Below are 115343 nucleotides of genomic sequence, written 5' to 3'. Positions count from 1 at the left end.
ATTTGTGGGCATGGCGAGATAAAAAGGGAAAAGCAAAGGATTAATTTTAGGATTTTATCATCAGCAAGCCAAGTTGGTTTTTTAGCATTTCACTCACCAAACTTTTATATTTCACCTACAAATCTTCCCAAGCATGCAACTCATAGGACTTTTTTGCCGTCATGTGTTCTTAAAATGTGAGTGATAGTATTGGGCTGAGGCAAGTGAAAAGTATATATTAAAACTAAGTTGCTGTTCTACTTTCGTACATAAGTGTTCAGTCATGAACAATAGTTTCTGAGTTAAATTATTGATTATTAGCACACTATAATAATGGCATTTATCTTGCAAATTAGGAGAGCTATGAGCATAAGTATTACTATATCATAAAAACTTTTCTTGCTCAACTTATTATTCATCACCTAAATACTTTTCATCGTCAAAATTTAAAATTTATTTATGAAACTTTTAAAAAAATTGTATTTACAACCTCTTGTTGTAATTCTAATTGCATTGTTAGCTTTGTCATCTTGTCAGCCAAAAGGTGCTGACTCACCTAATCCAACTGAAGAAAATCCTTCTGACCCAGTAGCCCCTAAGGTATTACTGAAAAAAATTAGTAACTCTCCTACTGATTTTCAAGTATTTGACTATGATGAAAAAGGCAATATCATCAAATATACTGCCCAAAACACTTATAGACCTGACGGCGCGATACAAGTGCTTACTCAATTATTTGAGTATGACAGCGAAAATAGGCTTAGCAAGGTTGTATCGGCGTATGGATATAGTAAATATTTCTACAAGGATAGGGTATTAGAAAAAATAGAAAATTATTATACTTCTAATAACCAACTGCTTAGTACGAGTTTTTATACTTTTAATCAGAAAAAACAACTTGTAGAAACCGTAGAGGTGATTGCTAAACCGATAGAAGACACTCCTTCGCAAATCAAGCGTACTTATCAGTATGATGCAAAAGGAAACATGACGCAACAAGCTTACTTATTTTTGAACAAGAACAACGAATTTGAACTGAGTTATACGGTCTTTTATGAGGATTATGATGACAAAAAAAGCATTGACAATCTGTTATTTATGTATCCTTATTTGCCTGATACAAGGTTCTACGAGAACAACTACCGCCGCATGAAAACGGTGTATCCTAATGGGGCGATAGATGAAAAAGTTTATTTATTTGATTATCAGTATAATGATAAAGGATTCCCTATCTCAAAAGCACAATCGATAGCCAATAGACCTGATGTTATCTCTATCAGGTTTGAGTATGCTTATTAAAAAACTCAACCTTTTAAACTTTTCAAATTCCCCCTGTTAGTTAAAGTCTGCAACTACTAACAGGGTTATTTGAAAACTTTACAATCAACATTTATCTAAAAATCAAAAATTGATGAAACCATTTTTGCTTTCATGGCTTGCTTTGCTATGCCTTTTATTTCTTGATTATCCAAGTTTTGCTCAAGCAGGAGTCGACCCTATGCCACCCAATTCAGGTGCTGTTCCGATAGACGGCGGCGTACTTGGACTTTTGGCAGCAGGCGCACTTTACGGTGCAAAGAAGTTAAACGAAAAAAGAAAAAGTAATACTTAAAAATCTAATAATAAGAGCATTAAACTTTCGTCAAGTTTGATGCTCTCTGCAAAGAATTAATACTAAAAAATTTACTTATATCAATTAATTTATATGAAAACTAACTTTCAGAAAATCTTACTAAGCGTATTATTTTCTATTTTATTTACTCATTTTCACGTATTTGCACAAGAAAACTGTGGTACTCCTGTCCCCACTTCAAAAGAAAGAGAGTTGCTCATCAGGTCGGGAAAAATAAAGCCTCAGCAAAGTCATTTACGTACAGAAGGCGTAGCAAGGTATTTTCCTGTAAAAGTTCATATCATTCGGAAAAGTGATGGAACGGGAGGGGCAAGCGAATTGGCAATTATGCAAGGTTTGGCAGAGGCGAATCGCATTTTTAGGCAAATAGATATTCAATTTTATTTATGTAGTGAATTTCATTACATTGATAATGACACGTATTATGATTTCCACCAAATGAATGAAACTGCAATGGCGGCAGGGGCAGGGAACTTTGAGGCAGGCGTAATTAACATTTACTACCCCAAAACACTAACAATCAATCCCAATAAACCTGTAAGTGGTTATACTTGGTATCCTACCACAGGCATTGAGCGTGTTTTTATTGTTGGGGTGAGTGCCAATAGCCGAACTGTGGCTCACGAATTGGGACATTTTTTTGGTTTATTGCATACTTTTGATTTTAACAATGCTCCAAATATCACTGATAGAGAATTAGTTACCAGAGGTGTAGGCAAAAATTGTGATACTAAGGGCGACAGCTTTTGCGATACCCCTGCTGACCCCTACGGCTTGCCTAATGCAAACAACATGGGTTGTACTTACACGGGGACAGTGAGGGACGCAAACAATGAGTTGTTTTCTCCCGCCATGGACAATATCATGAGCTACTATGCAGATTTTTGCGGAGCAGTTTTTACTGCACAGCAGTATGCTTTTATGAGCAACATTTCCAATACTTTGCGAAATTATGGCAATGCAACTTGTGCGGCAGTTGCGCCTAATGCCTCTACTTTGGCAGTGCCTGTGCAAGCAGGGAGTACCATTTCGCTTTCTTGGACAGATTCCAATTTTGAGGTGGGCTATTTCATAGAACGTTCTATAGACGGTGGCAACGAATACACCACGATTGGGATAACTAACCAAAACATTACCAATTTTATAGACAACAATGTTACCTCAAATCAAACTTACCATTACAGAATCAAACCTGTCAATGCAGCAGGTCAGTTCAGCAATGTGAGGAGCATTACGACTGATTTAGTATATTGTATCCCAACGTATCAATTTGCTTGTGATGGGCTTACCCCAAGAACTGCGATTAATGACTTCACTTTGTTAGGTGAGAACAACAGTATCAATAACTTGGCAACTTCTTGTGGTACAAATTCTTACAGCGATTTTACCAATCTTTCTACTACCTTAGTGCCAAGCAACGCTTATCGCTTTACTTTGAAAACGCCAAGTACTTTTGCAGGAAATGCTTGCCAAGTAGCAATTTGGATAGACTTGAACAGAGATGGAGATTTTGCAGACGCAGATGAAAGGGTGTATCAAAGTACGACAAGAAAAACAACACACCAGGATTTGCTTAACGTCCCCGCAGGTACGAGCGCAGGGGCTACACGTATGCGCGTGAGGATTTTAACAGAGGCAAGCATGAGCTTAGTCAATGACCCTTGCTCTCAGCTAACCTATGGAGAAACAGAAGATTATACAGTTAATCTTACAAATAATCCTATTAATATACCTACTTTGATAGATGGAAAATTGGTGAGCAATACCGCCAACAGCGCAGACGTAAGTGCAAGAGTGCTTTCTGATGGCGGTTCACCAATTACTGAAAGAGGTTTTGTATGGGCAAATACTGCAAACCCTACCCTTGCCAATAACAAAGTAGTGGTAGCGGGTACAAAAGGGATTTACACTGCTACTTTGAACGGCTTATCTGGTACAGTGCACGTAAGGGGCTATGCAACTAACGCATTAGGAACAAGTTATACAGATAATTTTTCTTTCACTTTGCCTTCTGCACCTACTATCAATGGGCAAAATCACTCTGTTAGCGGTGCAAATTCAGCTACTTTTGGCGGAAATATTGTTTCCGACGGCAACCTTGCGCTCACCTCAGTAGGTATTGTTTGGTCGACTGCAAATACGACACCTACGCTTGCAGATAATCAGGCTTTGATGATTGGGAGCTATCCCTTAGCTGTGGGCATTTCTGGTGATTTTAACGTCAATGTAAATGGCTTGCCTACAGGTGTTACCATTTACTATTGCGCTTTCGCAACCAATTCAGCAGGGACAAGTTACAGTGCAGTAGGTAGCTTTATGATAGGAATGCCTGCGGGTGCTTGTGTGGGGACTTTGACACACATACAAACGCTCACAGATGGTGCAACTGGCGTAGATGGGCTAAATGGTGCTTTTGATGTAAAAATTAGCCCTGATGGAAAATTTGCTTATGTTGCAGCGATTGATGACAATGCTGTGTCTATTTTTAGTAGAAATACTGCAAATGGTCAATTAACTTATGTTGGGAATGTAAAAAACAATACTAACGGCATTACCTCTATGCGGCAGCCAAGAAGTTTGTCCATCAGTCCTGACGGAAAAAATGTCTATGTGGTAGCCACCTTGGACAATGCTTTGATAGTTTTTGATAGAAATACAACTACGGGTGCATTGACTTTCAAAGAAAAATTTGTCAATGCCGTTCCCATCGGCAATGTCAATAGTTTGCGATTTGCTTGGGAAGTTTTGGCAAGTCCTGATGGCAATAGCGTTTACTTGGTAACTGCGGAAACTATCAACAATGGTGGTTCAGACAACAGTGGTTTAATTGTTTACTCACGCAACGCAACCACAGGCGCACTTACCCAGTCGCAGGTTTTCAGAAATAATAATGGATTACCTGCCAATGTATTTGCTTATGGCAACGGTTTGGTAGTTTCACCCGATAACAAATTTTTGTATGTGGCTGGTTTAGAAAGCCAAACAGTCCTTTTGTTTGAAAGAAATACTACTACGGGCAACTTAACTTACAAAAGATATTATGATGGAGGCGACTTGTTTGGTATTTCTAATCCTATCCAAATGGCGATTAGTCCAGATGGGAAGCACGCTTATCTTACTTCTTACGGTGGTTTTGAATTGTTGCTTGTTTTGAATAGAAACTTGGCAACAGGCGAACTTTCGGACAATAGCTATTTGGATAATGCTGACCCCGCGAGCGGACTGAACGGTTTGCTGAATATTGCAATGGGCATAAAAGTAAGCGCAGACGGAAAAAAAGTCTATGCGACAGGCTATGGTAGCAGTAGTTTGATAGAATTTGATAGAAATACCACCAATGGTCGCTTAACGGTTAGTGCTATTCTTAACAACAATGGGAATAATGGTTTAGATTTCCCCTCTGCGATTGCTTTGGTAGGCAATGATGTTTATGTTACTGCTTCAGAAGACAATGCGGGTGGCAATGCGTTAAGTCTTTTCCAAAATGTAGTGCCTAATCTACCTCTTTTCAACAATGGTTTTCCTACGGCAAGCGGAATAACAAGTACTGATTTTGTTTTAGGAACACAGCTGAATGCAATTGGTAAAGTCTATTATGAAGTAGTGGCAGACGGGGCAGCAGCGCCTACTGCTACCCAAATCAAAGCGGGACAGAATGCAGGTGGAACAGCTGCACTGAAAAACGGAACTATCAATGTACCCACAGCCAATACCAATTTTACGGCAAATATTGCAGGTTTAACAGCTGATACAGAGTATGATGTGTATGTGGTAACAGAAAATAATGCAGGAACTTGTTTGGGAAATCCAGTGAAAATTGATGTGAAAACTTTGAATGTTGTCGTTGGTTGCGGTGGAGTTACTGATTTGATAGTCAATAATGCTCAAACACAGCAAGGCAATTTCAATAATATCTCGATTGAGAATGGTGGGGTACTTACTCTTTCTGGGAATATTTGTATCAATGGTACACTCAGAGTTAAAAACGGTGGGAAACTCATTTTCAACAATTTCATTTTGACAGGCACAGGAAACTTCGTTCTTGAAGATGGTGGCACAATAGAAATTTTCAAAGCAGAAGGAATTAATGTTACAAATGTTGGTGATGTTCAAGTTTCAGGTACTAAAACCTTTGCCATAGACGCTACTTATATTTACAAAGGAACAGTAGCACAAGCAACAGGAAACGCTTTACCCAATGAAATCCTTAACTTAGAAGTGAATAATAATCAAAATGTTACACTTACTAATCCTTTGAGTGTAAAACGTTTGATTGAGTTAAAAAACGGCAATCTGATTTCCAACGGCAAGCTAACTTTGCTTTCCAATGCCAACCAAACCGCTATGATTATTCAGAAAGCAGACGCAAGCAACCAAGTAGTAGGCAATGCCACCGTCCAACGCCACGTAACAGGACACCCTAACGGCTTCCAAGGCATTGGTTATCACTACTTTTCTTCTCCTTTGAAAGATGGAAAAATCAGCGAATTTGCAGATGATATGCCTTTGGTTTTGAACCCAAATTATGACTTTGTTACGCCTTATAATGGTGCTTTCCCTAACTTTTTCCGCTACAATGAGAGTAAAGTTCAGGCAACTGCCCCTAACCACATCTTTGAGAAAGGTTGGGAAAGCCCTGCAAATCAAAATGAAGCATTGATACCCATGAGAGGCTATATTGCCAATATTCAAAACGGGACAACAGTAGATTTTATAGGCGAACTAAACAATGGAGAAATCAAGGCTAAGTTAAGCAGAGGCTTATCACCTCATTCAGGTTGGCAATTGGCGGGAAATCCTTATCCCGCTCCTATCTCTTGGACAAGTGTAGTCATTAAAAACCCTCAAATAGACGGAGCGGTGCTTAGGAGAGTTCCTACAGGACAATATGCAGGCACTTGGGCAAGTTTCGTAAATGGCGTGGGACAAAATGGTGGCACAGACGAAATTCCATTGGGGCAAGGCTTTTTCATCAGGGCAAACGCTAACAACATTGATTTTATTATGGACAATGGCGTAAGATTGACTACCTACGAAAACCCTACCTTCTTCAGAACAGAAGAAACAGAGAGCGCTAAGAAAGAAGGGCTTATCAAATTAGAAGTCAGTCAAGGCAAATTGAAAGACGAAACTGCCATTTACTTTGAAAGTGGGGCAACGGAAAGTTTTGACTTCCGCTATGATGCAGAACGTACCCAGTACAACTCTGGGCAGATACCTTCTTTATTCACACTTTCCAAAGATGACAAGAACTTAGCAATCAATGGCTTGCCTTCATTCAGGGACGATTACCAGATTCCATTGACTATTTATACTTATACCAATGGCAAGTATATGTTTAAACTCAACGATTTGCGATTCTTTAAGAATAATGTGCAGGTTTTCATAGAAGATAAATTGACAGGAAAAGTGCATAATATTCGCCAAGAGCCTGAATATGAATTTGATATTGCCGTTGCTGGTTTTGTGAAAGACCGCTTTGTTTTGCGATTTACTAACAAAGTAACCGCAGATAATAGCTTGGAAACTTTGGCAGTATTTCCTAACCCAAGTAGCGGGGAAATAAACCTGAGTATTTTTACAGAATATAAAGGTGATATAGCTATTCAACTATACGATATGACTGGAAAAGTTCGTAGAACACACAGCATAGAAAAGAATAGTAACCTCTACGAAACTCGCCTTGATTTGCAAGGGTTAGAAAGTGGAATGTATATGATAGAAGTACTTGATAGCAAAGGAAATAGAGAAACAAAAAGAATAGTGAAGATGTAGGAAGTGCAAGCAATAACCTAAGTATCAATGACTATATACAGTTCTATTTAAAAGGATTTTTCTTTTAATAGAACTGTATTGTTTTTAGTAAAGTTTTGTAGATAAGTCTTTTACAATATGCTATTTTTGCAAATTAGTACTAAACTTACTCTGCCCTTCCCTCTACTACCACGACAAATTCTCCTTTGGGAGTTTTTGCTGAGAAAATCTGAACAAGTTCTTCCAAAGTCCCATTGACAGTTTCCTCGTGCAGTTTGGTGAGTTCTCTGGACACAGAGGCTTTTCGCTCTTTGCCCAAATGCTCTGCCAACTGCTCCAAGCATTTGACGATGCGGTGAGGCGATTCATACAAAATAATGGTTCTTTCTTCTTTGGCTAAGGCTTCTAAGCGCGTTTTGCGTCCTTTCTTATGCGGAAGAAAGCCCTCAAAAACAAACCTTTCCGAAGGTAAACCTGATTTCACTAAGGCAGGTACAAAGGCAGTAGCCCCAGGTAGGCAGTCTATAGCTATACCTTCTTTCAAACACTCTCGGATAAGCAAAAAACCAGGGTCGGAGATAGAGGGTGTTCCTGCATCTGAAATCAGGGCAAAAGTTTTTCCTTCCTTTATTTTTTTTATGATGCTGTGTACGGTCTGATGCTCATTGAAAACGTGATAACTTTGCAAAGGCTTCTGAATCTCCAAGTGTTTGAGCAGTACCCCAGAGGTACGGGTGTCTTCAGCAATAATGATGTCCACCATTTTTAACACCTTAATAGCACGCAAGGTAATGTCTTCCAAGTTGCCTATGGGAGTAGGAACGATGTAAAGTTGGCTATTTTTTTGTTCTTTGTCCATTAGAAATGACGGGTGCAAAACGAAAAGGCAAATTTGCGTTAAAACTTTGATTTTTAAAATTATTTAGGATTCATTTTGTATCTTTGCTTAGAATAGAAGTGCATCAGGGCAAATCAAAATACAAACCATGATAGAAATAAAAACCGACCCTATCACCAACGAAATTATTTATCCTACTTCTGATGGGAAACGTATGGCAGACAATACCAAACAGTATCGCTACCTTACTACTATCCAAGGTGGCTTAGATGCTTTATTCGCTGAGAGAGAAGATGTTTTTGTAGCAGGCGACCTCCTTTGGTATCCTGAAGAGGGGAAACCTAACATTGTTACCGCTCCTGATGTCATGGTAGTTTTTGGCAGACCCAAAGGCGACAGAGGCTCTTACCTCCAATGGAAAGAAGATAATATTCCTCCGCAGGTAGTTTTTGAAATTCTTTCACCAAGCAATACGCCTTCGGAGATGAACAAAAAATTGGCTTTTTACAATCGTTATGGCGTAAAAGAATACTACATTTACGACCCTGACCATGGAGATTTTTACGGCTTCTTAAGAAACGGTAGCGGCTTGGGCATCATAGAGGAAAATATGCAAGGCTTTAAAAGCCCTCTCTTAGGTATTACTTTTGAGTTGGAAGGCAAGGAGTTAAAGGTGTATCACCCTGACGGCAAGCCCTTTCTTTCTTTTATTGAAAATATCCAACAATTCATGAACGAATACCAACTAAGGCGAGAGGAGGAGAAAAAAAGGATAGAAGAAGAAAAAAAAAGAATAGAAGCAGAAAAAGAAATAGAACGCTTGCAAGCACTACTCAAAAACTCAGGAATAAAATTTTAAAAACTGACAAATTTGCATGAAACTAAACACCTCTTGGGCTAAATTATTTTTTAGCTTTCTTTTTTTTGGGGGAATGGCATCTTCCTGCCAATTTTATCATGATACTACGGCTCATTACAACGCTCACTTCTTGGCAGATGAACGCATGAAAGAAGTGGAGGAGAAGATATTTAATGCTTACCAAGACAATTATAATGAAATTTTGCAGGTGCTTCCACCTTTGGACACTAATGCCACTGCCGCCTACAAAGCAGACTTTGACTATTGCATTAAAACAGCTTCTATCCCTATCCAATTTCACTCCCAAAGCAAGTGGACTGATGACTGCTATATCATTGTGGGTAAGGCAAGAATGTACCAAGGTGATTTTGCTAATGCCTTGACTACTTTTAAGTACGTCAATACTGAAAGCGATGATGACAATGCTCGCCATCAAGCACTGATTCTGCTTATGCGCATTTTCATAGCCAATAATGACAAGAAAAGTGTGTTATTTACAGCTAATTACTTGGCAAAAGAGGAAAAAGTAAGCGATGAGAACGCAAGAGATTTTTATACCATGATGGCACACTACTATCGCCAGCAAAACAACTTGCCCAAAACCGTAGAATACATAGAAAAAGCCCTGCCCTACGTAAATAATCGTCGCATGAAAACCAAGTTTTATTTTATTGCGGCACAAATCCAACAGCAGTTAGGCAACGATGCTAAGGCTTATGAATATTACAACGAAGTACTAAAACGCAACCCACCTTATGAAATGACTTTCAATGCCCAAATTAACTCCTCGCGCGCCTTATCTATGGACAATGCCGATGCAGTAGCCAAAGGAGAAAAATACCTGAAAAATCTATTGACTGATGAAAAAAATAAGGAATATTTAGACAAGGTCTATTATGAATTGGGCAGTTTTGAAGCAAGACGCAACAATGCTCAAAGAGCCATAGAATATTTGAAAGAATCCCTCATTGCCAATTCAGGCAATAGCGGGCAAAAAATAGCCAGCTACCTCAAATTAGGGCAAGTGTATTACGAGTTAAAAAAAGACTATCCCAAATCGGTCAATTACTACGACAGTGCTTTTAGCTTGATGAGTGAAAACTCCTCTAACTATCAGAAAGTCAAACGACAATTAGAGGTATTGAGGTCTTTTGCAGAATATTACACGATGGTAAGTGAAGCAGATAGGTTGTTAAAACTCTCCGCTATGAGCGAAAGTGACAGAGAGGCTTTCATAGAAAAAGAGATGCAAGCAGAAAGAGAGGCGTTAGAGCAGGAACGTCTTTTCTATCTAAGTAGTAAAAAAAGAATAGCCAACAAACAAGCTACTTCTAACCTTACTCCTTCGCTGATTGCCAACAATCCGAATGAAAAAAAATGGTATTTCTACAATCCTGTGGCTAAGGAAACAGGTGAACTCAACTTTTTCAGAGTTTGGGGCAACCGTCCTTTGGAAGACCACTGGAGGCGTTCTCAAAAAACCTCAATTTCCGTTCCTACAAATAATCAGACTGATAATACCCTCGTACAGAATTTAAATACAAATAGACCTGACAATCAAGTAGATAATAGTACAGAAAAAATTAATGGAGTAGAAATAAAAAGTAAAAAAGAGCGATTAGCCAAAATTCCTACTACCTCAGAAGCAATTATTAAAACCAAAGAAGACTTACAAAAAGGGCTCTTGGAATTGGGCAAAATGTACTATTTACTCAAGGAAAACGAAAAAGCCCAAGAAACATTAATGCGTTTTGTCAAAGAATTTCCCAACAATCCGCTTGCGCCAGAAGCAGTTTTTACGCTCATTCGCATTTGCAAAGATACCAAAGATTGTGATGTAAGCCAATACGAGAAGATGCTCAAAGAAAACTATGCAAGTTCTTCTTATGCGAAATCCTTAGACAATAAAAACTTCTTCAGAGAGGTCAAAGCCCAAGATTCGGTAGTAAATCGCTTGTACGAGGAAGCCTATGCACTTTACCAAACAGAGCAATACACACAGGCGTTCAATGCACTTAAAAATATAGAAAAAAATTACCCTGAAAGCCACCTTGCGGATAAAATTAAGTTGCTTTCAGCTATGCTTATGGTGAAAACTTCTGATGATTTGGAAGAAGTAGAGCAGATGTTAGGACAATTTTTATCAGAAAATAAAAATAGTGAATTAGTCCCTTTGGCTCAGTCGCTTTTAGACAATATCAAGAAAAAGCGAGGAGGAGAGTAACCAAACTAAACACATCAAAATCAAATGATTGGAATTATTATGGGGAGCAAGTCTGACTTACCGATTATGTCAGAGGCTGCCAAAGTCTTAGAAGAATTAGGCGTTCAGTTCGAACTTACAGTAGTTTCTGCCCATCGCACCCCTCATAGAATGATAGAATATGCTGAAAATGCAAGACCAAGAGGCATCAAAGTCATCATAGCAGGTGCAGGCGGAGCGGCACACCTACCGGGTATGGTGGCATCTATCACTACTCTACCTGTCATAGGTGTACCTATCAAATCTTCAAACTCCATAGATGGTTGGGATTCTGTACTTTCTATTTTACAAATGCCCGCAGGCGTGCCTGTAGCTACTGTTGCTCTGAATGGAGGCCGCAATGCAGGTATATTAGCGGCACAGATTCTCGGCACTTTCGATACGACTGTTGCTCAAAAGCTTCAAAAATTCAAAGAAATACTTAGAGACAAGGTATTGGAATCGGTGCAAGAAATAGAGGAAAACGGCTGGCAGGGAGAAAAAATAGGATTTTGATATTTTTATTTAAAGGTTCTTACAGAAGATTCTCTTACTACCAGTGTGGTATCTAAAACACTCACCTGCTTAGGTACAATATCTTCTTTGGCTTCTATTTGTTGTAACAGGAGGCGTACACTCTCCCTGCCTATTTGGTCTATAGGCTGGCTAATGCTACTCAAGGAAGGGGTTAAAAACTCGCAAACAGGCTCATTATTAAAACTTACTATAGCTACATCTTGCGGAATCTGGTATCCTTTGCTTCTTAAAGCAAAAATAGTAGCAAAGGCAACTCTGTCGCTTACCGCAAAAATACCATTAGGAGGAGGGGCAAGTTGCATCATGGCTAAAGTCTGAGCAATGGCATTTTCTTTGGTATAGTCACAGTGAAATACATAACGACTATCAAACTCTAATCCATGTTTTTCTAATGCTGCCCTATAACCAGACAAACGTTGATTGCTAATGAGCAAGTGGGGGGGACCTGCCAAGAAACCAATTTTAGTACAGTGGTTTTCAATCAAATGTTCCGTAGCTTTAAAAGCAGCGGAATGGTTATCCACAATTACCTTAGAGGCATCTAAATCATTCATGTATCGGTCAAAAAGCACTAAGGGAACGTTTTTTTGCAATAAGCGATGGATATGCTCGCAATTATCGGTATCTCTTGAAAGAGAAATCAGCAAACCCTCGACCTGCCCACGCATCAGGTTCTGAATATTAGTAACTTCTTTGGCATGGGACTCATTGGTCTGGCAAACCAATACGCTATAGCCTGCTTGCATTGCTGCCTCCTCTATGCTATTGAGTACAGCAGAAAAAAAATAATAACTTAGATTAGGAACAATAACTCCGATAGTCTTAGTAGAACTTTTGGCTAAGTTTTTAGCTAATTGATTAGGCTGATAATCAAGTTCCTCTGCCAATTTTAGAATGGCTTTTTTAGTATCAGGGTGTATCTCAGGCATATCCCTCAATGCTCTGGATACTGTAGAAACAGAGATGTTCAGCCTTTTGGCAATGTCTTTAATAGTTACTTGACCTGTTCTCATCGTTTATCTACTTCTCATAAAAATCCATAATTGTTTGTAATGCTCCTCATAAATAAGGTAAATTTTACAAATAATAGCGTTACTTAATTTTTTTCTTCTTTGCCATGTGCTACACCTTGCCATTTTTACAAATATACAAAAAAATTTAAGAATAGCAATGATAAAATCATTTCTAAAAAAATAGAACTTTTCCAAGAATTTATCTCTTAAAATCTAAAAACTTTCATCTATTCTTCCTACTCTCTTTTTAATGTAAAAAATCACAAAATCTAAGAAAAATCATACAAAGAACTAAAATACAAGCGGTTGCGGAAACGCTTGCATAAAAAAATTGCAAAAATTTTACCTTTATTATTTGCCTATTTCCTATCAACTCCTAACTTAAAAGAAAGTATCACAAAGCAGGTTTTGGTGAGAAGAAATCTTTAGACAAGTAAAAATTGTACTTTTTTAATAAATGACGGATTTGAAACTATTTGACTTAACAGGAAAAACTGCCTTGGTAACGGGGTGCAAGCGAGGAATCGGAAAAGCTATGGCGATTGCTTTGGCTGAGGCTGGGGCAGACATCATAGGAGTTTCTGCCTCTTTAGAGCTAAACGGAAGTGAAGTAGAAAAGGAAGTTACCAATTTAGGTCGCAAATTCAGTGCTTACCAAGCTGATTTTAGTGATAGGGTAGCACTTTACGGTTTTATCAAACAAGTACAAAATGATTTTTCCCAAATAGATATTTTAGTAAACAATGCAGGAACGATTTTAAGAAAACCCGCAGCTGAACACCCTGACGAATATTGGGATAACGTATTGGGAATCAATTTAGATGCACCTTTTATTTTGAGTAGAGAAATAGGGAAGCAGATGATAGCACAAGGAAAAGGCAAAATCATTTTTACGGCTTCTTTGCTTTCTTTCCAAGGGGGAATCAATGTGCCAAGCTATGCAGCAAGCAAAGGAGCCGTAAGCAGCCTAATTAAGGCTTTAGCAAATGAATGGGCAAGTAAAGGCATTAATGTCAATGGGATAGCCCCAGGATATATCGCTACGGACAATACCGAAGCCCTAAGAAATGACCCTGAACGCAGTCAGGCAATTTTGAGCAGGATTCCTGCGGGCAGATGGGGACAGGCTGAAGACTTAAAAGGAGCAACTGTTTTCTTAGCTTCTGTGGCTTCGGATTATGTAAACGGAACTATCCTGACAGTAGATGGCGGCTGGATGGGGAGATAAAAATATTAAAATACAATTTGAAAATGTTTGAATATAGTTTGAGGTGGTTTGCAATTGTTGGTTGTTAGTTGTTTCAGATTTTCAAATTTCAGATTAATTAATTTTGTAACCTCCTTATTATCAACACTAATTCACAAAGATACTTATTTTATATATATTGAAACAAATGTATTTTCAACACTTAAAAGATAATTATTCACTTTTTCATGTGTTATCACATGAAAAACAGACAAAAGGCAATATAGAAAATGGAAATTAGGCATCAGCACAGTCCACAAGAAGTGGCAAAGATGGATTCAAAAGCCCTCAGAGCAAGTTTTCTGATGGAAAATGTTTTTGAGGAAGACCAAATAAAGTTAGTGTATTCTCATTACGATAGAGTAATTATTGGTGGGGTCATGCCTCGAAAATCTCTTGTCGAGCTTCCTAATTATGACAGTTTAAAAGCTAACTATTTCTTGGAAAGGAGAGAGTTGGGCATCATCAATGTAGGCGGGAAAGGGAAAGTAATCGTAGATGAAGTAGCTTATGAAATGGATAAGTTGGATTGCTTGTATGTAGGCAAAGGAGCAAAAAACATAAATTTTGCCAATGTAGCCAATCCCTTGTTTTTCCTTATGTCAAGTCCTGCTCATCAAACTTATCCTACTTGTTTGATGCGACAAACCGAAGCAAGTCCTGCACAAATGGGTGCAGTAGAAACGGCTAACCAAAGAACTATTTATAAGTATATTCACTTAGACGGTATTCAAAGTTGTCAGTTGGTCATGGGACTTACCTTGCTCAAAACGGGTAATGTTTGGAATACGATGTCCCCACATACACACGATAGGCGTATGGAAGCCTATTTTTATTTTGATATTCCTGAAAATCAAGGTGTTTTGCATCTTATGGGAGAGCCACAAGAGACCCGACATTTATGGGTAAACAACCATCAAGCAATTATTTCGCCGCCTTGGTCTATTCACTCAGGTTGCGGAACCTCGAGCTATGGATTCATTTGGGGAATGGCAGGTGAGAACCAATCATTTGCAGATATGGATTTTGTATCGGTAACTCACTTGAAGTGAGGTAAGCACAAAAACATAGTATGTTTTGTCATTATTAGTAAAGAATCTTTTGAAAACAATAAAAGTAGATGTGAAAAATGAAAAAACAACTTTTACTTATCGTATTATTCCTACTGGGAATAAATGCCTTTGCACAAACCCAAAAAACTCGTCAAATCACAGGGAAAGTAGTTGAGGCGGAAACATCGCTTCCTATTCCTGGGGTGTCTATCGTCATTAAAGGTACAAATATAGGTACTACTACGGATACTGATGGCAAATATTCCATCAATATTCCCGATGCAAGCGAACAGGAATTGGTTTTTAGCTTTATTGGCTATGCTACACAATCTATTGCTATAGGTAGTCAATCTGAAATCAATGTCCGCCTCCAGTCAGATGTTACCCAACTTAATGAAGTAGTCATCATTGGCTATGGGCAAATCAAGAAAAGAGATGTTACAGGGGCAATCGTTTCTATGAAAACAGAAGACTTGACCAAAATCCCTACGACCAACGTCATGGAATCTTTGCAAGGCAGAGTAGCGGGGGTGGATATTACACGTAACAGCGGTCAGGCAGGAGCAGGCATCAGCGTTACGGTAAGAGGGAATCGCTCCATTACTGCAAGCAACAATCCGCTTTACATAGTAGATGGTATCCAATACAGTACTATCCAAGACTTGAACCCCAATGACATAGAATCTATGGAAATCTTAAAAGATGCTTCTACCACAGCGATTTATGGTTCAAGAGGGGCAAATGGGGTAGTCATTATCACCACAAAGAAAGGAGCATCTGACAGGGTAACAGTGTCTTTGAACTCATACATCGGGGTTTCGCAAATAGAATATCCAAGAATGAAAAATGCCCAAGAATACGTAGCGATGAAAAGAGAGGCAAATAGGGCGGCGGGTAGGTGGGCAAGCGAGGCAGATGACCCTAAGATTTTTTCAGAGTTTGAACGCCAGCAAATACAAACCAATGCCAATACCGATTGGATAAATCAATTCCTTAAAAATGGTGTGCAGCAAGACTACCAAGTAGGTGTCAGAGGAGGAAACGCAAAAACCAGATATTATGCCTCTCTAAACTACTTTCGCGAAGACGGAGTTTTCAAGATGGATAACCTTTCTCGCTACAATGGTCGTGTGAATTTAGATTTTTCTGTTACTGAAAAAATCAAATTGGGTACGCAAATGCAACTCACACATTACAACCAAAATATACGTCGCGACCCTCTCAACAATGCCGCAAAGCTAAATCCACTTTTGTTGCCTTATGACAGCGAGGGCAAGGTCATATTCCAACCTGACGGACGAACAGTCAATCCGCTGGTGGACGAGCAACCTAATAACTACATGAACAATATACGTACTACTCGCATTTTCTCCTCTGTGTATTTAGATGCCCAACTTACCTCTGATTTGAATTTTAGGTCTAACTTCGGGGCAACTTTTGACTACAGACGCACAGGGATTTTCAGAGGTTCAGAAACTGTAGATAGGGTTGGTTCTGTTTCTCAGGCAGTTTATAATACTTCGCAAGACATTCGCCTCACTTGGGAAAATATCTTGACTTACCAAAAGAAATTTGGAGAGCATGACATCACCGCTACGGGCATCACTACGCTTTTGACCAACAGAGAGGAAGCTCAATCTGCCACAGGTGCAAATCAATTGCTTAATTCTCAGCTTTTTTATGCCATTGGCAATGCGACTGAGCAAGTTTCTATTGCAAGTGCTTACGCTGGGAGTAACCTTGTTTCTTTTACAGGTAGGGTACAGTATAGCTTGAAAGGCAAGTACATTCTCTCTTTCACGGGCAGGAGCGATGGTTCATCTAAACTGGTAGATAAAAACAAGTGGGCGTTCTTCCCTTCGATAGCGGGTGCTTGGCATATCATAGACGAGCCTTTTATGAAAAATCAAAACGTATTCAGTGAGTTGAAGGTGAGAGGTAGTTATGGGATTGCGGGGAACGATGCAGTTGCTCCTTATTCTTCTCAAAGTTTGCTTAGAAGGATTCCTTTTTCCTTTGGAGAGACCCCAGCCACAGGCAATCGCTTCGACCTTCGCATAGGCAACGAGGAGTTGCGTTGGGAACTTTCTACTACTTATAATGGAGGTTTTGACTTTGGTCTGTTCAGAAATAGATTGACAGGCTCTATTGATGTGTACGATACCAGAACCAAAGATTTACTCCTCAATAGAACTCTCCCACCTACTTCTGGAGCAGGTATCATCACTGAAAATATAGGAAAAACAAGAAACAGGGGAGTAGAATTGAGCCTGAACGCAAGAGCCATAGACAAAAACGGCTTTCAGTGGAATGTAGGCGTAAATTGGTTTAGGAATAGAGAAGAAATTGTAGAGTTAGCCACAGGAGCCAATGACTTAGTGAATGGCTGGTTTGTGGGCTATCCTACAGTTGCTTATTATGACTACGAAAAATTAGGAATTTGGCAAACCTCAGAAGCTGACCAAGCCGCCAAGTTTAACCAAAAACCGGGGGACATCAAGGTAAAAGACCAAAATAACGATGGAAAAATAGACCCAACCAATGACCGTATTGTCTTAGGTTCGCCGCGTCCCTCTTGGAGTGCTAACCTCAATAACGATATTCGCTACAAAGGTTTTGATTTCTCCATACAGGTTTTTGCTCGTATAGGTCAAATGATGTCTTATGCTTACAATACTATCCATGACCCACAAGGCATCGAGAATGGGTCTTTCCAAAACTATTGGACTCCTGAAAATCCAAGCAATGACTACCCAAGACCAGACGCAAGCAAGTCCCAAAGTGCAACCTTGTATTTTAGCACTTTGCAGTATGTAGATGCTTCTTTTATTAAGCTCAGAGGCTTGACTTTAGGTTACAGCCTGCCAAGTGAAATGGTAGGTAAAATAGGCGTTTCAAGAGCAAGAATCTATGTTACAGGAAGAAACGTACTAACGTTTGCTAAAACACCTAACTACGACCCTGAAAGAGGTGGTTCTATGAGCAATCCTATCCCTCGCTTGTGGGTAGCAGGTGTTAATATTGATTTTTAAGGAGTCCGACTTTCTAAGTCGAGTAAAAACTAAATGTACGGGTTAGAAACTCGTACTCCTATATAAAATTTTTTTCACGAATTAATTTTGATAAAGATATGAAAATAAGTTTTTTAAAATTAATCCTTGCTTTGGTAGTAAGTTTGGGCTTATTTACCGCTTGCAAAAAACAATTAGAGGAATATAATCCCACAGGTTTAACGGCAGATGCCGTATTTTCTACACCTGCGGGTTTCGAGACCTTAGTCAATGCCGCTTATGCCTATACTCGCTTTTGGTATGGCAAAGAAGAAGGCTATGGACTCACCGAGATGGGAACTGACTTATGGATTAATGGTTCGGACAACAGACAGCCTGAAATGCTCAATTATTTGAACTTGCAGTCCAACCAAGCCTTTGTCGACACCCTTTGGAGAAAAACTTACCAAGCTATCAATGTATGCAATGCGGGTATCTCTCGCATCGACAAGGCAGGTTTTAATGAAACCCTAAGAAGAACCAGAGAAGGCGAATTACGTTTTTTAAGAGCTTTTTATTATTGGCACATCGTAGAAATGTGGGGAGGGGTACATTTTACCTTAGAAGAATCTAAAAAACCCCAAACAACTGCTAACAGAACTCCTGTAGAAACCTTTTACAAACAAATTATTGACGATTTGACCTTTGCAGTAAATAACCTGCCTGTAACTACAACTAACTATGGCAGAGCCACTAAACCTGCAGCAGAGGCATTTTTAGCACGAATATATCTCACCAGAGGCAATAATGCAGAGGCTTCGGCTCTGGCACAGAAAGTAATTAGTAGCTACGGTTTCCGCTTGCTTCCTAACTATGCAGACTTGTGGAGAATGAATAATTTAGTAAACAGCGAAGTGATTTGGGCAGTAAATTATTCTTCTAACTTGCTACTTAATGACCGTAGAGATAATATCTTATTTCCTGATGGGCATCCCAGAGGTGGACACAACGGACATTTGATGTTTGGCATGCGCTACGATGTTTCTACCCCTGGCATGGTCAGAGACATTGCCAATGGTCGTCCTTTTGTGCGCTATATGCCTACTTTGTTCTTGTTGGATTTATTTAATGATGAAATAGACTCTCGCTACGATGCTTCTTTTAAAACGGTTTGGTTCGCTAATGTGAATGCACCGACGGCAGGAATAGCCATTGGTGATACCGCTATCGTTGCCACCAAAAAAGTCATTCCTCCAGCAATCAAAGCTACCCGAAAATATAGGATTTACGACAGAGAAGTGATTTACAATCCTCTTACAGGAGCATCAAGGGACAACCAACACTTCCCTCCTTTGCGTAAATTTGATGACCCAACTCGTGCCACAGTAGCAGAGGAACAGAGTGCCAGAGATGCCTTCATCTTCCGCTTGGCAGAGATGTATTTGATTGCGGCTGAGGCAGAAATGAACTTAGGTAATACCTCCAAAGCAGCAGAGTTCATCAATGTTGTTAGAACCAGAGCCACTAAAGCAGGCAGACAAAATGAGATGCAGGTAACTGCGAGCCAAATCAATATTGATTTTATCTTAGACGAGAGAGCAAGAGAGTTGGCTGGCGAGCAGCTGCGTTGGTTTGACTTGAAACGCACAGGAAAACTGGTCGAGAGGGTGAGAAAATACAACCCTGAAGGCGCACCTAACGTGCAAAACTTTCACAACTTACGTCCTATTCCGCAAACGCAATTAGATGCAATTTTAAATAAAACTGAATTTACGCAAAACAGTGGATATAATTAATCTATTCTCTCAACCCAACTTTCAACCAGTTTTATGATTGTTCTCATTTCATACTTACCGTGCTGGCAGTTTCATAAACTGTCAGAGGTGGTTAAAAAATTTACCGCACCGTCAGACCGAAGGTTTGTACGGGGTCGTTTAAACGGTGCAGACCTTCGGTCTGACGGTAATAATTTTCTGTATTTTAAGTCCCATAGGGACGACAGCTTTGTAGCAATCTAAGTAAACAATAACGAAGTCCCGTTAGAGACGACTTTGTAAAATTTAATGCTATTTTCTAATACAAAGCGGTCATGCCTACGGCATTTAATAGATTGATTTTGAGAAACCAATGTGTTAGTTTAAGGAACTCACACCACATTAAAAGTCAATTTTTCATCTGTTATCACATGAAAAACAGAGTTAAACTGTAAAGCTATTTTGAATGAAAAACACCTTACTTATATTACTCATTCTTGTTTTTTGTGCGTCAAAAAACAAAGAAACCGAAGTTCGCCTTTTCCTCATTGGCGATTCTACTATGGCAAACAAACTGCCCCAAGATGCACCAGAAACAGGTTGGGGACAGGTTTTTCCACACTATTTTGATGAAAAAGTAGCGATTCAAAACTATGCGGTCAATGGCAGAAGCTCCAAAAGTTTCCGCACTTTGGGACATTGGGAAAAGGTAGTCAATCAGTTGGAAAAAGACGATTGGGTTTTTATCCAATTTGGGCATAATGACTCCAAAAAAGACGACACCACTCGTTATGCAGATGCTCGCACCGATTACAAACAAAACCTCATTCGCTATGTGCAAGAGATTCAGGCAAAAGGTGCAAAGGCTCTACTTATTACGCCCGTGATGCGAAGAAAATTTGACGAAAAAGGACAATTTGTCGACCAACACGGACAGTATCCCAATGTAGTCAAAGAAGTGGCAAAGCAGTTCAATATTCCTGTGTTGGATTTGCACAAAAAAAGCCAAAAAGTGATAGAACAGCATGGTGTAGAGGGGTCTAAAAAAATTTTTATGAACTTTGCAGGAGGAATTTATCCCAAATTTCCTGAAAATAAAGAAGATAACACGCATTTTTCGCCTTATGGTGCAAAACTGATGGCAAGTTTGGTAGCCGAAGGAATTGCAGAATTAAAATTAGACTTTGCCAAAAACTTAAAGAAAACCGCTTTTGCAGGAAAATATGAATATGAACTGCCTAAAATCTATGTGTCTGATTTTAAAAAAGATACATTTAATATTGTCAAGTTTGGTGCAAAACCTGATGGCATGACCTTGAATACCAAAGCAATTCAAAACACCATTGACGAATGTGCGAAAAATGGAGGCGGTACGGTATTGATTCCTGCGGGTTTATGGCTGACAGGAGCAGTTTCTTTCAAAAGCAATATCAACTTGCATCTACAAAAGGGCGCAATCCTACAATTCAGCGACAATTTTGACGATTTTCCTTTACTGCAAACCAACTGGGAAGGATTAGAGGCTATTCGTTGCCATTCACCTATTTATGGGATTAATTTAGAAAATATTGCGATTACAGGACAGGGAATTATTGACGGTGCAGGTGATGCTTGGCGACCCGTTAAAAAATCCAAATTGAGCGAACCCCAATGGAAAAAACTTTTGGCTTCGGGAGGCGTGTTGAACGAAAACAAAGACACTTGGTATCCTTCGGAAAAATCTTTCAAAGGCTCAAAAGCAAACAAACCTGGGGTGATGAGCGCAGGCTATACTATGCAAAACACAAACGAAATCAAAGACTTTTTGCGTCCTAATATGTTGAATTTTACTAAGTGCAAAAATATTCTCTTAGAGGGAGTTACCTTCCAAAATTCTCCTGCATGGTGTTTGCACCTACTTATGAGCGAGCATATTACCTTGCGTAATATTACTGTTAGAAATCCTTGGTATGCCCAAAATGGTGATGGTGTTGATTTGGAATCCTGCCAATATTTTAGCGTAGAAAATTGTATTTTTGACGTAGGAGATGACGGAATTTGTATCAAATCGGGTAGAGACGAAGAAGGACGCAAAAGGGCAATACCAACTGCTTATGGAATTATAAAAAATAACACCGTTTATCATGGGCATGGAGGCTTCGTAATCGGTAGCGAAATGTCAGGTGGTGTGCATAACTTATTCGTTTCCAACTGTAATTTCTTAGGAACTGATGTTGGGCTTCGTTTCAAAACTGCACGAGGACGAGGCGGAATCGTGGAAAAAATTTACATTGCCGATATAAATATGACTGATATTCGTGGCGAGGCGATTCTATTTGATATGTATTACATGGGCAAAGACCCTGTGGCGTTATTTGGCGACCAAGCTGAAACACCAAGCATGGAATTTCAGCCTTTGAATGAAGGAACTCCTCAATTCAGAGATTTTTACATTCAAAATGTAGTCTGTCGTGGGGCAGAAAAGGGAATTTTTGTGCGTGGCTTGCCCGAAATGAATGTGAAAAATATTTTAATAGAAAATTCTGTATTGAAAGCAAAACAAGGTTTTGTGTGTTTGGAAGGGGAAAACATTACCCTTAAAAACGTAAGCCTTTTCCCCGAAGAAAATACTATTATGCAGATGCAAGACAGCAAAAATATTACCTTAGACAACATTACTTACAGGGAAAATGCAGATTTGCTCCTGAAAATCAATGGAGAACGCTCAAAGAACATTCGCTTGCTCAATACCGATTCCAGCAAGGCAAAAAAGGAAATCGACTTGGGTAGTAAAGTAAGTAAATCGGTTTTTGTAAAAAATTAAGGAGTCCGACTTTCCAAGTTGGACAGTAGAGTTGGACAATACAAATACGAGTTAGAAACTCGTACTCCAAATCATTTTATGAAATTTAAACCATGAAAAAGCACATTCTCATTTTTATATTTTTCTTCGTTTTGTTTGGGGCTATTTCCAAACCCAATGCACTTTTTGCCCAAGAAAAGGCATGGTCAGTTCGCATGGCTGATGCCTTTATGACTTGGCACAAGGACTCCATTTTGATTGGGGAAAGGAAAACTACTCGCTGGGATTACGAGCAGGGTTTGATGCTCGAAGCCCTGAAAAGAGTTTGGATTCGCACAGGGGAAAGAAAATATTATAGCTACATTATCAATGACTTAGACCTTTTTGTGCGTGAAGATGGCACGATTCGCACCTACGAGTTGGACAATTTTAACATTGACAACATCACTACGGGCAGGGCATTGCTTTTTGCTTACCAAGAAACAGGCAAGGAAAAGTACAAAAAAGCGGCTTACCTCATTCGCAAGCAGTTAGCTGAACACCCCCGCACTAAGGAAAATGGTTTTTGGCACAAAAAGATTTATCCTAACCAAATGTGGTTAGATGGCTTGTATATGGCGCAACCGTTTTACACCGAATTTAGTGTAACTTTTGACGAGCCTCAAAATTTTGATGACATTGCCAAACAGTTTGAACTCATTGAAAGTCATTTGATTGATAAAAAAACAGGCTTGCTTTATCATGGATACGATGAGAGTAAACAACAAAAATGGGCAAACCCACAAACAGGTACTTCTCCTAACTTTTGGGGTAGAGCGATGGGCTGGTACGCCATGGCTTTGGTAGATGTCTTGGACAATTTTCCACAAAATCACCCTAAGTATAAAAATTTAATCCAATACCTCAATCGCTTAATTAGTGCTTTGGTGAGGTATCAGGATAAAGAAAGTGGTTGTTGGTATCAAATTACGGATAAAGGTGGTGAAAAAGGCAATTATTTAGAAGCCTCTGCAACGTGTATGTACGTATATGCTATTGCGAAAGGAGTGAGAATGGGTTACTTACCCGCAAACATGAGCCAAGTAGTAAAAAAAGGATATGAAGGCATTTTGAAAAACTTTATAGAAATAGATGAAAATGGCTTTCCTCATTTGAATAAAACTGTAAGCGTGGGTGGTTTAGGAGGCAATCCGTACAGGGATGGTAGTTACGAATACTACCTCAGCGAGCCTATCCGCAAAGACGATTTGAAAGGCATAGGACCCTTCATCAAGGCAAGTATAGAAATGGAAATTGCAGAGGAACAGGTAGTTGGCAAGGGGAAAAAAGTGGTATTAGATTATTTTTTTAATAACGAATATAGAAAAAACAAAGAAGGAAAAACAGAACGCTACCACTACGTTTGGGAGGACAAAACCAACTCAGGTTTTTGGCATTGGGGAGAAATTTTTAGGAATTATGGGGCAGAGGTTTCCTCTCTAAGTGTAGCACCAACTGCCGCCAATTTGAAAAAAACAGACATTTACATCATAGTCGACCCTGATACCAAAAAGGAAACAGAAAAACCAAATTTCATTGAAAGTCACCATATTAAAACCATAGGAACTTGGGTACAAGGAGGAGGAATTTTGGTAGTTATGGCAAATGATACAGGAAATGTGGAACTAAGAAATTTTAACCGCTTGGTAGAAGTGTTTGGATTGCGATTCATAGAAAAGAATAGGAATATGGTAAAAAATAATCAGTTTGAGCAAGGGAAAATTGAAGTTACGGAAAGTAATCCAATTTTTAAAACAGGAAAGACCTTGTATCTCAAAGAGATAGTAACCTTAGAAGTCAGAGAACCTGCTTACGCAGTGGTGAAGGACAATGGCGACATCATCATGGCGGTATCGGACTATGGAAAAGGGAAAGTTTTTGCAGTAGTCGACCCTTGGTTGTATAACGAATACGTGAATGGGAAAAAATTGCCTGCAGAATATAAAAACTTTGAGGCAATGAAAGAACTGACAGTGTGGCTTTTACAGCAGAAGAAATAATAATTCGCACCGTGATTCGTGTGATAACACACGAATCACTAAAAACATAAAACCATTGAAAACCAAAATATTTATATTATTTCTTCTTTTATTGTTTACTTTTTTTGGACAAACCCTTGCTCAAAACAAGGGAGAGATTGTTGTTGCCAAAGACGGTTCAGGGAATTTTAAAAGTATCCAAGAAGCAGTTAATTCTTTGCCACAAACGGCAGATAAACAGAGAGTTATTTTTATCAAAAAAGGAATTTACCAAGAAAAGGTTTTCATAGAAAAAGAAAAAGTTACTTTAAAAGGGGAAAAGGAAAATGAGGTAAAAATCATTATTTCAGAAGCAAGGGATATTTGGCGTTGCGAACACCCTGACGACTGGGGAGCGGCGGTTTTGAATTTGAAAGCCAACGACATTACGCTTGAAAATCTGACAGTTATCAATGAATATGGCTTTTCAGCCAAAGGAGATTCTTTGGTAAAATGTAGCAATGATACGACCAAACAAAAAGTCATTAAAACAGACGGACATCAGTTTGCTTTGCGAGCTATGCCCCCTACGACTCGCTTGATAGTAAAAAATTGTACTTTTCGGTCATTAGGCGGTGATACGGTCAGCCCTTGGGATACCGCCAATGGAATGTACTATTTTAAAGACTGTACCATGGAAGGTGGCGTAGATTTCTACTGTCCAAGAGGTTGGGCGTATGCGGAGAATTGCAAATTTATTTGTCATAACAAAAATGCGGCGATTTGGCATGATGGTTCACAATCTCAGGCGTGCAAAACCGTACTTAAAAATTGTACTTTTGAGGGAGATGACGGATTTAAGTTAGGAAGGTATCACAGAGAAGCCCAATTTTACCTGCTCAATTGCACTTTTGCAGAAAATATGGCAGATGCGGCGATTTATTGGGTTACGACTGCCCCCAGCCCTGTTTCATGGGGAGAAAGAGTTTATTATTACAACTGCCACAGGAAGGGAGGTGATTTTAGCTGGCATAAAAATAATTTACAACACATAAACCCTAAGAAAATCAATGCGAGCTGGACTTTTGATGGAAAGTGGAACGTATCAAAATGAGTATGCTATCACTCTTTATAACAGTAGGAACTCTTGCAAAATAGACTCACGATTATTCCACCAATTTCTGCTATACACCTGCTCAAAATCCCAGCCTTTTTTTTGAAATAATCTTGGCAGATAAACATGACTTTCTTTGATGGAAAGTGCTTCGTAGTACAAGTTGTCATCGGTTAAGATAAGTTTTAGCTTAGGCAAAGTTTTTATTGCCAAATCTGCAAAAGGAATTTGCTCAGAAATCTCCAAAGTTTGGCTTGACCTCACTGTTGTTGTTTGTGTACTCACAAATAACTTGATTTTTTCCTTTAAAAACCAATCTAAATTTTGCTTGGGTTTGGTCGGTAAAGTGGGTTTGTACTTGCCCTGTGATACCTCTAAGGCATATTCTAAATATTTTTTCAGCACTTTTGCCCCTTCGTTTGTAAGGTCTTCTACGTTGAGCTGGTGCGGAAAAATGCTACTTACTACTACTATTTTCTCCCTTGCTCTTGTAACTGCTACGTTCATGCGGTTTTCTCCACCTACTAAGTTCAGACTACCAAACTGCATTCGCAACTGACCTCTACTATTGGGAGCATAAGTCGTGGAGAAAATAATGATGTCCCTTTCATCACCTTGCACATTTTCAATGTTTTTGATAAAAAGAGAAGGAGGCAAAGCGATTTTTTCTTCTTCTAATAGGTCTTGAATTAGAAGTTGTTGCTTGTAGTTAAAAGTAATAACCCCAATGTCATTTTTGTCTTTTTCCAAGAATTGTTTAATGATTTTCACCACCTCTTGGGCTTCTATCAAATTGGTATTTTTCTCCCAAAGCCCCTCCACTTTGAGGTAAGTAATGGAGGGTTCACCTTTGATAAATTCATGGTAATCTGGTAATAATTTTAACTTGTTATTGTAAAAATACTGATTAGAAAAATCTATCAAATCCAAAGATTTGCTTCGGTAATGTCCTATAAGCGAGGTAATTGGGAAGTATTGCTTGCCTAAATCTAAGAGAGATTCAGTTTCCAAAGCCACATTATTATCGTCTGAGTCAGGGTCTTCTTCCCAACGGATTTGGTAGAGGTCATTAGGGGCTAACTGCTTATCATCTCCCACTATCACCACTTGCTTTCCCCGATACATGGCAGGGATTCCTTTCTCAGCAAAACACTGAGAAGCCTCATCAAATATAACTAAATCAAAGAGTTGGGCATCCATAGAGAAAATAGCAGAAACGGTTTCGGGTGAGCAAAGCCAGCAAGGAATCAGCTTAAAAATTTCCTCTTTGAAATGAGCAATGAGTTTCCTCAAAGCCCAAACATGGCGTTTCTTGCTGACTTGGTGTTTGAGTTCTCGATACGAAGTTAGGTTTCTCAAACGATTGTATTCCAATTCTTTACAAGCTGATTCATGAACCCTGACCAATAAGATTTGTTCGCTGATTTTTTCTTTTTCTGCAATAGCCTTTTGCAAGTTTTTTTCTATCTGTCCAAATTTTGGAGTACTGACAGATTTGAGGATAGGGTGCTGTTTTTCAATATGTTCTATCCATGCGATGCGCAGACTGTTGTCGAGAATTTTTGATAGCCCCCCCCCCAAGGAGAGGGCTTGTTGGTTTGATTCACTATTTTTAGTATTTTCATCAATAATTTTTTTCAATTTTCCAATTACCTTCAACTGTTGCTCCGTCATTGAGGCTTTTAGCTGGTCAAATTCGCAAAGCAATTCAAAATCTTCTTGTAAAACTGCCACCCATTCTTCTGCCAAATATGGTTTTTCCCATAAAGTAGTAATTTGTTTTTTTGTCAAATATTTTTGCCAATATTTGTATTTTTCAAAGAGGACTAAACAACTTTCTGCAAATTTTTTGATTTCTGTATTAAGCGTTTGCGCGTCGGAAAGCAGTAGATTTTTGATGAAAGATGACATATCAAAAATATTAACATTTTCTGATGGAGTATTTTGATGATTTGGATTTACTTTTAGCGTATCCAAAATCTTTTTTGCTTGTTCATAAAGTTTAATTCCTTTTTTATAATTAGAAAACCACAGTTTAAAATCCTCTTTTTCAAGGCTTTGAGGAATATCTAATACCCAATCGTTGAGCAATACCCTGCTTTCTAATTCTTCCAAAGAGCCGTCTATTGTGCTTTCCCCAGCAATCAGCTCGTTTCTAAGTTCCTCAAAATGAATACGATTATTGATTTTTTGCAGTAATGTGTCTGTTCCCTTGCCTTTGAGTTTTAGTTTGTTCTTTTTTGCTAAGGTTTTTAACAGTTTGTATTCCTTAGAAAAAACATATTTCAATTTTTTGAAAAAAGACGATTGTAGTTGCTGGTATTTTTCTAATTCTTTTTTGTAAAAGCTTAACTCTGAATTAGCTAAATGTATTTCTAAGGTGTTTTTTTTTAGCATTTGACTCATTTTCTTTTCCATTTCATTGAGCCAAGTCAAATTGTTTTTGTCATATTTTAAACAGACTTGGAAAAGCTTGAAAATATTGGGATTTTTTAATTGCTCTATCACTTTGGAAAGGTTTTTCCATTGCTTGCAAAAAATTTCAGCATGATTGGGGGGGGATAATGAAGATACAGATAACGATAGAGGAGTTTGCGCCACTCCTTTCCCCTCCCCAGAGGAGAGAGGGGGAATGCTAATTTCAATTTCTTTGATTACCTGCTTTATTTTCATTAAGTCTTTTCCCTCGAGGTTGGCAAAGGAAAGTCTATTTAGCCACTGATAATCAGGCTTTTCTAATTTTTCTGTATATTTTTCATAGAGGTCTAATTTTTGAATAAAATCATAGTAAGTGTCATCAAATCTAAACCCCTTACCCAAGTCCTCGACTTTAGTCAGGGAAATATGTGGCGCATTTTTATCAGAAGTCAAATACAATTCTTTAACTGAAAGCCCACATTCAGAAGTATCAAAAAGAGCGGTTTTAAACCCCTCTAACTGCCTGATATGCTGTTCTATTTGGCGATTAAGTTGGATAAATTTCTCCTCGTAGTGCAGTGCTTCTAAGCTGATTTTTTGCTCTGCTTTTTCATGTACTTTTTCTATTTGCTGGTTAAGTTGGGTATAAATATTTTTTCTATCGTATTGAAAATCATGTACTAAGGCTGCAAAGTTTTGTACTTGCTTTTCACTAAGTCTTTGATAAACCACGTCTAAGGCAGCTTTTTTTTGGCACACGACCAGAACCGTTTTCCCATTGGCGATGCTGTCAGCGATTAAGTTACAGATTAACTGCGACTTGCCTGTACCGGGAGGACCTTGAACAACAATAGACTGCCCATTTTTAATCGCTTGCAAGGCTTTTTCTTGGGAAGCGTCTAAGGGGTAAGGGTAAACTTGTCCCTGCCCCCCCCCTGCCCCTTCCCTATAGAGGAGGGGATTAAGGGGTGGGGCAGAAAATGGTAAAATCCGAGTTAGAAACTTAGAATCCTCTGGAGTATTTAGCAAAAAATCATAGTCAGGAGCGAGGTAAGAGTCCGCTTGGGGGAAAATGCCCAAGACAGCTTGGGGTTGGAGTTTTAGCTTGCCTGTTTGGTGGAAAAGGTCAAACTCGCTTTTGCTTTGCTTGGTGAAATAGTGCAGAGAATCTGTAAAATTTTCGGTATTAAAATGAACTTCTAAGTTGTTTGTTTCTAAGTATTTGTAAAGTTCTGTTCGGAAGAGTCGGCTGTCTTTGCGGATTTTTGTCCACTGCTCGTCTTCAAAATCTTGGTCTAAAAAGTCTTCGCTGAATTGAATTTTATTGAAAAAGTTATAAGCTAATAGGAAGGTTTTGTTAAAACTCATGCTTTCATTTTCTCGCAGTTTCAGATACCAATGGTTATTTTCCAAAGTGATTTCAACAGGGAAAAAAAGCAAGGGGCAACGGATTAAGGTGTCGTTTAGTAACTTCCCCTCCACAATTGGGTAGCCAACAAAGAGGTTTTTTGCCCCATTTTCCTCTTGAATAAAGCGGTCAGTGCGCTGTATGTTTTTTAAAATAGGGCTGACTTGGTTAGCAAACTTATCCCTACTGTCGACTTGTGGGCAGAGCAGGGTTTTACTCATGCCTTTGATGAGGTTTTCAATAATGGTAAAAGAAGGCTTATTATTCAGAAAATCAAGCTGATGCAAGTCTAAAAAATTTCTTTGGGAAAGGGAAAGTAACAACAAGGATTTGTTGCGGTGGGTGAGGTTGGTTAAGCGTTTTTGGTATGTTTTGAGTATGTCTGCCACGAATTACACGAATTTGCACGAATGAATAGTTTTTAGCCACGAATTACACGAATTGGCTTGCATAGTATTATTTTTCTTTTCAACAAAGTTAAAAAAATAGTGTTAAAACTAAAAATGGAGAAATGAATATCTCCCTACTGAAAAAATTTTCAATAGGGAGAGAGTATGAATTTTAGTCAATATATCTACTTGTAATAGGTTGATAGGAGTCTATGCGTCTGTCGCGCAAGAAGGGCCAATGCGTTCTGTAAAAATCAGCTTGTTCTAAATCAACCTCTTGCACGTGGATTTCCTCTTTGTCATGTGAGGCTTGATAAATGACTTTGCCAAAGGAATTAGCTACAAATGAGCCTCCCCAGAATAGCATTTGTCCTTCTGTCCCTACCCTATTGACAGAAATCACGGGAACACCATTAGCTACGGCATGACTGCGTTGGATGGTCTGCCAAGCATTGTATTGGTCTTGGTTTACCTCTGCTGTTTGATGAATAGACCAGCCAATGGCTGTTGGATAGAATAGCATTTCTGCTCCCATAAGGGTAGTAATTCTTGCCGCTTCGGGATACCACTGGTCCCAGCAAATCAGGATTCCTAACCTGCCAAATTTGGTGTCAAAGACTTTATAGCCCATGTCGCCTGGAGTAAAATAAAATTTTTCATAATACCCTGGGTCATCAGGTATGTGCATTTTGCGGTATTTCCCAAGATAAGTACCGTCGGCATCTAAAACGGCAGTGGTATTGTGATAAATGCCTTGCGCTCTTTTTTCAAAGAGAGAGGCAATAATAACTACTCCTAATTCGTTGGCGAGTGCACTAAATCTTTCTGTAGTTTCACCTGGGATACTTTCTGCAAGTTTAAAATTTTCGTAGTCCTCTACATCGCAGAAGTACAAAGAGGCAAATAATTCTTGGAGGCAGACAATTTGCGCACCTTTGGTGGCGGCTTCTTTGACTTTTTGGATTGCTTTATCTATGTTTGTTGCCTTGTCTTTGACACAAGACATTTGGACTAAACCAACATTTACTTTTTTCATTTTAAATAAGTTAGGTCAATTTACAAATAATACATCCTAAGTGTTTTAAAAACGCCGCAAAGTTAGGCATATAAAAAAGAAAATTGGATTTTAAGATATTAAATATTGAGGAATAAACATTATCTTTGTAAGATTTATTAGCAACTAACTAACAAATGCCTGTATCATGGTTTCCCAACTTAATTTGTCTGAATTTAATATGGACGTAGCAACATTGACAACCGCAAAACTTCCCTCTGCTGCTAACATTATCAATGCTCATAAGGATTTGAAAAATGTAGTAGTGCGTACTCTTCTCCAATTTAATCACAATCTTTCAGAAAAATATCAAGCAGAAATTTGGCTGAAGCGCGAAGACTTGCAAGTAGTAAGGTCGTACAAACTACGCGGGGCTTATAATAAAATTACTGGCTTGAAAAAAGAGGAGTTAGAAAGAGGGGTGGTATGTGCGAGTGCGGGAAATCATGCGCAAGGTTTGGCTTTTTGTTGTAATTTATTGAAAATCAAAGGTACGATTTTTATGCCTAATCCTACACCACAGCAAAAAATCAAGCAAGTAAAGATGTTTGGGAAAAGTTTTGTCAATGTGGTACTGACAGGGGATACCTTTGATGATGCGTATAATGAGGCAATTAAGTTTTGCGAAGCGAATAATAGTGTTTTTGTCCATCCCTTTGATGATGAAAAAGTCATAGAAGGACAAGGTACCGTGGGGGTGGAAATCTTAGAAGATGCCAGAGAGCAAATAGATTACATGTTTATTCCCGTGGGTGGTGGTGGGTTGAGTGCAGGCGTGGGAGCTTATTTTAAGCAACTTAGTCCAGAAACCAAGATTATTGGAGTAGAGCCAGAAGGGGCACCTGCTATGTTGAGAGCCTTAGAATTGGGAGAGGTAATAACCTTAGACAAAATCAATAAGTTTGTGGACGGTGCGGCAGTAAAGAGAGTAGGAAATCGCACTTTTGAGATTTGTAGGCAAATTCTTTCAGGGATTACACTCGTCCCTGAAGGTAAGGTTTGTACTACAATTTTACAACTATACAATGAAGATGCTATCGTAGTAGAACCAGCAGGTGCGCTTTCCATTGCGGCATTGGATTTTCACAAAGAAGAAATCAAGGGGAAAACCGTAGTTTGTATAGTAAGTGGCAGTAACAACGACATTACCAGAATGGAAGAAATCAAAGAGAGGTCTATGCTTTATGAAGGATTAAAGCATTATTTTATTATTAATTTCCCACAACGCTCAGGGGCTTTGAGAGAGTTTTTGAACGATGTATTGGGTCCTAATGATGACATTACTCATTTTGAATATACTAAGAAAAATAATAGAGAAAGAGGTCCCGCTCTGATAGGCATAGAAGTAAATACTAAGGAAGACTATGAAGGATTGCTTGCTCGCATGAACGAGCGTAAGATTGTCTTCCAACATATTAATGAGCGTCCTGACTTGTTTAGCTTGTTGATATAGAGGAGAAAGCAGGGTATGTAAAATAAGATGTTTCCCCATATACTATTTTGAATACCCTGCTTCTAAGATTTTGATGCTTTGTGAGTTTCTTACTCTGAATAGTTTTGGTTTCCTGAACTACTCACCCCTCTGATTTTGATATTACCTTCTCCATTTTTTACATATAATCTTTTATCGCCTCTGACTCCGCCTGCTCTCAAGTTTCCTGAACTCGCTTCTAAGTCAAAAGTCAAATCTTGGATTTTATTTTTTAAGCGAATATCGATAGCCCCAGAGGTAGATTTGAAGTTGGCATTACCTGTAAGGAAAACTTCTCTGCCCTCAATATCACCAGAGGTACTCCTAAGGTTCAAGATGCCTTTAGTATCTTCTAAGTTAATTTCCCCAGAAGTGCTTGTAGCCTCTATATCGCCTTCTGCCTTTTTTATTCTAATGTCGCCAGAGGTAGCATCAGCTTCTACATTGCCCACTATTTCATGAAGTTGCTGATTCCCAGAGGTTGTTTTTGCTCTTACTTGTCCTGTAACAATTTCTGCTCTCAAATCCCCAGAGGTGGCTGTAATTCTCAGGTTAGTTTGAATATTTTTTACTTTTACGTTTCCTGAGGTTGCCCCTACTTCACAAATACTTCCTGATAAGTCTTGAGCAAATACGTCCCCAGAACTATTGGAAACTGCTAACTCAATCTTGGACGGAACTTTGAAGTCTAACTTTCCGTTCAGATTGTTCCAACCCATGTTCCATCTGCTTTCAGGTCTGTCTATCCAAACTTCTAAGACCCCGCCAGATAGCCTGTGCATAATCCTAAAATCTCTGTTGTTCTCGGTTCCTGTAATTTTACCTGTAAACGCTACTGTGTTACCGCTATTGCCACCGAAGACAGTTACATCACAGAAACTTCCCCTTACGATAAGTTTACTCACACCTTCGTAAGAGGTATCGACTTGGTCTATGGTATTTTGGGCAGAAGCTATATTTACAGCCAATATGCAGGACAATGCGATAAGCAGGTATTTTTTTGCTGTTTTCATATTCCAAATAATTAAAATGGGTGTATTTTAAAGTTTAAGTTTTCTTAGGACAGAGATGCAAACAAAAGTCAAGAGGTTGCATAGAGAAAGAAAAATTTTGTTGAAAACTCATATTGCAATCAGCAAATCATTAATTTTGCGGAAATTTTGTTTTTTCCACCTAACATTTTGGAACATTCTACGTTATTTTTTTTTAATAATTTTTCTAATTACAAAGTAATCATTAACAACGCAATAGCAAATGGCAACAACAACAACAGGTATTTCATCATATATAGAGCCTGCGCCGATTAAGGACAAAGAGAATCCCTTTGAATCGATGATGTCGCGCTTCCACGATGCAGCTCAGTTGATAGGGTTAGATGAAGAAACTTACGAAGTATTAAAAACCCCTACTAAGCAAGTCATTGTTTCTCTTCCTGTTACTATGGACAATGGAAAGAAAAAAGTATTTGAGGGGTATAGAGTTATCCACTCCAATATTTTAGGACCTGCTAAAGGGGGTATTCGCTACGACTTAGGCGTAACCTTAGACGAGGTAAAGGCATTGGCAGCTTGGATGACTTGGAAATGTGCAGTAGTAGATATTCCTTATGGTGGTGGTAAAGGGGGCATTATCTGCGACCCACGCAGTATGTCGGTAGGTGAATTAGAGCGATTGACAAGAGCTTATACTTCTGCTTTGGTAGATGTATTCGGACCTGACCAAGACATTCCTGCGCCAGACATGGGGACAGGTCCCAGAGAAATGGCTTGGTTGATGGACGAGTACTCTCGCTCACAAGGCAGAACCGTTCACGCCGTAGTTACCGGCAAACCTTTGGTCATGGGAGGCTCTTTGGGGCGTACAGAGGCAACAGGGCGAGGAGTTATGGTAAGCACCTTAGCCGCAATGGCAAAACTTCGCCTGAATCCCGGACGCGCCACTTGTGCAGTGCAAGGCTTTGGCAACGTAGGTTCTCATGCAGCTGCGCTAATAGAAGATAGGGGTATCAAGATTTGTGGTATCAGCGACCACACAGGAGCTTATTGGAACGACAAAGGCATAGACATTACCAAAGCGATTGGCTATAGAAATGGTAATGGAGGCGTATTGGAAGGCTTTAAAGAAGCAGACCGAATTACCAACGAAGAGTTATTAGAAAGTCCTGTAGATATACTTATTCCCGCAGCAAAAGAGGACGTAATCACCCAAGCCAACGCCCATAAAATCCAAGCCAAGTTGATAGTAGAAGGGGCAAACGGTCCTACAAGTGCCAAAGCGGATAGCATCATCTACGAAAAAGGAATCAGCGTAGTTCCTGATATTTTGGCTAATGCAGGCGGGGTTACAGTATCTTATTTTGAATGGGTACAAAATCGCTTAGGTTACAAATGGACAGTAGATAGAGTAAACCGTCGTTTAGACCGCATTATGCAAGATTCTTTTGAACGCGTTTACAAAGCGGCAAAGGACTACAATGTGTCCATGCGCTTGGCTGCTTACATTGTTTCTATTTCCAAAGTAGCTGAAACTTTGAAGTATAGAGGCGGGTATTAATTGTTCTTTTGCTATGATTTGATTTGAAATAGTAAAGATAGGCTGTCCAAAAGGGATAGCCTTTTCCTTTAAAAAATTTTTGTAGTTAGTCCAACGATTTTTTGCTATGAGAGATGCCGTTTGTTATACAAGAAAAACCTTACAAGTAAAAGGAGATTTACTTGACCTCTCTACCCCCTTGGTCATGGGCATACTTAATAATACACCAGATTCTTTTTATGACGGCGGAAAGTACAATAATTTGAAGTCAATAAGTGAGAGGGCGGAAAAAATGCTCATAGAAGGGGCTACTTTTTTGGACATTGGGGGGTACTCTACTCGCCCCAATGCAGAGGACATATCTGTAAAGGAAGAACTTAGCAGGGTTCTTCCTGTCATTAAAGAAATAAACAGACTTTTTCCTCAAAGCTATATTTCCATAGATACCTTTCGGGCAGAAGTAGCTAAAGCCGCAGTACAAGAAGGTGCTTGTATAATCAATGATATTTCTGGGGGGCAGTTAGACGAGAAAATGTTTGCCACCGTAAGCCAACTTCAAGTTCCTTATATTTTGATGCACAGCAGGGGTACTCCACAAACGATGAGTCAGATGACTTCTTATAATCATATTTTAGAAGACTTGATTTTTTATTTCCAAGATAGATTGCATACCCTTAAACAGTTATCCTGCAAGGACATCATAGTGGATTTAGGTTTTGGTTTTGCTAAAACTATAGAGCAAAACCACTTTTTGCTTCATCATTTGCCTTACTTTAAAGTTTTGAATTGCCCTATTTTAGTAGGTGTTTCTCGTAAATCCATGATATTTAAAAAATTAGGCATTGGCTCTCAAGAGGCTCTTAATGGCACTACCGCTCTTCATGCCTTAGCTGTTAAAAATGGAGCATCTATTTTGCGCGTGCATGATGTCAAAGAAGCTATAGAAGTAATAAAGTTATTAAATCTGTCAAATAGTTAGGCAAATCATTTGCTAATATGTGTAAAATTTGAATCTTAAACAATCTTTATTCGTTTTATTTTGTTATATTGCAAGTCAAGACATTAGCAACTTGGTTTAAACTTTCAGTAAGCACGGTACAAAATATAAAAATACTTGGACTATGAAAATAATATCAGTAAGATATGTATTTATTTTTGTTGGGCTTTTATTGCTCACTTCTTACTCGCCTACCTCCACAAGAGAAATAAGCAAAGAGCAGTTATTGATGCGTTTGGTAAGACAAAATTTGGAAAGCAGACACTATTTAGAAAATAATATAGATGATGCCTTTTCAAAAAAAGTTTTTAAAGAGTATTTAGAAGGTTTTGATTATAGAAAGCAATTTTTAACTGCCGAAGATGTAGCTGAGCTAAGTACTTTTGAGATTAAGATTGATGATGAAATCAAAGCAGAAACTTTCCAGTTATTTGATTTGTCTATGCAGATTCGCACTAAGCGATGGGCAGAGGCAAAACAATACTACCAAGAAATTTTGGCTTCACCTTTTGACTTTTCCACAGATGAAACCTACGAGACGGACATAAAGAAAATAGGTTTCGCTAAAAATGAAGCAGAACTAAAAGAGCGTTGGAGAAAGTATTTGAAATTTGAAGTGCTAAAAAGAGTATATAATACCTTGGAAGCAGAGGATAAAAAAGATAAAAAGGAGAATGCAAAAACCTTCGCACAAATAGAAGAAGAAGCTCGCAAGGCAGTCCTAAAAATCATGAATGACTGGTTCTTGCGCATGGAAAAGGAAGACATTGCCGCTAAAAGAGCCACTTACATTAATGCCATTACAGCTTGCTATGACCCTCATACCACCTATTATGCTCCTCGCGCCAAAGAAAACTTCGACATGGACTTTTCAGGAAAGTATGAAGGCATAGGGGCAAGATTGATGACCAAAGAAGACGGCACAGTGAAAATAAGCGAAGTCATGCCCGGCGGTCCTGCTTGGAGGCAAGGCATATTGAAAGCAGAAGATGTCATTCTCAAAGTTGCTCAGGGAGATGGTGAGCCTGTAGAAGTAACCAATATGCTCTTAGACGAGGTAGTAAAACTAATTAAGGGAAAAAAAGGCACAGAAGTACGACTTACTATCAAAAAGTTAGATGGTTCGCTTTCCGTAGTGCCTATCATAAGAGATGTGGTACTGATTGAGGAAACCTATGCCAAATCAGTAATTTTGGAAAATGGAGATAAGAAAAAAATAGGCTATATTAACTTACCCGGTTTTTATGCAGACTTTAGCAATAGCGGTGGGAGAAACTGCGGTGAGGATATTAAAAATGAGATAGCTAAACTTAAAAAAGAGAAAGTAGATGGAATTATTCTTGACCTAAGAAGCAACGGCGGTGGTTCTCTCACAGAAGTAATACAAATGACAGGTTTGTTCATAGAAAAAGGTCCAATAGTACAGGTCAAAGGCAGAAGAGGTAAACCTAATGTAGGTGAAGATGAAGATCCTCAAATTCACTATGACGGTCCCTTGGCAGTTATGGTAAACTCTATGAGTGCCTCCGCTTCTGAAATCTTAGCAGGGGCTATTCAAGATTACAAGAGAGGCATCATCATAGGGAGCAAATCTACTTATGGAAAAGGGACAGTACAAAACATGCTTGACTTAGACCGTTATTTGCCTGTTTCTTTGGATAATATCAAACCACTTGGGGCTTTGGCACTTACCGTGCAAAAGTTTTATCGTATCAACGGAACTACTAACCAACTGACAGGGGTGATTCCAGATATTATACTTCCAGATATTTACAGTGCCTACGAAGAGGAAATAGGAGAAAAGAAAGAAGATTTCCCTCTGGAAGCAGACCAAATAGAACCATTGAAATACAATATTTGGACAAAAAACGAAAATAAAATTGCCAAAGCCAAAGCAAATAGCCAAAAGCGAGTAAGCAAAGACAATGTCTTCCAACTAATTTCTGAAAACGCCCAAAGAATTAAACAGCAAAACAAAACTTCACAAGTTTCATTGAACTTGGACAAGTTTAGAGAGATGCAGAAAAAATATGTTGAGGAAGCTAAAAAATACAAAGTAATCAACGAGTATGAATCAGGTATCACTATAACACCATTGAAAGCAGACTTTGAAAGGGATAACATTGATTCTACAACTAAGGCACGCATCGATAATTGGTATAAGTCCATTAAGAAGGACATTCATCTGAACGAAGCGATAAATGTAGTGAAAGACTTAATGTAATTCATGCACGCAAACCCGAAAAGATTTTAAAAGAATTGAATTTTTTGTAAGTGCAGATTATAAATAAGTTGCAAGCTGATACCTTAACAAACTAAATTTATTTAAGTATAACATTTCCATTTTTTTAGAAAAAAGTCTAACTTTCAAAAAAATTTAATCCTGTGAAGGTTAGACTTTTTCTTTTTGACTAACGCACCCAAGATGAAATCATTTGACTTCAAGGAGGCTATTATTTTTGAAAATGATAATTATTTGATTATCAATAAACCTCCTCATATTTCTACCCTTGACGAAAGAACCTTAGATGCCAAAGGAATAAGTATTATTCGCATGGTCAAAAAACACTACCCTGATGCTCAAATAGCTCACCGCTTAGACAAAGAAACATCAGGCGCATTGGCTGTAGCTAAAAATCCAGAGGCATATAGGCACCTGGCTATACAGTTTGAAAAACGCCAAGTAGAAAAGATTTATCATGCAGTAAGTACGGGGATACATGATTTTCAAGGGATTATGGTAGATTTGCCTATTTTACCTTTGCCTATTGGTATTGTAAAAATAGACAGAAGCAAAGGTAAAGAAGCCACTACCATTTTTAATACTAAAGAAGTATTTAAAAAACATACCTTAGTAGAGTGTATGCCTTTGACGGGACGTATGCACCAAATTCGTATCCATATTTCATGCTTAGGGGCATCTATCGTTTCTGATGTACAGTACGGCGGAAAAATGTTATTTTTATCTGAAATCAAAAGAGGGTTTAACTTAAAGAAAGATACAGAGGAACAGCCCTTAATTAGTAGGGTAGCTTTACATGCGTATAGTTTGGCTTTTAAAGACTTAAATGATGAGATTATCTCTGCCACAGCTCCTTATCCCAAAGACATGAATGCTTTATTAAAGCAATTGCGAAATAATCTATGAATGATTGTATGCTTTATTGCAAGGATATGACTAAATTTGATTTATAATGAGAGGTTAAAAAAATCAAATGGAAATCAACAATGTCAATAATGTAAAACGCTTTCATATTTCTGGGGCTATTTTTTTTCTATGTTTATCGGTTTTTGCTTTTTTTTGGCGAGATATTCATGAGCTTTTAGGTCGCCCTACTTTTATGATGCGTGTGGGCTTTTCTTCTACCATTTTGTTTGCTATGGGCTTAGCTTACATCATCAATCCTGCTTATTTTTACTGCGAAATTACCAATAGAAAACTCACTATCAAATATTTCAAATTTTTTAGGTATTGGAAAAATACAGAAGGCATCATAGAAATTTACAAAGATGAAATCAAGGACTATCAATTTTTTAGTCATAATTATGGGCTTACCAAAGAGTTAGCTATTACGGCTCGTCAGCAAGGGCAGATAGTTACTTATTCATTTATCAGCATTTCTTTGTTGAGTAAAAAAGATAGATTAGCTTTAGCCAAAGGATTAGAAGATTTTATTAGGGAAAATAGGTAAGTAATTCATAAACAAGATAATACATTGAAATTTGAACTTCAAGCTACTGATATACAATCCAAAGCTCGTGCGGGCATCATCACTACTGACCACGGCACTATCCAAACGCCTATTTTTATGCCTGTAGGAACTGTTGGTACAGTCAAGGCTGTTCACCAACGCGAATTAGAGCAAGACATCAAGGCACAGATTATCTTAGGCAATACTTATCACCTGTACTTGCGACCTAAATTAGACATTATAGAAAAGGCAGGAGGTTTGCACAAGTTTAATGGGTGGAGTAGGTCAATCCTTACCGATAGTGGTGGTTATCAGGTCTATTCGCTTGCCGCTAATCGAAAAATCAAAGAAGAGGGAGTCATTTTCCAATCGCATATTGATGGCTCAAAGCATCTTTTTACCCCTGAAAATGTCATGGACATCCAGCGAACTATCGGGGCTGACATCATTATGGCTTTTGATGAGTGTCCTCCTTATCCTTGTGAGTATCAATATGCTAAAAACTCTATGGAATTGACGCATCGCTGGCTAAGGCGATGCTGTGAGCGTTTTGATAGCACAGAAGGAAAGTACGGGTATAGTCAAACACTTTTCCCCATTATACAAGGGAGTACATTTAAAGACCTACGTGTGCAGTCCGCAGAAACGATTGCCTCCTTTGAACGCGAAGGGAATGCTATTGGCGGACTGTCCGTAGGTGAGCCTGTAGAGGAAATGTATGCCATGACCGAACTGGTATGCGACATCTTGCCCAAAGATAAGCCTCGCTACCTCATGGGCGTAGGAACTCCTGCTAATATTTTGGAAGCCATAACTTTAGGAGTAGATATGTTTGACTGCGTGATGCCTACGCGCAACGCTCGCAATGGTATGATTTTTACCTCACAAGGAATTCTGAACATGAAAAATGAAAAGTGGAAAGATGACCTTTCACCGCTTGACCCCACGATTGGCGGATACGTAAGTACTTTTTATTCAAAGGCTTATCTTAGGCATTTAATCGTTAGTGGAGAACTTTTGGGAGGTCAAATCGCAAGTATTCAAAATCTGACTTTTTACTTGTGGTTGGTTAGACAAGCAAGAGAGCATATTTTGGCGGGTGATTATCGTACATGGAAGGACTATATGGTAAAGCAAGTCATGCAAAGACTTTAAAGAATATGCTTTTTATAGCTTCTCCATTTCAAAAAAATTAAGCTAAGCATAATATTTTACTCACAAGTTGTTATCTTTATTCAAAATCATTTTTCTTAGCAATGAAATGGTCTGCGACTCCCTTTGTGCGTATCGTATTAGCTCTTATAGTTGGCATTTTGCTTTATGCCTACTTTGACCTTTCTTCTCCATTTTGGACAGTCCTATGTGTTTTATTTTCTGTTAGTTATGTTTTTGTATTGTACTTTACTACCCCAGTCCAAAAAAGGAAGTGGAACTTTGCTTTCGGCTTGTTAGCCTTACTTGCCACTACGCTGTTTGGAATCAGCATAACACACCAAAAAAAAGAAATTCATTGGGAACAGCACTTTTCTAATCTTTGTGATTCAATTAGTTACTACGAAGCTATCGTTTCAGAAGAACCCCAAGAGAAAACTAATCATTTCAAAATAGAACTAACTGTAAAAAAGGTATTTTGCCAAAATATTTGGAAAGAAGCAAAAGGAAACATCTTGCTTTATATCAAAAAGTCAGAAGCTAAAACCGCTTCACTGAAAAGTTTACAATATGGAGATAGATTGTTGATAGTAGGCTCTCCACAAGCTACCTCTCCTCCACCTAATCCCCAGCAGTTTGATTTTCAAAGGTATTTAGCCAACCAACAAATTTATCATCAACAGTTTATAGAGGCAGACAAATTCAGAATACTCGGTCATGCTCCGCCCAACAGAATTGTTGAACTTGCTATTCAACTTAGGCAGAAAGCCAGTCTTGCTTTGCAAAATGCTATACATGAGCAAGAGGAATACGCCGTAGTCAGTGCTTTGGTCTTGGGCATCAAAGACCATCTGGACAATGCCATTCGCAGTACCTATTCGCATACAGGAGCGATGCACGTGTTGGCAGTTTCAGGATTGCACGTAGGAATTTTATTTCAGATTTTGACTTGGTTGTTAGCTTGGATAAAGAAAAGTAAAAAATATGGTAATTGGATTTTTCTAAGTATAGTCTTGCTTTGTCTGTGGTTTTATGCTTTGCTTACAGGTCTTTCTCCCTCTGTATTGAGAGCAGTAATTATGTTTTCCTTAGTAGCTTTAGCCAATACAATCCAAAGAAATTCAAGTATTTACAATACGATTGCTATTTCTGCTTTTCTCATACTTTGCTATGACCCTTATTTGTTGTTTTCAGTAAGTTTTCAGTTGTCCTATACTGCCTTGCTTGCGATTATCTATTTCCAACCCAAGATTTTTCACTGTTGGCATATAGAGGATAGCTTCCCCCACATGAATAAGTGGCTTTTCCAAACAATAAAGTTTTTTTGGTCAATCACTTGTGTTTCATTGGCAGCACAGCTTGGTACTTTCCCCATAGGATTGTTTTACTTTCATCAGTTCCCTGTATATTTCCTCTTTTCAAATTTAGTTGTCATTCCTTTGGCGACTGTCATATTTTCAGGAAGTTTACTTACTTTGCTCTTTTCGTGGGTTCCTTTCCTCGCAGTAGGTATTGGTTTTTTGGTAGAAAAAGTAGTATGGCTACAAAATGAGGCATTATTTTTCATGGAGCATTTGCCCTATGCTGTCATAGAAGGCATACATATTAGCTTAGGTGAAACTCTACTGATTTACACCACCATACTCCTGCTAGCTATGCTATTTGCCTTTCAAAAAATTAGCTATCTATATTATGCAGTGGCGTGTACGGTTTTATTTTTCATCTCTCAAATGCAAGAATTTTTTGAGCAAAAAAATCAAGCTATTTTTTACATATTTCATTCAGGAAAGGTTCTGAACATGAACTTTTTAGAAGGCAATCAGAATATTATGCTTGCAGATTCTTCCCTGATTTATGACGATTATCAAGTGCGTAATCTTTTTTACAATTATTGGTCATATAAGGGAGTTTCCCCTGAAAAAGTTAAATATTTCAACATTAGCAGCTTAGAAAATGGTTTCCCTATCCCCTTTTATAGGGAAAAAGAACTTGTTTTGTTCTCTTATCATCAAAAAAAAATCCTTTGGCTTTTGGAAAAAACGGAAATAGACTTGCCTTCTGCGGACTTCTTGCTGATTTCTAAAAACGCAGTTCGCGATGTAGAAAAATTAGATTTTTCTAAGTTTAAGACTATTATTTTAGATGCAAGTAATTCCTATTACAACAGTAAAAAACTTTCCTCACAAGCAAAAAAATTGGGAATGAGCCTATATATAATCCGTGAGCAAGGAGCATTTATAAAAGAATTAGCTAATGACAACTAAACCAGATGACTATGTTTTTTATTTTATCTAAAACCCTGTATTTCTTAGTTTTACCCTCTACTTGGCTTTTTATAAGTTTTATTTACTTTCTTTTTTCCAAGAATGAAAAATGGAAAAAAAAATTACGATGGGTAGTGGTTTTATTTATCCTCTTTTTTTCTAATGCCTTTATTATCAATGAAGTATTTTTGCTTTGGGAACTTCCGCCTACTCCTTTTGCTGACATCAAGCAAGGTCAGTACGAGGTTGCTATAGTACTCACAGGAGTAACCTCTGACTACAAATCGCCCAAAGACCGCATTTATTTTCATCGTGGAGCGGATAGGGTGCTGCACACTGTCAGACTTTTCCAAGAGGGCAAGGTAAAAAAAATTTTAGTTAGCGGGGCTGAGTTTTCAAGAGATGGAGAACTGTCCAGCACTGAAAGAAGTTTGAAGCAGGTTTTTTTGCAATGTGGTGTGCCAGACTCAGCGATTTGGGTAGAAAATCAATCTCGCAACACCTATGAGAATGCGATTTTCTCTGCAAAAATGATAAAAGAATACTTACCCAATAAGCAAAATTTGCTCTTAGTTAGCTCTGCTTTTCATTTGAGGCGCGCAGAGGCATGTTTCAAAAAAGCGGGGGTAAAGGTTGATGTTTTTAGCACAGATTTTTATGCAGGGGACGGAGGCTTAGATGAAATAGGTATAGTAAGTTTAGTAGAGATTTTTATGCCTTCTTTAGATGCTTGGCTCAAATGGAATATATTGATTAAAGAAGTCTTAGGCTATATCGTTTATAAGTTGATGGGATATGCCTAAAAAGTTTTCTATGTGTGGTATGGATATTGTATAATTAACCATAAATGAACTAAAATTTAACAAAAAGACGTGCATGAAGGGGAAATTACTGCAAAAACATACTATCAGAGAAGTTGCCCATGCCCAAAAACTTCCGCCGTTCAAAGTTTCAAAAGCCTCTTGTTTAGCAATCTATACAACTATTTTGCTATGCTTATTTAGGATTTTTGTGGCAGAAAATTTTTCTATACCCGGTGCCTCTATGGAGGGGACTTTGACTAAGGGCGACCAGGTAATTTGCAGTAATATCCACTACGGAAAGCGTATTCTGCTCCCTTTTGACCTTCCTCTATTCTATCAGGACAAGAACAATCTTTATCATCAAATTTTCCCTTCTTATTGGCGGTTTTTTGGATTGAGAAAGATTCAAAGGAATGATATGTTGGTGTTTAACTTTCCTGCGGATTTAGAAAAGGACATAGAAAATAAACAACACTACATCAAACGTTGCATTGCTTTGCCCGGGGATACTTTTGAAATTAGAGATAGAAAGGTGTATATCAATGATTTACTTTTAGAAGAAGTCTATGAGCCTCAGTTTAGTTTTTTGGTAAAAACTCAAGCCGAGATAGATGAAAAAGTATTTCAACAGTTTGGTATTCAAGAGTTTTACAAAAAGGAATACGGCTATCTCATATATGCTACAGAGCAGAACGCAAAGAAACTCTCCTCTATTCGCTCTATTACTATGGTGATGCCAAATACCTTACCTAAGGGCATGAAAGGCACTTTTATCTTGCCTCCTGCTGCTCAGTTTAACTGGAATAGGGACAATTTTGGTAAACTTGTCATTCCATTCAAAGGCATGACTATCAAAGCCACTGCTGAGAACTTGGCTTTGTATCAGCATATTATCCTGAATTATGAAGGTCTAAAAAAAGTAAAAATAGAAAATGACCGACTTTTTATCAATGGAAAAGAGCTTTTTCAATATACTTTTAAACAAAACTATTACTTCACCTTAGGCGACAATCGCCACAACTCCTATGACTCGCGCTACTGGGGCTTGCTTCCTGAAGACCATATCGTAGGTAAACCTATTATGATAGCTTATTCCTATAACCCTAACAAAGGGATTTTTGCTATTCGTTGGGAGAGGCTTTGGAAGTGGATAGATTAGATAAAGTTAAAGTATTACTTTAAAAATATAGGCTTAAAAATTTGATAATTTGGTGATTAATTTTTAGAATTGCAAAAAAATAATCATCATGGATACGGGCTTTTCTTCTGTTTCTTTTACGCTCATAGATATTGTTATTTTTGTGCTTATTTGTTTTGGAGCATACAAAGGCTATCAAAAAGGCTTTTTGACTGAGTTACTATCCATCGTTTTTTTTATTGTCTTTACTATTTTAGGTTTTTGGCTGGTCAAAGAAGGTTATGTAGCTGTTGCCAAAACGAGTGTAGGCAGTTTTTCTAAGGCTACACATTTTATCTCTTTTTTAGTAATTTATGGGCTGATAGTGATTATTATTAGCTTGATAGACAGAAAAATGCAAGACAAAGGCAACTTTGATGTGTTTGAAGGATTAGACAATTTTGTTGGGCTGGTTTTAGGTGCATTCAAATATGCTTTTGCCCTTAGTATTTTGGCAGAGATGCTCACTGCTGTTGGTATTTTCAAACCTGTAGAGATGAATAAAACCCTCTTTTACCCAATGCTTATTCGCTTGTTTGACTTTATGTTCCAAATTGGGAATACTATTTCTCCATTTATTGGTGATTTGGTAAGCGGAGTGCAAAGGCTATTGAGTAGATAAGTAGTCCGATAAAATGAATTATTCCCTTATTTTTTCCTCTGAACTGTAAGTTAAGCTATTGATAATCATAAGCCTCTCCTCGTGGACGCAATACATCTAAAAGATTTAGATAAGTGCAGAAAACTGTTTTAATTTATTCATTTTATCTTAAAACTAAAAAAGCCATACTCAAGGAGTGTGGCTTTTTTCATCGTCAAATTAATTTATATAAAAACTTAAACTTTTATCTTACAATAACAAATAATTGTGCCAAAAGTTAAATCTTAGTTACAAATATAACACATATTTAACACATTGTAAAATCATATCCTAATAATTTTGAAAAATTTTTACTCACATTTTTCTTATGTATGCACGATAGGCAAAGTAAATCTGAATGTAGAGCCTACCCCTTCGGTGCTTTCTACCCAGATTTTACCACCATTTTTTTCTACAAACTCTCTACAAAGCAACAAACCCAAACCTGTACCTGTTTCTCCCTGCGTACCTTTCATAGTGTGCTTTGAGTCTATTCTAAAAATCTTTTCTACTACTTCTTTGGGCATTCCTGTACCTGTATCGCCAACATATATTTCTGCCATATCTTGCTCATGCATGCTCGCTCCTATAATTATTTTCCCACCGTTATAAGTAAATTTGATAGCATTAGAAACCAAATTGGTTAAGATTACATTGAGTTGATTGGCATCAACGAAAAGTTTGATTTCTAAATCACCTTCAATTTCAAGTGTAATCTTTTTACTTTGAGCATTATTTTTTAAGACTTCTGTAGTACTATAAACCGCCTCTTTGAGTAAGATAGGCTGTGGCTTAAACTCTATGCTATTCATCTGTGACCTTGCCCACGTGAGCAAATTTTCCAAGTAACGACTTGAAATAATAATAGTTTCATCTAAATTTTTTGCTATACTTTTGATTTCTTCTGCGGAAAGTTGGTCTGCAAAGTTAGCTAATAGATTAGAAAAACCTTTCATGGAATTGATAGGAGCGCGCAGGTCGTGGGCTAAAATGGAGAAAAAGCGATTTTTAGTAATGTTTAATTCGCTAAGTTCCTGCTCAGAAAGTCGCAGTTTTTCATTGACTTGTTGCAAGCTATGATTCTGCTCTTCCAATAAGTGCTTTTGACTTTCTATTTCTGCTTTTTGTTGTGAAACTTTTTCAGTTCTCTCAGCTACTTGCTGCTCTAATTTTTGTTTATCTTTTTTGATAGTATAGATTCTATACTGATAAAATACTAATACGATGGTTAATATAAACAGGACAAGTAGTATTTTTGCCCACCAAGTTTTCCAAAAAGGTAGCTTGACGTAAATCTTGATGCTTTTCCCTTTGGTACTCCATACACCATCACTATTGGTTGCTATGACAGTAAATATATAATCCCCATGAGGAAGATTTGTATAAGTAGCGATGCGATTAGAAGCATCAGTAAGTACCCACTGACTATTCTCCTCCCCCTCCGCTTCCAATTTGTATTTGTATTTGATTCTTTGGGGAGCGGTGTAGTCTAAGGCAGCAAACTCTAATGAAAATGAAAAGTTATCATCTAATAGCGTAATCTCATCAGCTATGTTGATATTTTTTTTGAAAAAGGAGTTTTCTTTACCCAGTTTTACAGATTCGTTTGCAATTTTAAAATCTGTGATAACAATAGGAGGGGCAGATTTGCTTTCTTCTAAATAGTTAGGATGAAAGGCAATCATACCATTTAAACTGCCAAAATAAAACTTTCCACTTCTACCTTTGTGATAAGCTCCTAAGTTAAACTCATTGGAGGGTAAGCCATCATTGATGTCGTAATGGCGAGTTACTTTTTGTTCTATGACATCAAATATGAAAAGTCCATTGTAGCCGCTAAGCCAAAATTGGTTGTTTTCGTCTTCTATGATACCATGTACTATGCTTTGAATACCATGCTGGGAGGCATAATTTTTAAATTCTTTTTTAGAAGGCTCGAGCAGGTTCAGGTCCCCGTCAAAAGTGCCTACCCAAATTTTACCAAATCTATCAATATACAAAGAGGCAATACGGTCATCTGGCAAACTTCCTTGCTTTAAATAGTTGTTTCTAAACTCCTCGAAAAAAGCATTTTGTACTTTCATTTGATTGAGTCCTCCTCCGTCAGTCCCTATCCATAAATCTCCCGTAGAGGCAAAGCGAATACACCGCAAACTGTTGCTGCTAAGCGTATTAGGAAACTTAATATCTCGCTTATAAATAGTAAAAATATTTTCTCGCTGTTTGAACTTTGCTAATCCGTCTGCGGTAGCAATCCACAGATTACCATCTGCATCGGAGGTTAAGTCTGTAATTACATCATTAGGAATACAGTTCGTGCTACCTTCTTGGTAGCGATAGCGCACAATCTTCACTTGGTTGTCTTGGAAAGTCAGCCTATTCAATCCTCCTCCATTAGTCCCTACCCATAGCGTTCCAAACGTATCTTCGTACAGTACATTGATTTTATTATCTGATAAGGAATTAGGATTGTTAGGTTCATTTTCAAAAAGCGTGTATTGCTTTGTGGTAGGATTGTAGCGATTTAATCCATTATTGGCTGTCCCTATCCAAATATTGCCTTGCTTATCTTCCCAGACTGCTTTGACATTATTTTGGCTAAGTGTATTGGAGGTGCCTTCATCTCGGATATATACTTCAAATTTACTTGCTTTGCGGTCTAATTTGTGCAAGCCCCCACCTGAAGTTGCTATCCACAAAATTCCTGCATTATCTTCGTAAATCGCTGTAATATCATTGCTACTAATGCTAAAAAGCTCGTTCTTGTTTGCCAGATACCTTTTGAGCTTACCGTTAGTCAAACTGATGCTATTTAATCCTTCACCATAACCACCAAACCAAATGATTCCGTCTTTAGACTGACATAAGGAAGTAATGTTAGTAAATAATTGGCTGTTTTTTCCTTCTACTTGATACGGCTGTCGCAAAAACTTTTTTTCACTAAATATTAATTTGTTTAACTCTCCATTGGAAGTACTCACCCAAATATCGCCTGCTTGGTCTGCTAATACTGAAACTAAGTCATTGCTAATCAATGAATTATTGTTGCTTGGGTTGTGAACGTAGTGGGTAAAAGCGGCATTCGTACCTTGATTTTGTTTTTTTACATCTAAGTGAAAAAGCCCATAGCCCGTAGCCAACCAGAGATTCCCCAATTTATCAACGCTTATTTTCCTAATTTTCAACTGAGCATTTTCTCGGGGGTCATTGAGCTTATAGAGAAAACTACTAAGTTTGTTATCTATGGGATTAAACCGCATCAATCCACCGCCGTCTGTTCCTAACCAAATAAATCCGTAGTTATCTATGGCTAAAGTTTGGATTCTATTGATATTTTGATTCTGAGAATCAAGGATAATATTTGTAAATTTTTCCTCTGCATATCTATATTTGCTCAGACCACTTTTCGTTCCAATCCATAAATCCCCTTGGCTGTCTTCTGCAATAGCATGAATTTGATTGTTAATAATAGATGTGCTGTCATTGGCAATGTGCTTATAAATAGTAAACTTATAACCATCGTATTTGCTAAGTCCATCGGTAGTGCCAAACCACATAAAGCCTTTACTATCTTGAAAAATGCACAATATATTGCTATTTGCCGCTTTCTGTTCCATATAAACTTGGGCAAAACGCAAAAGTTTCTCTTGGGCAAGAAGCGTATTGTATATTGAAAAACAACTAATTAATAATAAAATGATTCTAATGTATTTCAAAGACATAAAGATTGCTTACATTTGGCTTTGAAAATTAATGTATTTTTGCTGAAATAAAAAAAAATATACCAAATGTATGCGTATATTCAAGGAACTTTGGTGCATAAGGAAGCTACTTTGGCAGTAATAGAGATAGCGGGAATAGCCTATGAAATCCGCACCCCGCTTAATGTAACCGCTCACTTGCAGGTGAATCAGTCTTGTAAACTTTATACCTATTTGAGTATCAAAGAAGATGCTCATACCTTGTATGGTTTTTTAGACCCAGAAGAAAAGAAACTTTTTTTGCATCTTATCAGTGTTTCCAATGTAGGTCCAAGCACTGCTTTGATGACGCTTTCTTCTCTTTCTGCTAATGAAATCCGAGAAGCCATAGCCAGAGAAGATGTGCGTACTATTCAGAGTGTCAAAGGAATAGGGGCAAAAACTGCTCAAATGATTATTGTAGAACTGAAAGACAAGATTAGAAAAGAAAACTTGCAGTTAGCTGATGGCAAAGAAGCCAGTATCTTAGGTGAGTATATCAGTTCTGCTACTTTGCAAGAGGCAATCAATGCCTTGATAGCCTTAGGAATAGCTAAACCTGCGGCAGAGAAAACTGTGCAAGCGGTAGTAAAAAAACATGGAAATAACTTAACAGTAGAACAAATTGTGAAGTATGCCCTAAAAGCAGGATAATCAAGAAAGAGAAAGTTTTAATAGAGCATTTTTAGCATTGCTTCCATTTTCATTTCTGTTTCCTTCCATTCTTTTTCTGCATGCGAATCTTGGGTAATGCCTGCACCTGCATACAAGCGAGCTTTTTTATCAAAAAGTTGCATACACCTCAGATTCACAAAGATAGCACTTTCTTCCTCTATATTTACCTGCCCTAAATATCCACTGTACAATTCTCTATTGTATTTTTCTTTTTCTAAGATAAAGTCCAGAGCCGCATCTTTGGGCATACCACAAACTGCTGAGGTAGGGTGCAAAAGCTCTAACATTACAGAGCCTAATTGGGGGAAATTAATTTCGTTTATATTGATTTCAAAGTCAGTGCGAAGGTGGAGTAAATTCCCCGAAGCTACCGTTTTAGGTCCTACCTCTTCGAACTCTCTAACCCTAATTTTTTTCAAACAGTTGATGATATAACGACTTACTAAGGCTTGTTCTTCTATTTCTTTTTGTGTCCACAGGGCTTCACTTAGGTTGGTCAAATTGCCTCTGGCTTGTGTCCCTGCTAAGGCTATCGTTCTGAAAATCTTATGTTTATCCACACTTACCAATGTTTCTGGCGTAGCCCCTACCCAAGTTCCTGTTTGGGGAGTACTGACCAACGAAACTAAAGCATGAGGATACGTATGACATATCTTTTTGAATGTCGCTATCAAATCAAAATCAGTAGGTAGTGCGACTTCTTTACTCCTTGATAAGACTACTTTTCTAAACTGTCCCTGTTGGATGGCTATTACAGCTTCATTGACAGTATTTTCAAAATCTATCTCGCTCATAAAGAAGGAATGAGGTATAGATTTGAATGATAATTTGGGAAGGCTAATAGACTGAGCAAGTAGTTTTTCTAAAGATTGGATAAAAATAGCCTTCTTTTGGAACTCCTCTGAAAAATACTGCTCTGCACGATGACTAAAACTAAAATTTTTCGTCATATCGCTTTCCCAATTTCCCTGCCAGTACAAATCTGCTTGGATAAACCACGCTTCTGCCCCTCTGTTGATAAATGGACTTATCAAGAAGCCGCTACCAAGTTCTTCTAAATCAGCTTTAACTGGCTGCAAAACAGAGGAAAAATCTATTGCTAAACGGATATGCTTACTTTCGGGTAGTTTCCACACGGCAATAGGTAGATATTGCTGATATGCTACATGAAATACGGCAGAAAGCAATTTTTCTGCCGTTATACCTGTCATTGCTCGACTTAGTAAAGACTCTATTTCTTTCAATATTTTCTGAAATTTTAGTTTAGAACATCTATGCTAAATAAACGATGTATTTAAGAAAATAGTTACTAAAATTTTGTACTTTTAAGCCTCTATCACTACACACTTTCCATTTTTGACATCATCTATCACATTTTTGTACTTTACATCTTTTTTCACCGTACCATCAGCATACTGAACAGTAACTTTGGCATTGCGGTCAGGTTCTTTTTGGGCAATAATAGGTTTAGTAACTTCTATTTTTTCCCTTGCAATATTTTTTATTACCTCGCTATTGTCCTGATTCCCAAGAATAGAGCCACTTTCATCTTTGCGTGTTTGTAACCTTTGCCTGCTTTGGTTTCGGCGGCGGATAGTGTCCGCATCTTGCACTGCTACTTCCTGCTGCTTTTCTTCTCTGATATGCGCTCTGGACAGGAAAGCAGTGGTGTTTTCGTTCAATTCCCCGATAAAGGCTTGGAATAAGTCTAAGGCACTAAATTTATATACCATCAGTGGGTCTTTTTGCTCTAAAACTGCAAACTGTACTTGCTGACGCAAATCGTCCATTTCCCTTAAATGCTCCTTCCAATACTGGTCTATGAGTGCCAATACTAACCCCTGCTCCATGCTTTTTATCAATTCCTTCCCTTTGGTTTCTACAGATTTGGCAAGGTCTGTTACTACTCCTATCATTTTTTTGCCATCAGTAAAAGTAACTCCGATTTCTTTGACTGTTGCTCCGTGAGTTTTGTAAATATCGCTTAGAATAGGAAAAGCTGTTTCTGCAATCTTGGCATTTTTCTCTTGGTAATGACTGTATGCCTCATGATAAAGTTCATCAATCAAATCTTCAGACTTTGCTGTATCAAAGTGATGCTTGTCTATATGCGTAGAGTAGCCAAAGAAATGTAATACTTGCAAGCGGAAATTGTCATAATCACCCTTGTTATTTTCAACGGCTTGCCTTGCATTTTCATAGAACATGGTCATGATGTCCAATTCCAATTTATCGCCAAAAAGTGCATTTCTACGGCGAGAATAAATGACTTTTCTTTGCAAGTTCATCACTTCGTCATACTCTAAAAGACGTTTTCTAATGGCAAAGTTATTTTCCTCAACTTTGCGTTGCGCCCTCTCGATAGAGGAAGTAATCATAGAGTGTTGGATAACTTCGCCTTCTTGTAAGCCTAATTTGTCCATGATGCTGGCAATTTTGCCTGAACCAAACAGACGCATGAGGTTGTCTTCCAAACTAACAAAAAATTGAGAAGTTCCGGGGTCGCCTTGACGACCTGAGCGACCTCGCAACTGCCTATCTACGCGTCTTGCTTCGTGCCTTTCTGTACCAATAATAGCTAAACCGCCTGCTGCTCTGGATTCTGGAGTAAGTTTGATGTCAGTCCCGCGACCAGCCATGTTTGTTGCAATTGTTACTGTTCCGGGCTTTCCTGCTTCTGCGACTATGTCTGCTTCTTTGGCATGGTACTTTGCATTCAAAACTTGATGGTTTATTTTTCTGATTTTCAACATTCTACTGAGGATTTCAGAATTTTCCACCGAAGTAGTCCCCACTAAAACAGGTCTGCCTTTGGCAACTAAATCTTGAATTTCCTCTACTACGGCATTGTATTTTTCACGAACTGTTTTATACACTTTATCCTCGTGGTCTTTACGGGAAATAGGTCTATTAGTTGGGATAACAACTACATCAAGTTTATAAATATCCATGAACTCGCCTGCTTCTGTTTCTGCTGTACCCGTCATACCTGCCAGTTTGTGATACATTCTGAAATAGTTTTGCAAGGTAATAGTAGCATAAGTCTGAGTAGCTTCCTCTACTTTTACATTTTCTTTTGCTTCCAAAGCCTGATGCAAGCCGTCAGAATAACGTCTGCCATCCATAATACGCCCTGTTTGTTCATCTACGATTTTTACCTTCCCTTCATCTATGATGTATTCTACATCTTTTTCAAAAAGCGTATAGGCTTTAAGTAACTGATTGATACAGTGTATCCTTTGTGTTTTTGCAGCGTAGTCTTGTATAATTCTATCTTTGGCTGCTAATTTTTCATCTTCGGAAAGTCCTTCACTACTTTTCTCAAAATCAGCTAATTCCGCTCCCAAATCTGGAAGTATAAAAAAGTTAGGGTCTTCTCCTTGCTCAGTAATCAAGTCGATGCCTTTGCCGGTTAAATCCACAGAGTTATTTTTTTCATCTATGGTGAAATACAAGGGTTTATCAGCTTCGGGCATCATTCGGGAATTGTCTTGAAGGTAAATATTTTCCGTATCTAATAGAATTTGCTTGATACCCGTCTCGCCCAAGAATTTAATTAAAGGTTTGTACTTGGGCAATCCTCTATATGCTCTGAATAAGGCTAAACCTCCTTCTTGCTTATTGCCTTCTGCTAATTTTTTCTTTGCTTCATTCAGTAAATCTTGTACTAAACGTTTTTGACGCTCTACCAATTTTTCTATGCGAGGTTTTAGCTCTTGGTATTCCTGCTCCTCGGCATTTCCTGCCCCTATGGGTCCAGAGATAATCAAAGGTGTTCTGGCATCGTCTATCAAAACGGAATCCACCTCGTCCACCATAGCAAAATAATGACGGCGTTGTACCATTTCCTCTACGGTACGCACCATGTTATCTCTCAGATAATCAAAGCCAAATTCATTATTAGTGCCATAGGTAATATCAGCTAAGTAGGCATTTCTCCTTTGCTGAGTATTGGGCTGGTGCTTGTCGATGCAATCTACTTTTAAGCCGTGAAACTCAAAAATAGGTCCCATCCACTCAGAGTCCCTTTTTGCCAAATAGTCATTGACGGTAACGATGTGTACACCATTTCCTGCCAAAGCACGCAAGTAAGCGGGCAAGGTTGCCACCAAAGTTTTTCCTTCCCCTGTCGCCATTTCTGCAATTTTTCCTTGGAAAAGGACTACGCCGCCTATTAGCTGTACGTCGTAGTGCAACATGTCCCACGTAACTTCATTTCCTGCCGCCATCCATTGGTTGAGCCAAATAGCTTTTTCGCCTTCTATGACTACTCCTTTTCTTTGAGCGGCTATAAAATGGTCGTGAGGAGTAACAGAAACCACCAACTGCTTATTTTCTTTCAATCGCCTTGCAGTTTCTTTGACTACAGCAAAGGCTCTTGGAATTAGTCCTTCCAAAATGCTATCTAACTGCACATCTCGTTCTTTCTCTGCTTTTTCTATGGCATTGAAAACCACCTCCTTTTCTGTAATGTCCATTTCTGGATTATCTAAAATCTGCTGACGCAAGGCGGCAATTTTTGTATCTATTGCTTGAAGAGCTTGGGCTATTTCTTGCTTGAACTCTACTGTTTTTGAGCGGAGCGCATCATCAGAAATAGAGGCAAGTTTCTGATATTCAGCGCTTATTTTATCAACATACGGTCTGATGAGTTTCAAATCTCTTTCTGACTTTGTACCGAATATCTTGGCTAATCCTTTGGTGAGAATATCTATCATATATTTAGTAATTTCTTATCCTTTTAAATAAATAGTTTTGAGTTTCTGGTTTAGTGTTTCTTGTTTATAGTTTGAGGTAGTTTGAATTACACTACTTTTTTATGTGTTCTTAAACTCCATTACAAATTCTATGTCGGTAACATAATAGCTACCCAAGATTAAAAACTTAGCAAAGCGTATTTTACGATGTAAAATACACCAGCAACTTAGTCAAAACCTAACACAGCAAAACAAGAAACATTTAGTTATAAACTTGGAACCTTCTGAACGATTATAATACCAATGAACTATTACCTGACAAAATGTCGGTAATTTAGGGTGCAAAGATAAGAAGTTTTATGGATTTTTCCTACTATTATCATAGACTTAATACTCATCTCCTAAGGCAAAGTTTGGTTTTCTTAAAAACCATTTTCCACGCGTAAAATCAGGGAAAAGTTGGGGCGTACCTCCTTGGGATATAGACTGCTCTGAAAGGTGACTAATTACGCTCCATGCGGCGGCATCATATGCGTCTAAGGGAGTAGGCGCTTTTCTCTTGGCAGCCTCGATAAAAGCATGTAAAACGAAGAAGTCCATGCCTCCATGTCCAGAGCCTTCTGCTTTGTCTTGGTATTTTTTCCAGAGAGGGTGGTCGTATTCTTTGATGTACTTGGCAGACTCTTCCCAGCGATGTGGCTGGCTTTTTCCTTCTATATATATTGTGTTGCCATCGTTCATCCAAAGCCCTTTTGTCCCTTGTACTCTAAATCCTAAAGAGTATGGTCGTGGGAGGTTGGTGTCATGGGTAACTAAAATAGTTTCCCCTCTAAAAGTGGTAATCAAGGTGCTTACTACATCACCTAACTTGAACTCTACTTTGGCATTGGGGTGATTCGCTCCACCTTTTTCTAAAATATAATTATGCAAACCTCTTGCTTTGGTGGCAGTAGAAACTAAGGACACAAAACGATTGCCCCTGTTGATGTCTAAGTAGGTGGCAATAGGACCTATTCCGTGAGTAGGGTACAAATCTCCATTTCTATAAACTGAGTGTGTAGTACGCCATTTGGCTTCATGTAATCCCTTTTCTCCAAACTCTACATTAGGCTCAAACTTAACTTCTCTTAAATCGTGTTGATAGCCACATTGGCAATGAATCATCTCTCCAAACAAGCCTTGCCTAACCATATTGAGTATTGCCATGACATCTCTGCGATAACATACATTTTCTAAAATCATACAAGGCACACCTGTAGCCTCAGAGGTATTCACCAAATCCCAACACTCCTCTATGGTATTTGCAGCGGATACTTCTACGCCAGCATATTTGCCTGCTTTCATTGCCGCTACTGCCATAGGCGTATGCCATTCCCAAGGAGTAGAAATCACGACTGCGTCCAAGTCATTCCTTTCCAACATTTTCAAAAAAGCAAACTCGCCCTGTGTATAGGATTCGGGCTTTTTCATGCCTTTTTTTACTATCAAATCTTCTGCAATTTTGATTCTCTCAGGGTCAATATCACAAATAGCAGGAATCACTATATCATCTCTATATAGTGCATTTTGCAAGTGATTGGTACCTCTTAAACCTACCCCAATAAATCCTAATCGCAATTTTTTGTCTGCAAACAGTTCTTCTTTATTGGGGTCAGCAAAAGTTTGCCCTATAGTGGTTACACCCAGACCTATTGTAGCATTGGTCTTGAGGAAGTCGCGTCTTTTCATTTTCTTCTTACTATGTATGGATTATATGTAATATGCTCAAATAAGTCCGATAAAGGGTAGCCTAAGTACTACTTTTCTTTATTTTTCTTAGGCTCTTTTGTTCTGTCTTTATTGGCTTCTGGTCTTCTTTTCTTTTTCCTGTTTCGGTTTGCTTTCTTTCGTTTTTCTCTATCCACAAGTTTTTCAGGATTTTCCAACTCCAGATTTTGTTGAAAATCTGTTTCTTTGGGTTTAGAAGTGGGTTTTGCAGGTGTTTCCTCTGCCAAGCTTTCTACTACTCCCCCTTGGGCATTAATTTCCATGATTTGTTTTACTCTATCAGTAGAGAGGGGGTACCATGTACTTTCGGTATCGTAGCTGAACCACATAATTTTCTTAAAAATGTCTGTTTTTTGTAGATGTGCTTCGCCCTGTGCGGTCAAGAGCGGTTTTTCCACTTTAGGAATATCTACTAAGGCATCTAAGTAGGTTTCTAATTCATAGTTCAGGCAACACTTCAGCCTCCCGCACTGTCCAGAAAGTTTGCTGGGGTTTAGAGAAAGGTTTTGATAACGCGCCGCAGCCGTAGAAACGCTCTTAAACTCTGTAAGCCAAGTAGAGCAGCACAACTCTCGCCCACAAACGCCAATTCCACCAAGGCGGCTTGCTTCCTGCCTTAGACTAATTTGACGCATCTCGATACGTACTTTGAACTCGCTTGCCAAGATTTTGATTAGTTCTCTAAAATCTACCCTATCGTCTGCTGAGTAATAAAAAGTAGCCTTAGTATTATCTGCTTGGTATTCTACATCAGAGAGTTTCATTTGCAGTTGCATCTCTTGGATAATTTCTCTTGCGCGATACATGGTAGTCATCTCTTTGGCTTGCACTTCGGCAAACTTTTCTAAATCTTTGGCAGATGCCTTGCGGTAAATATCTCGGATTTCTTCATTAGTAATTTTTTTCTTGATGATTTGTAAGCGGACTAATTCCCCTCTCAAAGAAACATGTCCTAAATGATAACCATTAGGAACATCTACAATAACAGCATCGCCTATCTCAAGGTCTAACAGGTCGTTATTGCGAAAATACTCCTTCCTTCCTCCTTTGAATCGTACTTCTAAGATATTGTATCTTTGGTGCGAAGGAAGTTCCATGTTGCTAAGCCAGTCAAATACGTTGAGTTTGTTACAGCCCGAAGTACCGCAAGTACCGTTATTGCGACAGCCTTTGATTTTCGAGCCAATAGTATCTATATTTTTAGTGCGTGTGCCGCATCCACCCGAACCACACCCACAAGAGCCACAAGCCATATCTATGTTAATTGGATTATCTTGATTAGAAAAATAATTAATTTAGAGAATCGTAAAATTAGCTTTTAATACTTGTTTTACCAAACAAAGCATAAAAAGTTTTATACTCTTGCGTAGGTAGGTAAAGAAATTTACGCTTTATTAAGAAATTTTCAAACCAATAATTAGCATATCGTCTATCTGTTCATAGCCACGCATCCATTCGTTCATGGTATCTTCTATGATTTGCTTTTGCTCTTGCAAAGGTTTATGAGCAATCTGTTCTATGAGTAAGAAAAAGTTGTTGGTCATAAATCTCTTGCCTTGTTCGCCGCCAAATTGGTCGTGATAGCCATCAGTGAACATATAGACGGTAGTTGGCTGGCTTATGTCAAAAGTATGCTTGGTAAAGGCGCGTTTTCCTTCTTTCTGCAGTCCTCCTATGGGCATTTTATCAGCTTTGATTTGCTCTAAACTACCATTTTGATAGATGAGAAGTGGGTTCTTCGCTCCACTGTAAGACAATATTTTTTTCTGTTTGTCTATCACACAGAGTGCCATGTCCATACCATCGCGGTTGTCAGTTTCCTCTTGTTTTAAAGAATGTCTAATTCCTAAATGTAAATGATTTAAAATTTCATCAGCCTCTAAAATATTGTTTTCGTTTACAACTTGGGAGAGCATAGAAAAGCCTATCATGCTCATAAAGGCACCGGGGACACCATGCCCTGTACAATCTACTGCGGTAACGATGATTTTTCCGTCTCTTTCTGTAAACCAATAAAAGTCGCCGCTGACAATATCTCTTGGCTTGTAAAATATAAAATATTCTGAAAACCAAGTATTAAGTTTGGCAGCATAAGGGAGCATAGCATCTTGGATACGGCGAGCGTATCGGATACTACTTTCTATATTTTCGTTTTTCCTACTGAGTTCATCTCTGCTTCGCTCCAGTTCCTTATGGGCTAACTGCACCTGAGAAACTGTTTTTCTCAGTTCTTTATTTAAGTCAAACAGTCGTTGATTTGCCTCTGCCAACTCATTTGATTTTTGTTGAATAATATCATGTTGCTCTTTGAGTTGCTCAAGCGTATTTTTTAAATTTTGATTCGTGTCTGCCAACTCTTGGGTACGTTCTGTTACTTTGATTGCTAAAACTTCTTTTTCCTTTTGTATAGCACTAATCCTCCAACGAATAAATCCCCATACTAAACTACCTAAAAGCACCGAGTAAAGCATATAAGCCCAAGGGGTTCTGTACCAAGGAGGTTGGATAGAAAATTTGAATACTGCCTCTTTGCTTATCTGTCCATAAACATCTTTAGAACGAACTCGGTAGGTATAAGTTCCCTCAGGAAGGTTGGTATATTCCTTGTTGTTATCTTCTGTCCACTTAGACCAGCCTGTATCAAAGTTTTCTAAGTAGCTTTGATAGACATTTACTCTTTCATCATTGTAAGATACCGCAGACATTTCAAAGCGAAGTGTGTTGTACTTGTAAGGGAAGTCGTACATCAGCTCTTTGGGTTGCTCAAGCGAATTGACCCTTTTTTCATCAAAGTAAGTACCTTTGAATATCACAGAGTCTTTGCCAATGCTTATCTGCCTAATAAGTGTATTAAATTCAAATTCACTTTTGCCTACCTCTTGGCTATCAAAGCGATATACTCCATCTACATCACTTACCCAGATTACTCCATTCTCTTCTGCAAAAATATATTGAATGTCTTGTAGGTCATTGAGGCGGCTGAGAACTTTGGGTTTGTATTTATAAGAGCCATCTGTTTGCTTTACGGCTAAGCAAATTTCTCCTTCATTAATGTTAGAGAAACACCACAAATTTCCTTGACTGTCTAAGGTAGGATAACGCACACTGTATTTCCCCTTATTGAAAGGTACATCAAAGGCATGGTCATAAATAAACTTGTCAGTTTGCTTATTATATTTATAAATACCATTTTCCGTACCTACTCTAATTTCTCCATTCATTAAAAATAAGTGATTCCCACTAAAAGAGGGCAAACCTTCATTCATACCATATCTTTTGGCTTCTTTGGGGTTCAAAGAAAAAAACTCACCAAATACTACTTTGATAATGCCTTTATTTTTTGTACCTATCCATAAATTGCCTTCTTTATCTTCTTTGATGAACTGCACTTCTTCTCTGATGCTATCCAACCTGCCACTATCTACCCATTCGTTGCCTACTTTGATTAAGGAACGTACACTATAAGCAGAGCCAACAAAAATGCGGTTAGGGTCTTTTTCGGAGCGGGTAATGCAAAAAGTTTGAGGGTTTACCTCACCAATCACACTTAATTCTTCGCCTTTTAATTTCTTTAGCCCTGAATAGGTAGCAATAATTAGCTCGTCGCCAAAAGACAAAAGCCCCCAACAATCTACAGGAATATCCTTGATTTTTTTAAATTCTGCTTCTGTAAAACTTTTGGTAAGATTACGAGATTTGAGTACATACAAGCCTGACATAGTAGCAATATACACTTCGCCTTTGTGCTTAGCAATCGCATTTACCGCTCCACTGATTTTGTGGGAGTTTTCTGTGAAAATAGATAAAGGAGAAGGATATTCTAAGCGAGAAATGCCGTGGTAAAGCCCTAACCAAATTCCTCCTTGACCGTCCATGCAAAAAGAGGTAACTAAGTCATCTCCCAAGCCATTTCTTTTGTTAAAAATATGGATAATCTTACCTTTTTTGTCCAATACTACCAAACCGATACCTAAGGTTGCTAAAGCAATTTTATTATCATCTAAAAAGAGTGCGCTATAAGCCCTGTATTCTTTCAGAAAAACATCTGCATCTGTTTTAAAAGGGATAAGACGACCATTATCTAAGATAAAAAGTCCTTCTTCGTCTATACAAAGCATGATTTTATCCTTATCATAGGGCAATACTTGGGCGATAATTGTATTTTTAAATCTTTCTGTCCCTTTGACTAATTGCAGCTTGTTATCTACAAGTTCCGTCAAACCTATGTTATTTTGTTGAACGTAGTATTTCCCTCGGGCTTCGTATCCAAAAGTGAAATAAGAATTAGCCTTGATTATTTTTATATCAGTTTTTTCTTTATGAATAAAAAGTTTGTCATCTGTTTGGAAAATAACGCCTTCTTTCACACAACGAATAGACCAAACTTGCTCAAAAGCATTTTCAGTAAAGTCTATTTTACTTGCAAGACTTTGGTATTGTAAGTATCCTGTGGAATCGGGCACAAGCATACCAAAAGTACGCAAGCCACCTACGTATATTCTTCCGTCTTTATCAACTGCCAAAGAAAATACTGAGGAATTATTAGAAGTTTTTATTAGTCGCCAATGTACCCCATCATATTCAAGTACTCCCTTATCATTGCCAAAGTACATCACACCTCTTTTGTCCTGCACAACTGCCCAATTTGCCAAACCTGCTTTATAGTCTTTAGGAGAAAAATTCCGAATAAAAGGCATACCAATCTGATTAGGCTCAGTAACGGCTTGTCCTTTTGAGAGAGTTGGAAAGGAGAAAATAAAAAAAAGAATTATAAAAACCTTGTATTTTATCATTTTGGCGTTATCATCAATAACTAACTATTAGGCAATAGATGTAAAGTAAGGGTAAACAAACTATATATTAAACTGCTAAGATAAGAACTTCACGCAAACATAAAACAAGTTTACCCAAAATAAGTACCAAAAAAATGAAAAAGTAAGTTAAAATTTAAAATAACTTGATTTGCGAGTGTTTTTGATAAGAGATAGGTGTTTTAAGAGTTAGGTTGCACGCTTTGTTTATTTTCTCTATAAAGTACAGTGATAAGTCGGGCGAAAGTATATTATCAGGTTCATGAACAAAAAAATACAATTTTTCTAAACCCATATCTATCCAATTTTGGATACGATGCGTCCACTCATCTATGCGACTGTAGTCTGTAGGGTGTAAATTGTTGCCGACAAATCTGATGACTGCCGTAGTAGTGGTGAGCCTTTGGTGAAGTACATCTCGCCTGCCTGCTACATCGCAAATGACAGTACTAACACCATAACTTTCAAGCATTTCTGTAGCTTCACTTATAGGCATAAGACCATTGCGTTTGGCAAACCAAGCCTCGTGGCGAAACTCCACAGAAAGAGGAACTTGGGAAGGGAACTGTTTGACATAATTTTCTAAAATGGGTAACTTATCAGGAGCGAAATAAGGCGGAAGTTGCAAAAAGCAAATTCCCAGCCTATTGCCTAAAGCATACACATTTTCGCAGAAAGTTTGATTGAGCAAGGCTACATCTTGCAAAAGTTGGTCGTGGCTAATGACTTGTGGAATTTTAGGGCAGAATCGGAAATAAGTTGGTGTACTTTCTCTCCATTTCTCTATTGTACTGAGGTCGGGGATTCGATAATGGGTAGTATTCAGTTCAATAGTGTTGAACTGCTGGGCATAATATTTTAGAAAATCCCTACTTTGTGTTTTCGGTGGATACCAAGTACCGACCCATGCTTCACAACTCCAAACAGGGCAGCCTACATACACTTCCAAAGGAGATTTCTTACTCTTTGCAAGTACGCTTGGAGTTAGAGGGTGGTCAGTGGGTAAGCCAAAATCTACTTGACTAATGTCTTGGAGTTTGCCAAAATCCATGAGAAGTACGTTTGTTAGAATATTTATTTATCCAAATTTAATTAATCCTAAGCGAATTATTGGCTAATTACTTAAAATAAAACTTTTCCTCTATCGAGGAGTATTCTCTTGGGATTTGTTGGTCTTGGGAACGCAAGCGTACATTTTTTCTTACTTGCATAAAAATATCTTCTAAACGTAGATTAGGTTGTCGCAATGCTTTGATAAGCTCTTCGGTGTAAAGTCCATTTTTCCCATTACCGTCTAAGGCAACTCCTCCTGCTTGGGTGGCATAGGCTATGAAAGTTCCCTTTGGAGCGATGTCTGTTCCTGTGATACCGCGGTTGCCTTTTTCATTCCTACAAGCATCTAAGATGAGTATATTCATTATATTGTTTGCTTGTTCCATTTCGCTAAGTACTTTTTTCAGACCTACCGCAGAGAGCGTATATTCTTCTATACTTAACTCGTTTCTCTCCTCTATCGGAAGTAGGTAAGTTTCCCCGTTCTGCTCTATGCCATGACCTGCAAAGTAAAATAAACCAATTCCTCCTGTGCTACTTAGTTTATGTCCAAATTTCAAGATAGCATTTTTCATTTCATCTTGATTTAGATTGGTATATTTGAGTACCTCAAACCCCAGCTTACTAAGCTCCATGGCTATTGCTTCTGCGTCATTGACAGGGTTTTTTAGTGGAGAGTTTTTATAGTCTTTATTACCTATGACTAAGGCTATGCGTTTTGCCGTAGTAATACTAACCTCTTTTTCAGGTAGATAGGCTACCTCTACTATTTCTGAAGTAGTAAGACCACCTGCATTGGCTGCTACAATTTTGATAGTATTTTTTCCTTCTTTCAAAGTAACATTGCGCTTAAGCTGGACATCACAAGTCCCACTGGGTACTACTCCTATGCCTCTGGTGGCATTTTCTATTTGTATAGCCTCATTCACATATACTTGCATACTTTGCAGAGGAGTAGAGGTCTGGATACAAGCATCTACTACATAATTTTTAGATTTACTTTTGAGTAGCGTATTATTCCATGTAATTTGTGGAGGTAGAGGCGGAGCTTTAGGTTTGATATTTGAAATGTCCCAAAGTTTAGCGGAGTTTCCCCCAGAGGTAAGCACGTATCTGCCATCAGGAGAAAAAGCCACAGCACTTATCCAACTCCCATGACCACCAAACTCTTGTTCTATCTTTCCTTGCTGATTCCAAAGTTTAGCAGTCTGGTCAAAACTACCTGTAAGGATAAACTTGCTATCAGGGGAAAAGGCAACGGCACTTACCCAATAAAGATTGGAGAACGTTTTAATCACATTACCTTTACTATCCCAAATTTTGGCAGTTTCATCAAAACTACCCGTCAGGATGTGCTGGGTTTTAGGAGAAATAGCCGCTGCAAATACTTGATTAGTATGCCCTATGTATTTTTGCAAGACTTGTCCTTGTAAGTTCCAAATAGTAGCCACACCGTCCATGCCTGCTGTTAGAATTAGTTTGCTATTTGGTGCAAAAGCTACTGAGCGAATGATGGCTTCATGATAAAAAGTTTGAATCAAGTTGGCTTGATAATCCCACAAACGGACAATATGGTCATGGCAACCAGTCAGCAAAAACTTTCCGTCAGGAGAAAAAGCAACTGCACCCACAGGGTCGGTGTGGGCTAAAATCTCAACAGCTGTACCTGTACGCAGATTCCAGAGTCTTGCGGTCTGGTCTTCGCTACCTGTAAGTGCATAATTGCCGTCAGGAGAGAGTGCTACAGAGCGGATAATACCTTGATGCCCTTTGAGCGTTTGCCAAATCTTTCCTTGCACATCCCAGAGAATTGCTGTTTTATCCTCTCCTCCAGTCAGGATAAAGTTCCCGTCAGGTGAAAAAGCCACGGAGCGAATCATTTTTGCTTGATAGAAAGTACGTACTTCTTGGGCAAAACAGCAAAAAGGCAGTAATATTGCTATAAATAAGAAAAAGCGTTTCATTGTTTTTGTAGGGGTAAAATAACTTTTTAATTATTTTACGTAAAAAACTTATGAGAGTTAGAGAGAAAAGTCAGTTTTGGGCATATTTCTCTCTCAAATAGGCAAAATACTTCTTGAAATCACCATTAAACTGATTTTTGAATTCTTGCTCAAAGGTGTTTTGCTTTTCATTGTAAGTGAGAAAACCTACAAAAAAAGCATTATTAGGGGTGTAATCCTTAAAGTAGTCTTTATATGTTTCTCCACGGAAAGCAATAGTATCCACAGAAGAAATAATGTGTTGAATCATTTTTTCCTTTTGAGTTTGCTTCTGTTCCAGTGACGTTTTTTTATCAAACGAACGATAAAGAGAATCCAATTTCTGTGTAGCACTAAGCAAAAAAGCATTGAGTTTTTCTCTATCCTGCTGCTGAGCAAGATACTTTTCCAATGGTAAAGAATTTTCTCCATACTTGAATTGTAGGAAAAGGATAGCCCCTTGATTGCCTACGAAGTTGGCTAAATTTTCATTGTAAGTAAGGTTATCATTGATAAACAGTGTGCCGTGTGTAAGCTCGTGGATAATTAAGTTTGCCAAACTTCCCTCGCTACGCATGAGCATACTCGACAAAATAGGGTCATCAAAGTAGCCCAAAGTCGACCATGCGCTTACTTCGTCTATTTCAGTATCCCAACCTTGTTTTTTCAATCTCTCCTCCTCTTTTTTTAATTTGCCCTTATCAAAAAATCCTTTATAAGAAAAAGTCCCAACAAAAGGGAAAAACCACTCTTTGGCAGTCAAACTGTAAGGTTCACAAGCAGTAATAGTCCATAGAATGGGCTTATCCTGTTGGTCGTAGAATTTTTCATAGCTCCCCGATGGCGATAATCCCAAAGAATCAATAGCAAATTGTTTTATTTCCTGAATAAGGTGTAATTTACTTTTGACAGAATCTGGGATGCTCTTATCTTCTAATACTTCTCTAATGGGTCTGGCTTTCAACAAGATAGTAAACTGTCCTTTTGCTTGCATTAGCCCATAGCTGATGATTTCAAACTGCCAAATGCAAAGAAAAAGTAATAAAAGTAGAAAAATCAATAATATTCTTTTGATTAACTTACGCATCTTTAGTAGTATATATTTGCTTGTTGGTAAACATCATTAATTTTTTCCATTCTCTTTGATAAACTGCACCAACCCACTTACCAAACCTTCTGCCAAAGGCAAATCTGCTTTGGAATAAGTGGCTATGTTTTCTGCTCTATCTGTTGAACTCGTTTTCAAAATATGGTTCATTTTTTCTATGAGCAAATATTGGGCATCTGGTTTGGCATCTTTAAGTAGTTTTGCTTCGCTCTCAGCCACTTGAATATCAGTCGTGCCTTGTACTATCAGCGTAGGAATTGTTAGTTTTTTGATTTCTGCTTGCGGGTTGTATTTGAGCCAAGAAATCATATAACGTTGCACACTTGGATGAAATAAGCTGAAGTACAGAGGGTTAGGATTTTCAATGAGTTTGCCTTCTTTGAGTTGTGCGAACAGACCGCTTATATCATTTACGATATTTTCAGGTTGTTTTTGGTCTTTGACTTGTTGCAAAATTATCTCGTCAATTGGTCTGCCAGCCCCCGCTACGGAAATATAGCTATTTGCTTTGCTTTTTTGAGCTGCTACCATGCCTATCAGCGAGCCTTCGCTATGCCCAAGAATAACTATCTTGTTGAATCTCTTATCTTTGCCTAAAAAATTTACCCACGCCACTGCATCATCAATGTAATGCTCAAAGCGCAAACTGTCCTCTTTCATGCCTGCCTCTGCACTTTTGCCTATGCCTCTTTTATCATAACGTAAAGATGCGATGCCATTTTTTGCCAAATCTTCTGCTAAGAGTTTATAAGATTGGGCAGTAATGCCAATTCCACTATTCCCATTGCGGTCAGTGGGACCCGAACCTGCAATGATAAGTACGACAGGAACTGTTTTTTTAGCGTCAGGGATAAGCAAAGTTCCTTCTATTTTGTCGATTTTGACGATTTCCTCTTTGGATTGGGAAAAAGTATTTTCCATGATTAGGAAAGTAAAAATTAGAATAAAAAGTGTTGTTTTCATAAAATTATCTTTTTAAAATTTTTTTAGTGGCTTTGTGTCTTAGTAGTAAATAATTACACTTTTTCTTACTTTTGCAAGTACCTAAATAGTTACATAGTTACAAAAAATCTATGAAAAAAATAGCCCTGATAACAGGAGCCACTTCGGGCATAGGAAAAGCTACGGCAGAACTTTTTGCTCAGCACCAAATCGACTTGATTCTGTGTGGAAGGCGACAAGAACGCTTGGCAGAATTAGCCATGCAGCTAAGCCAATCTGTAAAAGTCTATACACTTTGCTTTGATGTAAGGGACAAAGAGGAGGTTTTTAGACAAATAGAAAACTTACCCACAGATTGGAAACAAATTGATGTTTTAGTGAACAATGCGGGCAATGCACACGGGCTTGCACCTGTGGACAAGGCAGACTTGGTAGATTGGGAAGCGATGATAGACATTAATGTAAAAGGATTAATGTATGTTTCTAAGGCAGTGATTCCAAGCATGGTAGAAAGAAAATCAGGGCATATCATCAACATTGGCTCTATTGCGGGTAAAGAGGTTTATCCCAACGGAAATGCCTACTGTGCTTCTAAATACGCCGTAGATGCGCTTAACTCAGGCATGAGGTTGGATTTGGTGCAATACGGCATCAAAGTGACCGCAATTAATCCGGGGTTAGTAGAAACGGAGTTTTCCTTAGTTCGTTTCAAAGGTGATGAGCAAAGGGCAAAAAATGTTTACAAAGGCATTACTCCACTTACTGCCCAAGATGTTGCAGAGGTGATTTATTTTGCCGTCAGTCGCCCTGCCCATGTCAATATTGCTGATGTAATTCTTTTCCCTACGGCTCAGGCAAGCAGTACAGTAGTAAATAGAGTTTAGTATTTTTGAGGAAATGGTCTAAATTTTGGTAAGAGTAAGCATAAAAAATCCTTGCTCTATATTTAATTCGTTCACTTTTACCTACTGAAAAAATGAAAAAGATTCATAGCTTTATTGTATCGATATGTATTTGTCTTTCCTATGCCCAAGCACAAAAAATAGATGATAAAATAGAAGTCATTACCTCTGGTTTTTATACGCATTTTACAGGAAAACTAAACAATCAGCCTATCACTGCAGACTTGATGAACCATGAAAACCAGTATATAGGAACGTATTATTACAATGCCAACGGCAGACCTTTCCAACTTAAAGAAATTAAAAGCAACTCCACAAAACATATCTTAGAGGAACTCGATACGAACGGACATATTACAGGCATTTTTGAAGGGGTAATTACTAAAAAAAGTTTTATTGGAGTTAGAGAAACCGAGCAGGGCAAACGCAAAGTCCCTGTTGAACTTAAAGAAGACTACACCAAAGGCAGTATGCAATTTGCTCAGTACTATATCAACAATAACAAGGATACTATCGCCCCTTTTGATACCAAAGTGCATTTTCTTTATCCCTCCCAATTTCCTGATGCCAAAGTATTAGAGGCAGTCCGCGGCGATTTAGGCAAAGGTACTTTCAAACTCTCTATGCCCAATAATCTAAATATAGAAGTATTTAAAAATCAAATTGTTGAAAAATTACATAAACATTACAGCTACCTCTTGGATGGGGCGGCGGAGCGAGAGTCTATAGATATAGATATGCTGGTGTATCTTAATGAAAACTATCTGCTTTCTATTCGTATCAATGAAGTAGTAGATGCTGACGGCGAAGAGATAAATGAACAAAAGTTTTATACTTGGGACCTGAAGACGGGAAAACTGATACATCTGGACGATATTTTTAAAGCAGACTACAAGGAAGAACTCAGAAAAATTATCTTGCAAGCTATTATTAAAAGCATCGATAAAGATAACTTGCAAGAAGCAGGGAGTAATAAATTAGACACGTCTATGATAGATTTTGATTTTTATATGACTACGGGGGGAATGACCTTTTTTTACTTGCTGCCTGATTCTGATAATGATTTGGAGATTTATATTCCTTTCAAAGAGATGTTGAGTATCTTAAAAGCAGAAAGTCCTATTAGTCATTTGTTTAAAAAATAATTATTCCTCAAAAACTTCATGCTGGTAAGAAATTTTTTTAGCAAATGTACTATCCAAAAATATCTATCGTAACCCCTTCCTTCAATCAAGGTCAATACCTTGAACAAACGATTCTTTCTGTCATAGAACAAAACTACCCTAATTTGGAGTATATCATCATAGACGGAAACAGTACAGATAATAGTGTGGAAATCATCAAGAAGTATGAAAAATACTTAGCTTACTTTGAAAGTAAAAAAGACAAAGGGCATTATCATGCAGTACAAAAGGGATTCGAAAAAAGTACAGGGGAAATTATGACTTATCTAAACTCTGATGACATGCTCTATCCCCATAGTCTTTTTATCATTGCTGAGTTATTTCAAAACTTTCCTCAAATTCAATGGATTCATGGTATGCCTGCTCACATAGACGAGCATGGAAAAACAGTGCGTATCCACACCCTGCCAAAGTGGAACAAGTATCGTTACTACCGCTATGACTATAAGTTTATCCAACAAGAAGGTACTTTTTGGCATAGAAATTTGTGGGAGAAAGCGGGAAGCTATATCAACACGGATTACCTATTAGCTTCTGATTTAGAACTATGGTTGCGTTTTTTCCAATATGCAGAATTATACGCAATTAATACGCTTATTGGGGCTTACCGCTTGCGCTCAGCCAATCAAAAGAGCTTAGAACAATTAGAGGCATACTGCAAAGAAGCAGAAATTATCCTTAGTAAGCATCAGCTAAACGAACAAGAGAAAAAGGAGCTAAGAAGGATACGCTTGATAGAAAATACCTTGCTAAAAATTCCTATTTTAAAGGACTGGAAATGGTTGCAAGACAAGTTTTATTACAATAGCTTAGTATTCAGATTTCCCCCTAACTTTGATTTTGATAGAGCTACACAAAAGTTTTTCTTGAAATAAAAATCATGAATAATTCGCCTTTCATCAGTGTTATTACTCCGACTTTTAATGCCGCCCAAACATTAATAGCCTGCATAGAAAGTGTTGCCTCACAGACCTATCCCTATTTTGAGCATTGGATAATAGACGGACTTTCCACGGATAATACTATGGAAATAGTAAAAGAATACGCCTCAAAATACACTCACTTAAAATATGTTTCTGAAAAAGACACAGGCATTTACAATGCCATGAATAAAGGAATCAGCCTTTCCAAAGGAGATTGGTTATATTTTTTGGGGGCAGATGATAGGTTATACGGCAATAGTGTATTAAGCGATATATTTGAAAAAAGTATAAATGAAGATATTGGTGTCATTGTAGGAGATATAATCATCAATTTTGCGAATCACACTCATTCTTATAAAAGCACTAAATTTGATAAATATTTCTTTGCAGGAGAGTCTATTTACCACCAAGCAATACTGATGAGCAAGAAAGTGTTTGAAGTGGCAGGAAATTTTGATGAAAGCTATAAAATCTGTGCAGACACAAAAATGGAGTATGAGGCTTTTCGCTTTGGTTTTCAGTATTTATATGTGGATATAATTATTGCATCTTACTCTGGCACAGGAATAAGCAGTGATAGCAAATATATCGATTTGACCCGTAACGAAAGAGTAAGGATTATTCAGCATATTTTTGAAACCTGCACAAATAATGAGAAAAAAATTTTAGCGGATAATAGCAAAAAGTTTATTAAAATCTGGCTAAGTGAAGTATTAAGTTACGGATTGGGGTTTTACTCTATATACAAGTCTTTAGTTCAAACGGATAAAAATCTCAAAAAGGCATTTAAAAGAATCTTTTATAATAAAAATTTTTGGTTGGCTAATTCCTCTGAGTCGGGTGCCTTTACCAATCTACAAAAAGGAAGCATACTCATTGGGCTATTACAAGTTTTTTTCCTTTGCATAAAAGAAAAAAGATTTTTTTACTATTTAAAAAACAGCATATATTGGCTAAAAGTAAGATTTTTTACCTAATTTTCATTTACTTTTGGACTAAGTAAAACACATAATAATAGTCGACTCAGCCATCATGTCAATGGCTAAAAAGATTTAAAAGACTATTATCTCAATTTTTTTACCCCGTACATATGTAAAATCTAAATTAATCTTTTTTGGCATACATGGAACTACTTATTAAGCACCTCGTTGCGCTCTACGAGCGAGATTTGAGCAAACTGAAACAAGAAATCCAAAGCTATGAAAGCGAAGAAAAACTTTGGCAAGTAAGCGGAAGTATTAATAATTCCGCAGGAAATCTTTGCTTGCACCTCACAGGCAATCTTAGGCATTTTATAGGGGCTATTTTGGGGAAAACGGGCTTCGTAAGAAATAGAGAAGCAGAGTTTTCTTCAGAAAATATTCCACAAAGTCAGCTTATCAAAGACATAGAAAGCACGATTGTTGTTGTCAAAGAGGTGCTTCCCCAACTTACTGAGGAGCAGCTTGCCCAAGAGTACCCTATACAAGTTTTTGGCTACCCAATGCCTACCTCTTACTTTTTGATACATTTGGCTATGCACTTAGACTATCACTTAGGGCAAATCAATTATCACAGAAGACTTTTATAAAATTACTTAACCAATATTTCTAATGGTAAATAGACAACTCATTGCCGAGATTTTTGACCTGAACGTAAAAACTACACCAATTGCTAAGCAGATAGATAACTTTATCTATGCTACTATCTTGGTAAGTACTTTGGTAGTTACCTTAGAAACTATCCTACCGATGGATTACTTGCCTAATCTTCAGGCATTTGAAACCATTGTTACTATCATTTTTTTGGTAGAGTTGCTCTCTAAACTATCTGTATTGGATATTCTTTTTATTCGACACAGACGCAAGTGGGAGAGGACTTTACTTGTTTTTTACCTACTTATAGATTTTGCGGCGGTTATTCCCCCCATGATTTTCTTGCTGAGCAATACAGCACATCACGATTATTTCCTGACCCTACGCTTACTCCGCATATTCAAAGCTTTTCAGCACGACCATTCTATTGAGCTGATTCTTAGGGCAATTATAAAAAAACAGACTGAGTTAGTCAAATCCGCTCTGGTCGTCATAGTAGCTACTGTTTTTCTTTCTGTATTGCTTTATGAAGTAGAAAATGACTTCGAGTTTGGCAATGGGGTAGGAGGTGAACAAACTAAAATTAAGGATATTTTTACAGCCATGACTTGGGCTTTTGCTGTTTTTGTAGATGATGCTACAGGACATATAGAAAATGGACTGATGCCTGTTACTCCTTTGGGTAAGTTGATTGCGGCAATCATAGGCTTGCTCAAAATAGGTATTGTAGTTATCCCAACAGGCATTATCGCTACGGGATTTATCGAGGTCATAGATGAAAATAAATTGCAAAAACAATATCAAAAACTCAAAGAGGCTTTCCGCAAAAAGCACAATGAAATACTTGGTGTAGAAGTTTTTGAAAGACCCCGTACCTTGTTTACGCTCAAAGATGCACTTTTTATCCATGAAAATAATATTTTCAACATTTTAGAAGGAAAAAAAGGATTCAGGGTAAGAGCAGTTCACTCTGCGGAAGATGAAAAATATGTGGACACGAACCTAATAGAACACTATGCCTATCAGGATATTACGCTTTATGGGGCAAGAATAGACAGAGAGAATAGTAAGCACTTGATTATCACACCCAATAGCTGTGCAGATACAGGGGTAGGTTATTTTGCCTACTGTACATCTGAATTATTAAATGCAGACCTGATTTCTAATGAGTTATACCAAAAAAATTCTTTAAACTTAGATTATGATTTTGATTTTCTGAACAACGAACTCTATTGGCAAGATAATCACTTAGAAATGTCTAAGAAGGAACGCAAAAAACTCCCTACTAAGCACCAAGCCCTTTTTCAGTTCAAAGAGGACATTTTGAAACTGAAAGAATATCAACATATCTTGGTAGTGGAGTCAGCCAAGAACTTAGATTCAGAATTTGAATTAGAAAAAATGAGTATGAGCAAGTGCCAGTATCAGCTACTTATATGGCTTTGCTCTCATTGCGAAAATGTATTTGAGATTAAGGTAAATCATAAAATATTAGAAAGTTATATGTTTTTTGAGCAAGTAAAAAGAATTAGTAATGAGATAAAGATGCTTACCTAATTTTTTCCTTTCAGAATTTGCGAATAATTGATAATTTACCGTAATTTTATCTATTATCACACACTTTTCAAAGTATAAATAATAGATAAATTTTTCTAAATGAGGAGTTTGTTCAGTACACTATTGCTTAGTTGAAAAATATTTTTTTCATAGCGTTTTTTATTTTATACCTTTCCCTGTGTCATGCCCAAGACAGAGGAGAGTTACTTGCGCGTTTGCAAAAATCTAACTCCCAAGCAGAAAAAGTGCAGATTTTAGAACAGTTGGCTACCATCTCCAAGCAAACTAACCAGATAGACAATGCTATTTCTTATTTCAAACAAGCCTTAGACTTAACCGATGAGAGTGGAAGTGTAACCGTAATAGGGAGTTTGTGCCAAAAAATAGCAGACTTATATTTACAAAAGCAAGAGTATGAAACGGCTGTAGAGTATGCCTTACAAGCCCTTTCACTTCACGAAAAAGACAAAAACAATCAAAAAGTGGCTGATTTACAACACTATATTGGCTCTATCTACAAAAAAAATCAAGTATATGAAAAAGCTATAGAGTATTTTCAAAAGTCCTATCAATATTACAGACAAAGTGAAAACATAGAACTTCAAAAGCAAGTACTTTCTTCTTTATCCGAAACTTACTACCTAAACGGGCAATTAGCAGAATCAGAGAAAAACTATGCAGAATTGGTCAATCTTGCCTATGCAAGTAATGACATAAAAACAGAAACAGAAGCACTTACAAAAATAGCAGTAGTTTGCACCGCTGAAAAACGCTATGAGGAAGCTATCCACTACACCCAAGAATTAAGCAGTATTTATGAGAAAAATAAGCAAATAAATCAGTTGGCATTTACGCAACAAAATTTAGGCTACTTATACCGACAAAAAGGCGATTTGGCTCAATCAGAGGCTTATTTTCAATCTGCTATTGCTACTTTTGAGAAAATTAAACAGAAAGATGCCACTATCCTAAGCAATATTGCTGTAACCTACTCTATGCTTGGCAACTTTACTAAATCACAAGAATACCACTTACAAGCTATTGAAATAGAGAAAAAAAGAAATATTCCAGAAGATTTGGCAGATAAGTACAATTTAGTGGCAGCCAATAGCCTACTAAGTCAAAATCCCTTTCAAGCACTCCAATATGCTAACCAAGCTGTCCAAATAGCCACTCCCGCCAATGCTTACAAGCAACTGAAAGATAGCTATTTAATTTTGAGCGAGGTGTATAATCGTCAAAATGATTTCAAAGCGGCACAAGATGCTTTCAAAAAAGCAGATGAATATAGTAAAATCATTGAAAATCAAGCAACTAAATCTAAGGAGAATCTTCAGAAAAAACGTATAGAAGCACAAGAAAGAGAAAGTGATTTGCTCTTGCTTTTGTCTGAAAAAGAAAAACAAAGCCTCGCACTCAGGCAGGCATTGTTAGAGGCAGAGAAAAAAGAGCAAGAACTAACCTTGCTAAAAAAGGAAAGTGAACTGAACGAAGCCAACGTGAAAAACCAACGCCTTGCCAAAGAAAGAGCCGAGCAACAACTTCGCCTTGCCGAGCAGCTCCTTGAAACAGAGCGTCAAAAACAACAAATTTTGACCTTGAATCAGGAAAAAATCATGCAAGAATTAGCCTTAGAAAAGCAAAAAGTAGCGCAAGAGGAACAGCAAAAAGCGATAGAATTAGAGAGAAATAGAAATCAAATCAGGAATTTACAGCTAAAGCAAGAATTGCAAGAGCAAAAGATGCGAGAACGCTTTGTCTATTTAGGAGGTTTAGCCGCTCTGCTCATCATGTTGATTATGGCTTGGGCGATTAGGCGTTCCAATAGGCAACGTAAACTTATCCAAGAAAAAAATAAAACCTTAGAGAAACAACAAAAGCAAATCCAAGAAATTAACGAGGAGCTACGTACCTCAGAGGAAGAAATCAGACAAAATGCCGAAGAACTTTTAGTAACTAATGAACAATTAGAAAGTAGCCTTCGCCAACTAAGCATACAGAATGAAATTATTGCTGCCAAAAATAGAGATATTACAGCAAGCATCACTTATGCTAAACGCATACAACATTCCATTCTACCTCTGCCAGAGCAAATGCAAGCTACTTTTGGAGAGTATTGCCTGCTTTTCCGACCTAAAGACATTATCAGTGGAGATTTTTATTGGCTGCGGATGCTTCCAGATAATCGTATTCTTTTTTCAGTAGTGGATTGCACGGGGCATGGCGTACCCGGTGCTTTCATGTCATTGATTGGGAGTAACTTGCTCAAGGAAATTGTAGATGAGAAAAAAATTTATTCCCCCGAACTCATTTTGAATGAATTAAGTAAAGGCATCAAATACACGCTCCAACAGGAAAAAACAGCTAATAGGGACGGCATGGACTTAGCCATAGTGCTGATAGACAAGGAAAATAGAAAAGTAGAGTTTGCAGGTGCGAAGAACCCTATTGTTTATGTGCAGAATGGAGAACTATTCTACCTCAAAGGCGACCACTACGAAATAGGAGGTAATACTACAAAACAAGACGTTTATTATACCAAGCAACAAATCTCCTTGCCTAATGATGAATCCGAGAAAACGACTTTCTACCTCTTTACTGACGGCTACCAAGACCAGTTTGGAGGGACGGAGGGTAGAGGTTTTTCTATTCGTAAATTCAGAGAGTTTCTGCATCAAATTTACTATTTGCCTATGCAAGAACAAGAACGGCTTTTGGCAGAAAATCTTGCTCAGTGGCAAGGAAAAACACGCCAAATAGACGATATATGTGTGGTAGGGTTTAGGGTATGAATAAAAGACGTTCCATTTCATACAGAAGAAAATGGAACGTCTAAACGATTGAGTATTAAATGACTTGCCTACTATGCTACTACTTCCTCCTCTATCATTTCCTCTGAGGCTATCTTAGCAGTCAGGTATTCTCTATTCAAGCGAGCTATATTGGTGATAGAAATATGCTTAGGACACTCTGCTTCGCAAGCCCCTGTATTTGTACATGCACCGAAGCCTTCTGCGTCCATCTGTGCTACCATTTTTTGCACCCTACGTTTTCTTTCTGCCTGTCCTTGTGGTAAAAGTGCCAACTGAGAAACCTTTGCAGCAACAAAAAGCATGGCAGAAGCATTTTTACAAGCGGCAACGCAAGCCCCGCAACCAATACAAGTAGCTGCGCTAAATGCCTCATCTGCAATATTTTTAGGAATAGGAATCTCGTTTGCATCTACAGTTACCCCTGTATTCACCGAAATATAACCTCCCGCCTGCATGATGCGGTCAAAGGCACTTCTATCTACTATTAGGTCTTTTAATACTGGAAAAGGCTTTGCTCTCCAAGGTTCGACTACTATGGTATCGCCATCTTTGAAAGACCTCATGTGCAACTGACAAGTCGTAGTTTGTAGGGGACCGTGTGGCTTTCCATTGATAAACATACTACATGCGCCGCAAATTCCTTCGCGACAATCATGGTCAAAAGCTATAGGGTCTTCCCCTTTCAAAAGCAGCTCGTCGTTCAGTACGTCAAACATTTCCAAGAATGACATATCAGGAGAAACATCATTCAATTGGTAAGTAACTAATCTTCCTTTATCTTGGGCGTTTTTTTGTCGCCAAACTTTCAATGTTATCTTCATAGTATTATTTATAGCTTCTTTTGGTCAATTTTACATTTTCAAATAGCAATTCTTCTTTGTGCAATACCTCAGGCTGATTTGCTCCCTTGTATTCCCAAGCGGCTACATAAGCAAATTTCTCATCATTTCTCTCTGCTTCGCCCTCGGGAGTTTGGTACTCCTCGCGGAAATGTCCGCCACAAGACTCCTCTCTATGAGCGGCATCATCTATCATTAGTTCCCCTAATTCCAAGAAATCCGCTACACGCAAGGCTTTTTCCAAAGTAATATTGAGTTCTTCGTTTGTACCTGTTACTTTTACATTGCTCCAAAACTCTTCGCGAATTTCTTGCATACGTTTTTTTGCAAACTTCAAACCCTCGGCATTGCGAGCCATTCCACAATAGTCCCACATAATTTTGCCCATTTCTTTGTGGAATTGGTCAACTGTCTTATTCCCATTGATGCTCAATATCTTATTAATTTGATTTTTTACGTCTTCCTCTGCTTTCTTAAACTCAGGGTGGTCGGTGCTTATCTTGGTTGGGGGCATGCCTGCCAAATAGTCTCCAATAGTATAAGGAATCACAAAGTAACCATCTGCCAGTCCTTGCATCAAGGCACTTGCGCCCAAGCGATTTGCCCCATGGTCAGAGAAGTTTGCTTCGCCAAGTGCATAAAGACCAGGTACAGTAGTCATGAGGTTGTAATCTACCCATAAACCTCCCATAGTATAGTGAACAGCAGGATAGATACGCATAGGGGTTTCATAAGGATTTTCTCCAGTGATTTGCTGGTACATATCAAAAAGGTTGCCGTACCTTTCTTCTATTTTCTTTCTGCCGTCTCTTTTAATGGCATCTGCAAAGTCCAAATATACTGCTAAGCCGCTTGCCCCTACGCCTCTGCCTTGGTCGCAAACTTCTTTGGCACTTCTGGAAGCAATATCTCTTGGCACTAAGTTTCCAAAAGAAGGATATTTTCTTTCTAAGAAATAATCCCTATCCTCTTCTGGAATATCTTGTGCTTTGCGTTTATCATTACTATCCTTTGGCACCCACACTCTTCCGTCATTTCTCAAAGATTCTGACATCAATGTTAGCTTAGATTGGTGGTCGCCAGAAACAGGGATACAAGTAGGGTGGATTTGCGTAAAACATGGATTCCCAAAGAAAGCCCCTTTCTTATGCGCTCTCCAAGCCGCAGTTACGTTGCTTCCCATAGCATTGGTAGAAAGGTAAAAGACGTTCCCGTAACCCCCTGTGCAAAGTAAAACTGCATGTGCGGCGTGGGATTCTATCTTTCCTGTAACTAAGTTTCTTGTAACGATGCCTCTGGCTTTCCCATCAATGATAACTACGTCAAGCATTTCTGTACGTGTAAACATTTGTACCTTGCCCGTAGCTACTTGGCGGCTGAGTGCGCTGTATGCTCCTAAAAGCAACTGCTGACCTGTCTGCCCTGCGGCATAGAAAGTACGCGACACTTGCGAGCCACCAAAAGAGCGGTTAGACAGCAAACCGCCGTACTCACGCGCAAAAGGAACACCCTGAGCAACGCATTGGTCTATGATATTTACACTTACTTCTGCTAAGCGATACACATTTGCCTCTCTCGCTCTAAAATCTCCACCCTTAATGGTATCGTAAAATAAGCGAAAAACGCTATCTCCATCATTTTGATAGTTTTTTGCTGCATTGATACCGCCCTGAGCCGCAATGCTATGCGCCCTACGAGGACTATCTTGAAAACAAAAAGCTTTGACATTGTAGCCCAACTCCGCCAAAGAAGCCGCCGCAGAAGCCCCAGCTAAACCTGTACCGACCACGATAATATCGTATTTACGCTTGTTAGCGGGATTTACCAATTTGAGGTTAAATTTGTGTTTGTACCACTTTTCCGCTAACGGTCCATCGGGAATTTTAGAATCTAACTTCATATATCTAAATTATAAATGATGACTGACTAATGATGAATTAAAAACAATGAAATATGAATTGACGTATAAAAATAAATAAAGTTATTCAAAACTCATAATTCCTAACTTAAAGCCCTTAAATTACTTTTTGTGATAAAAGATTGTTTAAGAAATTTTTGTGTAAATGTAATTAAAAAATAAAAGGCAAAATCATGTATTCTTTATTTATATTGAAAAATTACTCGCCGTTCAAATTTAACAGTAAAAGTCAAGACTACAAACCTTCTTCATTCTTTTTCTGTTATCTTGGCTTTTTTCTCTACAGCCTCATAATGATTGTTCTTAATTATGTCTTATTTATGATGAATAAAGTTTTTACTTATGTATAAATGAATAAATTTTTTATATGATAATTTTAGAATACAGATTTTTACAGATTAGACAGACTGGCACTAATGGCTGCCCCAAAATCTGTGTTTTATTAAGTAAAATCAGCATTATCCGCGTTCCATAAATAGCTGGTAACAATTTAGATGAATTAATCATCTAAGAATAAAAAGTAATCTACTGAAAATCAAATAGTAAAACTCTGACTTTGATTTTGTCTCCTTTAATTTTGTCTCTTAAAGTTATAGATTTGACCTAAGAATACCTCTATTTTAGGCTTCAAAAGATTTTGTGAAAAAATCGAATTATGTAGCCACATAGCCGTCATTTATTAAGAAATTGGTGTGAATATACTTAAACAAGACTTAATTTTTAGCGAATGATTGTAACAAAAGCCCAATAAATATTGTTATTAAAACAATCGTTCTTATTTAAAATCATTCTAAATTTGCAGGAAAATTAGCAAGATAAAATAGAACTAATCGCATTAAAGCATAAATAACAAAACTTACTTACACAAAGATTAACTATCTAACAATCAATAATAAATATTAATGACCATTAACGAAATACAAGACGAAATTATAGAGGAGTTTTCCATTTTTGACAATAGAAATGATAGTTACAACTATATCATTGAATTGGGGAAAAACTTACCTCCTTATCCTGAGCAGTTTAGAACAGACGATAAACTCATCAAAGGTTGCCAATCCAAGGTGTGGGTACATCCCTATATCCAAGAGGGCAAAGTCCTATTTTATGGAGATAGCGATTCTACGCTGGTCAAAGGATTGGTGAGCTTAGTGGTGCGCGTACTTTCTAACCAAAAAGCAGAGGACATCGTCAAAGCTGACTTGTATTTCATAGATAAAATTGGCTTGCGTCAGATGCTTTCCATGAACCGCTCTAATGGATTTGCCTCTTTGGTCAAGCAAGTAAAACTTTACGCTTTTGCGTACCAAACCCAAGAAGTTTAGCCAATGGAACAAGGACAATTAGTAGTAGAACAACAAACACTACCAGTAGAAGAAAACTTACGAGATAGAGTAGTGGAAACCTTAAAAACAATTTATGACCCTGAAATTCCTGTAGATATATGGGAACTGGGTTTGATATACGAACTGACGGTTTATCCTGTAAACAATGTATTTATTCGCATGACCTTGACCTCTCCTGCCTGTCCCTCTGCGGAGGAGATTCCCGTAGAGGTCGAGAATAAGGTCAAGCACATGGAAGGGGTAAATGATGTAACGGTAGAGCTGACTTTTGACCCACCCTATACGATGGAAATGATGTCAGAAGCCGCAAGATTGGAACTTGGATTTATGTAAAAGTGTTAAGGATTTAAAATTGTTTGAAAATAGTTAAATACAGTCTGAGAAAGCAGTTATTTTATAAACGATTCCTCATGCCGTATTAAGAAAATTAATAACTCATAACTTATAACTAAAAATGTATCCAGAATATTTGACTACGCCAATGAAGCAAGATTTGACTTCAGTAGGTTTCGAAGATTTGACTACGCCAGAGCAGGTAGAGGAAGCTCTGAAAAGAAATGGGATTACACTCTTGGTAATAAATTCTGTTTGTGGTTGTGCGGCAGGTGCGGCACGTCCGGGAGTAAAATTGGCATTGAAAAATGCTGAGGTAAAGCCAGACCATTTAGTTACTGTCTTCGCAGGGGTGGACAAGGAAGCCGTAGAAACTGCCAGAAAGCACCTTTTGCCTTATCCTCCCTCCTCGCCTTCTATCGCTATTTTCAAAGATGGCGATTTAGTGCATTTTATTGAGCGTCATCACATAGAGGGAAGAAATGCGGAAATGATAGCTGAGCATTTAGAAGAGGCTTTTGAGGAATTTTGCTCAGTAGCATAGATTTTATTTTCTACTTTGACGTATTAAGTTGGGAAACAGCTTGGTACGTCTTTTATTTTTAAATCTATTTAGATGATTATTTGCAAACCTAAACCTGCCGTTCAGTTTGTTCTTTTTGCCTTGCTTGCTGTAACCTATGGCATTTCCTTTCTCTTGATTGGTTACATAGTTCAGGGAAAGCAATCTATTTGGCTCTATGGAGGTGTATTAATCAGCCTTATTGTTACTTTCTTGTTTACTATCCGAGTTCTCATAGGGCATAAAAGTCTATTCATTGACAAAGGAAAAATCTCTGTAAAATATCTTTTTCGTACTTATACTTTTGATGCTCAAGCTATTACCTCTTGGGAAGAAATAGAAATTAAAACATTTAATAATCAGGTCTTTAAGCAAATAGACTTGGTTTTAGAAAACCAAAAAGTCAGTTTTAGCCAGCAAGAGCATACGGACTACGATAAACTTTTACAGTTTCTGAAAAAAATTAAAAAGCAAGTCAAAGGGAAACCATGAAAATCAAAAAATCGCTTGTTTGGTGTAGAATATTCAAGTATTTCCCTTAGTTTTGCGACTCTATAAAAGACAGTAAGTCTTTGTATTGAAAAAATTATATTTTATCAGAATAAACATTAATCATATAACATCGTGAATACTAATCAAATATCTCTTATTCTCAATATAGTTTTACTTTTCGCCGTAGCTGTATTGTACTACTTACATTTTAGCTCATCCTCGCCTACTTCTTCATCAAGTACAGGCAACTCTTCCGTACCTGCTGGTCAGCAAGTGGTGTATATCAATACAGATAGCTTAGTACTTAACTATGACTATGTGAGTGATTTACAAAAAGATTTGGAAGAACGTAGAAATAATGCAGAGAAACAACTGGTGCTTAAACAAAGACAATTCCAACAAGAGGCAGAAAGTTTCCAAAAAAGATTCAGTGCAGGTTTAATGACTGAAAATGAGGCAAAAAACACGCAATCCTCTCTTTTGCAAAAAGAACAAACATTAAGAATAGAGGAGCAGAACTTGGCGGCAGGGCTAATGGAAACAGAACGCAAGCTCAATGCTCAATGGCTTGACTCTGTGATTACCTACCTCAAAGAGTATAACAAAGACAAAAACTATCAATTTATCTTTGGCTTTCAAAAAGGAGGCACTATCCTATTGAGTAATGATAAATTAGATATTACGAATGATGTCTTAAAAGGATTGAATGATAGATATAAAGCAGTAAAGAATACTACTTCTAAAACCGAACCAAATAAATAACCACGTATAAAATTTATGAAATTTGCCACCAAAGCAGTTCATGCAGGAGTAGAACCAGACCCATCGACAGGGGCTATTATGACTCCTATCTACCAAACCTCTACCTACGTACAAGCCTCTCCCGGCAACCACAAAGGCTATGAGTACGCTCGTACTCAAAACCCTACGCGCAACGCACTCCAAGCAAGCATTGCAGCATTAGAAAATGGGAAGCATGGCTTTTGCTTCTCGTCTGGCATGGGCGCAATAGATACGGTAATTAAACTCTTAAATCCTAATGATGAAGTAGTAGCGTGTAATGACTTATATGGTGGCACTTATCGCATTTTTAAGCGTGTTTTTGAAAAGTACGGCATCAAATTTCACTTTGTCCCAATGGACAAGGCAGAGAATATCCGTACTTTTATGAACTCCCAAACAAAATTAGTTTGGATAGAAACGCCTACCAATCCTCTGCTGAACATCATTGACATAGAGGCAGTAGCAAAAATCGCTCACGAATACGGAACTTTGCTTGCAGTGGACAATACTTTTGCTTCCCCTTATTTGCAAACTCCTTTGGATTTGGGGGCAGATATAGTGATGCACTCTGTTACAAAATACATAGCGGGACACTCTGACGTAGTTATGGGTGCTTTGGTTACAAACCATGATGATTTAGCGCAGCAGTTTGCCTTCTTGCAAAATGCGTGTGGTGCGGTACCTGCACCCCAAGATTGCTTTTTGGTTTTAAGAGGCATCAAAACCTTGCATTTGCGTATGCAAGCACACTGCGCCAATGGAGAAAAAATAGTACAGTTCCTACAAAATCACCCTAAAATAGACAAAGTTTGGCATCCAAGCCTTCCTTCACACCCCAATCACGACATTGCTAAAAAGCAAATGCGCGGATTTGGAGGAATGTTGTCTTTTACCTTGAAAGATGACAGCGTAGCTACTGCTATCAAGGTTTTAGAAAACTTCAAATTGTTCTCCTTAGCAGAGTCTTTGGGGGGAGTAGAGTCGCTTTGTGGACACCCTGCGACTATGACACACGCCAGTATCCCTAAAGCTGAACGAGAAAAAGCAGGATTAAAGGATTCTTTGATTCGCCTAAGCATAGGCATAGAAGATGCTGAGGATTTGATAGCAGACTTAGCCCAAGCACTTGGATAGCATATCTAATTGGGCTTTTTATAAAACTGTTCGGTGCGGTTGTTGTAAAGTAGATAGTAAGTACCTGATAGCAATGAAGAGCAGTCTATTTCATTTCCACTACCTTTGAGTACGGACTTATGATTAGCGTCTAATATCTCATACTTAACTACTTTGGAAAAATATATGGTAGTGGACACATTTTTAGGATAGAAATATACTTTTTCTTTGTCAGAAATAAATTCTATTTCATCAGAATAATAGAACTTTTCAGGGCTATCTATGTATTTGATTCTATATTTATTCAGTCCAGCAGTATGATTTACTTGCTGAGTATAATTATTTACTCCTCTTGTGCCTTTGGCAAGTATTGCTTTTTCTGCTTGCCAAGAACTATTTTTAAAAGTTTCTATAAAATACTGTCCATTTTCGCTTTCACTTCTACCTTCCCAGTAAAGTCCTTCTTCATCTACTTTTAACTTCCCAAAATGAAATTCTCCCCTTACCAAAAGTGCGTTAGGGTTCATTATCTTGGGTTTGCACTTGTCTTGATGAACAATCCTTACTTCTATTTTATCTCCTATTTTGAAATTCATGCTCCCTAAATCAAGCGTTATAACAGTAGAAGAAGGTGTTTTTATTTGTACCCCATTCACATAAATAGCAGAAATGCAGTAGTTGCTGCTCCCATCATGTGGATTTTGTATGTGTAGATTAATGCCATTATATACCCCGTTTATTTTTAGCTCCTCTGCAAAGAGCCGTAACGAAAAACATAAGCAAAATCCCAGCAAAGCAATTTTCTTTACATTTGTCATGAATTATAGGAAGCGAAAGTTTCATAAATATTAAACAGACAGTTGGTTTTCCTTACTTTGCTGCTCGATAATTGAAAAAACTAAAAAACGCATGTTGTAATAAAAAAGATAAGTTTTGTATTTATATCAATTAAACTTACAAAAATAATAATTTTGCAGATAATAATGAAAATTCTAATTTTAAAAAATTATGCCATTATTTGATTTTTCAGGTAAGAATGCCGTTATCACTGGAGCGGGCAGTGGAATAGGGAAGAGCATCGCCTTGCTTTTTTCTCAGCAGGGTGCACAGGTCTGTATCATCGACATTCATCAAGATAGTGCGCAAGACACAGTAGATGAAATTCGTAGGCAAGGTGGGGAAGCGCAGTGTTTTGCTTGTAATGTAGCCAATCAGCAGGAAGTATTTAGCACAATTCACAAAATTAAGCAAGAAATAGGAGATATTCATATATTGGTGAATAATGCAGGGATTGCACATGTGGGGAACTTAGAGAATACTTCAGAAGCAGATTTTGAGCGTATTGTAAATGTAAATATCAAAGGGGTTTACAATATGCTGTATGCAGTCGTACCCCAAATGAAAAATCAAGGCGGCGGGGTAATACTAAACATGGCTTCTGTAGCGGCTTTGGTGGGCATAGCAGACCGTTTTGCTTATTCTATGAGCAAAGGAGCAGTGATAAGCATGACCCTGTCAGTAGCCAAAGATTACCTGCCCTATCATATACGCTGTAATAGTATTTCCCCAGCAAGGGTACATACTCCCTTTGTAGATGGGTTTATCGCTAAAAATTACGTAGGTAAGGAAAAAGAAGTTTTTGAGAAACTATCCCAATCTCAACCCATTGGACGTATGGGTAAGCCAGAGGAAGTAGCTGCCTTAGCTTTATTTCTGTGTTCTGACGAGGCAGGTTTTATTACAGGTTGTGATTATCCAATTGACGGAGGGTTTGTAAAACTCAATAGCTGAGAGAGAATTCCCATAAAATACAACTTTAATTCACAATTTAATTAACAAAAATTTTAGCAAATATGAATAGAATTTCATAATTTTGCACCTCAATTTGAAAGAGGTGGTGAAAATCTCTTTTTGTAGTAATAAGTTGGCAACATTTAATCCAAGATAAACAATGAATATCGCAGAAATCGAGAGCAAGTTGAATAGCTTAAAAATTCAACAAGCAGAGCAGTTTAAAAAGAAAAAAGCAGAACGCGACAATACCGCTTTGTCTGCTATCCGTGAGGAGATGAACAAGTTAAAAGAAGAAGCTACTGCTATTTATAAAGGTAAGAAGAAATAATTTTATCTTAAAAAATAGCGTACTACTCAGATTTTTTCGTTTTTGAAAAATATTTTATCTGACAAAATAAGCAACATTACAGTTTTTTTAATTGAATCAAACCAATGGAAATCAAAGCACAAGACGTAAATAAATTAAGGCAACTGACAGGGGCAGGCATGATGGATTGCAAAAAAGCCTTGACAGAAGCCGAAGGCGATTTTGAGAAAGCCATCGACATTCTCCGCAAAAAAGGTCAAAAAATCTCCGCCGCACGTGCTGACCGTACAGCAAGCGAAGGAGCTATCTTCATCAAAACAAACGAAGCAAAAACAGAAGGAGTCATTATTTCTTTGAACTGTGAAACAGACTTCGTAGCTAAGAATGAGGACTTTGTGGCTCTTGGAAACAAGATTTTGGACAAGGTATTCGAAACGAAACCTGCTTCTATTGAGGAAATTAACGGATTGTCTATAGAAGGAAAAACAGTAAGCGAACTCTTGACTGAGATTATTGGTAAAATTGGGGAGAAAATCGAGGTAGGTGCTTATGAAACCATCTCTGGTGAAAAAATAGTTTCTTATTTGCATGGAACAAGAGTAGGGGTATTAGTAGCCTTGAAAAATGTCAATGGAGGAAGCGTAGAAGAAGCGGGTAAAGATGTAGCTATGCAAATAGCAGCAATGAAGCCTGTTGCAGTAGATAAAGACGATGTCGCCCCTACGATTATCGAGAGAGAAATAGAAATTGGCAAGGAGCAGGCAAGACAAGAAGGCAAGCCAGAAGCTATGTTAGAAAAAATTGCTTTGGGAAAACTCAATAAGTTTTACAAAGACAATACTTTGCTGAACCAAGAGTTTGTCAAAGACAATACTAAATCTATCGCTCAATATTTGGAAGGCGTACAAAAAGGCTTGACAGTATCCGCTTTCAAGAGAGTAGCTGTAGGTGCTTAGTAAATAGATATTTCTTTCTTTACATACAGGATTAGAGAAATTCTAATCCTGTTTTTTTATTGCTTTACAGTTTTGACCTCCAGCCAATACACCACCCCTAAAAATAACACTATCAAAAAGTTATGAAATAAAAAGTTAGGAATAAGACTCCCAAAATCTATCTGATAATGAATCAATATCAACACACTTGCTAAGCCGATATACCCCAAAGCCGACTTTAAACTGTACGGAATAGGATAATATTTTTGCCCATAACCGTAGCACAAAGCACTCATACTGAAATAACAAAGCAATGTTACTAAGGCACTGCCCATGTACCCCAACATTGGAATCAGTAACAAGTTCCCAACTACTGTAATCAACGAACCTACTCCACTGAATATCAGGCTAAAGTAGGTTTTATCTGTAACTTTGAACCAAACAGTCAGGTTATAGTAAACCCCTAAAAAAAGATTAGCCAAGAGCAAGAACGGCACAATATTAATGCCTTCTCTGTATTCTTCTTTCCTAAGAAAAAATTGCAATATGTCCAAGTTTACGCTAACAGCTAAGTACATGAAAGACAAGACAATAATAAAGTAGTGCATTACTTTGGCAAAAAGTTCTGGCGAGTTTTTGTCCTCGGCTTTGGAAAAGAAAAAAGGCTCGCCTGCGTATCGGAATGCCTGCACTGCCAAAGAAATAAAAATCGACAATTTATAACAAGCCGAGTAAATGCCCAAAGCATCTAAACTTGTTTTTCCTGCATAAAATCCCACAGGAAGCCAATATTTGAGCAAATCCCTGTCCAAAACCTCGTTCACTGCTCCTGCTAAGCCCGTGAAAAGCAAAGGATAAGCATACACCAACATTTCTTTGAGGCGAGCAGAAGGGAACTGAAACTTAAATCCTTTGAAGGTTTGGCGGAGGAAAAATAATTGTAAAAAATTAACAAAAAGATTGATGCCAAAAACATAAGTCAAGGCGTTTTCAGGCTGGTAAATATGGGCAATTGTGGGTTTTAAGTTGGAGAAGCCAAACCAAAAATCAGAAGAATCAGTTAAAATATGATGGCAGAAATACAAGAAAAAAATATTGAGGAGAATATTCATCAAAATATTGCTGATTTTGATGAGGGCAAATTGCTTGGCTTTGTTTTCTTGTCGCAAGCGAGCAAAGGGAATAGCTACTATCGCATCAACGCCAAAAAGTAAGGCAAAAATAATTACATCTATTTGCCTATCAGGGTATTGCATTAGATTTGCTAAGGACTTAGAAAAAAGTATCAGCGAGGAAGAGAAAAGCAGAGAACTTAGGCAAATAGCACTTAAAGTGGTTTGATAGATTTCTTGGGGTGAGTTTTCTTTTTTGGAGGCAAAGCGGAAATAGGCTGTTTCCATACCAAAAAGATAAATCACATTAAAAATAGCGGCTTTGGCATAAAAATCGGACATGATGCCATAGTCTTTGGCTACGAAGACCGCCGTATAAAATGGAACAAGTAAATAGTTCAATACTCTGCCTACAATGCTACTTAGACCATAATAGGCTGTGTCTGAGGCAAGTTTCTTTAAAATTTGCATCTAAAAAATCCATTTATCTGCCACCAAAGTCAAAGCTACTCCAGCTACTGCCCCTGAGAGTATGAGATTCCACTCTCTACTTTTTACTTTTAAAAATGAAATCAAAATGAAAGAAATCAACAAAGTCGCCGCCACAATAGCTAATTGACCTATTTCTAACCCCACATTGAAAGCAAATAAAGGTAAGGTAATATTTTCTGCTTGCCCTAAGAGAGCAGTAAGGTAGTTGGAAAAGCCCAAGCCATGAATCAATCCAAAAAAGACAGCAAAAAAGTAGCGTAAATTGTCTTTCTTGATTTCTGTCTTACGAAAAAAATTGAGTAAACACGTAAATAAAATAGTAATCGGAATCAAAAACTCTATCAAGTCAGTATTAAAACGGACAATTTTAAGCGTTGCCAAAGCTAAGGTAATAGAATGACCTACGGTGAAAGCAGTTACCAAAATAAGTAATTTTTTCCAGTCTTTGAGCTGGTAAACGGCACACAAAGCCATGACAAACAAGATATGGTCATATCCATTAGGGTCGGTGATATGGTCAAAGCCGACCCTCAAATAAAGTTGGAAATCAGACATTTATAAAATGTTTGAAAGTTAGCAATTAAACATCTACTCTTGCGTACCTTGCATTTTTTTCTATAAAGGCACGCCTTGGAGCTACCTCATCTCCCATGAGCATGGCAAACAAGTGGTCAGCCTCAGCCGCAGACTCTATATCTACTCTTTTTAGGCTTCTTGTTTCAGGGTTCATGGTGGTTTCCCAAAGTTGTTCAGGGTTCATCTCCCCCAAACCTTTATAACGCTGAACAATAACACTATCGTCTTTTCCCCCTCCTAATTTCATGACTGCTTGCTCTCTTTGCATTTCCGTCCAGCAGTATTCCTGCTGTTTGCCTTTCTTCACCAAATAAAGAGGTGGTTGGGCAATATAGAGATAGCCCTGCTCTATCAAGTCTTTCATGTATCGGAAAAAGAAGGTCAAAATCAAGGTTCTAATGTGACTACCGTCCACGTCAGCATCTGTCATGATAATAATTTTGTGGTAACGCAATTTGTCCAGATTCAAGGCTTTTTCGTCATCTTCTTTTCCAAAACTTACTCCTAATGCGGTAATAATATTTTTAATCTCCTCGTTATCATAAATCTTATGTTCTTGGGCTTTTTCTACATTCAAGATTTTTCCTCTAAGGGGTAAAATTGCTTGGAAAGCGCGATTTCTTCCTTGTTTGGCAGAACCACCCGCTGAGTCCCCTTCTACCAAATAGAGTTCGCACAAGGCGGCATCTTTCTCTGAGCAGTCCGCTAACTTGCCGGGAAGTCCTGAGCCACCCAGAGCAGTTTTGCGCTGCACAGCTTCCCTTGCTTTGCGTGCGGCTTCTCTTGCTTGAGCTGCTAAGATTACTTTTTGGATAATGAGCTTTGCCTCTTTGGGGTTTTCTTCTAAGTAAGAGTTGAGAATATCCCCTACACAAGTATCCACCGCTCCCATGACCTCAGAGTTACCCAATTTGGTTTTTGTCTGCCCTTCGAACTGAGGCTCTGCGACTTTAACAGAAATGATGGCAGTCAACCCTTCGCGGAAGTCATCACCCGTGATTTCTACCTTTGCTTTCTCTAACATTCCGCTTTTTTCTGCATAAGACTTCAAGGTACGCGTCAAGGCACGCCTGAAACCCGCTACGTGTGTCCCTCCTTCGTGAGTATTGATATTATTTACGTAAGAAAAAACGTTTTCATTGTAGGAGTTGTTATATAAAATGGCTACCTGCACAGGCACATTTCCTTTGTCGTTTTCTACATAAATAGGCTCGGGAATAAGTTTAGTCCTGCCAGAGTCTAAAAACTCTACAAACTCTTTTAAACCTCCTTCTGAGTAAAATTCTTCTTTTAAAAACTCGCCATTTTCGTCTTTTTCTCTAAAATCAGTCAAGAAAATACGGATTCCTGCGTTCAAAAATGCCAACTCACGCAAGCGCGTTGCTATGGTTTCGTATTTATATACAGTGCTTGTAAATATACTATCATCTGGGAGGAAAGTTACCTCTGTGCCTCTTTGCCCATCTAATATCTCTCCTACAGGTCTGACAGGATACAGAGGAGTGCCTTTGGCGTATTCTTGTTGGTAAATCTTTCCATTTCTAAATACTCTCACTTTCAAGTGATTAGAAAGTGCATTTACGCAAGAAACTCCTACACCATGCAGACCGCCTGAAACTTTGTAAGAATCTTTGTCAAACTTACCGCCTGCATGAAGGACAGTCATTACTACTTCTAAAGCGGAGCGACCTTCTTTGGGGTGAATATCTACAGGAATCCCTCGCCCATTATCTAAGACAGTAATAGAGTTATCTTCATTAATAAATACCTTAATTTCAGTACAATAGCCAGCTAAGGCTTCGTCAATAGAGTTATCTACTACTTCCCAAACCAAGTGGTGCAAACCTTTGATGCCAATATCCCCGATATACATAGCAGGACGCATTCTTACCGCTTCTAAACCTTCCAATACTTGGATATTGTCTGCTGAGTACGTACTTACTTTTTCTTCTACCTCTTGCATGATGCTAATGATAAATTATAAATGATAAGCTATAAATTATGTCTTCCAATACATTGATAATAAACAATTTGTAGCTATAAACTACAAACTAAAAATAGTGAATTACCAAGATGCAAAGGTAGGCATTTTTTATTTAGATAGCAAATTATTTGGCGTATGAGGTACTTATATAAAAATTCATAAAAAAATTATCTATTTTCCAATATCAAATACAGATTCGTTTATAACTTGCATAGTTACTATTCTTTAACATATCGATTAAAATAAAAATTTAAAATTATGGAAGACAGGCATATTGAAATTGATGGACATAAGTACCCTATCCAAGACGAGTACTTCCCTCTCAGTCTGAAATCTCCTTTTATGTATGGAGAAAATTCTCTGAAGGTACAAAAGTATCTGAATATGGTTTACCAAGCCAAATTGACAGAACATGGCATTTACGGTCATGCTACTGCAAAAGCAGTAAAAAATAACATGGAAATTGACGAAATTACGGAAGAGCGTTTCAAAGTAATCCAAAACTACCTTGATGCGATGGCATAGAGGAACGATTTATTTTGAGAACTCTACAAAATTTGCCTAAAAACTTGTCAGATTATGAAAGTCTGACAAGTTTTCTCTCTAATAACTAATCAAGAATTAGTTTTTGTTTTTTGCAAGAAATGACTTTTTGGACAGCCTAATCATTGACTCGCTTAAAATCCATACTCACTTATCAAATATACCAAAGCTGCCATCGCTCCTGCTCCCAAAGCAAGCTCTCTGGGATTTACTTTGTCAAAAGTGTCCTGCTCGGTATGGTGCAAGTCAAAATAACGTTGTGAATCAGGGACATAGCCAATAAGTACAGTATTTTGATTTCTTAGAGGGCTAATGTCTGCTCCACCACCACCTTTTTTGATAGCAGTAATGCCGTAAGGTTCTAATAGAGGCACCCAAGTTTGCATTTTTTGCAAAATATCTGGGGGGCTTCCGTACCAAATTCTCTTGGGGTAAAACCTCCCCTATCTGACTCTATAGCGGCGATGTGTTTCTCATTCTGTTCCAAAGCCAGTTTGGCATATTCCAGCCCCCCTCTCAACCCATTTTCTTCATTCATAAACATCACAGCACGAATAGTTCTTTTAGGTTTGATATTCAGGACTTTAAATATTCTCAAGACTTCAATAGCCTGCATACAGCCTGTCCCATCATCATGCGCTCCCTCTGCTAAGTCCCAAGAGTCCAGATGTCCCCCTACTGCGATAATCTCCTCTGGTTTTTCGCTTCCCTTGATTTCCCCAATTACATTATAAGAAAGCACATCAGGTAGCATTTGGCAGTGTGTTTCGAAGTGGAAAAGTAAAGTGGTATCATTTTTCAATAACTCACTTAGCAGTTCTGCTCCTTTGGTGCTGATAGCTACCGCAGGAATCTGACGGACAAATTGATAGCGTGTGCTACCCGTATGCGGAAAGTCATCTATATTAGAAGCCAAAGACCGAACAACTACGCCCACCGCACCTAATTTTGCTGCCTCAGAAGGTCCGGCACCTCGCTGGTCTGAAGCCCCTGCATACGCCTCAAAAGTATTAAATTTTGTAGCGTCCATAGGGCGATTAAAAAATACTATTTTACCATTTACTTTGGCTTTACCAAGTGCTTTTAATTCCTCAAAACTTTTGACTTCCACTACCTTAGCCGTAATACCTCCTTTCCCTGTGCCTACAGAGTTTCCCAAAGCAACTACCCTTACTTCTTGCTCTCCTATATGCTTAGAATTTAATATTTTACCTATCTCCTTTGCGCCTCTAACCCAATGAGGTACCATGACAGGTTGGAGGTAAACCCTATCTAATTTCATGGTATCCATGATGTAACGGGTAAACTCCACTGCGGCGGCGGCCTGAGGCGAGCCACTCAGTCTCGCGCCTATTTTCTTGCACAGATATGCTAATTGTGCGTATGCTTGCCCTCTAAGGAGAGCCTCATCATAGACTTGGCGAATAACTACAGAATCTTTTTTCTGGGCAAAACTACCTGAAAAAGAACAAAGTAGAATATTGAATGATGCGAAAATGGTATAGACAACTAACAAAAATTTGTTCATGACTTTAGTATTTAAGATGATTATTTAGCAAAAATAAGAATTAAGAAAAAAAGCCTAATAAATCAGGTTTAATCACAAAAAATAAGATATTTTAAAAACAAAGCATCTGCTATGGAACAATTATTGATTAATGTAGTTTGTTTTTAAACATAATTTGGTTTATATGTGAATTTAAAATTTACCCAAATTTTTATCAATGAGAAAGTTATTTTTTCCCTTAGTTGTGCTAATCAGCATGATAGGAAGTACATCAGCTCAATCTACCAAAGATTCCAAAGTAGAAACTGTACTGAATGGCATGAGTGAAAGATACAAAAGTTTTAAATCTTTTGAAGCAGATTTCACTTATGCAATAGAGAGTACCCAAGAAAAAATCAAGGATTCCCAAGAGGGGAATATCATCGTAAAAGGAGAAAAGTTCAGACTCAGGATAGGTGACCAAGAAGTGTTTAACAATATGAATACCGTCTGGACTTATCTAAAAGGAGAAAATGAAGTAACCATTACAGACTATGACCCTGATAGTGGCGATATTACTCCTGCCGAAGTTTATAATATGTATAAAAAAGGCTTTAAATATACTTTTGCCGATGAAGCAGGTGAGGCAGATACCAGGCTATACGATGTAGTGGATTTGGTTCCAGAAGACAGAAACCTCAACTATTTCAAAGTACGCTTAGTGATAGATAAAAAAACGAAAGACTTAAAAAGTTGGAAAGTTTTTGAAAAAAATGGTCGCAGATTTTTATATACTATCGTTAAGTTCACGCCCAATGTAGCCGTAAAAGACAGCGATTTTACCTTTGATAAAACCAAATATCCCAAAGTAAAGATAGTAGATTTGAGATAATTGCTTATATTTAATTTTTTATGTGTATTTTCTTTTCCTAAACAGTAATTTTTTGTTTTATTTGAGAATTAAAATCAAATTACCAAATAATCCACTGAAATCAATATGGAACAGGAAATTACACCAAGGCAAGTAGGACTCAAATATGGGCTTATTACAGGTTTAGGATATGTAGCATATTCATTAGTACTTTTTCTTACTCACGCTTACACCAATAACTCATTAGGTTGGTTAAGCAATCTAATACTGATAGCAGGTTTAGTATTTGCTTGCAGAGAGTTTAGGGCAGGCTTCTATAATACTATGACGCTCAAGCAGGGTATATCAGTAGGTTTTTGGGTAGTACTACTTTCCACCATCATCTCTGCTATATTTACTTATATCTACATTGAATTTGACAAAGAACTGCTTGAGGCAATGAGAGAGCAAGCCATGTTTGACTTGGAAAAGCAAAAACTTCCAGAGGAGCAGTTGGAGCAGGCAATGAAGATGATGGACTGGTTTTTAAGTCCTGAGTTTTTGGCAGGTAGTACCTTGATTGGTGGCATCATCGTCGGAATGATTGTAGCGGTAATAGTGGCTGCAGTAATGAAAAAAGACCCCGAGAACTTTTAATTTTATCATCAAAAATAGAATACTTACCTTTGTAGCTAAACTTTTCAAGTATGTTTACTTGAAAAGTTTAGTTTTTTTATAATCAATGATTTATGGATAAAAAAATTGATGTTTCTATAGTCATTCCTGTTTACGAAGAGGAGGAGTCTTTACCCGAGCTTTGCCATTGGATACAAACAGTGATGGACAAAATAATGGAAACTAATGCGGATTGGCAGTATGAAGTTATTATGATAGATGATGGAAGTGAGGACAATTCTTGGGAAGTCATCAATCAGTTGGCAGAGAGAAATCCATCGCTCAAAGGCATCAAGTTCAATAGAAATTACGGAAAATCTGCCGCTTTGGACACAGGTTTCAGAGCAGCACAGGGCGAAGTAGTGATTACTATGGACGCAGACCTCCAAGACAGCCCTGATGAGGTGCCTGAACTGTACAGAATGATAAAAGAAGAAAAATTCCACTTGGTTTCGGGCTGGAAAAAGAAAAGGCATGACCCTCTTAACAAGACTATTCCGAGTAAGATTTTCAATGGAGTTACGCGACTTCTTACAGGAATTCCTTTAAATGACTTTAATTGTGGACTCAAAGCCTATCAAAGCAAGGTAGTGAAAAGCATAGAAGTCTATGGGGAAATGCACCGCTATATTCCTGTCATAGCCAAGTGGAGTGGGTTTAAAAAAATAGGAGAAAAAGTAGTGGAGCATCGTCCGAGAAAATATGGCGTAACAAAGTATGGTTTAAAACGCTTTATTACAGGTTTTTTAGATTTACTTTCTATTATTTTTGTAGGCAAGTTCCGTAAGCAGCCCATGCACTTTTTTGGCTTCTTGGGAATGCTCTCTTGGCTCATAGGTGGACTTATTACAGTCTGGTTGCTTATAGAAAAGCAGATAAAACTCTATATTTATAACATTCCTTTCAAAGAAATCAGAGATATAGTCGACCAGCCTCTGTTTTTCATTGCTTTGACTGCCGTTATTATCGGTATGCAACTTTTCTTAGCGGGTTTCATAGGAGAGTTAGTGGCTCTCAATGCTCCTCAAAGAAATGATTATTTGATAGCAGAAAAAGTGAATATAGAATAATTTTTCCTTATCTTGTTTCACAAATTTCTATGTAGTAACCGTCTGGGTCTTGTAGAAAAATTTGCCACACACCGTCAGGTCTTTGTTTGGGGGCTTGATAGCGTACTTCTTTGGCAAGAAGAAATTCCTCTGCCTCTTGGATAGAACTGACAGATAGAGCAAAGTGGTTTCCTCTGCTATGGGCATTTACTTCCGCTTTCCTCCCTGCAATCAGGTGAAGTTCTTGGTCTTTACCAAGGCTAAACCAAGCCCCTGCAAAGTCAAAAGCAGGACGAGGTAGCGTAGGCAATTCTAAAATATGTTGATAAAAGAAAATGCTCTTTTCTAAATCTACCACATGCAAGGCAATGTGATTAAGTGCTAAGAATTTCATACGATAAAGTAGGTTTTTATTTTAAAATTAAATAGCTTTAAGCCAATTTTTATTAAGATTACCTCAAACTTAGTCTTGCTTATGAAAAAAACAATACTTTACTCATTTTTTTGCTTGCTTTTAGCAAGTAATGTATTTGCACAAGTGCCTTCGCCAGCTCCCGCTCAGAAAATGCCTATCCTTATTCAAGGAGCAACCATTCATATAGGCAATGGGCAAGTGATTGAAAAAGGCGACATTCGGATAGAAAACGGGAAAATTACCTATGTAGGGGCTTCGCAAGCAGTAAGTACTACTGACGCAGAAGTCATTAGGGCTGAGGGCAAGCATGTTTATCCGGGACTTATCCTGCTAAATACCTCCTTAGGCTTAGTAGAAATTGCGGCTATACCTGCTACGGTAGATGACGATGAAACAGGCAATCTCAATCCTCATGTAAGGTCTATCATTGCCTATAATACTGATTCTGAGATGATTTATCCTACTCGCTCTAATGGGATACTTTTTGCTCAGGTAACTCCGCAAGGCAGCTTTGTCAAAGGTTCTTCTTCCGTAGTACACTTAGACGCTTGGAATTGGGAAGATGCCGCCGTAAAAACTGATGTAGGTATTCATATCAATTGGATTTCCATGTACCAGCGACCTAACTTCTTTTTAGGGGAAACTGCTTTTAGAAAAAATGAAAGACGCAAAGAGCAGTTGCAGCAAGCAGATAAGTTCATGAAAGATGCTTTTGCTTATAGCCAAATAGCTAACCCTAACCCCATTAACTTACGTTTTGAAGCAATGAAAGGACTTTTTGACGGAAGTAAAAAGTTGTTCATTCATGTCGATAATGCTAAAGAAATCATGGAAGCAGTTGAGTTTGCCCAAGAAAATAAGGTAAAAAATATCGTTGTTGTGGGCGGTACAGAAAGCTACATGATTACTGATTTTCTCAAAAATAATAATGTGGCAGTTATTTTAAACCATACTTTTAACTTGCCTTCTTATAACGATGACGATGTGGATTTGCCCTATAAACTGCCTTATTTGCTTCACAAAGCAGGTGTAAGCTATGCTATTGGTTATGAGGAAAACCATACAAGAGCGCGCAACTTACCTTTCGCGGCAGGTGTAGCCGCAGGCTATGGACTGACTAAGGAAGAAGCACTCATGAGTATCACACTCAACGCTGCCAAAATTTTAGGGGTAGAAAAGCAAATAGGTTCTTTGGAAGTAGGCAAAGACGGTTCTTTGGTGATTTGTGAAGGCGACATTTTAGATATGCGCACCAGCAATATAACCCACGCTTTGATTCAAGGAAGAAAACTGAACTTAGATGATAGGCATAAGCGTTTATACAAGAAATTCAAAGACAAATACGAAAATAATAAGTAGATTTTTGTAAATTTGCACTTGTTTTTTGTATTCGTTTTAAAAGTAGCCTAATTTGTGATTGTTATATGTTCAGTATTGGAGATAAAGTCGTTTGTGTTGATGCAGATTTCTCTATGTATCCTCAACTTTTAGAGGTTTATCGCGAATTACCTAAATTGCATCAGGTATATACCATTCGTGCTAAGCAATTTATTCAAGGTCATGGGTATAGAGTTCTCTTGGAAGAAATTGAGAATCCTCCCGTTTACATAGACTTGGTAAAGGGAAAAGTGGAGCCGGGCTTTAATGCTTCTCGCTTTGCATTACTTTCTGACCCTATCAAAGTCGGGGCTGAGGAATTAGAAGAAGTATATGCTTAGGTAACGCCTTTGTATAAGACTTGTAAGGTCTAAATTTACTTATAAACAAAAAACTCTTGAATTACTTTATTCAAGAGTTTTTTTTTGCATAATCTTGGATTGGAGGTCTCGAGCGGATTCGAACCGCTGTAGAAGGTTTTGCAGACCTCTGCCTAGCCACTCGGCCACGAGACCTTTTTGTTTTGGACTGCAAAGTTAGGCAAATATTCTAATACTACAAATGTTTTTAGGGTTTTTCTTATGCCCAAACTTTTGTGCCTTCGGTGCAGTTCTTACAAATTTCTATTTCCGAGCGAGATTTTAAAAGCATTTTTCTGAAATTTTTGTAGGCTGCTCCTTGCCATATTGCTTTAAAACTCAGATGCTCCACTTGCCCAAGTTGGTAATGAGCATCTTTGTCAAAGCAACAGGGAACTACTGCCCCATTCCAAGTAATAACGCAAGAGTGCCACATTCGCCAACAAGAATTTGCCATGCTACTTTTAATGACATATTTTCCGTCTTTTGTTTGTTGGTAGCGAGCGTACTGGGGCAGAGTGGGAATAAGCGGCGAGCCATGCTCATAGTCATAGATTTGGGCAGTTTTGAGTTTTACCTCATCTACCCCTAACTCTTTGCCTAACTGCTGTACTTCGTTGATTTGGTGCTCATTAGGTCTAACTACTAAAAATTGGAAAATAACATAAGGCGTCTTAGAACGCAATTTTTTCTTCCAAGCGATGATATTTTTTGTCCCTTCTATCACTTTGGAAAGTTTCCCACCTACCCGATAGGCTTCATAAGTTTCTTGCGTTGTGCCATCAATCGAGATAATGAGTCTGTCCAAACCTGAAAGAATCGTTTTTTTGGCATTTTCCTCATTCAAAAAATGAGCATTGGTAGAAGTTGCCGTATAGATTCCTCTTTCTGTGGCATATCTGACCAATTCCGTAAAACGAGGGTGTAGGTATGGCTCGCCTTGGAAATAAAAAGTCAAATAAATCAAGGTATCTTGGAGTTCGTCTATAACTTTTTTAAACAAATCTTCTTGCAACATTCCGGTTGGGCGGGTAAAAGACCGCAAACCACTTGGACATTCGGGACAGCGAAGGTTGCAAGAAGTAGTAGGCTCTATAGCTAAACTTATAGGTAAACCTTTGAGATTCGGTTTTTTTAACATTTTTGAATACCAATAAGAAGCCAATATTTGAAAAGCATTGAGGCTTTTTTTGAAAGTGAGTTTTGAAAACAAGTTGAAAGCATCGTATATTTTAAAAAGCATTAGCGTAAAATTTTATCAAAATTATTATACTTTTTTGAGGAACTGTCAGAATCATTTTTCGTATATTTGGTAATAAAGCTAAAATCTCTTAACTACCCATTCCTCCATGCTAATTACCGATAAAAATGTGCCAATCCAAATCGCCTCCAAGCCGTTTGCAAGTGGGGGCGAGGGAGAAGTATATAACATTACTTCCCCAAAAAATTTTTCTAAGCAAATTGTTAAAATTTTTAAGCCCTCTAAACGCACCGCAGAACGAGAGGCAAAAATACAATATATGCTCGCTCACCCCCCAGCTTACCTAAGTAATGCAAGCAACGCCATAGTTTGGGTAAAAGATTTGGTGTATGAGGAAGGAAAGTTTGTCGGCTATACCATGAATATGGCTTACGGGGTAAAGTTAGAATATTTGTGTGGGAGCAAGGTGGCTAAAAGCATAGGGAAGGATTTTCAAAAATATGATTTTAAGTACAAAGAAGCCTATTTTTGGCGATTAAAATTGGCTTTTAACTTGGCAGTAGCGGTAGTCCAACTCCACAAAACGGGTAAGTATGTCATGGTAGATTTAAAACCTGATAACGTAATAGTGCAGGCGAACGGAAAAATTGCTTTGATAGACATGGACTCTATTGAAATAGTTGAGAATGAAAAAGTTTTGTACCCTGCCTCTGCCCATACACCTGAGTTTTCTCCTTCCGAGAGCCTGAAAATAGACAAGGATTTAATCCCTGAGAGTTGGGACAGGTTTAGCTTGGCAGTAAATATTTACAAACTTCTTTTTGGCATTCACCCTTTTACGGGTACTTGTAAGCCACCTTACGAAAATTGTAACAATGTAGAGCAGTTGATTCAGCACGGCTTGTTTCCGTTTACTAAAAGCGAGCATTTTGAAGTGGTACCACCTCCGCATAAAAGATTCTTGCAGAGCGACTTAGAAATCCAGCTCTTATTTAGAAAATGTTTTGATACCAATACTAAGCCAGAGGACAGACCTACAGCTATGGATTGGTGCGAAGCCTTATTGCCTTATGCTCGCATGGTTTTGAATGCTCCCAAAATAGAAGAAGAAAAACCTAAGAAAAAGCTGATTATTGTTAAAGAAAAAGTTGATAAACAAGTAGATAAGAAGAAAAGTTGGATTACATTTTCTCGGAAAAAGCATAAAAGACAACTGCCTTTTCAAGGTAGGAAAGTTTCTTGGTGGAAAAAATTTGTGCAAATCCAAGAACGTATTACTCCTGAGTTCATCATGCTGTTTTTGCTTTTTGCAGGCGGTTTGATAGGTACTTCGGCAACTTACATTTCTCAGAAAATCCAAGAAATACGAGAGGTAGAAAACCAAAGGCAGTATGAGATTTTTGTGAAAAAAGCTATTCATTTCTTAGAAAAAGACGATGCGGAAAGTGCTATCTCCTCTTTTGCCTATGCACTGAGATACAAACCCAAAGACAGATTTGCCGATGGGAAATTGCGAATTTTAAAAAAGCAAAAGTTCCTGAAAGTTGGGGAAAAACTCTTTTCAGAAAGAAAATATGTAGAGGCGGTTAGTCAGTACGACTATGCCCTCCAAGAAATTCCCTATGATAGCTTAACTTTGGCAAGGCGAGCCGATGCCGTATTTGCCCATGCCGTAGAAAGCGGGGAAATAGCCTCTTATTTTGATATAAAACTCAAAATCAAAAAGTTACCTAATTATCTTTATGCCAACTGTGCCAATGAGCTATTTATCTCTGCTCATGATTTAGGGCATCACTTCCAACCAAGCTATGAGGTAGAGGGAGCAGAACTCATAGAAAAAGCACAAAAAGGAAGAGTTACGCTTATTCCCCGCGCTGAGAAAGTAACTTTTAAGTTAAAAAACAGAGGAATGATAGTAGAGGTAATTGATTTTGAGGTAGTACAGCCTCCTCTTCCCAAGATTAATATTACCCCGTTTTGGAAAGACAAGTTTGAAAGTCCTTTTCTAAGCATCAGTGCAGCTCCTCATACTAATTTTTCCGCCTACTACAATGCCGATGCCGCTTATAAAGTTAGCAAGTGGAAATTTTCTATTCTTAGAGAAGATAAGACACTCTATACCAAAATTTTTACCAATCCTACCGTCAATTCCTACGAATTTAAAACTTTGTATGGAAACGAACAGGATAGAGCATTGGACAAGTGGCAAATAGACATCTTAGAGGTAGTTCGCCGCAATTACAAAGGCAAATATGAGCCTGTTCCACTGGCGAATACTAAGACCAAATTTGTCTATAATCAGTATTTTGAGGAAATTTGGTGAAAGTTAAAACAACTCATATCAAAGTCAAACAAAAGAGGCTACTTGAAAAAGTTAGCCTCTTTTGTTTATGAATTTAGTAGTTAAAATCAGCTTAATATCATTTTTACACTTCTTTCAACAGTCTTTCTTTCAACATTTTAAACTCATCTTCGGTGATGATGCCTTGCTGGCGAAGCTCTGAAAGTTCTTTCAAACGCCTTACTATCTCATCGTTAGGCGAGGAGGTACTGTTAGTAGCAGATTTAGGAGGTTGCTCGGAGGTAGTAGTTTTGCTTTCGTCTTTGACCTCCTCAAAGGGAACTTCCTCGCTGTTGTCTTTTTTCTTTTGCAAGTCCTCTACAAATGCCTTGCCTCTTTCAAATTGCTTTTTATAGAAATCTACAAATTTATCTACTTCGAAATTGGTGAAATCGCCTCCATTTTCAAAATGCTCTATGAAAACCTGCCCTACTGCATAAGTAGATGCTCCTGATAAAACCGCCACACTGATTCCCCCAATCACAGTGCCTATGCCCGGAATAAACTTTATCGCATCAGCCCCAAAGCGAGAAATAACGCTACCTGAAAGGGTAGAAATCCAAGATTTGAGATTTGCCTCTGAGGATTTCATTTCGTAAACCTCTCCTATTTTTTTAATCATATCTACTTGGATAGCAGTAACAGCGACCATATCTGCGATAGGAATAGGAATAAAACCTGCTCCTATTGTCCAAAGTACGCTATTCTGTACGATTTTATCTGCTTTGGCTCTTTTATTTTGATTAATTTCATTGGCTATATCTTCAAATTTTTCTTTGATTTTGCCAAAAATGTAGTCTATCATGTTGGAGTTATGAGTTATTGTAATAAATTTAAAATGATTTTTTGTTAAGTCAATCCTTTTGCTATTTTTTTAATCTACAAAAGTTTCTTTAATAACAGCTTTTACTTGTTCTGTCGTTTCCTCATCTAAATTGCCAATTGCTTTCGTTACTCGACTCTTGTCTATGGTGCGAATTTGGTCTATGACTATCCAATTTTTCTGCCCGTCTAAGTTAAAACTTACTCTTGTCGGATAGTTTTTTGATTGTGAAGTAATTGGACAAACAATAATAGTTGCTAAGTGCTTATTCATCTCATTGGGAGAAACAATTAGGCAAGGACGTTTCTTCTTAATTTCGCTACCTATTGTTGGGTCTAAATTGACAACAACAATTTCATACTGTAAATAAGTCATCATTACTTAGTCCCAATTCTCGTCCTCAAAAACACTGTCTATCAATAATTTATCATCACCGTTTTGGTGCATTTCTGCAAATGCTTCTTCCCAATTTTTTCGCGGCTCGGCAATCGCTTTTAAAACAATATGGTCATTTTCTAAAATAAGCTCAACCTTATCAGTGATATGATATTTCTCTAATAAGGTCTTACTAAGGCGAATACCTTTTGAATTACCAATTTGTACTACTGAAACTTGCATAGTCATCGAGATTTAGATGTTTTTGTAATTACAACGTATTTACTGCCATCTTAGTTTCAACTCCTTACTCTTTTCCTTTGATAAGGAAATTTATCAGACTTAATTCCATATCCAAAATATATGTAAGCCAGTCAATAAAACGCAGATTTAATCTATAAAATCTACCTTTCAAACATTTGCTAATAAATAATTTTTTTGAAAGAAGCCCATTAGTTAAACGAAGATAGTTGAAAATAGGTGCAAAATTTTTTCTAAGATTTTATTTTTTCTTGCTTCCATCTGCCAATAGGTCTATGACTGCCTTAGTCATGGTTTTTACTCCTGTTTTGATGCTTGGCTCTGGCAAGGGTGCGTATAAGGAAGAGTGCAACGGTGGCAGTTGCAAACCTGTAGCTTGGCTCTCATTGTATTTTTCCTGTGCCACTGTACCTAACCAATACAGGCATACAGGAATCGGTGGTTCTACCTTACCTAATTCTCCAAAATCTTCTGCCGCCATGACGGGAGGAACTTTCTCTACATTATTTTCACCAATAGCACTTTTCAAAGATTTCACTACTTTTTCCGTTAGTTCAGGATTGTTGTATAGGGCAAAGCCTGTTTCGTTCTCTATTTCTACTTTGGGGAACTTACTTTCAGGCAAGCCTGCGGCTATAGCCAACCCCTTACATATTTGTTTAATGCTTTCAATGGTATTTTGGCGTACTTTTTCAGAATAAGAGCGAAGTGTAAGCTGTAACTTGACTTCGTTAGGAATAATATTGTGTTTGCTCCCTCCATGAATCGAACCAACGGTAACTACACAAGGCTCAAGCGGGGAAGTTTGGCGACTTACAATGGTCTGTATCTGGGTAATCAGGTAAGCAGAAAGGACTATGGGGTCTTTGGTAGTATGCGGATACGCTCCATGTCCTCCCTCACCATAGACAGTGATATTGACGGAGTTCACATTTGCTAAAGCATATTCAGGACAGTAACCTACCTTTCCCGCAGGCAGAGAAGCACTTGCGTGCAAGCCAAGTATATAATCGGGGCGCGGGAAGCGTGTATAAAGACCGTCTTTGAGCATGGCATAAGCCCCTTGTACTTTCTCCTCCGCAGGCTGTCCTATGAACACAATTGTTCCTTTCCACTGATTTTTGAGCTGGCTCATGGCTCTGGCAGTACCGATTAGCACGCTTATGTGTATATCATGCCCGCAAGCGTGCATAGCGGGCTGGTCTGTACCTTTGTCGTCTTTGGTCGTGATTTTACTTGCATAGGGCAAGCCCGTTTCCTCTTTGATAGGTAAGCCGTCCATGTCCGCTCTGACCAAGATGGTTTTTCCTTCTCCATTTTTTAGTACACCTACTACCCCATAGCCTCCTACGTTTTCAGTTACCTCAAAGCCTGCCTCTCTCAATTCTTTAGCTACTCTGGCAGAGGTATTTTTCTCCATGTTGGATAGTTCAGGATTGGCGTGTAGGTACTTATAAAGTTCATCTAAACGTGGATATTCCTTCTCTGCGATGACTGAGATTTGCGAGGAAATATCTTTTTGGGCGAAGTTTGGGGAAAAGACACTCAGCAAGATGATACAAATCAGGCTCGGTATTTTCATAGAAATTGCAATTTGAAAATTATGTTTAAGATTAAAATATGGGTGATATTTTCAGATGTATGATAAATAATCTTTTCTTATAAAATTCTTAGTTCTATAACGGCTACAAATTCACCAATAGAATTTAATTCATGTATTCATAACAGTTATGTAACCTAATCATGTAATAAGAAATGCTATCATATTTTAGAGAAAATTACAAAGTTTTTAGTATAAAAATCAAGTAATGATAAAGTTATTTCATAAGTACTGATGATTTGAGCATAAAATAGTGATATTTATCATTGTTCTGTCTATGTAGGAAAGGTTATCTTTGCATGTAAAGAATAGTATAGAGGGCAACAAGTAATGCTAACATACTGTTGCGAGATATTATTAACAGCAACAAAGCGTTATATCTTTAACACTATCAACATTATTACACCTTTATTAAATGTCCTTTTTAAGTATGTGTAATCAAATTCTAAACTATTTTGAATGAAGTATATTACTAACAAAAATAGCCTTCTCTTAATGTTGTTTTTGGCAGGGACTTTATTAGTAGGAGATGTGCTACTTACGCTTATTATACTTTGGCTACACTACCAAGGTTTTTTTGTGGATTACTTACCCCATATTTCTCTGGTAAGCAACATTTTAACTTTCATACTTATTAGTTTTGCTGTAGGGCGACTTTTTAAACACTTTCGCAACAATGCCAAGCAGTTGCATGCTTTGGATAGAAAGCAACAAGAAGCTGCTTGGCAAACAGAAGGCATTACGCAAGTAATGGATATTTTGCACGAGCATGATGAGAATTTAACTGATTTAGGCAGTAAGCTTACTAAATTTTTGTGCGGTTATGCAGGCATGACAGCAGTAGGGTTCTTTGTTACTACCGAATCCAAAGAAGAATTAGAATTAATTACTTCTTTAGGTTTTGACTTGTCTTTCCCCCAACGTATCAGTGTAAGGCAAGGTTTATACGGGCATATTCTTCACAAAGAGCAAGCCCTCGTTATCCAAAATATTCAAGAAACAACACAAGAAAAATATTTAGTCAAGTCTGCCTTTTTGAATATCCAGCCTCAGAATGTGGTGATTTTGCCTTTATACTTTAACCATAAATTAGCTGGAGTAGTTGAGGGTGTATTTATAGAAAAAATGGCTGATTATCAATTAGCATTTTTAGAAAAAATTGCTGAGAGCATTGCGGCTACCATCATAGAAATAAAACAAAACCAAGAAAACTCACGGCTACTCGCTGAATCGCAAATGCTTACAGAAAACCTTAGAGCCCAAGAAGAAGAACTGCGTCAGAATTTTGAGGAGATTCGGGCTGTGCAAGAACAACTTAAAGAGAAAATGGAACAGACTGAACTTATCAAAAATGAATTAGCCGCAAGAGATAAAGTACTCAATATTGCTGCTTTAGTAACAGAATCAGATATTTTTGGAAATATTACCTATGCCAATGAGAAATTTTGTGAGGTGTCTCAATATAGTATAGAAGAATGTATAGGCAAACCACATAATATTATTAGACACCCTGATACGCCCAAAGAGCTTTTCCGAGAAATGTGGCAGACCATTAAAGCAGGAAAAGTTTTTCATGCTACCTTTAAAAATAAACGCAAAGATGGTAGTGCTTACTGGGTAGAAACCAACATTGCGCCCGTTTTAGATGCGAATGGAAGAGTGACCCGATATATTGGGGTAAGGTTTGATGTTACTGAACGCATGGAGTATTTGGAGAGAGTAGAACATTTATTGGCAGAGTCAGAAGAAAAAACAGAGCAGTTGCAAGTACAAGGTGAGGCTTTACAAAAGCAAATGAAAGAAAATGAAAAGATAAAAAATGAACTTGCCGCAAGAATTAATGTGCTTAATCAATCTGCTATCGTTACAGAAGCAGACCTTTACGGAACTATTATTTATGCCAACAGACGCTTCTGCGAAACTTCAAAATACTCTTTAGAAGAGTGTATAGGCAAACCGCACAGTATCGTCAGACACCCTGATACCCCCAAAGAAGTCTTCCAAGAAATGTGGAAAACTATAAAAAATGGAGGTACTTTCAAGGGAATACTTAAAAATAGAGCCAAAGATGGGAATGCCTATTGGGTAGATACTACTATTGCTCCTATTTTAGATGAAAAAGGCTTACCTATCAAGTACATCAGCGTGCGTTTTGATATTACTGAGCAAGTACGCCAAGCTAAGCAAATAGAACAGTTGCTTTTTGAATCTTTAGAAATAAATAAGGCTTTAAAAATAAAAGAAACTGAACTAACTCGAATTAATGCAGAACTACTCACGACGCAGACACAACTTAAAGAAGCTAATGAGGGTTTGGAGGAGAAAGTACTGCTACGTACACAAGAAATTTCTTTACAAAAAGCAGAGATAGAACACAAAAAAAATGAGATAGAAAGTAGTATTCGCTATGCAAAACGTATCCAAGAAGCTATGCTCCCAACTCCTGAGGAACTTGAGGAGTTAATGCTGGACTATTTTATTTTTTACCAGCCTCGCGATATAGTAAGCGGAGATTTTTACTGGGTCGCAGAAAGCGGAGAATACTCTGTGGACTATCTTAACACGCACAAAGATTTTGAAAACAAAAAGAGATATTGCTTTTTTGCAGTAGCAGACTGCACAGGTCATGGTGTACCAGGTGCCTTTATGAGTATGATTGGTATTAGCAAACTCAATCAAATAGTTAAAGAGCAAGAAATTATTAACACAGGAGATATTTTGCGAATACTTAACGAAGAGGTGCATACCGCAATGAGTAAGTACGGACAACACTCTCAAACCCTTCGCGATGGCATGGACATTAGCCTTTGTTGTTTAGACCGAGAAAAGCAAATACTGTATTTCTCTGGAGCTATCCATCCTCTTGTGTATATACAAGAAAACCAACTACACCTTATTAAAGGAGATAAAAGACCTATTGGAGGAGGCTTTATGGCATACAAAAACCAGATTTTTTCTGTACATCAAATCAATTTGGACAAGCCTACTACCATTTACCTGTACTCAGACGGTTTTCAAGACCAATTTGGCGGTAACGAAGGTAGAAAATTTATGTCTAAACAATTCAGAGAATTACTTTTCCAAATTCACCATCTCTCTGCTCAAGAGCAGCATAGCACCTTAGAAAAAGTACTAAGAGGTTGGTTAAATGAAAAATATAAGCAAATAGATGATATTTTAGTAATGGGGTTGAGTATATAAAATGATAGGAAAAGTTACTCTCTCTCTCTTAGCTTCAAAATAGCTGACACAATTTTGTCAACAGAGTTCTTGCAAAAGTGCCTATTTTCCCTCTCAGAAGGAGAGGGGCAGGGGTGAAGCGATAAAAAAACACTTTCGCAAGAAGTCTAATAAATAAATCACGTTAAACCTAAAAAAGCAGCCCAACAGGTTTACAGATAGAAGTTTATTTTCTAAAATTCTCCTTGATAAATACATACAAAATATAACACTTTAATTTTCATACTCAAACAAATATTTTTTAACTTGCACTTGAACTGCTTTGTTATCAAAATATTATTTAGTAAATTGATTATGACTGACCTTGCTCTTTTCTTTGGACGCTTCCACCCTACCTTTCTGCACCTGCCTATTGGCATGGTACTAATAGCTTTCTTCATGGAGATTTTCTCCCGCTTTAAGCCTTTTAGGTATTTAAGTACCTCAGTCAATTTTGTACTTTTCTTTGGTTCATTGACCGCAGTTATTACCGCTACCATGGGCTACTTTTTAGCACAAGAGGGAGGGTACAATGAAGAATTACTCCTTGTTCACCAATGGTTTGGCATAGGCACGGCAGTAATGACCCTGCTCTTATGGCTGCTAAGGTGGCGTATTACCAACAGAGGTAATTTGACTTTTTCTAAGGCATACCTTTTTCTCTGGTTTATCTTATTAGCTACTTTAACTTTGGCAGGGCATTATGGCGGTTCGCTTACACATGGAGAAAATTACTTAACCGAATATATGCCTGCTCCCCTCAAGCAGTTAGTAGGCATCAGCGATGTAAAGAAAAAAAGAGTAAAACCTACCGACATGAAGGAAGCAGTTGTTTTCGAGGATGTAATTCTGCCTATTTTAGAAAAAAAATGCGTGAGTTGTCATAATGTAGAGAAGAAAAAAGGGGATTTGATTTTGGCTGATGCTGAGCATTTTCTCAAAGGAGGTGAGCATGGAGCGATTTTCAAAGCAGGAAATGCCAAAGAAAGCGGTATTTACATCGCTGTTACCTTGCCAAGAACCGATGAGTATGCTATGCCTCCAGAGGGCAAAGAGCCAATGACAGAAGAAGAAACCAAACTATTGGCTTGGTGGATAGATGAAGGAGCAGACTTCAATAAAAAAGTTCGTGAACTGAAAATTACGGAAGAAGTAGCCAGCATTTTAAAAGTTGGTAAAGACAATCTCGCTAAAGCAAGTATTGCAGATGTACTTCCTAACTTAAAGGCAAGTCCCGCCGAGAGTACGGTCATAGAGTCACTTAGAAAACTAAAAATAGACATTAACCCTATTGCCCACAATTCACCATTTTTGCAAGTAAAAATCAGCCAAGATATAAGCGATGCTCAGTTAGAGGCTTTACAAAAAATAGCCGAGCAAACCACTTGGCTGGACTTGAAAAGAACTAATATAACAGATAATCAGTTAAGTAAGCTCTCTAATTTTAAAAACTTAACCGAGTTGCGCTTAGAACTTACCAATATCTCTGATGAAGGGCTAAAACATTTAGCATCGCTAACTAATCTCCAATACCTCAATCTGTACGGCACAAAAGTAAGTGATGTAGGTTTAAAATCTTTGGAAAAACTACCTTACTTGAGAAGTCTTTATCTTTGGCAGACTGCTGTAACTCACGCTGGCGTAGCTGATTTGCAAAAAGCCAAACCTTTGCTCAAAATAGATACAGGAATGGACAAAGCTACTTTGGATAGTTTGATTACTAAAAAGTTGTAAGTAGCCTTGCTGATATAAAATTGTACTGTCATTACTTATGCAAAATACATATATCCCTCTGGCAGAGCGACTTAGACCTCAAACCTTAGATGACTTCATAGGGCAAAAGCATTTGGTTGGGCAAAGTGGAGTCATCAGAAAAATGCTTGCTAATCAGAAAATCAGTTCTATGATTTTTTGGGGACAAGCTGGCGTAGGCAAAACCACTTTGGCTATGCTGATTGCCAAGACCTTAGCCAAACCTTTTTTTACTTTGAGTGCCATTAGCTCAGGCGTAAAAGAAGTGAGAGAAGTCATAGAAAAAGCACATTCTCAGGCAGCTACTATCCTTTTTATAGATGAAATTCATCGCTTTAATAAATCCCAACAAGATGCCCTGCTTGGTGCAGTGGAAAAAGGCATCATTACCCTCATAGGAGCGACTACGGAAAATCCTTCTTTCGAGGTCAATTCCGCCTTGCTTTCTCGTTGTCATGTGTATCGTCTGTATCCATTAGAAACCAATGACTTAAACCAGCTTTTAAGCAATGCTATTAAGTTTTTGGAAAGAGAGCATATTCATCAACAGAGAAAAATCTTACTGAAAGAAACCGAAGCCCTGCTTAGACTCTCGGGAGGCGATGGACGCAAATTGCTCAATATTTTAGAAACAGCAGTAAACTTTGCCTTTGAAAATTCTACTGACGAGAATATTGTTTTGACTGATGAACTTGTGCAACAAGCAGTTCAACAAAAAACAGTCTTGTACGACAAAAGTGGCGAGCAGCACTACGACATTATCTCTGCTTTCATCAAATCTATGCGTGGAAGCGACCCCAATGCCTCAGTATATTGGCTGGCGCGCATGATAGAAGGTGGCGAAGACCCTCTTTTTATTGCCCGCAGAATGCTTATCTTGGCTTCGGAAGACATTGGGAATGCTAATCCTACCGCTTTGGCGTTGGCGACCAACTGTTTTCAAGCTGTATCTTATGTAGGGTATCCAGAAGCACGAATTATTCTTTCTCAAACCGCTATCTATTTGGCAAACTCTCCCAAAAGCAATACCAGCTACGTAGCTATAGAGAAAGCCCTCGAGGTAGTAAGGCAGACAGGCGATTTGCCCGTTCCTATGCACCTCCGAAATGCCCCTACCAAACTCATGAAAAATGAAGGATATGGCAAAGGGTATCAGTATGCACACGACTATCCTCTAAACTTTGCCCTGCAAGAGTATTTACCTGAGAAAATGGCAGGAACAAAACTCTACGAACCTGCTAATAACCCAAGAGAAAATGAAATGAGAGCAAGACTTAAACAACTTTGGAAAGAAAAGTATGGGTATTAAAAAAGTAAGAGAGATTGACTATTTGTTCAGAAAAAAATGTAACTTTGACTTAAATGACTAAAAGTTTATGCTGACAAAAATTAAAGAAAAGACTTATACAGAAGCAGATTTTGCTAAGTTTATCGAGAAAATCACTGAACAGAAAGTGGAGTTTGCAGACGGGCAGTTTATCCCTGTTCATGGGACAAAGCCCCTCCCTGCTGACCTTGTAGATTATATTTTGAGTGATGATTTTGATGAAAAAGAACTAACCTTCCCTTTCCCTATGGCAACCGAAAAACATGATATTATCATAGAAAATACCAACGGCAGAATGTTTCTCTATGCCTTGCAAAATAAAAAATTTCATATCTTTGCACAAGGCACAATGGTTTATATTCCTCTGAATGGCAAAACTCGCATTCCTGATGTAATAGTAGTCGATAAAAGCAATAATCGCAGAGATGAACTGCATCGTGTGCTTACACCAGTGGTAGTGGTAGAGGTGTTGTCAAAATCTACACAATCTAAGGATAAGAACGAAAAATTAGACGAGTACCAAAGCATAGATAGCTTACAATCTTATATCCTGATTTCCCAAGACCAGCCGCTCGTAGTAGCTTACTCTCGCCTAAGTGAAAATCTTTGGCAGCAAGAAATTTTAAAAGGTTTAGATAAATTACTCTCTATTCAAAGCATTGGTTTCCAAGTAAGTTTAAAGGAAATTTATGAGGGTGTAGAGTTTAGTGAAAGCGAATAAGAGCCAGCATAAAAATTTACTTGATTTTATAAACTGCCAAGAACTTATACAGCAAATCCTGCCCATCCAATCGTTCACTTTCATCTACGTAATTAACTCACTTTAACAGTGTTAAGTCTTCTTAAACACTTCTTTATTTCCAAGCATTTGCCTTAGTTTTGTAGAAAATTGAAAATTTAGGGCTAATTGCCCTCTCCATATAAGTATGCTACTAACAAATCAAAAATTAAGGAATTTATTAGCCTTGATTGTATCGACCTTTTGTATTTTTACTTACTTGGCTTTAGAACAGCAAGCACTTGCCCAGTCCAATATCGTCAAGACGGATAGTTTTTACATTAAAGATGTATTGATAGAATGTCATCAAAAGACGATAGACCGCATCATTCTGCGAGAAATGGCATACAAGAAGGGGGATAGAATTGCTAAGGCTAATATAGACTCGGTTTTGCAAAAAGAAGCCAATAAAATATTCAATACAAGGCTATTCGTGGTGGTAGATGTGTACCCGATTCCTGTAAAAGGAGATACCATCAACCTTTTAGTAAGTTTGGTAGAGCGGTGGTATCTATACCCTATTCCTATTTTTGAGCTGGCAGACCGTAATTTCAATGAATGGTGGAAACAACGCAATCGGGATATGAGCAGGGTAAACTATGGACTTAGGCTTACCCAAGAAAATGTAAGAGGGAGAAATGAAACCTTGAAGCTGTTGGTGCAGTTGGGTTTTGTGGAAAGATACGGCATAGAATACAAAATTCCCTATATCAATCGCGACCAAACCACAGGGCTTGTTTTTAAAATAGATTTTGCTCAAAATAAAAATTTGGCATACCGCACCGATGATAACAAACTTTCCTTCCTGCGAAGTGAAGATGTTTTACGAGAAAGATTTTGGACTTCTTTGGGCTTTTCAAAAAGAAAAGCATTTTACAATACGCATCATTTCATTGCAGGCTTTGATTATCAGTCTATTAGTGATAGTATTTATGCGCTTAATCCAGATTATTTGAATAACCAAGGACGAAGTCAGCGATATTTCTATCTCAATTACATTTTTAACCATGATAGTCGCGACATGGCTACCTATCCGCTCAATGGTTCTTATCTAAATTTTTCGGTGGCTCAGAAAGGATTAAGTAATTTTGACGACTTGCATCAGTTTGAAATAAAGTTTGTTGGGGCAAAATTTTTTCATCTTAGCAAATCTACAGCTTCCATGCCTTTGTTTTTTGCTACAAGTGTAAGAGGTTTTATTTCCTTCCCTTCTTATCGTCCTTACAGTGAGTTGCAAGGTTTTGGTTATAGAGGAGATTTTGTAAGAGGATATGAGCTATATGTAGTTGATGGGCAACATTTTGGTATCTGGAAAAATACTTTGCGCTGGCGACTTTTTTCTATAAGAGCAAACCTAAGAAAATTTATGCCTTTGGAGCAGTTCAGTACCTTACCCATAGCCGCCTATCTGAAAACCTATTCAGATGTGGGTTACATTAAAAATGACTTTGTAGCAGAAAGTAACAAAAGACTAACTAATACTATGCTCTGGGGCAAGGGAATAGGTTTGGACGTATTGATTTACAACAGTTTACTTTGGAGATTTGAGTATTCTCGCAATAGGCAAGGCGAGTGGGGATTCTTCTTTGGCTTTGAAGCAGATTTTTAATTGTTTGTTACTCTTTTACTAACATCTTAAACCCTACACTGTGTATATTCTCAATGCTGATACGCGGGTCATTTTTGAGGTATTTACGAAGGCGAGAAATAAAAACGTCCAGACTTCTACCTATGAAATAATCATCATCGCCCCAAATATTCATCAGAATCTCATCTCTACGCAGCACTTTTCCTGAATTTTGGCAAAAATAGTTCAATATATCTGCTTCTCGCTGGGTAAGTTGTTGTTTTTCTTGACCATGAATAAGCGTAAGATTAGCATAATCAAAAATATAATTACCAAGGTAAAAAGTAGTATTGTGGTTTTTTTCACTTGAAATAACTTTACTTCGCTTTAAGAAAACTTCTATTTTCAGCACTAACTCTTCTATACTAAAAGGCTTAGTAATGTAGTCATCTGCCCCAATTCTAAGTCCTGTAAGTTTGTCTTCTTTCAAGGATTTGGCAGTAAGAAATAAGATAGGTACATCTTGATTAACTGCACGTATCTGTTTTGCTAAATTAAATCCATCTAATTTAGGCAACATCACATCTAAAATACATATATCAAAACTGTCTTTTTGGAAGGTTTCCCAAGCAATTTGTCCATTTTCACAGTGAACTACCTCATAGCCTTGTAACTCTAAATTATCTTTGGTTACAAAACCCAGACTTAGGTCATCCTCAGCAAAAAGTATTTTTATTCTGTTGGTTTGCATTTTTTAAAACAATATCATTGTCAAAAATGTAGATTCTTTTGCAAGTATATTTGTTTTGTCGTTATTTACTTTACAAAATTATATTTTTTCCAAACAATCTTCGATAAGTTAGGCTTATGAGGCAGGCTTGTTATTTAAAGTTCTTCTTTTTTATTTTACTAATTGCACTACTTTTTACTTCCTGTCAAGATGCAGAAACAGTAAAGTTGCAAGTATATATTTCAGAAGGGCAGAGGCTTTACGAGCAGAAGTGTGCGAACTGCCACCAAAGAGATGGCACAGGACTGCGCAAACTGATTCCTCCTTTGGCAGGGGCGGATTATCTAATAAAATACAAAAATAGCTTAGCTTGCATTGTTAAGTACGGACTAACAGGCGAAATAGAGGTCAATGGACAAAAATACAACCTTTCAATGCCTGCCAACGAAGGACTCTCAGACCGACATATTGCCCAAATTCTTACTTATATCAACAGTAAGTGGGCAGGTAGCCAAGAAAGAGTGAAAGACGAGGAGGTCAAAGAAAGACTTAGACAATGCCAATGAACCTTGTTATTTCTTTGTAATCCACCCATTGGCATCTATTTGAATAGGAACTTCTGGAAAATCCAACTTAGTAAGATTCCTAATAATATCAATAACTCTTTTTTCTTTATCAAGAGCTACCCCCCCTGGATGTGGTTGGTAGATAGGGGTAATATGGGCTTTGAAAAACTTACCTTGTGTGTCAGTAAAAACCTTGACAATAGGAGCTAAGCCACTTACTCCTTTGAGGTTAAACTGCTTGTAAGTACAGAAATTACCTAAGCTATACGCAATGAATCGGTCTTTATATATCTCCACAGCACGAGTAACGTGAGGACCGTGTCCAAAAACAATGTCTGCTCCTGCATCAATCATTTGGTGAGCAAACTCATAGACATTGCCTCTGTTCTCCCCAAAAAAAGTTTCTGTTTTACGAGTAACTCTTTGATGATTCGTGCCTTCTGCTCCCCCATGAAAAGAAACTATCACAATATCAGCTTGTTGAGTAAGTTGCTTGACTAAGCTAATGGCATTGGGGAGGTCATTGATATTCACCGTGCCGTTGTTAGGAGCAAAGGCAACCATGCCAAATTTTATTCCATTTTTCTCAAAAACTACGGTAGGGCAAGAGGTTAGCCCTGCATAGTACAAGCCTTTTTCTTTTAATACCTTTACTGCATTTCTTTTTCCTTCCTCTCCAAAATCGCCTACGTGATTATTAGCAATGCTGAGTACATCAAATCCCGCAGTTACCAAGTTATCTATCAGATACTCAGACATTCTAAAAGCATAGCAAATATTTGGATTAGAGCATTTTTTGATTGTCCCACCGCTATTAAGGATAGTCCCTTCTAAGTTTCCAAAAGTAACTGTGGCGTTTCGCAAAATATCATTGACTTCGGCTAACAAATCTTTTCCTTGATTAGCAGGAAGATAGGCTTCCGAAGGATAATTAGAGCCGAGCATAATGTCGCCTACACCTATGACTGTAACTGTATCTACCTGGGCAAAGCCTTGAAAATGAAGATGTAAAAATGTAAAAAAGGCGAGTATTATTTTTCTCATCTTATTAAGTTTTAAATGAGTAGTTTCAAATTTGATTTCTCCCAAAAGTAATAGCTTTATTTATTTGACGCAAATTTTAGACATTGGTGATATTTTTTTAACTTTTGTATAGAGATATTTTCTTTGGACACAAGACTTTCAATTAGTCAATAAAATTGCTAAATTTGTAAAAGACAATGCCAATACATATGGAAATAAACACAAAAAAGTTTTATGAAAAAGTAGATTTAGAAAAACTCATCAAAGGGAAAAACTACCTTTTGCTCAGTGAGCAAGCAATTCTTTTTTGGCATGAAAAAGAGCAAAGCTATGTAGTGGGCAAGATAGACCCCAAAAAACGCTACACACAAGCAGACTATGAGCAACTTCCTGAAAATGCTCCTTATCAACTCATTAACTATCAACTCGTTTATATGCCTTCACCATTTAACAAACACCAAGAAGTTTCAGGAGAACTTCATTTTCTTATTAAAGCATATATAAAAAATGCTAAATTGGGAGGCAGACTTTTATATGCTCCTGCTGATGTATATTTTGATGAGGGCAATGTCTATCAGCCAGATTTATTTTTTGTTTCAGAGCAAAGAAAACACATCGTTACGGATAAATACACATACGGTGCGCCTGATTTAGTGATAGAAATTCTTTCAGAAAGTACTATGCACCAAGATTATGAAGAAAAAATGAAAGTTTACGGCAACTATGGAGTAATAGAGTATTGGATAGTGAATGTAGAAAAAGCAAGTATAGAGATTTATCACAATGAAAACGGTGTAATGCAATTAGCCGAGCAAGTAGCAAAAGGCAGCCCTATTCAAAGTAAGGTCATAGAAGGTTTAGTAATAAATACAGGAGAAATTTTTTAATTTGGCTTTGCATTTAAGCGTAATTATATGGAAATAAG

General features: G+C 37.8%; 87 protein-coding genes and 1 tRNA gene (1 of these 88 running past the window's edge). 56 read left to right on the top strand and 32 right to left on the bottom strand.

Features of this window, described 5'->3' with window-relative positions:
• The 4 genes from BM141_RS06835 to BM141_RS06820 form a co-directional block, all read left to right on the top strand.
• On the top strand, positions 1-44 hold the 3' end of the coding sequence (locus BM141_RS06835) for a DNA-3-methyladenine glycosylase family protein (protein ID WP_091542276.1). It extends 595 nt beyond the left edge of the window; the window shows 44 of its 639 coding nt (coding positions 596-639); the start codon falls outside the window, past its left edge; the stop codon is at positions 42-44.
• 394 nt (positions 45-438) lie between these two features.
• Entirely contained in the window at positions 439-1278 is an 840-nt protein-coding gene (locus tag BM141_RS06830; RefSeq protein ID WP_091542273.1) for a hypothetical protein, read from the top strand.
• A gap of 112 nt (positions 1279-1390) precedes the next feature.
• On the top strand, positions 1391-1591 hold the full coding sequence (locus BM141_RS06825) for a PID-CTERM protein-sorting domain-containing protein (protein ID WP_091542270.1): 201 nt from the start codon (positions 1391-1393) through the stop codon (positions 1589-1591).
• Between the two features lie 93 nt (positions 1592-1684).
• Entirely contained in the window at positions 1685-7387 is a 5703-nt protein-coding gene (locus tag BM141_RS06820) for a beta-propeller fold lactonase family protein (protein WP_091542267.1), read from the top strand.
• A gap of 145 nt (positions 7388-7532) precedes the next feature.
• Here BM141_RS06820 and rsmI read toward each other — a convergent pair whose 3' ends face one another.
• On the bottom strand, positions 7533-8225 hold the full coding sequence (rsmI, locus tag BM141_RS06815; RefSeq protein ID WP_091542264.1) for a 16S rRNA (cytidine(1402)-2'-O)-methyltransferase: 693 nt from the start codon (positions 8223-8225) through the stop codon (positions 7533-7535).
• A gap of 127 nt (positions 8226-8352) precedes the next feature.
• Between rsmI and BM141_RS06810 the strand changes: the two genes are divergently transcribed.
• From BM141_RS06810 to purE, 3 genes are read left to right on the top strand one after another with little or no spacing between them, the layout of a single operon-like run.
• The gene (locus BM141_RS06810) at positions 8353-9063 is read left to right on the top strand and encodes a Uma2 family endonuclease (RefSeq protein WP_091542260.1); all 711 of its coding nucleotides are present in this window, start codon (positions 8353-8355) and stop codon (positions 9061-9063) included.
• A 16-nt stretch (positions 9064-9079) separates the two neighbouring features.
• The gene (gene porW, locus BM141_RS06805) at positions 9080-11287 is read left to right on the top strand and encodes a type IX secretion system periplasmic lipoprotein PorW/SprE (RefSeq protein WP_091542257.1); all 2208 of its coding nucleotides are present in this window, start codon (positions 9080-9082) and stop codon (positions 11285-11287) included.
• Positions 11288-11311: 24 nt separating this feature from the next.
• Entirely contained in the window at positions 11312-11821 is a 510-nt protein-coding gene (gene purE / locus BM141_RS06800) for a 5-(carboxyamino)imidazole ribonucleotide mutase (protein WP_091542254.1), read from the top strand.
• 5 nt (positions 11822-11826) lie between these two features.
• Here purE and BM141_RS06795 read toward each other — a convergent pair whose 3' ends face one another.
• Positions 11827-12855, bottom strand: a complete 1029-nt coding sequence (locus BM141_RS06795) for a LacI family DNA-binding transcriptional regulator (protein WP_091542251.1) — start codon at positions 12853-12855, stop codon at positions 11827-11829.
• A 457-nt stretch (positions 12856-13312) separates the two neighbouring features.
• On the opposite strand from BM141_RS06795, the gene kduD reads away from it, so the two are divergent.
• The 7 genes from kduD to BM141_RS06760 all read left to right on the top strand — a co-directional run bounded on the left by kduD (position 13313) and on the right by BM141_RS06760 (position 25790).
• The gene (gene kduD, locus BM141_RS06790; RefSeq protein WP_091542246.1) at positions 13313-14083 is read left to right on the top strand and encodes a 2-dehydro-3-deoxy-D-gluconate 5-dehydrogenase KduD; all 771 of its coding nucleotides are present in this window, start codon (positions 13313-13315) and stop codon (positions 14081-14083) included.
• Positions 14084-14331: 248 nt separating this feature from the next.
• On the top strand, positions 14332-15153 hold the full coding sequence (gene kduI / locus BM141_RS06785) for a 5-dehydro-4-deoxy-D-glucuronate isomerase (protein ID WP_091542241.1): 822 nt from the start codon (positions 14332-14334) through the stop codon (positions 15151-15153).
• Positions 15154-15230: 77 nt separating this feature from the next.
• Positions 15231-18185 (top strand): SusC/RagA family TonB-linked outer membrane protein, encoded by a 2955-nt coding sequence (locus BM141_RS06780; RefSeq protein ID WP_091542237.1) that lies wholly within the window; start codon positions 15231-15233, stop codon positions 18183-18185.
• 98 nt (positions 18186-18283) lie between these two features.
• A complete protein-coding gene (locus tag BM141_RS06775) occupies positions 18284-19939 on the top strand; it encodes a RagB/SusD family nutrient uptake outer membrane protein (protein WP_091542234.1) in 1656 nt (551 codons plus the stop codon).
• 424 nt (positions 19940-20363) lie between these two features.
• Positions 20364-22700, top strand: coding sequence for a glycosyl hydrolase family 28 protein (locus BM141_RS06770; RefSeq protein WP_091542231.1), 2337 nt, complete (start codon positions 20364-20366; stop codon positions 22698-22700).
• A 92-nt stretch (positions 22701-22792) separates the two neighbouring features.
• Positions 22793-24718: a glycoside hydrolase family 88/105 protein gene (locus tag BM141_RS06765; protein WP_091542228.1), complete on the top strand. Its 1926-nt coding sequence runs from the start codon at positions 22793-22795 to the stop codon at positions 24716-24718.
• Positions 24719-24773: 55 nt separating this feature from the next.
• Complete coding sequence (locus BM141_RS06760) at positions 24774-25790, top strand: pectinesterase family protein (protein ID WP_245764002.1); 1017 nt, start codon at positions 24774-24776, stop codon at positions 25788-25790.
• Between the two features lie 15 nt (positions 25791-25805).
• On the opposite strand, the gene BM141_RS06755 is transcribed toward BM141_RS06760, so the two are convergent.
• On the bottom strand, positions 25806-30005 hold the full coding sequence (locus tag BM141_RS06755) for an AAA domain-containing protein (RefSeq protein WP_091542225.1): 4200 nt from the start codon (positions 30003-30005) through the stop codon (positions 25806-25808).
• A 172-nt stretch (positions 30006-30177) separates the two neighbouring features.
• On the bottom strand, positions 30178-31041 hold the full coding sequence (locus tag BM141_RS06750; RefSeq protein ID WP_091542222.1) for a carbon-nitrogen hydrolase: 864 nt from the start codon (positions 31039-31041) through the stop codon (positions 30178-30180).
• 199 nt (positions 31042-31240) lie between these two features.
• Between BM141_RS06750 and ilvA the strand changes: the two genes are divergently transcribed.
• On the top strand, positions 31241-32512 hold the full coding sequence (ilvA, locus tag BM141_RS06745; RefSeq protein ID WP_091542220.1) for a threonine ammonia-lyase: 1272 nt from the start codon (positions 31241-31243) through the stop codon (positions 32510-32512).
• 89 nt (positions 32513-32601) lie between these two features.
• Here the strand turns inward: ilvA and BM141_RS06740 are convergent, their stop codons facing one another.
• The gene (locus BM141_RS06740; RefSeq protein ID WP_091542217.1) at positions 32602-33543 is read right to left on the bottom strand and encodes a DUF4097 family beta strand repeat-containing protein; all 942 of its coding nucleotides are present in this window, start codon (positions 33541-33543) and stop codon (positions 32602-32604) included.
• 241 nt (positions 33544-33784) lie between these two features.
• On the opposite strand from BM141_RS06740, the gene BM141_RS06735 reads away from it, so the two are divergent.
• The 10 genes from BM141_RS06735 to BM141_RS06690 all read left to right on the top strand — a co-directional run bounded on the left by BM141_RS06735 (position 33785) and on the right by BM141_RS06690 (position 45769).
• Positions 33785-35083 carry a Glu/Leu/Phe/Val family dehydrogenase gene (locus BM141_RS06735; RefSeq protein WP_091542215.1) on the top strand — a complete coding sequence of 433 codons (1299 nt, stop codon included), beginning with the start codon at positions 33785-33787 and terminating at the stop codon, positions 35081-35083.
• Positions 35084-35189: 106 nt separating this feature from the next.
• On the top strand, positions 35190-36041 hold the full coding sequence (gene folP / locus BM141_RS06730; RefSeq protein ID WP_091542213.1) for a dihydropteroate synthase: 852 nt from the start codon (positions 35190-35192) through the stop codon (positions 36039-36041).
• Positions 36042-36183: 142 nt separating this feature from the next.
• Positions 36184-38283 carry a carboxy terminal-processing peptidase gene (locus tag BM141_RS06725; protein ID WP_091542210.1) on the top strand — a complete coding sequence of 700 codons (2100 nt, stop codon included), beginning with the start codon at positions 36184-36186 and terminating at the stop codon, positions 38281-38283.
• 201 nt (positions 38284-38484) lie between these two features.
• Entirely contained in the window at positions 38485-39207 is a 723-nt protein-coding gene (locus tag BM141_RS06720; RefSeq protein WP_091542206.1) for an RluA family pseudouridine synthase, read from the top strand.
• Positions 39208-39274: 67 nt separating this feature from the next.
• The gene (locus BM141_RS06715; protein ID WP_091542200.1) at positions 39275-39751 is read left to right on the top strand and encodes a hypothetical protein; all 477 of its coding nucleotides are present in this window, start codon (positions 39275-39277) and stop codon (positions 39749-39751) included.
• Positions 39752-39775: 24 nt separating this feature from the next.
• Positions 39776-40906: a tRNA guanosine(34) transglycosylase Tgt gene (tgt, locus tag BM141_RS06710; protein WP_091542196.1), complete on the top strand. Its 1131-nt coding sequence runs from the start codon at positions 39776-39778 to the stop codon at positions 40904-40906.
• 101 nt (positions 40907-41007) lie between these two features.
• Positions 41008-43167: a ComEC/Rec2 family competence protein gene (locus tag BM141_RS06705; protein ID WP_091542193.1), complete on the top strand. Its 2160-nt coding sequence runs from the start codon at positions 41008-41010 to the stop codon at positions 43165-43167.
• An 11-nt stretch (positions 43168-43178) separates the two neighbouring features.
• Positions 43179-43970: a YdcF family protein gene (locus tag BM141_RS06700; protein WP_177217291.1), complete on the top strand. Its 792-nt coding sequence runs from the start codon at positions 43179-43181 to the stop codon at positions 43968-43970.
• 73 nt (positions 43971-44043) lie between these two features.
• Positions 44044-45129: a signal peptidase I gene (gene lepB, locus BM141_RS06695; protein WP_091542187.1), complete on the top strand. Its 1086-nt coding sequence runs from the start codon at positions 44044-44046 to the stop codon at positions 45127-45129.
• A gap of 88 nt (positions 45130-45217) precedes the next feature.
• The gene (locus tag BM141_RS06690) at positions 45218-45769 is read left to right on the top strand and encodes a CvpA family protein (RefSeq protein ID WP_091542183.1); all 552 of its coding nucleotides are present in this window, start codon (positions 45218-45220) and stop codon (positions 45767-45769) included.
• Positions 45770-46113: 344 nt separating this feature from the next.
• Here BM141_RS06690 and BM141_RS23375 read toward each other — a convergent pair whose 3' ends face one another.
• Positions 46114-49404: a sensor histidine kinase gene (locus tag BM141_RS23375; RefSeq protein ID WP_185116726.1), complete on the bottom strand. Its 3291-nt coding sequence runs from the start codon at positions 49402-49404 to the stop codon at positions 46114-46116.
• Between the two features lie 171 nt (positions 49405-49575).
• Here BM141_RS23375 and ruvA point away from each other — a divergent pair, with 171 nt between their 5' ends.
• On the top strand, positions 49576-50181 hold the full coding sequence (gene ruvA, locus BM141_RS06680; protein WP_091542176.1) for a Holliday junction branch migration protein RuvA: 606 nt from the start codon (positions 49576-49578) through the stop codon (positions 50179-50181).
• A gap of 17 nt (positions 50182-50198) precedes the next feature.
• Here the strand turns inward: ruvA and BM141_RS06675 are convergent, their stop codons facing one another.
• The 9 genes from BM141_RS06675 to BM141_RS06635 all read right to left on the bottom strand — a co-directional run bounded on the left by BM141_RS06675 (position 50199) and on the right by BM141_RS06635 (position 66583).
• Complete coding sequence (locus BM141_RS06675) at positions 50199-51446, bottom strand: chorismate-binding protein (RefSeq protein ID WP_143090829.1); 1248 nt, start codon at positions 51444-51446, stop codon at positions 50199-50201.
• A gap of 81 nt (positions 51447-51527) precedes the next feature.
• The gene (gene secA, locus BM141_RS06670) at positions 51528-54920 is read right to left on the bottom strand and encodes a preprotein translocase subunit SecA (protein ID WP_091542172.1); all 3393 of its coding nucleotides are present in this window, start codon (positions 54918-54920) and stop codon (positions 51528-51530) included.
• A 366-nt stretch (positions 54921-55286) separates the two neighbouring features.
• Positions 55287-56627, bottom strand: a complete 1341-nt coding sequence (locus BM141_RS06665; protein ID WP_091542170.1) for a Gfo/Idh/MocA family protein — start codon at positions 56625-56627, stop codon at positions 55287-55289.
• A 68-nt stretch (positions 56628-56695) separates the two neighbouring features.
• Positions 56696-57919 carry a PSP1 domain-containing protein gene (locus BM141_RS06660; RefSeq protein ID WP_091542167.1) on the bottom strand — a complete coding sequence of 408 codons (1224 nt, stop codon included), beginning with the start codon at positions 57917-57919 and terminating at the stop codon, positions 56696-56698.
• Between the two features lie 141 nt (positions 57920-58060).
• The gene (locus BM141_RS06655; RefSeq protein WP_091542164.1) at positions 58061-61459 is read right to left on the bottom strand and encodes a SpoIIE family protein phosphatase; all 3399 of its coding nucleotides are present in this window, start codon (positions 61457-61459) and stop codon (positions 58061-58063) included.
• Between the two features lie 154 nt (positions 61460-61613).
• Positions 61614-62528 carry a DUF72 domain-containing protein gene (locus BM141_RS06650; protein ID WP_091542160.1) on the bottom strand — a complete coding sequence of 305 codons (915 nt, stop codon included), beginning with the start codon at positions 62526-62528 and terminating at the stop codon, positions 61614-61616.
• A 67-nt stretch (positions 62529-62595) separates the two neighbouring features.
• Complete coding sequence (locus BM141_RS06645) at positions 62596-64494, bottom strand: caspase family protein (RefSeq protein WP_091542158.1); 1899 nt, start codon at positions 64492-64494, stop codon at positions 62596-62598.
• A gap of 70 nt (positions 64495-64564) precedes the next feature.
• Positions 64565-65599: an aminopeptidase gene (locus BM141_RS06640; protein ID WP_091542154.1), complete on the bottom strand. Its 1035-nt coding sequence runs from the start codon at positions 65597-65599 to the stop codon at positions 64565-64567.
• 36 nt (positions 65600-65635) lie between these two features.
• The gene (locus BM141_RS06635) at positions 65636-66583 is read right to left on the bottom strand and encodes an alpha/beta hydrolase (protein WP_091542151.1); all 948 of its coding nucleotides are present in this window, start codon (positions 66581-66583) and stop codon (positions 65636-65638) included.
• 110 nt (positions 66584-66693) lie between these two features.
• On the opposite strand from BM141_RS06635, the gene BM141_RS06630 reads away from it, so the two are divergent.
• From BM141_RS06630 to BM141_RS06600, 7 genes are all read left to right on the top strand, one after another.
• A complete protein-coding gene (locus BM141_RS06630) occupies positions 66694-67446 on the top strand; it encodes an SDR family NAD(P)-dependent oxidoreductase (protein WP_091542148.1) in 753 nt (250 codons plus the stop codon).
• Positions 67447-67538: 92 nt separating this feature from the next.
• Positions 67539-68609: an RsiV family protein gene (locus BM141_RS06625; protein ID WP_091542141.1), complete on the top strand. Its 1071-nt coding sequence runs from the start codon at positions 67539-67541 to the stop codon at positions 68607-68609.
• A 44-nt stretch (positions 68610-68653) separates the two neighbouring features.
• On the top strand, positions 68654-69523 hold the full coding sequence (locus BM141_RS06620; RefSeq protein ID WP_091542139.1) for a glycosyltransferase family 2 protein: 870 nt from the start codon (positions 68654-68656) through the stop codon (positions 69521-69523).
• A 5-nt stretch (positions 69524-69528) separates the two neighbouring features.
• Positions 69529-70548 carry a glycosyltransferase family 2 protein gene (locus tag BM141_RS06615; RefSeq protein WP_091542134.1) on the top strand — a complete coding sequence of 340 codons (1020 nt, stop codon included), beginning with the start codon at positions 69529-69531 and terminating at the stop codon, positions 70546-70548.
• 146 nt (positions 70549-70694) lie between these two features.
• Complete coding sequence (locus BM141_RS06610) at positions 70695-71141, top strand: DinB family protein (RefSeq protein ID WP_091542131.1); 447 nt, start codon at positions 70695-70697, stop codon at positions 71139-71141.
• Between the two features lie 22 nt (positions 71142-71163).
• A complete protein-coding gene (locus BM141_RS06605) occupies positions 71164-72702 on the top strand; it encodes an ion transporter (protein WP_091542128.1) in 1539 nt (512 codons plus the stop codon).
• Positions 72703-72833: 131 nt separating this feature from the next.
• On the top strand, positions 72834-75494 hold the full coding sequence (locus BM141_RS06600) for a tetratricopeptide repeat protein (protein WP_091542125.1): 2661 nt from the start codon (positions 72834-72836) through the stop codon (positions 75492-75494).
• Between the two features lie 71 nt (positions 75495-75565).
• Here BM141_RS06600 and BM141_RS06595 read toward each other — a convergent pair whose 3' ends face one another.
• Positions 75566-76336, bottom strand: coding sequence for a succinate dehydrogenase/fumarate reductase iron-sulfur subunit (locus BM141_RS06595; RefSeq protein WP_091542122.1), 771 nt, complete (start codon positions 76334-76336; stop codon positions 75566-75568).
• 4 nt (positions 76337-76340) lie between these two features.
• Entirely contained in the window at positions 76341-78254 is a 1914-nt protein-coding gene (locus tag BM141_RS06590) for a fumarate reductase/succinate dehydrogenase flavoprotein subunit (protein ID WP_091542119.1), read from the bottom strand.
• Positions 78255-79174: 920 nt separating this feature from the next.
• On the opposite strand from BM141_RS06590, the gene BM141_RS06585 reads away from it, so the two are divergent.
• From BM141_RS06585 to BM141_RS06560, 6 genes are all read left to right on the top strand, one after another.
• Positions 79175-79597 carry a SufE family protein gene (locus tag BM141_RS06585; RefSeq protein WP_091542116.1) on the top strand — a complete coding sequence of 141 codons (423 nt, stop codon included), beginning with the start codon at positions 79175-79177 and terminating at the stop codon, positions 79595-79597.
• Positions 79598-79600: 3 nt separating this feature from the next.
• Positions 79601-79951: a DUF59 domain-containing protein gene (locus tag BM141_RS06580; protein WP_091542113.1), complete on the top strand. Its 351-nt coding sequence runs from the start codon at positions 79601-79603 to the stop codon at positions 79949-79951.
• A 121-nt stretch (positions 79952-80072) separates the two neighbouring features.
• Positions 80073-80495: a BrxA/BrxB family bacilliredoxin gene (locus BM141_RS06575; protein ID WP_091542111.1), complete on the top strand. Its 423-nt coding sequence runs from the start codon at positions 80073-80075 to the stop codon at positions 80493-80495.
• A 72-nt stretch (positions 80496-80567) separates the two neighbouring features.
• A complete protein-coding gene (locus BM141_RS06570) occupies positions 80568-81005 on the top strand; it encodes a hypothetical protein (RefSeq protein WP_091542108.1) in 438 nt (145 codons plus the stop codon).
• Between the two features lie 132 nt (positions 81006-81137).
• Positions 81138-81767, top strand: a complete 630-nt coding sequence (locus BM141_RS06565) for an OmpH/Skp family outer membrane protein (protein WP_177217290.1) — start codon at positions 81138-81140, stop codon at positions 81765-81767.
• A gap of 15 nt (positions 81768-81782) precedes the next feature.
• Positions 81783-82922: a cystathionine gamma-synthase gene (locus tag BM141_RS06560; protein ID WP_091542102.1), complete on the top strand. Its 1140-nt coding sequence runs from the start codon at positions 81783-81785 to the stop codon at positions 82920-82922.
• A gap of 5 nt (positions 82923-82927) precedes the next feature.
• Here the strand turns inward: BM141_RS06560 and BM141_RS06555 are convergent, their stop codons facing one another.
• Positions 82928-83719: a hypothetical protein gene (locus BM141_RS06555; RefSeq protein WP_091542099.1), complete on the bottom strand. Its 792-nt coding sequence runs from the start codon at positions 83717-83719 to the stop codon at positions 82928-82930.
• Positions 83720-83909: 190 nt separating this feature from the next.
• On the opposite strand from BM141_RS06555, the gene BM141_RS06550 reads away from it, so the two are divergent.
• From BM141_RS06550 to tsf, 3 genes are all read left to right on the top strand, one after another.
• Entirely contained in the window at positions 83910-84692 is a 783-nt protein-coding gene (locus BM141_RS06550) for an SDR family NAD(P)-dependent oxidoreductase (RefSeq protein ID WP_091542096.1), read from the top strand.
• A gap of 160 nt (positions 84693-84852) precedes the next feature.
• Positions 84853-85023, top strand: coding sequence for a hypothetical protein (locus tag BM141_RS22825; RefSeq protein ID WP_177217289.1), 171 nt, complete (start codon positions 84853-84855; stop codon positions 85021-85023).
• A gap of 104 nt (positions 85024-85127) precedes the next feature.
• Complete coding sequence (gene tsf / locus BM141_RS06545; RefSeq protein WP_091542093.1) at positions 85128-85958, top strand: translation elongation factor Ts; 831 nt, start codon at positions 85128-85130, stop codon at positions 85956-85958.
• 56 nt (positions 85959-86014) lie between these two features.
• On the opposite strand, the gene BM141_RS06540 is transcribed toward tsf, so the two are convergent.
• Genes BM141_RS06540 through gyrB form a run of 3 tightly spaced genes read right to left on the bottom strand, consistent with a single transcriptional unit; the run spans position 86015 to position 90080 of the window.
• Positions 86015-87520, bottom strand: coding sequence for a lipopolysaccharide biosynthesis protein (locus tag BM141_RS06540; RefSeq protein ID WP_091542091.1), 1506 nt, complete (start codon positions 87518-87520; stop codon positions 86015-86017).
• Positions 87521-88096 (bottom strand): HupE/UreJ family protein, encoded by a 576-nt coding sequence (locus BM141_RS06535; RefSeq protein ID WP_091542088.1) that lies wholly within the window; start codon positions 88094-88096, stop codon positions 87521-87523.
• A gap of 25 nt (positions 88097-88121) precedes the next feature.
• Positions 88122-90080 carry a DNA topoisomerase (ATP-hydrolyzing) subunit B gene (gyrB, locus tag BM141_RS06530; protein ID WP_091542085.1) on the bottom strand — a complete coding sequence of 653 codons (1959 nt, stop codon included), beginning with the start codon at positions 90078-90080 and terminating at the stop codon, positions 88122-88124.
• Between the two features lie 279 nt (positions 90081-90359).
• Between gyrB and BM141_RS06525 the strand changes: the two genes are divergently transcribed.
• Positions 90360-90626, top strand: a complete 267-nt coding sequence (locus BM141_RS06525; protein WP_091542082.1) for a hypothetical protein — start codon at positions 90360-90362, stop codon at positions 90624-90626.
• Between the two features lie 152 nt (positions 90627-90778).
• On the opposite strand, the gene BM141_RS23725 is transcribed toward BM141_RS06525, so the two are convergent.
• Together BM141_RS23725 and BM141_RS06520 are read right to left on the bottom strand one after the other, a co-directional pair.
• Positions 90779-91030 (bottom strand): hypothetical protein, encoded by a 252-nt coding sequence (locus BM141_RS23725; protein WP_317039437.1) that lies wholly within the window; start codon positions 91028-91030, stop codon positions 90779-90781.
• Positions 91006-92172 carry a M28 family peptidase gene (locus BM141_RS06520; protein ID WP_317039436.1) on the bottom strand — a complete coding sequence of 389 codons (1167 nt, stop codon included), beginning with the start codon at positions 92170-92172 and terminating at the stop codon, positions 91006-91008. The genes BM141_RS23725 and BM141_RS06520 overlap by 25 nt, the downstream gene beginning before the upstream one ends.
• Before the next feature lie 196 nt (positions 92173-92368).
• On the opposite strand from BM141_RS06520, the gene BM141_RS06515 reads away from it, so the two are divergent.
• From BM141_RS06515 to BM141_RS06505, 3 genes are all read left to right on the top strand, one after another.
• Complete coding sequence (locus tag BM141_RS06515; RefSeq protein ID WP_091542079.1) at positions 92369-93022, top strand: outer membrane lipoprotein periplasmic chaperone LolA1; 654 nt, start codon at positions 92369-92371, stop codon at positions 93020-93022.
• Positions 93023-93127: 105 nt separating this feature from the next.
• Complete coding sequence (locus BM141_RS06510; protein WP_091542076.1) at positions 93128-93637, top strand: DUF4199 domain-containing protein; 510 nt, start codon at positions 93128-93130, stop codon at positions 93635-93637.
• A 92-nt stretch (positions 93638-93729) separates the two neighbouring features.
• Positions 93730-94725, top strand: coding sequence for a glycosyltransferase family 2 protein (locus BM141_RS06505; protein WP_091542073.1), 996 nt, complete (start codon positions 93730-93732; stop codon positions 94723-94725).
• Positions 94726-94732: 7 nt separating this feature from the next.
• Here the strand turns inward: BM141_RS06505 and BM141_RS06500 are convergent, their stop codons facing one another.
• A complete protein-coding gene (locus BM141_RS06500) occupies positions 94733-95098 on the bottom strand; it encodes a VOC family protein (RefSeq protein WP_091542071.1) in 366 nt (121 codons plus the stop codon).
• Positions 95099-95179: 81 nt separating this feature from the next.
• Between BM141_RS06500 and BM141_RS06495 the strand changes: the two genes are divergently transcribed.
• Together BM141_RS06495 and BM141_RS06490 are read left to right on the top strand one after the other, a co-directional pair.
• Positions 95180-96478: an amidohydrolase family protein gene (locus tag BM141_RS06495; RefSeq protein ID WP_091542068.1), complete on the top strand. Its 1299-nt coding sequence runs from the start codon at positions 95180-95182 to the stop codon at positions 96476-96478.
• Between the two features lie 65 nt (positions 96479-96543).
• Positions 96544-96837 (top strand): hypothetical protein, encoded by a 294-nt coding sequence (locus tag BM141_RS06490; protein ID WP_091542065.1) that lies wholly within the window; start codon positions 96544-96546, stop codon positions 96835-96837.
• 100 nt (positions 96838-96937) lie between these two features.
• Here BM141_RS06490 and BM141_RS06485 read toward each other — a convergent pair.
• Together BM141_RS06485 and BM141_RS06480 are read right to left on the bottom strand one after the other, a co-directional pair.
• A tRNA-Cys gene (locus tag BM141_RS06485) sits at positions 96938-97011 on the bottom strand.
• Positions 97012-97075: 64 nt separating this feature from the next.
• Complete coding sequence (locus BM141_RS06480) at positions 97076-98098, bottom strand: SPASM domain-containing protein (protein ID WP_091542062.1); 1023 nt, start codon at positions 98096-98098, stop codon at positions 97076-97078.
• A gap of 106 nt (positions 98099-98204) precedes the next feature.
• Here BM141_RS06480 and BM141_RS06475 point away from each other — a divergent pair, with 106 nt between their 5' ends.
• Positions 98205-100379 carry a protein kinase domain-containing protein gene (locus BM141_RS06475; RefSeq protein ID WP_091542059.1) on the top strand — a complete coding sequence of 725 codons (2175 nt, stop codon included), beginning with the start codon at positions 98205-98207 and terminating at the stop codon, positions 100377-100379.
• 103 nt (positions 100380-100482) lie between these two features.
• Here BM141_RS06475 and BM141_RS06470 read toward each other — a convergent pair whose 3' ends face one another.
• From BM141_RS06470 to BM141_RS06455, 4 genes are all read right to left on the bottom strand, one after another.
• Positions 100483-101202 (bottom strand): DUF697 domain-containing protein, encoded by a 720-nt coding sequence (locus BM141_RS06470; protein ID WP_091542058.1) that lies wholly within the window; start codon positions 101200-101202, stop codon positions 100483-100485.
• 69 nt (positions 101203-101271) lie between these two features.
• Positions 101272-101598, bottom strand: coding sequence for a type II toxin-antitoxin system PemK/MazF family toxin (locus BM141_RS06465; RefSeq protein ID WP_317039435.1), 327 nt, complete (start codon positions 101596-101598; stop codon positions 101272-101274).
• 3 nt (positions 101599-101601) lie between these two features.
• Positions 101602-101838: an AbrB/MazE/SpoVT family DNA-binding domain-containing protein gene (locus BM141_RS06460; protein ID WP_091542337.1), complete on the bottom strand. Its 237-nt coding sequence runs from the start codon at positions 101836-101838 to the stop codon at positions 101602-101604.
• A gap of 259 nt (positions 101839-102097) precedes the next feature.
• Complete coding sequence (locus tag BM141_RS06455) at positions 102098-103438, bottom strand: M20 metallopeptidase family protein (RefSeq protein ID WP_091542055.1); 1341 nt, start codon at positions 103436-103438, stop codon at positions 102098-102100.
• 477 nt (positions 103439-103915) lie between these two features.
• On the opposite strand from BM141_RS06455, the gene BM141_RS06450 reads away from it, so the two are divergent.
• The 5 genes from BM141_RS06450 (at position 103916) to BM141_RS06430 (ending at position 112141) form a co-directional block, all read left to right on the top strand.
• Positions 103916-106657: a PAS domain-containing protein gene (locus tag BM141_RS06450; RefSeq protein ID WP_091542052.1), complete on the top strand. Its 2742-nt coding sequence runs from the start codon at positions 103916-103918 to the stop codon at positions 106655-106657.
• A gap of 333 nt (positions 106658-106990) precedes the next feature.
• Positions 106991-108409, top strand: coding sequence for a DUF2231 domain-containing protein (locus BM141_RS06445; RefSeq protein ID WP_091542049.1), 1419 nt, complete (start codon positions 106991-106993; stop codon positions 108407-108409).
• Positions 108410-108446: 37 nt separating this feature from the next.
• Positions 108447-109736 carry a replication-associated recombination protein A gene (locus BM141_RS06440; RefSeq protein ID WP_091542046.1) on the top strand — a complete coding sequence of 430 codons (1290 nt, stop codon included), beginning with the start codon at positions 108447-108449 and terminating at the stop codon, positions 109734-109736.
• A gap of 67 nt (positions 109737-109803) precedes the next feature.
• On the top strand, positions 109804-110475 hold the full coding sequence (locus BM141_RS06435; RefSeq protein ID WP_091542044.1) for a Uma2 family endonuclease: 672 nt from the start codon (positions 109804-109806) through the stop codon (positions 110473-110475).
• A gap of 205 nt (positions 110476-110680) precedes the next feature.
• A complete protein-coding gene (locus BM141_RS06430) occupies positions 110681-112141 on the top strand; it encodes a BamA/TamA family outer membrane protein (RefSeq protein WP_091542041.1) in 1461 nt (486 codons plus the stop codon).
• A gap of 7 nt (positions 112142-112148) precedes the next feature.
• On the opposite strand, the gene BM141_RS06425 is transcribed toward BM141_RS06430, so the two are convergent.
• On the bottom strand, positions 112149-112850 hold the full coding sequence (locus BM141_RS06425) for a response regulator transcription factor (protein WP_091542038.1): 702 nt from the start codon (positions 112848-112850) through the stop codon (positions 112149-112151).
• A 116-nt stretch (positions 112851-112966) separates the two neighbouring features.
• Here BM141_RS06425 and BM141_RS06420 point away from each other — a divergent pair, with 116 nt between their 5' ends.
• A complete protein-coding gene (locus tag BM141_RS06420; RefSeq protein WP_091542035.1) occupies positions 112967-113395 on the top strand; it encodes a c-type cytochrome in 429 nt (142 codons plus the stop codon).
• Positions 113396-113401: 6 nt separating this feature from the next.
• Here BM141_RS06420 and BM141_RS06415 read toward each other — a convergent pair whose 3' ends face one another.
• Positions 113402-114439 (bottom strand): CapA family protein, encoded by a 1038-nt coding sequence (locus tag BM141_RS06415; RefSeq protein ID WP_091542334.1) that lies wholly within the window; start codon positions 114437-114439, stop codon positions 113402-113404.
• A gap of 188 nt (positions 114440-114627) precedes the next feature.
• On the opposite strand from BM141_RS06415, the gene BM141_RS06410 reads away from it, so the two are divergent.
• Positions 114628-115305, top strand: coding sequence for a Uma2 family endonuclease (locus BM141_RS06410; protein ID WP_177217288.1), 678 nt, complete (start codon positions 114628-114630; stop codon positions 115303-115305).
• Positions 115306-115343 lie beyond the last annotated feature (38 nt).

Source organism: Thermoflexibacter ruber (genome assembly GCF_900113045.1).
In the GTDB taxonomy this organism is placed as follows: Bacteria; Bacteroidota; Bacteroidia; order Cytophagales; family Thermoflexibacteraceae; genus Thermoflexibacter; species Thermoflexibacter ruber.
Note: the sequence above shows the minus strand (reverse complement) of the source record. Positions and strands in the feature narration are given on the sequence as shown.

What these genes read in the sequence shown, in the direction of transcription:
- BM141_RS06420 (WP_091542035.1), top strand. Translation starts at nt 112,967, where the DNA reads ATGAGGCAGGCTTGTTATTTAAAGTTCTTCTTTTTTATTTTACTAATT.
- BM141_RS06635 (WP_091542151.1), bottom strand. Translation starts at nt 66,583, where the DNA reads ATGAAAACAACACTTTTTATTCTAATTTTTACTTTCCTAATCATGGAA.
- BM141_RS06475 (WP_091542059.1), top strand. Translation starts at nt 98,205, where the DNA reads ATGCTAATTACCGATAAAAATGTGCCAATCCAAATCGCCTCCAAGCCG.
- BM141_RS06525 (WP_091542082.1), top strand. Translation starts at nt 90,360, where the DNA reads ATGGAAGACAGGCATATTGAAATTGATGGACATAAGTACCCTATCCAA.
- BM141_RS06740 (WP_091542217.1), bottom strand. Translation starts at nt 33,543, where the DNA reads ATGAAAACAGCAAAAAAATACCTGCTTATCGCATTGTCCTGCATATTG.
- lepB (WP_091542187.1), top strand. Translation starts at nt 44,044, where the DNA reads ATGAAGGGGAAATTACTGCAAAAACATACTATCAGAGAAGTTGCCCAT.
- BM141_RS06510 (WP_091542076.1), top strand. Translation starts at nt 93,128, where the DNA reads ATGGAACAGGAAATTACACCAAGGCAAGTAGGACTCAAATATGGGCTT.
- BM141_RS06500 (WP_091542071.1), bottom strand. Translation starts at nt 95,098, where the DNA reads ATGAAATTCTTAGCACTTAATCACATTGCCTTGCATGTGGTAGATTTA.
- BM141_RS06425 (WP_091542038.1), bottom strand. Translation starts at nt 112,850, where the DNA reads ATGCAAACCAACAGAATAAAAATACTTTTTGCTGAGGATGACCTAAGT.
- BM141_RS06505 (WP_091542073.1), top strand. Translation starts at nt 93,730, where the DNA reads ATGGATAAAAAAATTGATGTTTCTATAGTCATTCCTGTTTACGAAGAG.
- BM141_RS06415 (WP_091542334.1), bottom strand. Translation starts at nt 114,439, where the DNA reads ATGAGAAAAATAATACTCGCCTTTTTTACATTTTTACATCTTCATTTT.
- BM141_RS06580 (WP_091542113.1), top strand. Translation starts at nt 79,601, where the DNA reads ATGGAACAAGGACAATTAGTAGTAGAACAACAAACACTACCAGTAGAA.
- BM141_RS06460 (WP_091542337.1), bottom strand. Translation starts at nt 101,838, where the DNA reads ATGCAAGTTTCAGTAGTACAAATTGGTAATTCAAAAGGTATTCGCCTT.
- purE (WP_091542254.1), top strand. Translation starts at nt 11,312, where the DNA reads ATGATTGGAATTATTATGGGGAGCAAGTCTGACTTACCGATTATGTCA.
- BM141_RS06630 (WP_091542148.1), top strand. Translation starts at nt 66,694, where the DNA reads ATGAAAAAAATAGCCCTGATAACAGGAGCCACTTCGGGCATAGGAAAA.
- BM141_RS06770 (WP_091542231.1), top strand. Translation starts at nt 20,364, where the DNA reads ATGAAAAACACCTTACTTATATTACTCATTCTTGTTTTTTGTGCGTCA.
- BM141_RS06810 (WP_091542260.1), top strand. Translation starts at nt 8,353, where the DNA reads ATGATAGAAATAAAAACCGACCCTATCACCAACGAAATTATTTATCCT.
- BM141_RS06585 (WP_091542116.1), top strand. Translation starts at nt 79,175, where the DNA reads ATGACCATTAACGAAATACAAGACGAAATTATAGAGGAGTTTTCCATT.
- BM141_RS06560 (WP_091542102.1), top strand. Translation starts at nt 81,783, where the DNA reads ATGAAATTTGCCACCAAAGCAGTTCATGCAGGAGTAGAACCAGACCCA.
- BM141_RS06620 (WP_091542139.1), top strand. Translation starts at nt 68,654, where the DNA reads ATGTACTATCCAAAAATATCTATCGTAACCCCTTCCTTCAATCAAGGT.
- BM141_RS06550 (WP_091542096.1), top strand. Translation starts at nt 83,910, where the DNA reads ATGCCATTATTTGATTTTTCAGGTAAGAATGCCGTTATCACTGGAGCG.
- BM141_RS06555 (WP_091542099.1), bottom strand. Translation starts at nt 83,719, where the DNA reads ATGACAAATGTAAAGAAAATTGCTTTGCTGGGATTTTGCTTATGTTTT.
- BM141_RS06625 (WP_091542141.1), top strand. Translation starts at nt 67,539, where the DNA reads ATGAAAAAGATTCATAGCTTTATTGTATCGATATGTATTTGTCTTTCC.
- BM141_RS06645 (WP_091542158.1), bottom strand. Translation starts at nt 64,494, where the DNA reads ATGAAACGCTTTTTCTTATTTATAGCAATATTACTGCCTTTTTGCTGT.
- BM141_RS06655 (WP_091542164.1), bottom strand. Translation starts at nt 61,459, where the DNA reads ATGATAAAATACAAGGTTTTTATAATTCTTTTTTTTATTTTCTCCTTT.
- BM141_RS22825 (WP_177217289.1), top strand. Translation starts at nt 84,853, where the DNA reads ATGAATATCGCAGAAATCGAGAGCAAGTTGAATAGCTTAAAAATTCAA.
- BM141_RS06615 (WP_091542134.1), top strand. Translation starts at nt 69,529, where the DNA reads ATGAATAATTCGCCTTTCATCAGTGTTATTACTCCGACTTTTAATGCC.
- BM141_RS06650 (WP_091542160.1), bottom strand. Translation starts at nt 62,528, where the DNA reads ATGGATTTTGGCAAACTCCAAGACATTAGTCAAGTAGATTTTGGCTTA.
- BM141_RS06445 (WP_091542049.1), top strand. Translation starts at nt 106,991, where the DNA reads ATGACTGACCTTGCTCTTTTCTTTGGACGCTTCCACCCTACCTTTCTG.
- BM141_RS06690 (WP_091542183.1), top strand. Translation starts at nt 45,218, where the DNA reads ATGGATACGGGCTTTTCTTCTGTTTCTTTTACGCTCATAGATATTGTT.
- BM141_RS06590 (WP_091542119.1), bottom strand. Translation starts at nt 78,254, where the DNA reads ATGAAGTTAGATTCTAAAATTCCCGATGGACCGTTAGCGGAAAAGTGG.
- BM141_RS06830 (WP_091542273.1), top strand. Translation starts at nt 439, where the DNA reads ATGAAACTTTTAAAAAAATTGTATTTACAACCTCTTGTTGTAATTCTA.
- BM141_RS06570 (WP_091542108.1), top strand. Translation starts at nt 80,568, where the DNA reads ATGATTATTTGCAAACCTAAACCTGCCGTTCAGTTTGTTCTTTTTGCC.
- BM141_RS06495 (WP_091542068.1), top strand. Translation starts at nt 95,180, where the DNA reads ATGAAAAAAACAATACTTTACTCATTTTTTTGCTTGCTTTTAGCAAGT.
- BM141_RS06515 (WP_091542079.1), top strand. Translation starts at nt 92,369, where the DNA reads ATGAGAAAGTTATTTTTTCCCTTAGTTGTGCTAATCAGCATGATAGGA.
- BM141_RS06660 (WP_091542167.1), bottom strand. Translation starts at nt 57,919, where the DNA reads ATGGCTTGTGGCTCTTGTGGGTGTGGTTCGGGTGGATGCGGCACACGC.
- BM141_RS06765 (WP_091542228.1), top strand. Translation starts at nt 22,793, where the DNA reads ATGAAAAAGCACATTCTCATTTTTATATTTTTCTTCGTTTTGTTTGGG.
- folP (WP_091542213.1), top strand. Translation starts at nt 35,190, where the DNA reads ATGAGAGATGCCGTTTGTTATACAAGAAAAACCTTACAAGTAAAAGGA.
- ruvA (WP_091542176.1), top strand. Translation starts at nt 49,576, where the DNA reads ATGTATGCGTATATTCAAGGAACTTTGGTGCATAAGGAAGCTACTTTG.
- BM141_RS06575 (WP_091542111.1), top strand. Translation starts at nt 80,073, where the DNA reads ATGTATCCAGAATATTTGACTACGCCAATGAAGCAAGATTTGACTTCA.
- BM141_RS06795 (WP_091542251.1), bottom strand. Translation starts at nt 12,855, where the DNA reads ATGAGAACAGGTCAAGTAACTATTAAAGACATTGCCAAAAGGCTGAAC.
- BM141_RS06750 (WP_091542222.1), bottom strand. Translation starts at nt 31,041, where the DNA reads ATGAAAAAAGTAAATGTTGGTTTAGTCCAAATGTCTTGTGTCAAAGAC.
- BM141_RS06705 (WP_091542193.1), top strand. Translation starts at nt 41,008, where the DNA reads ATGAAATGGTCTGCGACTCCCTTTGTGCGTATCGTATTAGCTCTTATA.
- BM141_RS06430 (WP_091542041.1), top strand. Translation starts at nt 110,681, where the DNA reads ATGCTACTAACAAATCAAAAATTAAGGAATTTATTAGCCTTGATTGTA.
- BM141_RS06480 (WP_091542062.1), bottom strand. Translation starts at nt 98,098, where the DNA reads ATGCTTTTTAAAATATACGATGCTTTCAACTTGTTTTCAAAACTCACT.
- BM141_RS06410 (WP_177217288.1), top strand. Translation starts at nt 114,628, where the DNA reads ATGGAAATAAACACAAAAAAGTTTTATGAAAAAGTAGATTTAGAAAAA.
- BM141_RS06455 (WP_091542055.1), bottom strand. Translation starts at nt 103,438, where the DNA reads ATGAAAATACCGAGCCTGATTTGTATCATCTTGCTGAGTGTCTTTTCC.
- ilvA (WP_091542220.1), top strand. Translation starts at nt 31,241, where the DNA reads ATGGACGTAGCAACATTGACAACCGCAAAACTTCCCTCTGCTGCTAAC.
- kduI (WP_091542241.1), top strand. Translation starts at nt 14,332, where the DNA reads ATGGAAATTAGGCATCAGCACAGTCCACAAGAAGTGGCAAAGATGGAT.
- BM141_RS06450 (WP_091542052.1), top strand. Translation starts at nt 103,916, where the DNA reads ATGAAGTATATTACTAACAAAAATAGCCTTCTCTTAATGTTGTTTTTG.
- BM141_RS06535 (WP_091542088.1), bottom strand. Translation starts at nt 88,096, where the DNA reads ATGTCTGATTTCCAACTTTATTTGAGGGTCGGCTTTGACCATATCACC.
- BM141_RS06820 (WP_091542267.1), top strand. Translation starts at nt 1,685, where the DNA reads ATGAAAACTAACTTTCAGAAAATCTTACTAAGCGTATTATTTTCTATT.
- BM141_RS06715 (WP_091542200.1), top strand. Translation starts at nt 39,275, where the DNA reads ATGGAAATCAACAATGTCAATAATGTAAAACGCTTTCATATTTCTGGG.
- BM141_RS23725 (WP_317039437.1), bottom strand. Translation starts at nt 91,030, where the DNA reads ATGCAAACTTGGGTGCCTCTATTAGAACCTTACGGCATTACTGCTATC.
- BM141_RS06520 (WP_317039436.1), bottom strand. Translation starts at nt 92,172, where the DNA reads ATGAACAAATTTTTGTTAGTTGTCTATACCATTTTCGCATCATTCAAT.
- BM141_RS06465 (WP_317039435.1), bottom strand. Translation starts at nt 101,598, where the DNA reads ATGATGACTTATTTACAGTATGAAATTGTTGTTGTCAATTTAGACCCA.
- kduD (WP_091542246.1), top strand. Translation starts at nt 13,313, where the DNA reads ATGACGGATTTGAAACTATTTGACTTAACAGGAAAAACTGCCTTGGTA.
- porW (WP_091542257.1), top strand. Translation starts at nt 9,080, where the DNA reads ATGAAACTAAACACCTCTTGGGCTAAATTATTTTTTAGCTTTCTTTTT.
- BM141_RS06640 (WP_091542154.1), bottom strand. Translation starts at nt 65,599, where the DNA reads ATGCGTAAGTTAATCAAAAGAATATTATTGATTTTTCTACTTTTATTA.
- BM141_RS06725 (WP_091542210.1), top strand. Translation starts at nt 36,184, where the DNA reads ATGAAAATAATATCAGTAAGATATGTATTTATTTTTGTTGGGCTTTTA.
- BM141_RS06775 (WP_091542234.1), top strand. Translation starts at nt 18,284, where the DNA reads ATGAAAATAAGTTTTTTAAAATTAATCCTTGCTTTGGTAGTAAGTTTG.
- BM141_RS06540 (WP_091542091.1), bottom strand. Translation starts at nt 87,520, where the DNA reads ATGCAAATTTTAAAGAAACTTGCCTCAGACACAGCCTATTATGGTCTA.
- BM141_RS06435 (WP_091542044.1), top strand. Translation starts at nt 109,804, where the DNA reads ATGCTGACAAAAATTAAAGAAAAGACTTATACAGAAGCAGATTTTGCT.
- BM141_RS06470 (WP_091542058.1), bottom strand. Translation starts at nt 101,202, where the DNA reads ATGATAGACTACATTTTTGGCAAAATCAAAGAAAAATTTGAAGATATA.
- rsmI (WP_091542264.1), bottom strand. Translation starts at nt 8,225, where the DNA reads ATGGACAAAGAACAAAAAAATAGCCAACTTTACATCGTTCCTACTCCC.
- BM141_RS23375 (WP_185116726.1), bottom strand. Translation starts at nt 49,404, where the DNA reads ATGGAACAGAAAGCGGCAAATAGCAATATATTGTGCATTTTTCAAGAT.
- BM141_RS06700 (WP_177217291.1), top strand. Translation starts at nt 43,179, where the DNA reads ATGTTTTTTATTTTATCTAAAACCCTGTATTTCTTAGTTTTACCCTCT.
- gyrB (WP_091542085.1), bottom strand. Translation starts at nt 90,080, where the DNA reads ATGCAAGAGGTAGAAGAAAAAGTAAGTACGTACTCAGCAGACAATATC.
- BM141_RS06490 (WP_091542065.1), top strand. Translation starts at nt 96,544, where the DNA reads ATGTTCAGTATTGGAGATAAAGTCGTTTGTGTTGATGCAGATTTCTCT.
- BM141_RS06440 (WP_091542046.1), top strand. Translation starts at nt 108,447, where the DNA reads ATGCAAAATACATATATCCCTCTGGCAGAGCGACTTAGACCTCAAACC.
- BM141_RS06610 (WP_091542131.1), top strand. Translation starts at nt 70,695, where the DNA reads ATGGAACTACTTATTAAGCACCTCGTTGCGCTCTACGAGCGAGATTTG.
- BM141_RS06780 (WP_091542237.1), top strand. Translation starts at nt 15,231, where the DNA reads ATGAAAAAACAACTTTTACTTATCGTATTATTCCTACTGGGAATAAAT.
- BM141_RS06605 (WP_091542128.1), top strand. Translation starts at nt 71,164, where the DNA reads ATGGTAAATAGACAACTCATTGCCGAGATTTTTGACCTGAACGTAAAA.
- BM141_RS06595 (WP_091542122.1), bottom strand. Translation starts at nt 76,336, where the DNA reads ATGAAGATAACATTGAAAGTTTGGCGACAAAAAAACGCCCAAGATAAA.
- BM141_RS06735 (WP_091542215.1), top strand. Translation starts at nt 33,785, where the DNA reads ATGGCAACAACAACAACAGGTATTTCATCATATATAGAGCCTGCGCCG.
- secA (WP_091542172.1), bottom strand. Translation starts at nt 54,920, where the DNA reads ATGATAGATATTCTCACCAAAGGATTAGCCAAGATATTCGGTACAAAG.
- BM141_RS06720 (WP_091542206.1), top strand. Translation starts at nt 38,485, where the DNA reads ATGAAATCATTTGACTTCAAGGAGGCTATTATTTTTGAAAATGATAAT.
- tsf (WP_091542093.1), top strand. Translation starts at nt 85,128, where the DNA reads ATGGAAATCAAAGCACAAGACGTAAATAAATTAAGGCAACTGACAGGG.
- BM141_RS06665 (WP_091542170.1), bottom strand. Translation starts at nt 56,627, where the DNA reads ATGAAAAGACGCGACTTCCTCAAGACCAATGCTACAATAGGTCTGGGT.
- BM141_RS06825 (WP_091542270.1), top strand. Translation starts at nt 1,391, where the DNA reads ATGAAACCATTTTTGCTTTCATGGCTTGCTTTGCTATGCCTTTTATTT.